Origin of the sequence: Micromonospora sp. NPDC005257 (assembly GCF_042872445.1) — a bacterium.
Classification (GTDB): domain Bacteria; phylum Actinomycetota; class Actinomycetes; order Mycobacteriales; family Micromonosporaceae; genus Micromonospora.
Genome location: NZ_JBIAKL010000010.1, coordinates 1 through 111,196 on the forward strand (window position 1 = coordinate 1; position 111,196 = coordinate 111,196).

At 73.1% G+C, this 111,196-nt stretch carries 108 protein-coding genes, 4 tRNA genes and 2 pseudogenes (1 of these 114 cut by a window edge); 58 read left to right on the forward strand and 56 right to left on the reverse strand.

What is annotated here, in order from left to right; translation table 11 throughout:
• The 3 genes and pseudogenes from ACFYO8_RS21080 to ACFYO8_RS21090 all read right to left on the reverse strand — a co-directional run.
• Positions 1-101 (reverse strand): annotated as a pseudogene (locus tag ACFYO8_RS21080) (electron transfer flavoprotein subunit beta); the annotation flags it as partial.
• Between the two features lie 176 nt (positions 102-277).
• Positions 278-682 (reverse strand): hypothetical protein, encoded by a 405-nt coding sequence (locus tag ACFYO8_RS21085; protein WP_355015231.1) that lies wholly within the window; start codon positions 680-682, stop codon positions 278-280.
• Positions 683-684: 2 nt separating this feature from the next.
• Positions 685-1,482 carry a GNAT family N-acetyltransferase gene (locus ACFYO8_RS21090; protein WP_354874105.1) on the reverse strand — a complete coding sequence of 266 codons (798 nt, stop codon included), beginning with the start codon at positions 1,480-1,482 and terminating at the stop codon, positions 685-687.
• A 41-nt stretch (positions 1,483-1,523) separates the two neighbouring features.
• Between ACFYO8_RS21090 and ACFYO8_RS21095 the strand changes: the two genes are divergently transcribed.
• The 3 genes from ACFYO8_RS21095 to ACFYO8_RS21105 are packed head-to-tail and all read left to right on the forward strand — an operon-like array spanning position 1,524 to position 2,631.
• Positions 1,524-1,910 (forward strand): DUF202 domain-containing protein, encoded by a 387-nt coding sequence (locus ACFYO8_RS21095; protein WP_354874106.1) that lies wholly within the window; start codon positions 1,524-1,526, stop codon positions 1,908-1,910.
• Positions 1,907-2,206: a DUF202 domain-containing protein gene (locus ACFYO8_RS21100; RefSeq protein ID WP_354874108.1), complete on the forward strand. Its 300-nt coding sequence runs from the start codon at positions 1,907-1,909 to the stop codon at positions 2,204-2,206. The genes ACFYO8_RS21095 and ACFYO8_RS21100 overlap by 4 nt, the downstream gene beginning before the upstream one ends.
• A gap of 26 nt (positions 2,207-2,232) precedes the next feature.
• Entirely contained in the window at positions 2,233-2,631 is a 399-nt protein-coding gene (locus ACFYO8_RS21105; RefSeq protein ID WP_354874110.1) for a PLD nuclease N-terminal domain-containing protein, read from the forward strand.
• A gap of 55 nt (positions 2,632-2,686) precedes the next feature.
• On the opposite strand, the gene ACFYO8_RS21110 is transcribed toward ACFYO8_RS21105, so the two are convergent.
• Together ACFYO8_RS21110 and ACFYO8_RS21115 are read right to left on the reverse strand one after the other, a co-directional pair.
• Entirely contained in the window at positions 2,687-4,309 is a 1,623-nt protein-coding gene (locus ACFYO8_RS21110) for an acetolactate synthase (RefSeq protein ID WP_354874112.1), read from the reverse strand.
• Positions 4,310-4,379: 70 nt separating this feature from the next.
• Complete coding sequence (locus ACFYO8_RS21115; RefSeq protein ID WP_355096409.1) at positions 4,380-5,153, reverse strand: enoyl-CoA hydratase-related protein; 774 nt, start codon at positions 5,151-5,153, stop codon at positions 4,380-4,382.
• A 133-nt stretch (positions 5,154-5,286) separates the two neighbouring features.
• Between ACFYO8_RS21115 and ACFYO8_RS21120 the strand changes: the two genes are divergently transcribed.
• Positions 5,287-5,835: a DUF6232 family protein gene (locus ACFYO8_RS21120; RefSeq protein WP_357706736.1), complete on the forward strand. Its 549-nt coding sequence runs from the start codon at positions 5,287-5,289 to the stop codon at positions 5,833-5,835.
• On the opposite strand, the gene ACFYO8_RS21125 is transcribed toward ACFYO8_RS21120, so the two are convergent.
• Positions 5,781-6,206: a nuclear transport factor 2 family protein gene (locus ACFYO8_RS21125; protein ID WP_354874117.1), complete on the reverse strand. Its 426-nt coding sequence runs from the start codon at positions 6,204-6,206 to the stop codon at positions 5,781-5,783. The genes ACFYO8_RS21120 and ACFYO8_RS21125 overlap by 55 nt on opposite strands.
• 58 nt (positions 6,207-6,264) lie before the next feature.
• On the opposite strand from ACFYO8_RS21125, the gene ACFYO8_RS21130 reads away from it, so the two are divergent.
• A complete protein-coding gene (locus ACFYO8_RS21130) occupies positions 6,265-6,747 on the forward strand; it encodes a DUF6232 family protein (protein WP_354874119.1) in 483 nt (160 codons plus the stop codon).
• Positions 6,748-6,762: 15 nt separating this feature from the next.
• Here the strand turns inward: ACFYO8_RS21130 and ACFYO8_RS21135 are convergent, their stop codons facing one another.
• Positions 6,763-8,238: an alpha/beta fold hydrolase gene (locus ACFYO8_RS21135; RefSeq protein WP_387189037.1), complete on the reverse strand. Its 1,476-nt coding sequence runs from the start codon at positions 8,236-8,238 to the stop codon at positions 6,763-6,765.
• Positions 8,239-8,332: 94 nt separating this feature from the next.
• Here ACFYO8_RS21135 and ACFYO8_RS21140 point away from each other — a divergent pair, with 94 nt between their 5' ends.
• A complete protein-coding gene (locus ACFYO8_RS21140) occupies positions 8,333-9,103 on the forward strand; it encodes a hypothetical protein (protein ID WP_354874123.1) in 771 nt (256 codons plus the stop codon).
• A 3-nt stretch (positions 9,104-9,106) separates the two neighbouring features.
• Here ACFYO8_RS21140 and ACFYO8_RS21145 read toward each other — a convergent pair whose 3' ends face one another.
• The 3 genes from ACFYO8_RS21145 to ACFYO8_RS21155 all read right to left on the reverse strand — a co-directional run bounded on the left by ACFYO8_RS21145 (position 9,107) and on the right by ACFYO8_RS21155 (position 12,277).
• Positions 9,107-10,003, reverse strand: coding sequence for a ribokinase (locus ACFYO8_RS21145; protein ID WP_387189036.1), 897 nt, complete (start codon positions 10,001-10,003; stop codon positions 9,107-9,109).
• A 16-nt stretch (positions 10,004-10,019) separates the two neighbouring features.
• A complete protein-coding gene (locus ACFYO8_RS21150; protein ID WP_387189034.1) occupies positions 10,020-10,859 on the reverse strand; it encodes an ABC transporter ATP-binding protein in 840 nt (279 codons plus the stop codon).
• A gap of 212 nt (positions 10,860-11,071) precedes the next feature.
• The gene (locus tag ACFYO8_RS21155) at positions 11,072-12,277 is read right to left on the reverse strand and encodes an ROK family protein (RefSeq protein ID WP_387189033.1); all 1,206 of its coding nucleotides are present in this window, start codon (positions 12,275-12,277) and stop codon (positions 11,072-11,074) included.
• 124 nt (positions 12,278-12,401) lie between these two features.
• Here ACFYO8_RS21155 and ACFYO8_RS21160 point away from each other — a divergent pair, with 124 nt between their 5' ends.
• From ACFYO8_RS21160 to ACFYO8_RS21175, 4 genes are all read left to right on the forward strand, one after another.
• Positions 12,402-13,856 (forward strand): glycoside hydrolase family 3 protein, encoded by a 1,455-nt coding sequence (locus tag ACFYO8_RS21160; protein ID WP_387257427.1) that lies wholly within the window; start codon positions 12,402-12,404, stop codon positions 13,854-13,856.
• Between the two features lie 113 nt (positions 13,857-13,969).
• Positions 13,970-14,407, forward strand: coding sequence for a hypothetical protein (locus ACFYO8_RS21165; protein WP_354874133.1), 438 nt, complete (start codon positions 13,970-13,972; stop codon positions 14,405-14,407).
• Positions 14,404-14,880 (forward strand): thiol-disulfide oxidoreductase DCC family protein, encoded by a 477-nt coding sequence (locus ACFYO8_RS21170; RefSeq protein WP_387257429.1) that lies wholly within the window; start codon positions 14,404-14,406, stop codon positions 14,878-14,880. The genes ACFYO8_RS21165 and ACFYO8_RS21170 overlap by 4 nt, the downstream gene beginning before the upstream one ends.
• On the forward strand, positions 14,825-15,520 hold the full coding sequence (locus tag ACFYO8_RS21175) for a TetR family transcriptional regulator (RefSeq protein ID WP_355015226.1): 696 nt from the start codon (positions 14,825-14,827) through the stop codon (positions 15,518-15,520). Before ACFYO8_RS21170 ends, ACFYO8_RS21175 begins: the two co-directional genes overlap by 56 nt.
• A 190-nt stretch (positions 15,521-15,710) precedes the next feature.
• Here the strand turns inward: ACFYO8_RS21175 and ACFYO8_RS21180 are convergent, their stop codons facing one another.
• Entirely contained in the window at positions 15,711-16,376 is a 666-nt protein-coding gene (locus ACFYO8_RS21180; protein ID WP_354874139.1) for a GNAT family N-acetyltransferase, read from the reverse strand.
• A 229-nt stretch (positions 16,377-16,605) separates the two neighbouring features.
• Here ACFYO8_RS21180 and ACFYO8_RS21185 point away from each other — a divergent pair, with 229 nt between their 5' ends.
• From ACFYO8_RS21185 to ACFYO8_RS21200, 4 genes are all read left to right on the forward strand, one after another.
• The gene (locus ACFYO8_RS21185) at positions 16,606-16,785 is read left to right on the forward strand and encodes a DNA repair protein (RefSeq protein ID WP_354874141.1); all 180 of its coding nucleotides are present in this window, start codon (positions 16,606-16,608) and stop codon (positions 16,783-16,785) included.
• A 63-nt stretch (positions 16,786-16,848) separates the two neighbouring features.
• Positions 16,849-17,106: a type II toxin-antitoxin system VapB family antitoxin gene (locus ACFYO8_RS21190; RefSeq protein WP_354874143.1), complete on the forward strand. Its 258-nt coding sequence runs from the start codon at positions 16,849-16,851 to the stop codon at positions 17,104-17,106.
• Positions 17,106-17,525, forward strand: a complete 420-nt coding sequence (locus ACFYO8_RS21195) for a PIN domain nuclease (RefSeq protein ID WP_354874145.1) — start codon at positions 17,106-17,108, stop codon at positions 17,523-17,525. The genes ACFYO8_RS21190 and ACFYO8_RS21195 overlap by 1 nt, the downstream gene beginning before the upstream one ends.
• A 103-nt stretch (positions 17,526-17,628) precedes the next feature.
• A complete protein-coding gene (locus tag ACFYO8_RS21200) occupies positions 17,629-18,147 on the forward strand; it encodes a hypothetical protein (protein WP_354874147.1) in 519 nt (172 codons plus the stop codon).
• 48 nt (positions 18,148-18,195) lie between these two features.
• Here ACFYO8_RS21200 and ACFYO8_RS21205 read toward each other — a convergent pair whose 3' ends face one another.
• A complete protein-coding gene (locus ACFYO8_RS21205) occupies positions 18,196-18,933 on the reverse strand; it encodes a Clp protease N-terminal domain-containing protein (RefSeq protein WP_355095850.1) in 738 nt (245 codons plus the stop codon).
• A 62-nt stretch (positions 18,934-18,995) separates the two neighbouring features.
• Positions 18,996-21,386, reverse strand: coding sequence for an RICIN domain-containing protein (locus tag ACFYO8_RS21210; protein WP_387257430.1), 2,391 nt, complete (start codon positions 21,384-21,386; stop codon positions 18,996-18,998).
• A gap of 149 nt (positions 21,387-21,535) precedes the next feature.
• Between ACFYO8_RS21210 and ACFYO8_RS21215 the strand changes: the two genes are divergently transcribed.
• Positions 21,536-23,215: a Na+/H+ antiporter gene (locus ACFYO8_RS21215; protein ID WP_355015225.1), complete on the forward strand. Its 1,680-nt coding sequence runs from the start codon at positions 21,536-21,538 to the stop codon at positions 23,213-23,215.
• Between the two features lie 27 nt (positions 23,216-23,242).
• On the opposite strand, the gene ACFYO8_RS21220 is transcribed toward ACFYO8_RS21215, so the two are convergent.
• Positions 23,243-25,894, reverse strand: a complete 2,652-nt coding sequence (locus ACFYO8_RS21220) for a DUF4132 domain-containing protein (RefSeq protein ID WP_387257432.1) — start codon at positions 25,892-25,894, stop codon at positions 23,243-23,245.
• Positions 25,895-26,203: a hypothetical protein gene (locus ACFYO8_RS21225; protein WP_354874157.1), complete on the reverse strand. Its 309-nt coding sequence runs from the start codon at positions 26,201-26,203 to the stop codon at positions 25,895-25,897. It abuts the gene before it with no gap.
• Between the two features lie 113 nt (positions 26,204-26,316).
• Between ACFYO8_RS21225 and ACFYO8_RS21230 the strand changes: the two genes are divergently transcribed.
• Together ACFYO8_RS21230 and ACFYO8_RS21235 are read left to right on the forward strand one after the other, a co-directional pair.
• A complete protein-coding gene (locus ACFYO8_RS21230) occupies positions 26,317-27,807 on the forward strand; it encodes a sigma-70 family RNA polymerase sigma factor (RefSeq protein WP_354874159.1) in 1,491 nt (496 codons plus the stop codon).
• 21 nt (positions 27,808-27,828) lie between these two features.
• Positions 27,829-28,809: a DUF2804 domain-containing protein gene (locus ACFYO8_RS21235; protein WP_357706723.1), complete on the forward strand. Its 981-nt coding sequence runs from the start codon at positions 27,829-27,831 to the stop codon at positions 28,807-28,809.
• Here ACFYO8_RS21235 and ACFYO8_RS21240 read toward each other — a convergent pair.
• The 7 genes and pseudogenes from ACFYO8_RS21240 to amcA (ACFYO8_RS21270) all read right to left on the reverse strand — a co-directional run bounded on the left by ACFYO8_RS21240 (position 28,794) and on the right by amcA (ACFYO8_RS21270) (position 34,471).
• A complete protein-coding gene (locus tag ACFYO8_RS21240) occupies positions 28,794-30,551 on the reverse strand; it encodes a sugar-binding domain-containing protein (RefSeq protein WP_357706721.1) in 1,758 nt (585 codons plus the stop codon). The genes ACFYO8_RS21235 and ACFYO8_RS21240 overlap by 16 nt on opposite strands.
• Entirely contained in the window at positions 30,548-31,876 is a 1,329-nt protein-coding gene (locus ACFYO8_RS21245) for an MFS transporter (protein ID WP_357706719.1), read from the reverse strand. The genes ACFYO8_RS21240 and ACFYO8_RS21245 overlap by 4 nt, the downstream gene beginning before the upstream one ends.
• Positions 31,877-32,013: 137 nt before the next feature.
• Positions 32,014-32,676 (reverse strand): pentapeptide repeat-containing protein, encoded by a 663-nt coding sequence (locus ACFYO8_RS21250; RefSeq protein ID WP_354874167.1) that lies wholly within the window; start codon positions 32,674-32,676, stop codon positions 32,014-32,016.
• A gap of 59 nt (positions 32,677-32,735) precedes the next feature.
• Positions 32,736-32,918: a multiple cyclophane-containing RiPP AmcA gene (amcA, locus tag ACFYO8_RS21255; protein WP_174535323.1), complete on the reverse strand. Its 183-nt coding sequence runs from the start codon at positions 32,916-32,918 to the stop codon at positions 32,736-32,738.
• On the reverse strand, positions 32,915-34,051 hold the full coding sequence (gene amcB, locus ACFYO8_RS21260; RefSeq protein ID WP_387257434.1) for a cyclophane-forming radical SAM peptide maturase AmcB: 1,137 nt from the start codon (positions 34,049-34,051) through the stop codon (positions 32,915-32,917). The genes amcA (ACFYO8_RS21255) and amcB overlap by 4 nt, the downstream gene beginning before the upstream one ends.
• Positions 34,048-34,310: pseudogene (locus tag ACFYO8_RS21265) on the reverse strand (hypothetical protein). Before ACFYO8_RS21265 ends, amcB begins: the two are co-directional and overlap by 4 nt.
• Positions 34,307-34,471, reverse strand: a complete 165-nt coding sequence (gene amcA, locus ACFYO8_RS21270) for a multiple cyclophane-containing RiPP AmcA (RefSeq protein ID WP_357706714.1) — start codon at positions 34,469-34,471, stop codon at positions 34,307-34,309. The pseudogene ACFYO8_RS21265 and the gene amcA (ACFYO8_RS21270) overlap by 4 nt, the downstream one beginning before the upstream one ends.
• Positions 34,472-34,841: 370 nt before the next feature.
• Here amcA (ACFYO8_RS21270) and ACFYO8_RS21275 point away from each other — a divergent pair, with 370 nt between their 5' ends.
• Positions 34,842-36,068: a helix-turn-helix transcriptional regulator gene (locus tag ACFYO8_RS21275; RefSeq protein ID WP_357706712.1), complete on the forward strand. Its 1,227-nt coding sequence runs from the start codon at positions 34,842-34,844 to the stop codon at positions 36,066-36,068.
• Between the two features lie 6 nt (positions 36,069-36,074).
• On the opposite strand, the gene ACFYO8_RS21280 is transcribed toward ACFYO8_RS21275, so the two are convergent.
• The 5 genes from ACFYO8_RS21280 to ACFYO8_RS21300 all read right to left on the reverse strand — a co-directional run bounded on the left by ACFYO8_RS21280 (position 36,075) and on the right by ACFYO8_RS21300 (position 42,869).
• Positions 36,075-36,749 carry a YdcF family protein gene (locus tag ACFYO8_RS21280; protein WP_387257436.1) on the reverse strand — a complete coding sequence of 225 codons (675 nt, stop codon included), beginning with the start codon at positions 36,747-36,749 and terminating at the stop codon, positions 36,075-36,077.
• 367 nt (positions 36,750-37,116) lie between these two features.
• Entirely contained in the window at positions 37,117-38,133 is a 1,017-nt protein-coding gene (locus ACFYO8_RS21285; RefSeq protein WP_387257437.1) for a hypothetical protein, read from the reverse strand.
• 251 nt (positions 38,134-38,384) lie between these two features.
• Positions 38,385-39,221 carry a MarR family transcriptional regulator gene (locus ACFYO8_RS21290; protein ID WP_387257439.1) on the reverse strand — a complete coding sequence of 279 codons (837 nt, stop codon included), beginning with the start codon at positions 39,219-39,221 and terminating at the stop codon, positions 38,385-38,387.
• A gap of 446 nt (positions 39,222-39,667) precedes the next feature.
• A tRNA-Lys gene (locus ACFYO8_RS21295) sits at positions 39,668-39,743 on the reverse strand.
• A gap of 63 nt (positions 39,744-39,806) precedes the next feature.
• Complete coding sequence (locus tag ACFYO8_RS21300; RefSeq protein ID WP_387257440.1) at positions 39,807-42,869, reverse strand: VWD domain-containing protein; 3,063 nt, start codon at positions 42,867-42,869, stop codon at positions 39,807-39,809.
• Between the two features lie 77 nt (positions 42,870-42,946).
• Between ACFYO8_RS21300 and ACFYO8_RS21305 the strand changes: the two genes are divergently transcribed.
• From ACFYO8_RS21305 to ACFYO8_RS21320, 4 genes are all read left to right on the forward strand, one after another.
• Positions 42,947-43,681 (forward strand): methyltransferase domain-containing protein, encoded by a 735-nt coding sequence (locus ACFYO8_RS21305; RefSeq protein WP_354873539.1) that lies wholly within the window; start codon positions 42,947-42,949, stop codon positions 43,679-43,681.
• A gap of 10 nt (positions 43,682-43,691) precedes the next feature.
• Positions 43,692-44,174, forward strand: coding sequence for a polyketide cyclase (locus tag ACFYO8_RS21310; protein ID WP_354873537.1), 483 nt, complete (start codon positions 43,692-43,694; stop codon positions 44,172-44,174).
• 138 nt (positions 44,175-44,312) lie between these two features.
• A complete protein-coding gene (locus ACFYO8_RS21315; RefSeq protein WP_354873535.1) occupies positions 44,313-44,729 on the forward strand; it encodes a DUF6010 family protein in 417 nt (138 codons plus the stop codon).
• A gap of 8 nt (positions 44,730-44,737) precedes the next feature.
• Positions 44,738-45,679 (forward strand): helix-turn-helix domain-containing protein, encoded by a 942-nt coding sequence (locus tag ACFYO8_RS21320; RefSeq protein ID WP_354873533.1) that lies wholly within the window; start codon positions 44,738-44,740, stop codon positions 45,677-45,679.
• A gap of 282 nt (positions 45,680-45,961) precedes the next feature.
• On the opposite strand, the gene ACFYO8_RS21325 is transcribed toward ACFYO8_RS21320, so the two are convergent.
• Positions 45,962-46,037 (reverse strand) — tRNA-Lys (locus ACFYO8_RS21325).
• Between the two features lie 187 nt (positions 46,038-46,224).
• On the opposite strand from ACFYO8_RS21325, the gene ACFYO8_RS21330 reads away from it, so the two are divergent.
• Complete coding sequence (locus ACFYO8_RS21330; RefSeq protein WP_387257442.1) at positions 46,225-47,502, forward strand: Ig-like domain-containing protein; 1,278 nt, start codon at positions 46,225-46,227, stop codon at positions 47,500-47,502.
• Positions 47,503-47,664: 162 nt separating this feature from the next.
• Positions 47,665-48,975 (forward strand): Ig-like domain-containing protein, encoded by a 1,311-nt coding sequence (locus tag ACFYO8_RS21335; protein ID WP_387257443.1) that lies wholly within the window; start codon positions 47,665-47,667, stop codon positions 48,973-48,975.
• Between the two features lie 46 nt (positions 48,976-49,021).
• On the opposite strand, the gene ACFYO8_RS21340 is transcribed toward ACFYO8_RS21335, so the two are convergent.
• Both ACFYO8_RS21340 and orn read right to left on the reverse strand, forming a co-directional pair.
• Positions 49,022-49,097: transfer RNA gene (locus ACFYO8_RS21340), tRNA-His, on the reverse strand.
• Positions 49,098-49,188: 91 nt separating this feature from the next.
• Positions 49,189-49,779 carry an oligoribonuclease gene (gene orn / locus ACFYO8_RS21345; RefSeq protein ID WP_354873527.1) on the reverse strand — a complete coding sequence of 197 codons (591 nt, stop codon included), beginning with the start codon at positions 49,777-49,779 and terminating at the stop codon, positions 49,189-49,191.
• Positions 49,780-49,853: 74 nt separating this feature from the next.
• Between orn and ACFYO8_RS21350 the strand changes: the two genes are divergently transcribed.
• Positions 49,854-51,149 (forward strand): glycosyltransferase 87 family protein, encoded by a 1,296-nt coding sequence (locus ACFYO8_RS21350; RefSeq protein WP_354873525.1) that lies wholly within the window; start codon positions 49,854-49,856, stop codon positions 51,147-51,149.
• A 102-nt stretch (positions 51,150-51,251) separates the two neighbouring features.
• Here the strand turns inward: ACFYO8_RS21350 and ACFYO8_RS21355 are convergent, their stop codons facing one another.
• The 3 genes from ACFYO8_RS21355 to ACFYO8_RS21365 form a co-directional block, all read right to left on the reverse strand.
• Positions 51,252-52,103 carry a hypothetical protein gene (locus ACFYO8_RS21355; protein WP_354873523.1) on the reverse strand — a complete coding sequence of 284 codons (852 nt, stop codon included), beginning with the start codon at positions 52,101-52,103 and terminating at the stop codon, positions 51,252-51,254.
• A gap of 141 nt (positions 52,104-52,244) precedes the next feature.
• Positions 52,245-52,973 carry a YcnI family protein gene (locus ACFYO8_RS21360; protein WP_354873521.1) on the reverse strand — a complete coding sequence of 243 codons (729 nt, stop codon included), beginning with the start codon at positions 52,971-52,973 and terminating at the stop codon, positions 52,245-52,247.
• 16 nt (positions 52,974-52,989) lie between these two features.
• Complete coding sequence (locus tag ACFYO8_RS21365) at positions 52,990-54,657, reverse strand: copper resistance protein CopC (RefSeq protein WP_354873519.1); 1,668 nt, start codon at positions 54,655-54,657, stop codon at positions 52,990-52,992.
• 221 nt (positions 54,658-54,878) lie between these two features.
• Here ACFYO8_RS21365 and ACFYO8_RS21370 point away from each other — a divergent pair, with 221 nt between their 5' ends.
• From ACFYO8_RS21370 to ACFYO8_RS21385, 4 genes are read left to right on the forward strand one after another with little or no spacing between them, the layout of a single operon-like run.
• Positions 54,879-55,454, forward strand: a complete 576-nt coding sequence (locus ACFYO8_RS21370) for a sigma-70 family RNA polymerase sigma factor (RefSeq protein WP_354873517.1) — start codon at positions 54,879-54,881, stop codon at positions 55,452-55,454.
• Between the two features lie 30 nt (positions 55,455-55,484).
• On the forward strand, positions 55,485-56,018 hold the full coding sequence (locus tag ACFYO8_RS21375) for a MauE/DoxX family redox-associated membrane protein (protein WP_354873515.1): 534 nt from the start codon (positions 55,485-55,487) through the stop codon (positions 56,016-56,018).
• The gene (locus ACFYO8_RS21380) at positions 56,005-56,721 is read left to right on the forward strand and encodes a thioredoxin domain-containing protein (RefSeq protein ID WP_355015207.1); all 717 of its coding nucleotides are present in this window, start codon (positions 56,005-56,007) and stop codon (positions 56,719-56,721) included. The genes ACFYO8_RS21375 and ACFYO8_RS21380 overlap by 14 nt, the downstream gene beginning before the upstream one ends.
• Positions 56,718-57,812, forward strand: coding sequence for a hypothetical protein (locus tag ACFYO8_RS21385; protein WP_354873511.1), 1,095 nt, complete (start codon positions 56,718-56,720; stop codon positions 57,810-57,812). The genes ACFYO8_RS21380 and ACFYO8_RS21385 overlap by 4 nt, the downstream gene beginning before the upstream one ends.
• Positions 57,813-57,870: 58 nt before the next feature.
• On the opposite strand, the gene ACFYO8_RS21390 is transcribed toward ACFYO8_RS21385, so the two are convergent.
• Genes ACFYO8_RS21390 through ACFYO8_RS21405 form a run of 4 tightly spaced genes read right to left on the reverse strand, consistent with a single transcriptional unit; the run spans position 57,871 to position 60,555 of the window.
• Positions 57,871-58,632, reverse strand: coding sequence for an ABC transporter ATP-binding protein (locus ACFYO8_RS21390; RefSeq protein ID WP_355094878.1), 762 nt, complete (start codon positions 58,630-58,632; stop codon positions 57,871-57,873).
• Complete coding sequence (gene cbiQ / locus ACFYO8_RS21395) at positions 58,629-59,399, reverse strand: cobalt ECF transporter T component CbiQ (protein ID WP_354873507.1); 771 nt, start codon at positions 59,397-59,399, stop codon at positions 58,629-58,631. Before cbiQ ends, ACFYO8_RS21390 begins: the two co-directional genes overlap by 4 nt.
• A gap of 2 nt (positions 59,400-59,401) precedes the next feature.
• Positions 59,402-59,839: a PDGLE domain-containing protein gene (locus tag ACFYO8_RS21400; RefSeq protein WP_355094880.1), complete on the reverse strand. Its 438-nt coding sequence runs from the start codon at positions 59,837-59,839 to the stop codon at positions 59,402-59,404.
• Positions 59,836-60,555 carry an energy-coupling factor ABC transporter permease gene (locus tag ACFYO8_RS21405; protein ID WP_091419138.1) on the reverse strand — a complete coding sequence of 240 codons (720 nt, stop codon included), beginning with the start codon at positions 60,553-60,555 and terminating at the stop codon, positions 59,836-59,838. Before ACFYO8_RS21405 ends, ACFYO8_RS21400 begins: the two co-directional genes overlap by 4 nt.
• Before the next feature lie 123 nt (positions 60,556-60,678).
• On the opposite strand from ACFYO8_RS21405, the gene bcp reads away from it, so the two are divergent.
• The 3 genes from bcp to ACFYO8_RS21420 all read left to right on the forward strand — a co-directional run bounded on the left by bcp (position 60,679) and on the right by ACFYO8_RS21420 (position 62,008).
• Positions 60,679-61,149, forward strand: coding sequence for a thioredoxin-dependent thiol peroxidase (bcp, locus tag ACFYO8_RS21410; protein WP_354873501.1), 471 nt, complete (start codon positions 60,679-60,681; stop codon positions 61,147-61,149).
• A gap of 150 nt (positions 61,150-61,299) precedes the next feature.
• Positions 61,300-61,375 (forward strand) — tRNA-Leu (locus tag ACFYO8_RS21415).
• Between the two features lie 105 nt (positions 61,376-61,480).
• The gene (locus ACFYO8_RS21420) at positions 61,481-62,008 is read left to right on the forward strand and encodes a GNAT family N-acetyltransferase (protein WP_354873499.1); all 528 of its coding nucleotides are present in this window, start codon (positions 61,481-61,483) and stop codon (positions 62,006-62,008) included.
• 151 nt (positions 62,009-62,159) lie between these two features.
• On the opposite strand, the gene ACFYO8_RS21425 is transcribed toward ACFYO8_RS21420, so the two are convergent.
• A complete protein-coding gene (locus ACFYO8_RS21425; RefSeq protein WP_387188986.1) occupies positions 62,160-63,173 on the reverse strand; it encodes an expansin EXLX1 family cellulose-binding protein in 1,014 nt (337 codons plus the stop codon).
• A gap of 156 nt (positions 63,174-63,329) precedes the next feature.
• Between ACFYO8_RS21425 and ACFYO8_RS21430 the strand changes: the two genes are divergently transcribed.
• Positions 63,330-64,397, forward strand: coding sequence for an LCP family protein (locus tag ACFYO8_RS21430; RefSeq protein ID WP_354873495.1), 1,068 nt, complete (start codon positions 63,330-63,332; stop codon positions 64,395-64,397).
• A 109-nt stretch (positions 64,398-64,506) separates the two neighbouring features.
• A complete protein-coding gene (locus ACFYO8_RS21435; RefSeq protein WP_387257446.1) occupies positions 64,507-65,961 on the forward strand; it encodes a sugar transferase in 1,455 nt (484 codons plus the stop codon).
• On the opposite strand, the gene rfbD is transcribed toward ACFYO8_RS21435, so the two are convergent.
• Both rfbD and rfbB read right to left on the reverse strand, forming a co-directional pair.
• Positions 65,930-66,808 carry a dTDP-4-dehydrorhamnose reductase gene (rfbD, locus tag ACFYO8_RS21440; RefSeq protein WP_354873491.1) on the reverse strand — a complete coding sequence of 293 codons (879 nt, stop codon included), beginning with the start codon at positions 66,806-66,808 and terminating at the stop codon, positions 65,930-65,932. The genes ACFYO8_RS21435 and rfbD overlap by 32 nt on opposite strands.
• A complete protein-coding gene (rfbB, locus tag ACFYO8_RS21445) occupies positions 66,805-67,806 on the reverse strand; it encodes a dTDP-glucose 4,6-dehydratase (RefSeq protein ID WP_387257447.1) in 1,002 nt (333 codons plus the stop codon). The genes rfbD and rfbB overlap by 4 nt, the downstream gene beginning before the upstream one ends.
• Before the next feature lie 87 nt (positions 67,807-67,893).
• On the opposite strand from rfbB, the gene rfbA reads away from it, so the two are divergent.
• A complete protein-coding gene (gene rfbA, locus ACFYO8_RS21450; RefSeq protein ID WP_354873487.1) occupies positions 67,894-68,781 on the forward strand; it encodes a glucose-1-phosphate thymidylyltransferase RfbA in 888 nt (295 codons plus the stop codon).
• A complete protein-coding gene (locus ACFYO8_RS21455) occupies positions 68,778-69,386 on the forward strand; it encodes a dTDP-4-dehydrorhamnose 3,5-epimerase family protein (RefSeq protein ID WP_354873485.1) in 609 nt (202 codons plus the stop codon). The genes rfbA and ACFYO8_RS21455 overlap by 4 nt, the downstream gene beginning before the upstream one ends.
• On the opposite strand, the gene ACFYO8_RS21460 is transcribed toward ACFYO8_RS21455, so the two are convergent.
• Entirely contained in the window at positions 69,332-70,078 is a 747-nt protein-coding gene (locus tag ACFYO8_RS21460; RefSeq protein WP_354873483.1) for a lipopolysaccharide biosynthesis protein, read from the reverse strand. The genes ACFYO8_RS21455 and ACFYO8_RS21460 overlap by 55 nt on opposite strands.
• A 170-nt stretch (positions 70,079-70,248) precedes the next feature.
• Between ACFYO8_RS21460 and ACFYO8_RS21465 the strand changes: the two genes are divergently transcribed.
• Genes ACFYO8_RS21465 through ACFYO8_RS21495 form a run of 7 tightly spaced genes read left to right on the forward strand, consistent with a single transcriptional unit; the run spans position 70,249 to position 78,195 of the window.
• On the forward strand, positions 70,249-71,445 hold the full coding sequence (locus ACFYO8_RS21465) for a hypothetical protein (protein WP_354873481.1): 1,197 nt from the start codon (positions 70,249-70,251) through the stop codon (positions 71,443-71,445).
• A 2-nt stretch (positions 71,446-71,447) separates the two neighbouring features.
• Positions 71,448-72,299, forward strand: a complete 852-nt coding sequence (locus ACFYO8_RS21470) for a glycosyltransferase family 2 protein (RefSeq protein ID WP_354873479.1) — start codon at positions 71,448-71,450, stop codon at positions 72,297-72,299.
• A complete protein-coding gene (locus ACFYO8_RS21475) occupies positions 72,296-73,390 on the forward strand; it encodes a glycosyltransferase family 4 protein (protein WP_354873476.1) in 1,095 nt (364 codons plus the stop codon). The genes ACFYO8_RS21470 and ACFYO8_RS21475 overlap by 4 nt, the downstream gene beginning before the upstream one ends.
• Positions 73,377-74,711 (forward strand): hypothetical protein, encoded by a 1,335-nt coding sequence (locus ACFYO8_RS21480; protein WP_387257449.1) that lies wholly within the window; start codon positions 73,377-73,379, stop codon positions 74,709-74,711. Before ACFYO8_RS21475 ends, ACFYO8_RS21480 begins: the two co-directional genes overlap by 14 nt.
• Positions 74,708-75,625 (forward strand): glycosyltransferase, encoded by a 918-nt coding sequence (locus tag ACFYO8_RS21485; protein WP_354873472.1) that lies wholly within the window; start codon positions 74,708-74,710, stop codon positions 75,623-75,625. Before ACFYO8_RS21480 ends, ACFYO8_RS21485 begins: the two co-directional genes overlap by 4 nt.
• Entirely contained in the window at positions 75,625-76,455 is an 831-nt protein-coding gene (locus ACFYO8_RS21490; protein WP_354873470.1) for a glycosyltransferase family 2 protein, read from the forward strand. The genes ACFYO8_RS21485 and ACFYO8_RS21490 overlap by 1 nt, the downstream gene beginning before the upstream one ends.
• 54 nt (positions 76,456-76,509) lie before the next feature.
• On the forward strand, positions 76,510-78,195 hold the full coding sequence (locus ACFYO8_RS21495; RefSeq protein ID WP_387257451.1) for a glycosyltransferase family 39 protein: 1,686 nt from the start codon (positions 76,510-76,512) through the stop codon (positions 78,193-78,195).
• 5 nt (positions 78,196-78,200) lie between these two features.
• Here the strand turns inward: ACFYO8_RS21495 and ACFYO8_RS21500 are convergent, their stop codons facing one another.
• Positions 78,201-79,421 carry a hypothetical protein gene (locus ACFYO8_RS21500; RefSeq protein WP_355015205.1) on the reverse strand — a complete coding sequence of 407 codons (1,221 nt, stop codon included), beginning with the start codon at positions 79,419-79,421 and terminating at the stop codon, positions 78,201-78,203.
• A 114-nt stretch (positions 79,422-79,535) separates the two neighbouring features.
• On the opposite strand from ACFYO8_RS21500, the gene ACFYO8_RS21505 reads away from it, so the two are divergent.
• The 6 genes from ACFYO8_RS21505 to hutH are packed head-to-tail and all read left to right on the forward strand — an operon-like array spanning position 79,536 to position 87,307.
• Positions 79,536-80,381, forward strand: a complete 846-nt coding sequence (locus tag ACFYO8_RS21505) for a MurR/RpiR family transcriptional regulator (RefSeq protein WP_354873464.1) — start codon at positions 79,536-79,538, stop codon at positions 80,379-80,381.
• Positions 80,382-80,393: 12 nt separating this feature from the next.
• The gene (hutU, locus tag ACFYO8_RS21510; RefSeq protein ID WP_355015204.1) at positions 80,394-82,049 is read left to right on the forward strand and encodes a urocanate hydratase; all 1,656 of its coding nucleotides are present in this window, start codon (positions 80,394-80,396) and stop codon (positions 82,047-82,049) included.
• A 26-nt stretch (positions 82,050-82,075) separates the two neighbouring features.
• On the forward strand, positions 82,076-83,245 hold the full coding sequence (locus tag ACFYO8_RS21515; RefSeq protein WP_357706760.1) for an allantoate amidohydrolase: 1,170 nt from the start codon (positions 82,076-82,078) through the stop codon (positions 83,243-83,245).
• Positions 83,242-84,606: a formimidoylglutamate deiminase gene (locus tag ACFYO8_RS21520; protein WP_354873549.1), complete on the forward strand. Its 1,365-nt coding sequence runs from the start codon at positions 83,242-83,244 to the stop codon at positions 84,604-84,606. The genes ACFYO8_RS21515 and ACFYO8_RS21520 overlap by 4 nt, the downstream gene beginning before the upstream one ends.
• Positions 84,606-85,772, forward strand: coding sequence for an imidazolonepropionase (hutI, locus tag ACFYO8_RS21525; RefSeq protein ID WP_355015203.1), 1,167 nt, complete (start codon positions 84,606-84,608; stop codon positions 85,770-85,772). The genes ACFYO8_RS21520 and hutI overlap by 1 nt, the downstream gene beginning before the upstream one ends.
• Positions 85,769-87,307 carry a histidine ammonia-lyase gene (gene hutH / locus ACFYO8_RS21530; RefSeq protein ID WP_354873458.1) on the forward strand — a complete coding sequence of 513 codons (1,539 nt, stop codon included), beginning with the start codon at positions 85,769-85,771 and terminating at the stop codon, positions 87,305-87,307. Before hutI ends, hutH begins: the two co-directional genes overlap by 4 nt.
• Before the next feature lie 63 nt (positions 87,308-87,370).
• Here hutH and rdgB read toward each other — a convergent pair whose 3' ends face one another.
• The 9 genes from rdgB to ACFYO8_RS21575 all read right to left on the reverse strand — a co-directional run bounded on the left by rdgB (position 87,371) and on the right by ACFYO8_RS21575 (position 94,163).
• Complete coding sequence (gene rdgB / locus ACFYO8_RS21535) at positions 87,371-87,985, reverse strand: RdgB/HAM1 family non-canonical purine NTP pyrophosphatase (RefSeq protein ID WP_387257452.1); 615 nt, start codon at positions 87,983-87,985, stop codon at positions 87,371-87,373.
• Positions 87,982-88,710 carry a ribonuclease PH gene (gene rph, locus ACFYO8_RS21540; RefSeq protein WP_354873454.1) on the reverse strand — a complete coding sequence of 243 codons (729 nt, stop codon included), beginning with the start codon at positions 88,708-88,710 and terminating at the stop codon, positions 87,982-87,984. The genes rdgB and rph overlap by 4 nt, the downstream gene beginning before the upstream one ends.
• A 73-nt stretch (positions 88,711-88,783) precedes the next feature.
• Positions 88,784-89,530, reverse strand: coding sequence for an MBL fold metallo-hydrolase (locus tag ACFYO8_RS21545; RefSeq protein WP_354873452.1), 747 nt, complete (start codon positions 89,528-89,530; stop codon positions 88,784-88,786).
• Positions 89,531-89,757: 227 nt separating this feature from the next.
• Positions 89,758-90,723 (reverse strand): cysteine synthase, encoded by a 966-nt coding sequence (locus ACFYO8_RS21550; RefSeq protein ID WP_354873450.1) that lies wholly within the window; start codon positions 90,721-90,723, stop codon positions 89,758-89,760.
• A gap of 10 nt (positions 90,724-90,733) precedes the next feature.
• Entirely contained in the window at positions 90,734-91,072 is a 339-nt protein-coding gene (locus ACFYO8_RS21555; RefSeq protein ID WP_354873448.1) for a MoaD family protein, read from the reverse strand.
• A 67-nt stretch (positions 91,073-91,139) separates the two neighbouring features.
• Positions 91,140-91,628: a M67 family metallopeptidase gene (locus ACFYO8_RS21560; protein ID WP_354873446.1), complete on the reverse strand. Its 489-nt coding sequence runs from the start codon at positions 91,626-91,628 to the stop codon at positions 91,140-91,142.
• Between the two features lie 55 nt (positions 91,629-91,683).
• Positions 91,684-92,181 (reverse strand): DUF2017 domain-containing protein, encoded by a 498-nt coding sequence (locus ACFYO8_RS21565; RefSeq protein ID WP_354873547.1) that lies wholly within the window; start codon positions 92,179-92,181, stop codon positions 91,684-91,686.
• A gap of 61 nt (positions 92,182-92,242) precedes the next feature.
• Complete coding sequence (clpS, locus tag ACFYO8_RS21570; protein WP_181571954.1) at positions 92,243-92,533, reverse strand: ATP-dependent Clp protease adapter ClpS; 291 nt, start codon at positions 92,531-92,533, stop codon at positions 92,243-92,245.
• Positions 92,534-92,648: 115 nt separating this feature from the next.
• A complete protein-coding gene (locus tag ACFYO8_RS21575; protein WP_355015202.1) occupies positions 92,649-94,163 on the reverse strand; it encodes a hypothetical protein in 1,515 nt (504 codons plus the stop codon).
• Between the two features lie 191 nt (positions 94,164-94,354).
• Here ACFYO8_RS21575 and ACFYO8_RS21580 point away from each other — a divergent pair, with 191 nt between their 5' ends.
• Genes ACFYO8_RS21580 through ACFYO8_RS21595 form a run of 4 tightly spaced genes read left to right on the forward strand, consistent with a single transcriptional unit; the run spans position 94,355 to position 100,244 of the window.
• On the forward strand, positions 94,355-97,027 hold the full coding sequence (locus ACFYO8_RS21580) for a LuxR C-terminal-related transcriptional regulator (RefSeq protein WP_354873443.1): 2,673 nt from the start codon (positions 94,355-94,357) through the stop codon (positions 97,025-97,027).
• 16 nt (positions 97,028-97,043) lie between these two features.
• Positions 97,044-98,330 (forward strand): nicotinate phosphoribosyltransferase, encoded by a 1,287-nt coding sequence (locus ACFYO8_RS21585; protein WP_354873441.1) that lies wholly within the window; start codon positions 97,044-97,046, stop codon positions 98,328-98,330.
• A gap of 51 nt (positions 98,331-98,381) precedes the next feature.
• The gene (locus tag ACFYO8_RS21590; RefSeq protein WP_354873439.1) at positions 98,382-98,963 is read left to right on the forward strand and encodes an isochorismatase family protein; all 582 of its coding nucleotides are present in this window, start codon (positions 98,382-98,384) and stop codon (positions 98,961-98,963) included.
• A 39-nt stretch (positions 98,964-99,002) separates the two neighbouring features.
• Entirely contained in the window at positions 99,003-100,244 is a 1,242-nt protein-coding gene (locus tag ACFYO8_RS21595) for an MFS transporter (RefSeq protein ID WP_354873437.1), read from the forward strand.
• Positions 100,245-100,606: 362 nt separating this feature from the next.
• Here the strand turns inward: ACFYO8_RS21595 and ctaD are convergent, their stop codons facing one another.
• Entirely contained in the window at positions 100,607-102,364 is a 1,758-nt protein-coding gene (gene ctaD / locus ACFYO8_RS21600; RefSeq protein ID WP_354873435.1) for a cytochrome c oxidase subunit I, read from the reverse strand.
• Between the two features lie 126 nt (positions 102,365-102,490).
• On the reverse strand, positions 102,491-103,597 hold the full coding sequence (locus tag ACFYO8_RS21605) for an FAD-dependent monooxygenase (protein WP_354873433.1): 1,107 nt from the start codon (positions 103,595-103,597) through the stop codon (positions 102,491-102,493).
• Positions 103,598-103,925: 328 nt separating this feature from the next.
• On the opposite strand from ACFYO8_RS21605, the gene ACFYO8_RS21610 reads away from it, so the two are divergent.
• Positions 103,926-105,062, forward strand: coding sequence for a cellulose binding domain-containing protein (locus ACFYO8_RS21610; protein WP_354873431.1), 1,137 nt, complete (start codon positions 103,926-103,928; stop codon positions 105,060-105,062).
• A 60-nt stretch (positions 105,063-105,122) separates the two neighbouring features.
• Here ACFYO8_RS21610 and ACFYO8_RS21615 read toward each other — a convergent pair whose 3' ends face one another.
• Positions 105,123-105,905 (reverse strand): aldo/keto reductase, encoded by a 783-nt coding sequence (locus ACFYO8_RS21615; RefSeq protein ID WP_354873429.1) that lies wholly within the window; start codon positions 105,903-105,905, stop codon positions 105,123-105,125.
• Positions 105,906-105,982: 77 nt separating this feature from the next.
• Between ACFYO8_RS21615 and ACFYO8_RS21620 the strand changes: the two genes are divergently transcribed.
• Together ACFYO8_RS21620 and ACFYO8_RS21625 are read left to right on the forward strand one after the other, a co-directional pair.
• Complete coding sequence (locus tag ACFYO8_RS21620; protein WP_354873427.1) at positions 105,983-107,017, forward strand: DNA polymerase ligase N-terminal domain-containing protein; 1,035 nt, start codon at positions 105,983-105,985, stop codon at positions 107,015-107,017.
• A gap of 8 nt (positions 107,018-107,025) precedes the next feature.
• On the forward strand, positions 107,026-108,207 hold the full coding sequence (locus ACFYO8_RS21625) for a threonine synthase (RefSeq protein ID WP_354873425.1): 1,182 nt from the start codon (positions 107,026-107,028) through the stop codon (positions 108,205-108,207).
• A 28-nt stretch (positions 108,208-108,235) separates the two neighbouring features.
• Here ACFYO8_RS21625 and ACFYO8_RS21630 read toward each other — a convergent pair whose 3' ends face one another.
• Complete coding sequence (locus ACFYO8_RS21630; RefSeq protein ID WP_354873423.1) at positions 108,236-108,628, reverse strand: cupin domain-containing protein; 393 nt, start codon at positions 108,626-108,628, stop codon at positions 108,236-108,238.
• A 255-nt stretch (positions 108,629-108,883) separates the two neighbouring features.
• On the reverse strand, positions 108,884-109,333 hold the full coding sequence (locus ACFYO8_RS21635) for a septum formation initiator (RefSeq protein WP_354873421.1): 450 nt from the start codon (positions 109,331-109,333) through the stop codon (positions 108,884-108,886).
• A 104-nt stretch (positions 109,334-109,437) separates the two neighbouring features.
• Here ACFYO8_RS21635 and ACFYO8_RS21640 point away from each other — a divergent pair, with 104 nt between their 5' ends.
• Both ACFYO8_RS21640 and ACFYO8_RS21645 read left to right on the forward strand, forming a co-directional pair.
• The gene (locus tag ACFYO8_RS21640; RefSeq protein WP_354873419.1) at positions 109,438-110,130 is read left to right on the forward strand and encodes a response regulator transcription factor; all 693 of its coding nucleotides are present in this window, start codon (positions 109,438-109,440) and stop codon (positions 110,128-110,130) included.
• Positions 110,127-111,196, forward strand: the 5' portion of a protein-coding gene (locus ACFYO8_RS21645) for a HAMP domain-containing sensor histidine kinase (protein ID WP_354873417.1). The gene runs 226 nt beyond the window's last position; only the first 1,070 of its 1,296 coding nucleotides appear in the window; it begins with the start codon at positions 110,127-110,129; its stop codon lies off the right edge, out of view. Before ACFYO8_RS21640 ends, ACFYO8_RS21645 begins: the two co-directional genes overlap by 4 nt.

Consider the following 111,196-nt stretch of genomic DNA (forward strand, 5'->3'; position numbering starts at 1 on the left):
ACGTTGTTCGCCGAACCGCGGTCGACGGTGTTGTCGTCAGAACGCAGGTTGCGGTCCGCGCCCGAATCAGGCACCTGCTTGACGAGTACGACGATGTTCATCGCGCTTCGACGACCCTCCTGTTTGGTGTAGCGATCACTCGCCCGGTCCCGGGCGCAGCCTCCCGCGTGACGCAACGTGGGTCAACCGCGGGTTGCTGTGCACTTCCCCACGCGGCAATGTTACCCGCAAGTAGCATGGCCACCTCGGCGACCCGGAGTGACGCAACTCACCACCGTCACGCCGCCTCGGCCAGCGCCTGCCGGATCTTCTCGATCGCCGCCGCCTCGGCCGGCTCGATCCCCCGGTGCGCCAGCGCCACCCGCTCCGCCGCGGCCAGCACCACCGACCGGTACGTCTCGACGTCCTCCGGCGACTTGGCGCTCAGGATCTCCACCGAGCGGCCCAACGCGGGCAGCACCACGGACTCGACCTCCAGCGCCGAGTCCCGGGGGAGCTGCGGCAGCGGCCCGGTGGTCAGCGCCTCCTTGACCACGCCGCCTACCTCGGCGAGCGCGCCGGAGGCGGCGAAGCTCTCCCGCACCATGGCCAGCATGCCGGGTACGGCGTTGGAGACCAGGAACACGGCACCGAACGCTCCGGTCTTCAGGGTGAGCCGCTCGTCCGCCGTCAACCGCTCCATGATCACGGAGTGTAGACGTACGGCGTGGAGGTGGTGACCGCAACGAGCCCGAGCCGCTCCAGGATGGGCCGGCTGTCCGGGGAGCAATCCACCTGGAGCATCGTCTTGCCGCGCTGCTGCGCCAGCCGCGCCCGGTACGCCACCAGCGCCCGGTAGATGCCCTTCCGGCGCCACTGCGGCAGCGTCGAGCCACCCCAGAGGCTGGCGAAGCCGGTGCCGCGCTGGTAGCGGACCCAGCCCGCGCTGACCACCGTCTCCCCCGCCTCCGCCACCACGATCGTGATCGACTGCGGGTCGGCCTCGATCTCCCGCGCCAGCCCGGTCACCAGGCGGCTACGGTCGTCGTGCCAGACCTCCTCCTCCATGGCGGCGATCCGCTCCAGGTCGGCCCGGCTGGTGACCTCGCGCAGGCGTACCTCCTCGGGGAGCACCGGGACGGCGGCGGCGAGCGGCACGACCGGGCCGACCACGACGGTCTCCTGGTCCTCCGGCACGAAGCCGGCGGCGCGCAGCCGGTCGGCCAGGTCGGCCGGCTCGTCGTGCCCGGCGAGCTTCCACTCGACCGACTCGCCCCGGGCCCGGAAGAACTCGACCTGCCGGGCGATGAGCGCGTCCAGTTCGGCGCCGGTCAGGCCGTCGAGCGTCCGGTAGGTGAGGAAGCCGCGGTGGTCCAGGCCGAGCACGCGGAACAGCGGGCCGTCCCGCTCCACCGTCACGCCGACGGGCAACGGGTCCGGCAGCTCCGGGCGGAGCTGGGTGTCGTAGGCGTCGCGTAGCTCGCACGCGTCAAGATCGGTCATCCACCCAGGCTAGGCGCGGGGCAAAGCGGATAATCAGCGGCGTGTGGGAGTCGATCAAGAGCTGGTTCGGCAGGGGTGAACTGCGTTCGGTCGGCACCGCGCCGGACTACCGCTTCTCGCTGGCGAACGAACGGACGTTCCTGGCCTGGCTGCGTACCGGCCTGGCGCTGGTGGCGGGCGGGCTGGCCGCGGCGCAGTTCCTCCCGCCGCTGCGCCTGGCCCACCTGCGCGAGGCGATAGCGGTCGCGCTGCTGCTGCTCGGCGCGGCCGTCTCGATCCGGGCGGTCGACCACTGGGCGCGCACCGAACGGGCCATGCGGCTGAACGAGGAGTTGCCCGCGTCCCGCTTCCCGGCCGTCCTGGCGCTCGTCGTCGCGATCGGCGCGCTGCTGCTGGTGGCCGCCGTGCTACTGGGCGGGGCGCGGTGACCCGGGACCCCGGCCTGCAACCCGAGCGCACCCGGCTGGCCTGGCGACGGACGCTGCTCACGCTGACCGCTGTGCTGCTGCTCCAGCTCCGGCCGGCGTTGCGCGGCCAGGCCGTGGACGCGGCGCTGACCGGGCTGGCGATCCTGGTCTGGCTCACCGTGCTGGTGGTGACGTGGCGGCGGGCCACCGGCGCCGGACCGCGCCGGTTCGACCGCTGGTCGGTGCCGCTGACCGCGCTCGGTGCGGCCGGACTGGCGGTGCTCGGTGTGGCGCACGTGCTCGGCGGGGTGCACTGACGTGCGGCGGTGAGCCATCATGAGGCATGGCCCGCCTCTACGTGCTGTTCTTCCTGGTCCAGATCGTCCTTGCCGTCGTCGCGCTGATCAGTTGCCTCTCCGCCGACGAGGAGAAGGTCAAGGCGCTGCCCCGGATGATCTGGGTGCTGATCATTCTCTTCTTCCCGCTGGTCGGCTCGATCGCCTGGTTCCTGGTGGGCCGCGAGCGCCCGGCCGGGACCGCCGGCGTCACCGGCACGGCCGGTCCCGCCGCCCCGGCCCGCCGCCCGCTCGCCCCGGACGACGACCCGGAGTTCCTCGCCTCGCTCGCCGAGCGGTCCCGCCGCGAGGACCAGGAACGGCTGCGGCTGTGGGAGGAGGACCTGCGCCGGCGCGAGGAGGAGTTGCGCGGCCGCCCGGACGACAGGGACCGCCCCGAGGTCTGACACGCGCCGCGGGCCGCCCGCCGGTCACCCGGCGGACGGCCCGCACGCGCCGTGTTCAGGCCAGGTTCGACGAGCGGGGGTACGCGTCCGCGGGGTCGGTCAGCACGTTCACCAGGTACGGCACGCCCGAGTCGAACGCGCGCCCCAGCGCGGGCCCGAGGTCGGCGGCCTTCTCCACCGTCTCGCCCCCGCCGCCGAGCGCCTCGACCACCTTGTCGTAGCGCAGCCCCGGCTGGAGGTCGGCGGCCACGTCGTAGCCGTACATCGCCCGCATCGGGTGCTTCTCCAGACCCCAGATGCCGTTGTTGCCGACCACGATCACCACCGGCAGCTTCTGCCGGACCAGCGACTCCACGTCCATCAGCGAGAAACCGGCCGCGCCGTCGCCCATCAGCACGCAGATCTGCCGGTCCGGGTGGCTGACCCGGGCGCCCATGGCGTAGCCCATGCCGGTGCCGAGGCACCCGTACGGGCCGGGGTCGAGCCAGGTGCCGGGCTGGGCCGGCTCCAGGTACTTCCCGGCGTACGACACGAAGTCGCCGCCGTCGCCGATGGTGATGGCGTCCGGGGCGAGCGCCTTGCGCAGCTCGCCGTAGATCCGGGCCGGGCGGATCGGGTCGGTCTCGGCGGCCATCTCCGCGGCGTCGCGGGCCTTCGCCGCGTCCTCGGCGGTCCGCAGCTCGGCGATCCAGTCGGCGTGGTCGGCCCGATCACCGGCGTGGTCGGCGAACGCGCCCAGGATCAGCCGCAGGTCACCGGCCGGCGCGGCGGCCGGCTGCACGTGCCCGGCCCGCTGGCTGGGCGCGTCCACGACGTGCACCACCCGGGCGTCGCCGAAGTCGCCGAAGGAGAGCCGGAAGTCCAGCGGGGTGCCGATCACCACGACCACGTCGGCGCCCTTGAGCGCGACCCGGCGGGCCTTGGCGAAGGCCAGCGGGTGCTCCGGCGGCAGCGCGCCCCGGCCCATGCCGTTTGTGAACACCGGCACCCGCAACGACTCGGCGGCGGCGCGCAGCGCCTCGACGGCGTCGCCCGCGTACACGTCGGAGCCGGCGATGATCACCGGCCGGGACGCGCCCGCGATCAGGCCGGCCGCCTTCGCCACCTCGTCCGGGTCCGGCTCGATCGGCGCGGGCGGCGTGACCGCCGGCAGGTCGGCGTCGCCGACCGAGAAGACCGCCTCCAGTGGGAAGTCCAGGAACACCGGGCCGCGGTGCGGGGTGAGCGCGGTGGTCAGCGCCGCCGACACCGCGCGCGGGATGTCGTCGGCGCTGAACACCGTCTCGGCGTGCTTGGTGACCGGCGCGACCAGCGGCAGGTGGTCCATCTCCTGGAGGCTGCCCGAGCCCCAGCGGAACTGCGGGGCACGCCCGCCGAGCACCAGCACCGGCGAGGCGTTGAAGAACGCGCTGGTCAGACCGGAGACGCCATTCGTGACGCCGGGGCCGGCGGTGAGCACGGCCAGGCCAGGGCGGCGCTGGAGCTTGGCCACCGCCTCGGCGGCGAACACCGCCGACTGCTCGTGCCGCACGTCGTAGAGGGGGAAGCCCGCCTTGTGGGCGGCGTCGTAGAGCGGGAAGACGTGCCCGCCGGAGAGCGTGAACATCTCCCGTACGCCGTGCGCGCGTAGTGCCGCGAGCGCCAGATCGCCGCCGTGGCCCTCGATCCGCTCCGTCATGCCATTCCCCTTCGTCGACCGACCGCTGTCACGTTACTGGCCGGTATCGCGGATGTGAACAGCTCTCGCGTCAGCGGCCGGTGAAGCCCGGCTTGCGCTTCTCCACGAACGCGGCCATGCCCTCGCGCCGGTCGTCGGTGGCGAACAGCGCCGCGAAGAGCTGGCTCTCCCAGGCCAGGCCGGAGGTGAGGTCCATGTCCAGACCCGCGTCCACGGCCGCCTTCGCCGCCCGCAGCGCCTGCGCCGGCCCGGTCAGGAACGGCTTCACGTACGCCACCGCGGCGTCGTAGACCTCCGCGGCGGGCACCACCTGGTCGGCCAGGCCGATCCGCAGCGCCTCGGCGGCGTCGACCATCCGACCCGTCATGATCAGGTCCTTGGCGCGGGCCGGACCGACCAGCCGGGCCAGCCGCTGGGTGCCGCCGGCGCCCGGGATGATGCCGAGCTTGATCTCCGGCTGGCCGAGCTTGGCGTCCTCGGCCACGATCCGCCAGTCACAGGCCAGCGCCAGCTCGCAGCCGCCGCCGAGCGCGTAGCCGGTGATCGCGGCGACGACCGGCTTGGGGATGCGGGCGATCGCGCCGAGCGCGCTGGACAGATTGGCCGCGCGCTCCGACATGTCCACGTAGGACATGTCGGCCATCTCCTTGATGTCCGCCCCGGCCGCGAAGACCTTCTCCCCGCCGTACACGATCACGGCGCGGACCTCGGCGTCGGCGGTGGCCGCCGCCGCGGCGGCGCGCAACCCCTCCTGCACCTGGGTGTTGAGCGCGTTCATCGGCGGCCGCTCCAGCCGGATGGTGCCGATGCCGTCCTTCACTTCCAGCTTGACGAACTCGCCCACGCTGCCCTCACTTCCTCGTCGAAGTCGCGTGCCAACCTTACGACTCGCCTCGTTGGGGTAGACAGTGTGGTGTCGGCGACGTCCAGGTCGCCGCGCCGGAGTCGCCGCCGCCCCGCCCACCGGGAGTGAGGCCATGATCACCTACTACGACGACCGTTCGGTCCAGGTCACCTCCACCGTGGTACGGGTGGACGGGCGCAGCTACCCGCTCGCCGAGCTGACCACCGTGTGGCACCGGCGGGGCGAACGCTCGTGGCGGGTGCTCGCCGGGCGCGGCGCGATCGGGGCCGCGCTCGCCGGGCCGCTGGTGACCGCCGTGCTGGGCATCGGGCTGGCGGTGTGGCTGCAACGCTCGGCGGTGGTCACCATCGCCATCGTCGGGGTTTCGGTGCTGATCGGCCTGGCCGTCGGGCCGCTGGCCGACTTCCTCTTCGAGTACCTGGACCGCTCCTACGCCCGGGGCAGCCGGGAGATGGAGATGTGGGCCGACTGGCGGGGGCGTCCGGTGCGGCTGCTGCACACCCGGGACGCGATGAAATTCGGGCAGATCTACCGGGCGGTGCAGCGGGCCATGGAGAGCCTGCCCGCCGCTCCCCGCCGGACCGCGCCGGGACCCGCCGCGCCCGGTCAGAACGTGATCGGCTCGTCCGGCAGCAGGCCGAGCCCGCGCAGCAGGCCGTAGGTGTCCTGTTCGCCCCAGAACTGCACGATCCGGCCACCGGCCAGGCGGTACATCTTGCAGGCGCTCTGCACAGTGGTCGCCCCGGTGGCGTCGCGCCGGTACGTCTGCGCCACCGACACCACCACCCGGTCCCCGGCCGCGAAGATCTCCAGGATCTCCTGGTCGAGCACGGTCAGGCCGGGCGAGGAGACGGCGGCCTCGGGGTAGCGCCGACCGCGTACCGCCACGCCGGAGCCGTAGATCTGCACGTCCTCGTCGACCACCTCGGCCAGCTCGGCCAGGTCCTTCGTGACGAAGGTGCGCAGGTAGCGCTTGACCACCTCGATGTTGCGCGCCTGCTCGTCGCCGCCGACACCGGCCCCGCCCGTCATACCGTCACCCTACCGACGCTCGACCGTCCGGTGTCGACACACGCGGTTAGGCTGATTCATGGCCCTCTATTACCGGGACGACGCGGTACAGGTCACCTCGGACGCGATCCACGCGGGTGGTCGGGTCGTCGCGCTCGCCGACGTCACGTACGTCTGGCACGAGCGCGGCACCACCACACTCGCGGTCCGGGGGCGGGTGCTGGGACGCGGGGTGCTGGTCCTGCTGCTGTCGCTGCCACCGCTGGTCGCGGTGGTGTGCGCGCTCTCCCTCGCCTGGTCGGCGCAGGACCGGGGCGAGTGGAAGCTGGCCCTGATCATCGTGGCCGCGTTCGTGGTGATCGGGCTGGCGCTCACCCCGTTCCTGGAACTGCCGCTCGGCTGGCTGGACCGTTCCTACGAGCGCGGCAGCCGGGTGCACGAACTGTGGGTGCAGCACCACGGCCGGGAGACGATGCTGGTCCGCACGCCCGACGCGCTGCGGTTCGGCCAGATCTACCGGGCCGTGCAGCGCGCGGTGGAACAGCAGACCGACAGCCGATGAGCCGCCCGGCGCCGGTCAGGCCAGCGGCAGCGTGGTCGCCATCGGCCAGGCCAGCAGCACCGCCCCGAGCAGCGGCGCCAGCCACCACGGCGCGGCCCGGCGGCGCAACACCTCGGCCCAGGCCGCCTGCCAGGCCACCAGCGCCGCGAACAGCGGCACCACCAGCAGCACGAACCCGGGCGCCAGGCCGATCACCGCCGCGCCGGCCAGCACCAGCACGGCGATGCCGCCGGCGGCCGCGTAGCCGAGGCCGTGGCCGTCGGTGAGCCGCTCGGCGCCGAGCAGGAAGACCAGGCAGCAGAGCGTCACCAGGGGCAGCAGCCACCACCGGGCCCCGACCGGCACGGTCGAGGTGAGCCCGAGATGAAGCGGCAGCGCGACAGCGAGCACGGCGTACCCGAGGAGCACGACCGCGACCACCGCGGACCGGACGCCACCCCCGGTCGCTGACGGCCGCCCGGGACGCGCGAAGCGTGCTGCGGCGGCCAGCAGCACGCCGGTGAGCAGCAGGAACACCGCGACATATCCGCCCACGGCGAGCGGCAGCCGAGCGGTGGGCAGCAACGCGGCGAGCGCGGCGCCCAGCCCGGCCGCCGGCACCGTCGCGGCGAGCCACCGGGTGGTACGCGGACCGCCGGTGCCCGGCCGCGCCCGGCGCGGCAGCAGCGCCGCAAGCGGCACGAAGCCCAGCGCGAGCCCTGCCAGCAGCAGGGCGGCCCCGCCCGGCCGGGTCAGCGGGGACGGCTCCGGCCCGCCGGTACGGTCCGGCAGCGCGTCGAGCACCGCGGCGTGGGTACGCGGCGCGAACAGCACCGACACGTGCTCGACGCCGGGCGCCACCACCCGCGTCCGGGTGCCCGGCGGCGCGTCCCGGGTCACCTCGTCGACGGCCTGGCGGAAACCGGCGAACTCCAGGCCGCCCACCACCAACGTCAGCTTCCCCGGCCAGCCGGCCGGCACGTCACCGCCGTCGGGCAGCGAGATCGCCACGGTCCGGTCGATCTCCGGATGCGCCACCGCGTACCTGGTGACCGCGCCGGCGCCCATCGAGTGCCCGACCAGGACGATCCGGTCCGGGTCGACACCGGGGCGCCCGCGCAGCCACGCCACTGCCACGTCCAGATCGTGCCGCAGCCGCGCCCGGGCGCCTTCCCCGTCCCGCCCGGCGCCGGGCAGCCGGGACCCGCTGGCGCCGTGCCCGGCGAAGTCGAGCAGCACCGCGACGCCGCCCTGGCGGGCCACCGAGTCGGCCAGCGGCCGCATCAGCCGAGCCGACCCGGCGAAGCCGTGCGCGATCACCACACCGGGCCGCCGGCCACCGTCCGCGCCGTCCGCCCGGACCTCGGTCAGCGGCACCCCGGCCACCGTCGCCCGCCGGGTGCTCAGCCCGGCGTCGGCGCGGACCAGGAGCAGGGCGCCCAGGACCATGGCGAGCAGCGCGACCAGGCCGCAGGCGAGCGTTCGCCGCGACACCGAGCCGGGGGTGGGCATGCGGGCACCCTACGCCCCGCCGGGAGCCCGGCGTCACGATCACCGCCGGGTGGCCGCCGGGCGGCAGTGGCCCCGACGCCGCACACTGGATGTCATGGCAATCCCTCTCCCCCGGCCCGGCGCCCTGCTCGGCCTCACCCGCAACGCAGTGGACCAGGCGCTCGGCTCGGCGGTCACGATGGCCTCGGTACCCGCTCGCGCCTTCGCCGTCCTCGACCAGGTGGAGGCGCTGGTCCGGCGGATCGACGGGGTGGTCGACCGGATCGAGGGCACGCTCGACCGCACCGACCGGGTGCTCACCGACGCCGAGACGGCGGTCCGCGAGGTGGCGGTGATCAGCGCCGCCGCGACCGCGGCGATCGACACCGCGACCGAGGTGGCCGCCGCCGCGACGGTTGTCGTCGGCGAGGCGCAGCGGGTCTCCGCGGCGGCGGCCGCTGTGGTCGGCGAGGCCGACCGGGTGGCCCGCAGCGCGGCCGGTCTGGTCACCGAGGCGGAGACGGTGACCGCGCGGGCCGCGGGCACGCTGGCGACGGCGGACAGGGCCGCGGGCACGGCGAGCGAGCTGCTGGCCGCGTACGAGGCGACGCTGCGCCGGGCCGCGCCGATGGCCGCCCGCTTCGTGGAGCAACTCAGCCCGGAGGAGGTGACCGCCGCGATCCGGCTCGTGGACGAGTTGCCGAAGCTCAAGCAGCATCTGACCTCTGACGTGCTGCCGATCCTGGCCACGCTGGACCGGGTCGGCCCGGACCTGCACGACCTGCTGGACGTCACCCGGGATCTCAAGCTCGCGGTCGCCGGCATCCCCGGGCTCGGCATGCTGCGCCGCCGCGGCGAACGCCTCACCGACGAACCGGCCGGCTGAGGCTCAGCCGCCCAGGAACAGCTCGTCGATCTCCGCGCGGTGCGGCAGCGCCACCGAGGCGCCGAGCTTGCGCACGCACGCCGCACCGGCAGCCGCCGCCCAGCGCACCGCCTCGGCCAGGTCCCGCCCCTCGCCCCAGGCCACCGCGAGAGCGGCGGTGAACGCGTCCCCGGCGGCGGTCGAGTCGACCACGTCGACCGGCACCGCCGGCACGTGCGTCGCCGGCCGGTCCCGGTCGACGTACCAGGCGCCGTCGCCGCCGAGCGTGAGCACCGCCCGGGGCACCAGATCCAGCAGCGCCGCCGGCTCGTCCCGGCCACGGCCGGTCAGCGCCTGCGCCTCCGGCTCGTTCACCACCAGCAGGTCGGTGGCCGCCAGCAGCTCGGCCGGCACCGACCGGGCCGGCGCGGCGTTGAGCACCACCCGGGTGCCCGCCGACCGGGCCGCCAGCGCCGCCTCGGTCACCGTCTCGACAGGCACCTCCAACTGCGCGACCAGCACGTCCGCATCGCGTACGGCGGAGAGCTCGTCGGCGGTCGGCGACGTGAACGCGGCGTTCGCTCCCGGGGTGACCAGGATGGCGTTCTCCCCCGCGCCGCCGACCATGACCAGCGCGACGCCGGACGGGCCGTAGACCACCCGCAGGTGGCCGGTGTCCACGCCGGCGGCTGTCATCCGGGCCCGCAGCGTCACCCCGAACGAGTCCGATCCGATCGCGCCGAGGAAGACGCAGGACGCGCCGGCGCGTACCGCGGCCACCGCCTGGTTGGCCCCCTTGCCGCCGGGCAGCATGACGAAGTCGTCACCCAGCACCGTCTCGCCGGGCCGGGGCAGCGCGGCGCCGATGCCGACGAGGTCCATGTTGGCGCTGCCGACGACGGCGATCCGGGTCTGCGGCACGGTGTCGTCCCGTCGCTCAGGCGGCGCGGGCGGCCCAGCGGTCGCCGGACCGCGTGACCACCAGCGGCAGGCCGAACGTCTTCGACAGGTTGTCGGCGGTGAGCACGTCGGCGAGCAGCCCCTGCGCCACCACGCCGCCCTCGCGCAGCAGCAGCGCGTGGGTGAAGCCCGGCGGGATCTCCTCGACGTGGTGGGTGACCAGCACCATGGCCGGCGCGTCCGGGTCGTACGCCAGCTCGGCCAGCCGGGCCACCAGGTCCTCGCGCCCACCCAGGTCGAGCCCGGCGGCGGGCTCGTCGAGCAGCAGCAGCTCCGGGTCGGTCATCAGCGCGCGGGCGATCTGCGTCCGCTTGCGCTCGCCCTCGGACAGCGTGCCGTACACGCGGTCGGTGAGGTGGCCGACGCCGAGCTGGCGCAGCAACGCGGCGGCGCGGGCCTCGTCGGTGCGGTCGTAGCTCTCCCGCCAGCGGCCCACCACCGACCAGGCGGCCGTCATCACCACATCGACGACCCGCTCCTCGGCGGGGATCCGCTCGGCGAGCGTCGCCGTGGACAGGCCGATGCGGGTACGCAGCTCGTTGACGTCGGTACGGCCGATGCGCTCGCCGAGCACGTGCGCGACGCCGCTGGTCGGGTACAGCCGCCCGGCGGCCAGGTTGAGCAGCGTGGTCTTGCCCGCGCCGTTCGGCCCGAGCACCACCCACCGTTCGTCCAGCTCGACCTGCCAGTCGACGTCGTGCACCAGCGCCGTGCCGGAACGCTTGACGCCGACCCCGTCGAGGCTGACCACCAGATCCGCGTCCACGGTCGAGGGGGCGAGGGCGCCCGGGGCGCCGGGGATCAGGTCACCAGTCACCGCTCCATCCAATCACGCACCCGGTCCGGCGCCCTCCACGGGCGGCGCCGCCGCCGTAGGGTGGGGCACCGTGTCGTTGGTCACCGCTTGCGGCTGGCGGTCGCGCCGGCCCTGCTGAAGAACCCGCAACGGCGCACGCCCCGGCAACTCCTTGCCAACCCTGACGCCATGATGAAGGATTCCTTCACATGGCGTCCGGGTGTACGACGCGGTCAGCCGACCGTCGAGCCGAACACCTCGTCGCGGACCGCGTCCAGCGCGGTACGCAGCGCGCCGCGCAGGATCGGCTCCTCGGTCAGCCCGGTGGTCACCACCCGGGGCCGGACCAGCGTGATCGCGGCGACCTCGTGCTGCACCCGCTCGGCCAGCGCCGCGCCGCCGGCCTGTCCGACCGCGCCGGCGAGCACCACGAGCGGCGGGTCGAGCACCACGCAGGTGCTCGCCACACCGAGCGCCAGCCGCCGGGCCAGCTCGTCGAGCATCGGCCCACCGGCGGTGCCGGCGGCGATGGCCGCGCGTACCACCTCGGCCGCCCGGGCCGCCGCGACGCCCTGCTCCGCCGCGTCCGGGCTGGCGAAACCGTGGTCGGCGGCCACCGCACGTATCGCGTCGGCGCCAACGAGCTGCTGGAACGCCGGCTTCGCCCGCTTGGACACGTCGCGCGGGATGGGTGCGCCCGGCACCGGCAGGTAGCCGATCTCGCCTGCCGCGCCGCTGCTGCCGTGGTGCAGCCGCCCGCCCAGCATGATCGCCAGGCCGACGCCCGCATCCACCCAGACCAGCACAAAGTCGGCTGTGCCCTGGGCCGCGCCGGACTGCGCCTCGGCCACCGCCGCCAGGTTCACGTCGTTCTCGAAGACGACCGGGGTGTCCAGGTCCTCGCGGAGCGCGGCGAGCAGGCCGCTGTGCCAGCGCGGCAGGTTGAACGCGAACGTGATGTCGCCGGTCTGCGGGTCGACCAGGCCGGGGGTGCCGAGCACGACGCGCCGGACGGCGGACAGCTCCGCCCCGGCGCTGCTGGCCGCCTGGACCACCGCGTTGTGCACCACGCCGACCGGGTCGTCGGTGTCCTTGGTGGACTGCTCGACCCGGCCGGCCACGGCGCCGGTGATGTCGGCGCAGGCCGCCACCACCCGCTCCGCGCCCACGTCCACGCCCACCACGTACGCGCTGCCCGGCCGGACGGCGTAGAGCTGGGCGTTCGGGCCCCGCCCGCCGGCCTGCTCACCGACCCGGGCGACCAGGCCCCGTTCCTCCAGCCGCTCGACGAGTTGGGACGCGGTGACCTTGGACAGCCCGGTCAGCTCACCGATCCGGGCCCGGGTCAGCGGGCCGCGCTCGAGCAGCAGCTCCAGCGCCGCACGATCGTTGAGCGCCCGCAGGAGTCGGGGGGTGCCGGGCAGCCGGGTCGCACTCATACCAACGTCCTCAATTTTCAGTAAAGTTCTCTAACCACAAAACGCCTGCCGAGGGGTGCCCGCTAGCGTATCGGCCACCCCCATCCGCAGCGGCCGGACGACCCGGCAGGGAAAGGGGATACTCGTGGGTCTGGATCCAGGACTGCGCCGGCTCGCGCTGGGCACGCTGCTGGCCGCGTACCCGGGGCCGATCCCGCCGGACTGGGCGGTCGACCTGCTCGCCGACGGGCTCGCCGGGCACACCCTGTTCGGCACCAACATCCACGACCCGGCCCAGGTGGCGGCGTCCACGGCGGCGCTGCGCGCCGGCCGCCCCGACGTGATCGTCGCGATCGACGAGGAGGGCGGCGACGTCACCAGGCTGGCGCACGCCACCGGCAGCCCGTACCCGGGAAACGCCGCACTGGGCGCGGTGGACGACCCCGGCCTCACCCGCCAGGTGTACGCGGCGATCGGCGCGGAGCTGGCCGCGCTGGGCATCACCGTCGACCTCGCGCCCACCGTCGACGTGAACACCGCCGACGAGAACCCGGTGATCGGCACCCGCTCGTTCGGGGCGGACCCGAAGCGCGTCGCGGTCCACTCGGCCGCCGCCGTCGCCGGCCTCCAGTCGACCGGCGTGGCCGCCTGCGCCAAGCACTTCCCCGGGCACGGCGCCACAGTCGCCGACTCCCACCACGAACTGCCCACAGTCGACGTGCCGCCGGCCGTGCTGCGGGAACGCGACCTGCCGCCGTTCGCCGCCGTCGTCGACGCGGGCGTCCGCGCGGTGATGACCGCGCACATCCGGGTGCCGGCGCTGACCGGCGACGGCCCTGCCACGTTCAGCCGCGCGGTCCTGCACGACCTGCTGCGCGTCGAGTACGGCTTCACCGGCGCCGTCGTCACCGACGCGCTGGAGATGAAGGGCGCGGTGCTCGCCGCCGGCGGGGTCGGTCCGGGCGCGGTCCGGGCCCTGGCCGCCGGCGCGGACCTGCTCTGCATCGGGGCCCGGGTGGACGCCGAACTGGTCGAATCGGTCGCCGCCGAGATCGTCGCGGCGATCGACGACGGCCGGCTTGCGCGCGAGCGGGTCGAGGAGGCCGCCGGCCGGACGGCGGCGCTCGCCGCCGCCACCGGCCCCGCCGACACCCCGCCGCCCGCCGTCGAGGGCCTCGGCTACGCCGCCGCGCTGCGGGCGGTACGCGTCGAGGGCGACCTCACCCGCTCCACCGCGCCGCTCGTGGTGCAGGTGCACGCCCTCTCCACCATCGCCGAGGGCCGGGTGCCGTGGGGGCTCGGCCCGCACCTTGCCGCCGGGGTCGAGCAGGCCCGGGCGGTGGCGGGCGAGACCGACCCGGAGCAGGTGCGGCGGCTCGCCGGTGACCGGCCGGTCGTGCTGGTCGGGCGGCACCTGCACCGGCTGCCCGGCGCGCGCGAGCTGGTCGAGGCGCTGGCCGCCACGCATCAGGTGACAGTGGTCGAGATGGGCTGGCCGGGCGCCTGGCGGCCGGTGGGCGCGCGCGCCTTCGTCGCCACCCACGGCGCCAGCCACGCCAACGGCCGGGCCGCCACCGAGGTGCTCGGCCTGACCGCCTGACCCACGCCCACGCCCTTGCCGCCGTCGCCGGACGACGGTTATTGAACGCGTTCAAAATTTGTCGTAAGCTCACGTCGCCCTTGATTTGAACACGTTCAAGAAAGGCGACGGGGATGGACGCGAAGGTCTGGATGTACCTGGCCTACCTGACGGTGAGCATCGGTCTGACCATCTGGGTGGCACGGGCACTGTCCCGCAACGGGCAGGTGTTCCTGGAGGACGTGTTCGCCGACAGCCGGCTGGCCGGGGCGGTGAACAGCCTGCTGGTGGTCGGCTTCTACCTGCTCAACCTCGGCTACGTCACGGTGGCGATGAAGGAGTCCGATCCGGTCGGCGACACCAGCCAGGCGCTGGAGCAGCTCTCCATGAAGGTGGGATTCGTTCTGCTGGTGCTCGGCGCGCTGCACTTCTTCAACGTCTTCGCGCTCGGCCGATACCGGCGCGGCCGCCTGCGCCAGCAGGCCACCCACCCGCCGCTGCCGCCGGTCAGGATGCTCCCGCCGCAAGGTGGGCCCGTGCCGGCGGCGGGCCCGAACCCGCCGGCCCGGTGACGTCCGCCGCGGGCGGGCACCAGCAGGATCCCACCGGGCACGGGGCCGGTGGGATCCGCGGGTTCACCGTCCTGTTCGACGCGGAATGCCCGATGTGCCGGGCCGCCCGGCGGTGGCTGGCCTCGCACGCCCAGCTCGTACCGCTGGAGTTCGTGCCGGCCGGGTCCACCGAGGCCCGGCGGCGCTTTCCCGGGCTGGACCACGACGCCACGTTGCGCGACCTGACGGTGGTGGCCGACACCGGCGCGGTCTACCGCGGCGACGGCGCCTGGTTCGCCTGCCTCTGGGCGCTCGCCGAGCATCGCGGCACGGCCGAACGGCTGGCCCGCCCACACCTGCTGCCGCTGGCCCGGCGGGTGGTGGCGGCGGCCTCCGCGGTCCGCGAGCGGATCCGGGAACCGGGATACGGTGACGACGATGACCGAGCAGAGTGCGCCGACGACCGCTGCGGGTGGGTCGACGGCCCGGGGTGAGCAGACCCGCCAGCTGATCCTGGACACCGCGATGCGGCTGTTCCGCGAGCGCGGGTACGCGCGCACCACCATGCGCGCCGTCGCCCAGGAGGCGGGCGTGGCGGTGGGCAACGCCTACTACTACTTCGACTCCAAGGAGCACCTGGTCCAGGAGTTCTACGCGGGCACCCAGCGCGAGCACCGGGAGACGGCCGCGCCGGTGCTCGCCCGGGAGCGGGACTTCGCGCCGCGACTGGCCGGGGTGCTGCACGCGGGCATCGACGTGCTGAGCCCGTACCACGCGTTCGCGGGCGCCTTCTTCAAGACGGCCGCCGAGCCGACCTCGCCGCTCAGCCCGTTCTCCGCCGAGTCGTCGGCACCCCGGGACATGTCGATCGCGCTGTTCCGCGAGGCGCTGACCGGCTCCACCGCCAAGCTCGACGCCGAGCTGCGCGAGGCCCTGCCCGAGCTGCTCTGGCTCGGCTACATGGGGGTGGTGCTCTACTGGGTGCACGACCGCTCGGACGGGCAGGTCAAGACCCGGCAGCTCATCGACGGCGTGGTGCCGCTCGTGGACCGGCTGGTGGGGCTGTCCCGGCTGCGCGTGCTGCGGCCGGTCACCCGCCAGGCGCTCGCGCTGATCCACACGCTGCGCCACTGACCTCAGCGGGCGCTCCGGGCAGCGATTCCGCAGGTGAGAGTCCGTAACCGGACAATGACGCACCCCTTGTTCACCACCGGCACTAAACATAGCGTTACCGATGCCGGGCCTGGGGAAGAGCCGCGGACCGTGGATCCGGCCCGGGATCCACGGTCCGCGCCGGGCCGCTCGCCCGGCCGGCCCACCCCGGTCAGCGCGGGAAGACGCCGAACGCGGTGAAGCCCTGCTCCGGGAACCCGGCCGCCTCGGCCACCCGGGCGGATGCGGCGTTGCCGGGGTCGTGCAGATAGGTGGGGATCGCCCCCTCGTCCAGCACCCGGCGCGCGGCCTGCGCGACCAGCCGCCGGGCCAGACCGCGCCCGCGCGCTGCCGGCACCGTGCCCACCGCCAGCTCGTGCCCGTACGCGTCGTGCCGCTTGATCCCCACGCCGGCCCGGTACTCGCCGTCGGCGCCCCGGACCACGAGCACCTCCCGGTCGAACAGCCGCAGCCACGGCGGCAACCCGGGCAGCGTGGGGGGCACCCACTCCCCCACCTCGGGCAGCGGCGCCGGGTCGGCGCACCAGCGCAGGACCGAGGTGTGCGCGATGAACTCGGGCGTGCCGACCGCGCCCGGCAGGGCGGGCAGCCACTCCCCGAGCGGCCGATCGCGCACCAGCGCCCGTACCGCCTCCACACGGTCCGCGGCGACCGAGAGGACGGTGCTGCCGTCCGCCGTCACCGCGAGGGCCGGGCGCAGCCGTCCGTCCCAGGCCGGGCGGGCGCGGCGGTAGGACCGGACCACGTGCAGCCCGGGGCCCGCCGGCCACTGTCCCAACCAGGTCGCCAGATGAAGGAAGACCCGCCGGTCGAGCACGTGATCATGGTACGCCGTGCCGCCGCGCCCATGTCTGCGGAATCGGCCGATCGCGCCGGCGGTTGAGACGCGCGGCCGACGGGTAGAGGGTCGGCACGCCAGCGACGGGTGCCGATTCCTGCTTCCGCCACCGGTCGCAGGATTCCGGCGCTTCGCGGAACCGACGGCATCGACCCTGCGTCACATCCATTTCCATACATGTACAAGTTTCTCTGGGACGGTAGTGGTCATGCCTCACGAACCGAATGACCGATTCCAGCAGGGCGCGGAGCGCCGCTGGCGGGCCGCCGCAGACGCCGGACGGTTTCCGGCGCAGCCGGCATACCGCGAGGCCCGCGACCGGGCTACTTCCTGGGCCGAGGTGAACGCCCAGCCGGCCGCCGCCTGGCACGGCTCCGCGACCGGCTGACGCACCAGGATCGCGTTTAAGTTGGTGCTCCCCGGCAACGAGCCGTGGTGTACGTTCGAGGGCATGACTCGCATCACCGTCGACGTGAACGATGAATGGCTGGAGTCGGCACGCGAGGTGCTGGGCACCGACACCAAGGTCGCCACCATCAACGCCGCGCTGCACGCGTTCGCCGTCAGGCGGCAGGCCAAGGAGATCGTCGCCGCCTTCGACCAGGTGGAGATGGACTTCACCGATTCGGAGGAGGGCTGGCGTTACGGCGGCGGACGCGACCTGAGCCGGCTCGCCGAGCGGGCGCGCGAGGGCGAGGCCGCAGCCTGATGGCCGGGCGCGTCTACCTCGCCGACACCTCGGTGTACGTGCTTCAGGGCCGCCACCAGATCGTCCGGAAGCGCTTCGAGACACTCCTGGCCGAGGGCCGTCTGGCCGCGTGCCAGATGACCTCGCTGGAGTATCTGAACAACGCCCCGACACCCAAGGGCTACGAGATCCTGTGGCAGGCATTGCGGGGTCACCGCTGGCTGGACGTCACCGCCGAGGCGATGGACCGTGCCCTGACGGTGCACCGCCTGCTGGCCGCGGAGAGCCAGCACCGCAACTTCCGGCTGCCCGACCTGATCATCGCGGCGACAGCGGAGCTGCACGGTGCCACCGTCCTGCACTACGACGCCGACTACGACCGGATCGCCGCGCTCACCGGCCAGCCCGCCGAGTGGGTCGCCCCGAAGGGCAGCCTCTAGAAGGCGGACGACACACCGGCTGGGCGGCGTACCAGCCTTCGCACACCTGTGCGGTAGCGTCTTGTGGTCCGATTTCCGGCCTACGACAGGAGAAGCTCCGCGCATGGGCAAGAAGACGATCCACGTCTCCGACTTCACCGGTCGGGTGCTGAGCCCCGACGACGAGGTGGTCAAGGTCGTCGTCCTGGAGCACCCGGACTTGGTCGCCGGCCCCGTGCAGCTCGACGCCACCCCGGTCGAGGTGGAGAGCATCGACGACGCGGCGCTGGACGTCGCGGTGGTGGAGATCCACGACCGGCACGGCCACGGCGAGCCGCGCCGCGTGGTGCTGACCGCCGGCGAGTTCGACGCGATGGCGACCGACGTGCCGATGGCACAACTGCTGCGTACCGCCGAGCGGGTCAAGCCGCCCAAGGCCCGGCGCGCCACCGAGAAGACCGACTACGGCACCATCGAGCACGCCGGACGGCCGCATCGCGGCCGGGTCACCGAGGAGGAGGCCCGGCTGGTCCGGGAACACCTCGACGAGGTGAACAAGCGCCTCGCCGACGCCGGCATCCGCCAGGTCGACCCCGCCGACCCGGAGCACGCCGCCCGGTACGGCTTCCCCACCGCCGCCTGACACCCGCGTCCCGGGCACGCGCCCCCGTGACGCGTGCCCGGTGCGACGTCAGGCCCCTTCCCGGTTGATCTCGGCCAGCGCCGTCTCGAACGCCGATTCCAGCGCGGTTTTCTCCAGGCCGGCCCTGCGCAGCACGCCGTCGTCGCCCTCCTCCTCCAGCAGGGCGAGCAGGATGTGCTCGGTACCGACGTGGTGGTGGCCCATCCGCAGCGCCTCCCGGAACGTCAGCTCCAGGACCTTCTTGGCGCGCGCGTCGTAGGGGATCAGGTCCGGAACCGGGTCGGCCTTCGCGGGCAGCGTCGCGGTGACGACCTCCCGCAGCCGCTCCAGGCGTACGCCCCGAGCCACGATCGCGGCGGCGGCCCGCCCTTCCGGCTCGGCGAGCAGCCCGAGCGCGACGTGCCCCGGGGTGATCTCGGCGTTGCCGGCGGCCCGCGCCTCCTCCTGCGAGGCCAGCACGACGTTGCGGGCGCGCGGAGTGAACCGGCCGAACCCGGCGTTCGGGTCGAGCGCGGCGGCTGTCTCCGCCTTGGCGGCGGAACGCTTCTGGGCGGCCTGTTTGCTCACCCCCATGCTGCGGCCGATCTCCGTCCACGAGGCGCCGGAGCGGCGCGCCTGGTCGACGAAGTGCCCGATGAGGTGGTCGGCGACGTTGCCCAGGTGGTCGGCCACGAGGACCGCGTCGGCCAACTGGTCGAGCGCGCCGGTGCGCGACTTCTTGATGCCGTCGATGAGGTCGTCGAGGCGTACCGGATGGGTCATCTTGTGCGGTGCGGTCTCCTCCATGCGTCAACCATAGGTTGACGATTGCGTGGCGGTCAACCCCCGGTTGACGATGTGATCGAGGCTCAGCCGCGTACCCACCGCTGGTTGCTGCCGCCGTTGCAGGTCCAGATCTGCACCGCGGTGCCGTTGGTGGTGCCCTGCCCGTTGACGTCCAGGCAGAGACCCGAGCCGACCCCGACGATGGTGCCGTCGGCGTTGATCCGCCACTGCTGGTTGCTGCCGCCGGTGCAGGTCATGATCCGCGCGCGGCTGCCGGACGCGGCGCCTGGGACGTCGAGGCACTTGTTGCCGTACACGGTGAGCTGGTTGTTCGTGCCGGCCGTCCACTGCTGGTTGGGCCCGCCGTTGCAGTCCCAGATCTGCACGACCGCGCCGTCGGCCTGGCTGGCGCCGTTGACGTCGAGGCAGCGGTTGGCGCTCGCGCTGCGCACCTCTCCGGTCGGGCCGCTGGAACCGTCGCCCGGCGTGATCGCGAGGTTGTCGAACTGGGCGGTGACGCCCTGGCCGGTGCCGTACCCGATCTGGCCGGCCACCCAGGCGGAGTCCGACACGGTGCCGACGGTGGTCCCGTCGATCGCCGCGGTGAGGGTGCTGCCGTTGAGCGTCAACGAGAGGTTGTGCCAGCGTCCGGTGCCCAGCGCCGCGGTGTTGCCGCTGGCCAGGGTGCGCCAGTTGCCGCTGGTGTTGTTGCTCCGGATCGACCAGGCGCCGCCGTCGGTCACCCGAAAGTAGTAGCCGTTGAGGTTCTGCGGGCCCTGGTGGTTGTAGGTGTTGCCGCGGCCGATGAGCTGGGCGTAGCCGGGCTTCTCCAGCAGCACGTCCGAGGAGACCGTGTAGTTGCGCCAGGTCAGATCGCCCAGCAGGGCATACGGTTCGGCCTGGCCGGACGTCCAGTAGATCGGCGCCTGCTCGGACATCTGGCGGACACACTGTCCGGTCCGGCCGCCACCGCAGCCGACGATCTCGAACGAGCCCTGCTGGTCCATCAGGTACCGGGCCTCGCGCCCGGTGGCGTAGCTGTCGAAGTCGTCGCGGTACGGCAGACCCAGGGTGCCCTGGACCGGGCTGACAGCCGTGCCCTTCCCCTGCCCACTCGTGGTGGTGACGCTGTAGACGTAGCCGGGCTGGACGGTGAGCGAGAAGCGCCCGCCGTTCGGTGTGATGTCGGCGCCCCGGACGAAGTGCTCGGCGCTGTTGTTGGACCTGAGGTTCGTCGCCCACACGCGCACCGTGCCGGCGGAGAGCCCGCCGGTGACGGTGACGTCGAGCTGCTGGGCCGAGCCGGCGTCCTGCGTCTCGATGATGGTGCTCCAGTCGCTGTTGTTCGTGGACTTCAGCGAGACATAGCTGCCGTTGCCGCGGTTGCCCCCCAGGTAGCCGCTGGACGAGTCGAGATAGCGCCAGCCCGGCGCCGTGAACTGGGTGGTGTGCGCCATCACCCAGGTGCTCCTGCCGATCGAGTAGGCGCCGGACCACGGCTGCTGCGCCACCGCCACGCCGGTGGTCGCCCAGGGAATGTTGGGGGTGACGGCGGCGATCACCGGCCAGTTGATGTACCCGGTCATCTTGCCGTCGAGGTAGCCGCGGTTGATGCCCCGGGCGAGGGCCGACGCGCCGGCGTTGTAGTCGTCGGAGCCGTTCTCACTGGCCCACAGCTGCTTGCCGGTGGAGATCGCATTGGCGGAGCTGGGGCAACTGGTCTGGGCGCTGCGGTAGCCGCAGACGTAGTGGCTGCCGAAGACCTGCACCGCGTTGGCGAACGCCGGGTCCCGCAGCGAGTCGTCGGCGGCACCCCACCCGAAGTCGTCCGAGGCGACGATCTTCACGTTGCCGTAGCCGCGGGAGTCGAGTGTGGAGCGCAGGTTCTTGTACCAGGTGGTGTTGTAGCCCTTCTCGTTCCACCCGCCGAGGTAGTTGATGGTCAGTCCGTGCGTCGCCGCGCAGTCCAGCCACCCGACGAGGTAGTTGATCGAGTCGGTGGACCAGAAGTTGCCGTTGCCGATCCAGCCGGGCGCTCCCCAAGCCAGACCGACCAGGGCGATGGCGGGGTTCCGCGCCCGCGCCTGCTCCATCAGCCACCACTCGTAGCCCCGGTTGCAGTTCACGCTGCCCCGGGTGTGCTCGTGGCTGGGCTCGGCGCCGGAGGTGGAGTTGGTGTCGCCGCCGATCTCCACCTTCATCAGTTGCATCGCGGCGCCGTAACCCGGCTTGAACAGGTAGTCGAGGATGTCGCTGCGCTGCGGCTCCGGGTAGTCGATCAGGAGTCTGCTGTTTCCGCCGCCGCCGCTGACCGCGCCGACTCCGTCGAGCGCGCGGCCGCCGGAGGCGCCGTTGACGGTGAGGGCGGTCGCCGCCCGGGCTGGCGCGGCGGGGACGGTCAGCGCGAACGCCGTCACCATCGCGGCCACCGCCGCCGACGCCATCCGTCGCCACGCCACATGTTCTCCGCTCATCCTGCTGGACACCGACCCACCTCCAGATAGACACACGTCTATCAAACGTTAGGCATGTTAGCGTTCACACCACGAGTTGGTCAACGCCTCGCCGGCCCGGGCCCCACCCCACCGAACGACGCTCGCGAAAACGGGTAAGGTCGGTCGGGGTGAGCACCCATTCGACACTGCTGTTCGTGCTCGCCGCCGTCGCGGTCGTCATCGCCGTGCGGTGGGTGGCGGCGCGCAGCGGTCTACCGGCGGCGGCGCTTCTGCCCCTCATCGGCATCGCGTACGCGCTGCTCCCCGGCCCCAACGTCGACCTCGATCCCGACCTCGTGCTCATGGTCGTGCTGCCACCGTTGCTCTACAGTGCCGCGCTCGACTCGTCGCTGCTGGACATCCGCCGCAACCTGCGGATCGTGGTCAGCCTCTCCGTGGTGCTGGTGCTCCTCACCGGACTGCTCGTCGGCGTCGGGTTCCACCTGTTCGTCGCCGGCGCGACCCTGGCCGCAGGCATCGCGGTCGGCGCCGCCGTCGCCCCGCCCGACCCGGTCGCCGCCCTGGCCGTGGGCCGCCGGGTCAACCTGCCGCCGAAGATGGTCACGATCATCCAGGGCGAAGGGCTGCTGAACGACGCCACCGCGCTGACCATGCTCAGCGTCGCGGTGGCAGCCGCCGTGGGCGGCGAGTTCTCGTTCCACGCCGCGGTCGGGCAGTTCGTGCTCGCCGCGGCCGGCGGGATCGCTGTGGGTGTGGTCGTCGCCCGGGCCAAACGGCTGGTCCGGCCGCTCACCGCGGACCCGCTGCTGTCCAACGCGATCTCGCTCGCGACACCGTTCGTGGCCTACCTCCTCGGCGAGGCGCTGCACGTCTCCGGCGTACTCGCAGTGGTCGTCGCCGGCCTGATCGTCGGCCACCAGACGCCCCAGTTCGGGTCCGGGGCAGCCCGTCTCCAGACCAACGCCGTGTGGCGACTCGTCGACTTCCTCCTCGAAGGCTTCGTCTTCCTGCTCATCGGCCAGCAGCTCCCCGCCGTCATGCGGGGTCTGCGCCAGTACGACACGTCGACCATCGTCATCGCCGTCGCCGTATCCGTCGGCGTGGTCCTGCTCCTGCGCCCGGCCTGGCTGATCCTGACCCAGTGGCTCCCCCGGTCGCTGCACACCCGGCTGGGCGGCGTCGCCGAACAGGACGACACCGACACGCCCGGCGGGGCGCTTCGAGCCGGGCGTGCCGAGCGCAACGCCCGCGGGCTGACCGCACGCGAGGTGGTGGCGCTGAGCTGGTCCGGCACCCGGGGCGTGATCAGTCTGGCCGCCATCTTCACGCTGCCCCTCACCACAAACAGCGGAGACCCGTTCCCCGACCGCGACCTGCTGCTGTTCTGCACCTTCGTGGTCGTGCTGGTGACGCTCGTCGGGCAGGGCCTGACGTTCGCGCCGCTCGTGCGGATGCTCGGCCTGCGCGCCGACGAGGCCGACCAGGCGCGGGTACGCAACGAGGCCCGCTCCGCCGCCGTCGAGGCCGCCCTGGCCCGCCTCGACACCGTCGCCGCCGAGGAGCCGGACACGCGGGTGGCAGTCAACACCACCCGCGCCCAGTTGCTGACCCGGCTGGCCCGCTACCGGGGGCGGCTCGACCTCCTCCAGCAGAGCGGATCGTCGGAGCTGCCCACCTCACCCGAGTACGAGACGGCGCTGCGGGTCCACCGGACCGCGCTGGAGGCACAGCGCGAGGAGTTGCTGCGGTGGCGCGACTCCGGCCGGCTCCCGGACGAGGAGCTGCGCGTGCTGGAACGCGAACTCGACCACGAGGAGCTGCTGCTGCCGAAGCGGGCGCCGAGCTGACCCTGGGCCCGGCGCCCGCCGGCCGCCTCACAGCTGGCGCAGGATCACCGGATCCTTGATCTTCTTGTCGGCGGCAAGCAGCAACGCCTTGCTGATGATCTCGGTGAGCCGGTTGTCGCCCTCGAAGGGCAGGAACATCTCCGGCTCCTTCGCCTTCGCCGAGTCCGGGATGACGCACAGGTACCGCTCTTCCGGTGCGATCAGGATGTTGCCCGAGCCGCAGTGGATGCGATACGTGTGCAGGTCACCGCGTACCTCCAGGAACCTGTCGGTGAGCGTGCAGCGGCCGGCGATCGCCAGCCGGGGGATCAGGTCCGCCAGCACGTCCCGGCGCGTCCGGCCGGTCGGGGTCAGCTCGCCGAAGCTGCTCTGCGACCAGTAGTCGCGGTACCGGCCGGCGGGGCCGCCGTCGTACCAGTTCGGGTCGGCGCCCACCCCGGCCGCGGCCACGAACAGATCGACGTCGCGCATCGCCTCACTCAGCACCACCGGCGGAACCTCCGCCAGCGCAACCGGCAGGCGCTCCCCCCGGACGAACCACATCTGGTCGGTGCCCATCGTGTCGAACACGCCGTCGTCCCGATCCTCGATCCCGGCGACGCCCAGCTCGACGCGCAGCCCCCAGTCCGGCAGGGCCAGCCAGGGCAGGCGGTAGGAGGCCCCGTCGTTGCGGTGCTGGACGTACGACCAGCCGCGGCGGGACAGCAACGCGTTGAGGCGGTGCTGGAGGACGATGTGCGCGGCGAACCGGTTGGAGTACGTGCCGGTGGCCCGCTCCGCGTCGGTGAGCAGGTACTGCTCCCGGTGCGCCTGCTTGAACGGCTGGGTGATCGCGTGCCGGGTCAGGAAGTCCCGCCACAGCCCGACCGCGGCCGGGTCGCGCACCGGGTGCCACAGCCGGACCGTCGCGTCCGCCGCGGGCTCGAAGACCCTGTCGTCCACTGTCCGCAGCGCCTCACCGGCCCAGCAGCAGGCGACGCCGTCGACGGTCCAGACGAGCCGCCGGGCCAGGGTGCGGGCCAGCGGGTGATCGAGGAACCTTTCACGCCACTGCTCGACCGTCCACGAACGGTCCCGCCGCAGCAGCCCTTCCAGGCGGTCGCGGGTGGCGACGAGCGTGGCGGCGACGTCGGTGACTGTCGCCTTCAGCTCCTTCACCTCGTCGCCGTGGTCCCTGCGCACCTGCGCCGGTGGCGTCTTGACCACCTTGCCGTCGGCGTTGCGCCACACCACTACGGCGTCGACGCCCCGCACCTCCAGCTCGTACGAGCAGTCGCCCAGCTTGTCCGCCAGCGGCAGCCCGAAGCCGGGCAGGGCCATCTCCTCGACGTCCTCCCGGCTGACGCCGAGCGCCTCGGCGTGCCGGGTCAGCCCCTTCTCCACCAGGCGCAGCGTGCTCTTGTAGGTCAGCCGCGAGGACAGTCGCGCCAGCTGGGCGAGCGCGGCGGGGTGATCGGTGTCGACGAGCGCCGCCACAGCGACGTTCGCCAGTTTCGGGCTCGCCGGGCCGTGGCCGGAGATCTTGCGGGCGGCCCGTTCCGCGATCTGGCCGAGGCTGCGCAGAGCCTCTTCGGACGGCGGGCACATCGTCCGCATCCAGATCAGCCCCCACAGCAGTCTGACGTTGTAGCGGTCGATCAATCGCGGTGGAAAGTCCTTGATGTGGCCGGGGCAGCACGTGGTCATGCGCAGCGGCAGGCTGCGGGACTGCCCGACGAGCGGGAGCCAGTCGTCGAGCCGGGCGGTGAACTCGTCGACGCCCACCGCGTCCAGCAGCGACCGGGCCTGCTTGCGCCAGGCGGCCGTCGGCTTCGCCTTGTCCGCCTCGACCGGGCAGTGCGCCAGCAGCGCCTCCCAGGCGGACCTACGGTCCGCCGGCATCGCGTCGATGTCCGCGACGGCGCGGTCGGCCCACTGCTCTCCGACGTTGGGGATCGGCCACATCCGGTCGGCCTCGTCGCTGATGTCGCTCAGCGAGCGCTCGATCCCGGTCCGGCGCCAGGTCGCCAGCGCCGCCGGGTTCACCCGCCCGGCCGCCGCCTCCGCCTGAATGGCATCCCAGGTGAACCGGTTGAGGTGCCAACTCCAGTAATTGAATCCCAGCCAGGCCTGAGTGCCCAGCCGGCCGAGCCAGGCCGAGCCGTCGAGGCCGCCGCCGGAGCGCGCGGCACGGATCAGCTTGCCCCGGCCGTCGCTCTTCTCCTCCGGCACCGTGAGCGCGTCGAACACCACCTGCCGCACCGAAGCCGGTTGTGCGGCCAGGAGTTCTGTCGTCCGACGCCACGCTTCGCCCCGGGCCCGGTCCAACGGCTTCTCGTGCTGGTACGGCAGGCCCGGCAGACTGTCGATCAGGGTGGAGGCGGCGGCGACCCGCCTGTCGTGATCCGCGTCGTCGCCGGTCAGGTCGGCCACGGCGGCGGCGACCGACTCGATCTTTTGGATGGCGTCCGGCAGCAGCTCGACCAACGGCGCAGCGAGATCGTAGGGCCCATGCGGATCTTTGAGCGCAGCGAGCAGCGACGGAGCCGTCCCCGCCGGTGCCCATCCGCACACCGTCACCACCCGGTCGACGAATTCCTGCTTCCCGGTCTCGTTGAGGTTTTCGGCGCTCGGGCCCCACCACTTCTTGGCGGTGGCGGCCACATCGCGCAGGGCCGACTCGGGGTCGTACGCGCTCATTCAGCCACCCACCAGCGGAACGAGCTTGAGGAAGGTGACGCGGGATCCCGCGTGCAGGCGGACCTTCTCGTCCAGGTCGGTGACCTGGTGGTCGTCTACGAGCACCACGAAGGCGTTGCGGCCGAACGCGTCGAGCGTCAGACGGGTGCGCTCCTCCGGGTCGACGTCCACGCCGGACTCGGCGATCTCCAGCGAAACCCGCCGTCGGATCAGATCGTCGAGCCGTAGCTCTTCCTCGAAGACCTCGATGGTCCACGCGGGCCCGCTCGGAGCACCGACGACCTCGTCGGTGACTGTGATCAATGGCATGGCGGAGAAGGTAACGCGCCCCACCGACACCGCACGCATTTTGTGTGACCTGACCGCGTACCGGACAGTCTCCACCGTGTACGAGATCGTTCCGTGAAGGCGAGGTTGTGAGCGTGTCCTCTCACGCGTACCCGGGCAGGGCCGACATGTCGACGGTGGTGGACACGGCACGCCGCGGCGACCGGGCGGCGATGGACGAGCTGGTCTCGCACTGTCTGCCGCTGGTCTACAACATCGTGGGCCGGGCGCTGAACCGGTCGTCCGACGTCGACGACGTGGTGCAGAACGCGATGGTGGGCGTCGTACGCGGGCTGCCGGGCCTCCGTGACCCGCGGTCGTTCCGGTCTTGGCTGGTCGCCGTCACCATGAACGAGATCCGCACCCACACGCAGCGCCGGCACACCACCCCGGCGCCGCCGGAGGACATCGACAACGTGATCGACCCGCGCGCGGACTTCGAGGACCTGACCCTGACCCAGCTCCGCCTCTCCGACCAGCGCCGGGAGGTCGTCCTGGCCACGCCCTGGCTGGACGACGACCACCGCCACCTGCTGTCGCTGTGGTGGCTGGTCGAGGCCGGCCACCTCAGCCGCGCCGACCTGGTCGACGCCCTGAACCTGGCCCCGCACCACGTGACAGTCCGGGTCTCCCGGATGAAGGCGCAGCTGGACACCGCCCGGCAGGTGGTACGAGCACTCACCGCCCGGCCCGGGTGCGCCGGCCTGGCCGACACGGCCGGCGGCTGGGACCGCCGGCCGGCGCCGGTGTGGCGCAAGCGGTTCGCCCGCCACATCCGGGACTGCCCGCAGTGCCCGGACGCGACGAACGACCTGGTTCCCGCCGAGCGGCTGCTGGCCGACCTGGCGCTCACGCCCGTACCGGCCGATCTCGCCTCGGACGTCACGCACAACCTGCGCACCGTCGCCTCGCCGTCGCACGTCGCCCCGCCCGGCGCGCAGGCCGTGACCGCCGGCGCGCGGTCGGCGCTGTCCCTGTCCAAGACCCTGATCGGCGTCGTCGCCGCCGTCGCCGTGCTCGGCGGGGGCGGTCTGATCCTCGCCAACTACCCGAGCGGGTCGACGCAGCAGCCGACGAGCGCGGCAGCCGCGCAGTCCTCGGCGGAGACCGCCGCACCGGCGCTCACGCCCTCCCCAAGCCCGCTGGTGCCCTCCCCTACCGCAGCCCGCCGCCCGAGTCCCACCCCCACCAAGTCGGTGAAGCCGTCACCGAAGCGGACCCCGTCGCCCTCCAGGTCCGCCGGCACGTCGACGGGTGTCTCCGCCGCGGAACGGCGACTGCTGGTGCTGCTCAACGAGCGACGTCGCGCGCTCGGGCTGACCGAGGTCAAGCTCGGCCCGGCGCAGCACCGCGAGGCGGAGTCCTGCGTACGGAAGAACCTGAACGCGGGCAGCGGGCTGACGCACTGCGGGCACGAGGTGCTGTTCGCGTCGTCCGGCAACTCCTCGCCGGAGCAGATGATCGAGGCCTGGTTCAACAGCCCCGGCCACAAGACGGCGCTGACGTACGCCAGTTCCCGCTTCGCCGGCCCGGCCATCGTCTTCAACGGCAGCCGCCAGGTCGCCGCCATCAACATCGACTACTGAGGCGGTCGCTACGCTCCCCCGATGACGCACGAGAAGGAGATCGTCGAGCCGGTCGACCTGTGCATGCCGGACGGGCGGCTCAACCCCGCCGCAGTCGGCTGGACCCGCCGGCCGCTGCACCGGGCGAACCTGCGCGGCTGGGGTAGGACCAAGCGTTGGGAGTACTGGGGGATCGTGACGCCCACCCACATCGTCGGTCTCGTCGCGTCGTCGCTGGACTACGCCGGGGTGCACGGCCTCTACGTGCTCGACCGCGCCACGAAGGTCGAGACCGGCAAGGACGTCGTGGTCCCCTTCGCCCGCGGCGCTGTCATGCCGCCGGTCAGCGGCGCGGGCACCGTGAGCGCGCGCGGGAGCGGCCTGTCGATCGACATCGACCAGACCACCGAGGGCAGCACGATCCGGGCCACCGCACCCGGCATCGAGATCGACCTCGTGGTGCCGCTCCCGCCCGGCCACGAGTCGCTCGGCGTCGTGGTCCCGTGGGGCCCGCGCCGGTTCCAGTACACGGTCAAGGACGTCGGACGCCCGGTGCGCGGCTCGCTTCGGGTGAACGGCAGGACGTACGCCGTGGCCGAGCGGGACTCGTTCGCCGTGCTCGACCACGGCCGGGGCAAATGGCCGTACGCGATCAGGTGGAACTGGGCGGCGGGCAGCGGGCCGGACGCGTCGATCCAGCTCGGGGGCAAGTGGACCGACGGCACCGGCTCGACCGAGAACGCGCTGATCGTCGGCGGCCGGCTGCACAAGCTCGGCGCCGAACTGCGCTGGAGCTACGACCGTCACGACTGGCTGCGGCCGTGGCGGATCAGCGGTGATCGGGTCGAGGTGCAGTTCCACCCGTTCCACGAGAAGGTCTCGCGCACCAACCTCGGCGTCGTGGCCAGCGAGACCCACCAGTGCTTCGGGCACTTCTCCGGCTGGGCGCAGGCGGACGACGGCGGACGCGTGGCCCTGGACGGCCTGGTCGGGTGGGCGGAGGAGGCTCAGAACCGCTGGTGACGCAGCAGCGCGTTCACCCGCCGGACCGCTTCCTCGGGGAGCTTGGCCACGCGGCGATCGTAGGTGAGCAGACCGTTCAACTCGTCCTCCACATCTGACAGCTGGGTGTAGACGGTCGCGCTCAGGCCGGCCCGGATGGCGGGCACGATCTGCTCGGTGTGCAGCCGCGTGAACGCCTCCGCCAGTTCCTCGGCGCTCCGGCACCGCCGGTAGCCGAACTCCTTGCGGCTGAAGGCGTGCCCGTCGACGCGCAGGCTGTAGCCGCCGTACTCGGACAGCACCAGCACCCGCCGGTCGCCGCGTCGCCGCGGCACCCGGAATCGGCGGAAGTAGACGTGCAGGCTGCGCAGGTCACCCCCGCGCTGGTCGTGCCATCCGCTGGCGTGGTCGACCGTACGGGTGGGGTCGAGCTCGGCGACCTCGCGGGCGATGCGGGCCGCGTCGAACTGGCCCCAGCCCTCGTTGAAGGGCACCCACACGGCGAGGCTCACCACGTTGCGCAGATGCTCGACGGTGTCGCGCAGCTCGGTCCGGAACCGGTCCCGTCCGCCGGCGTCGGCGCGGCCGAACCAACGCCGCCACCGGCCCCGGTCGGGCAGCCGCAGCGGCGTCACCGCCGGCGCGGTGACGACCAGCGGGTGGTAACTGCTGCCGCCGTTGACCATGTCCTGCCAGACCAGCATCCCCAGCCGGTCGCAGTGGTGATACCAGCGCAGCGGCTCGACCTTGATGTGCTTGCGCACCATGGTGAACCCGAGCCGCTTCATGGTGGCGATGTCGGCGACCATCGCCTCGTCGGAGGGCGCCGTGTACATGCCGTCCGACCAGTAGCCCTGGTCGAGGATCCCGGCGTGGAAGTACGGCCGGCCGTTGAGCAGCAGCCGGGGCACGCCGTCGCCGTCCGGTCCGACGCCGAACGAGCGCATCCCGAAGTAGCTGCGGACCCGGTCCGCGCCCAGCTCGGCGGTCACGTCGTAGAGGAACGGATCCTCGGGGCTCCAGGGCCGTACCTCAGGGATCGGGATGCGCACGGCGACGCCGACGGGCACGGTGGCCTCGGCCACCGGGACGCCGGCGGCCAGGATCCGGATGCCGGCGTCGCCGGCATCCGCCGTCGCGTGCGCGGTGACCTCGACGCACCGCTCGTCGAGGAGCGGCGTCAGGGTGAGGTGCCGCAGGTGGACGGCGGGCACGCTCTCGGCCCACACCGTCTGCCAGATGCCGGACTGGGCGGTGTACCAGATGCCGCCGCGGCGCAGTCGCTGCTTGCCCCGGGAGTGGTGGCCGGTGTCGCTGTCGTCCTGGACCGCCACCACCAGGACGTTGGCGTCCTCGCCGAGCGCGTCGGTGAGGTCGCAGGTGAACGCCAGGTACCCGCCGGTGTGGCCGCCGACCGGAACCCCGTTCAGGTAGACCTGGCAGGTCTGGTCGACGGCGCCGAAGTGCAGCAACAGCCGCGAGCCGGCCGCGTGGAAGCCCGCCGGGAGGGTCAGCGTACGGCGGTACCAGAGCGTCTCGCCCGGCTGGAGCTGCCGCCCGACGCCGGAGAGCGTGGACTCCGGGGAGAACGGCACGAGGATCTGGCCGTCGTAGCGTTCGGGCTCGGTGGCCGAACCGGTGATCGCGTACTCCCACCGGCCGTTGAGGTTGAGATAGCTGTCCCGGGCGAACTGCGGACGGGGGTACTCGGGCAGGACACGCTCCGCGTCGAGAGTGGCACCCCAAGGGGTCAGCAGCGTCATGCCCGGGCCTCCTGCTCCCGCCGCCGCAGCGCCACGGCCGGCACCGCGATGAGGACCAGCACGGCCAGTGCCATGAGGAAGATGCCCGGCGTCGGGACCTGCTTCACCACGCCGAGATCCTCGTAGACCTCGCCGGCGTTAGTGATCACGGCGGCGCCGAGGTAGGGGCCGACGAGCATCGGCACGAGGATGGCGAAGACCATCCGCAGCCCCTGCACGTGGCCGGCCCGGTCCGGTGGCGAGCAGTCGCGCACGAGGGCGCCGATCGGGGCGAGGACGAGCATGAAGCCCGACATCATCACGATCCCGGCGGCGATCACGGGGACCATGCCGCGGGCGAAGAACATCAGCGCCAGACCGGCGCCGTACACCAGGACCGCCGGCAGCAGGAAGCGCACCTTGCCGACGCGGTCGATGAGCCGCCCGCCGACCACGCTCACCGCCGACGCCGTGACGAGGACGACGGCCAGGACGACCGCGTACCCCTCGATCCGCAGGTACCGCTGCAGGTAGATGATCAGATACGGCAGGAACACCTGCGTGGAGATCCCCCAGATCGACCAGGCGGCCAGGGCGAGGTAGAGCCCCGGGTTGGCCCGCATGGCAGCCGGGCGCAGACCGTGGACGACGGCGCGCAGGTAGCCGCCCTCGTGCCGGACGAGTGACGGGCTGTCCTCGACCAGGAACCAGGCCAGCAGACCGGCGACGGCCATGATCGCGCCGATGACCACGAAGAACAGTTGCCAGTTCCCGGTGCGCGCCAGCCCGTCGAACCCGCCAAAGATCACCAGCATGGAGACCAGCGGCATGATGGCGAGCACCGACTCCACCCGGCCGCGGTTCGCCGGCTCGGTCACGTCGGTGACCCACGCCTGGAACGCCGCGTCGTTGGCGCCGGAGCCGAGGAAGGACATCAGGCAGTCGAGTGTGATGACCGCGATCGCCGTGACGAGCACGACGTTCGCCACGGGCGCGATGTCCTGGACGAAACCCACTGTCAGGAAGCCAAAGGCCGCGGTGGAGACGCCCCACAGCAGATACCCGCCGGCGATGAACGACCTGCGCCGGCCGGTCCGGTCGGAGAGCGCGCCCAGCAGCAGCGTGGCGACAGTGGCGGTCACGGCGCTGGCGGCGACCATCGTGGCGATCACGGTGGGGTCGTCGGTGATCGTGTCGTACACGAACAGGTTCAGGTAGATGTTCTCGATGGTCCAGGCCATCTGCCCGACGAGCCCGAGCACGATCAGCGCGGTCCAGGTGCGGGCGCGCAGGCCGGCTGGACCGGCCGACGTGGCCGGGGTGAGCACGCTCCGGGTGGCGGACACGACGGCCTCCTTCGACGGGTCAGAATATGATCCGTCCCGTCCGGCCGTCGATGGGCCCGGGGTCTGCCAGGCTGCCTCGTCGGAGCAGGCATGACGAAAGGCCCTCGGTCGGAGTAGCCGGACCAAGGCCCTCGTCATCAGTCTTTGCGGACGGCAAGGTTGAGGTCGGCGACGGTCAGCTGGGTGAGGTCAGGAAGTTGGTCCTCGCCGAGCGTGACACCGCGCAGGTTTTCCAGCGGCGTCTTGAGACCGTGGAGGCGGTTGCCTCGCAGATCGGCGCCGTCGAGGTGGCAGGAGTCCAGTTCCAGTCCGGCGAGGTCACACGACCGCAGCGCGACGCGCGGTAGTCGGCAGGAAGACCACGCGCCGTGCGTGAGGGTGCAATCGGTGAAGGCGACCGAGCCGGCAGCGGCGACACGCTGGAGGGTGGCGTAGTCGAAGCGGCAGCCGTCGAACAGGACGTCCTTGAGGCGTACGTCGGTGAGTCTGGTGCCGGTGAACCGGGAGCCGGTGATCGCGCAGCGTTCGATGGTGATGCCGGTCAGGGTCGCTCCGGAGAAGTCGGTGCGGGTGATCTCGCAGCCGTAGAGGCTGCCGGCTTCCCAGGTGCTCTCACTCAGGTCCACGCCGGTGATCAGGCTGCTACGGACGCTGACGTCCTCGAGGTGCGAGCCGCGCCACGCCGCACCGTTAACGAATGCCTCGATGAGCCGGTCGGCCAGGTCCGTCGTGGTGTCGAGGTCGTCCGGTTCGAGGTCCGGCAGCAGGACCTTCACGTCGCCGATCGTGGTGGTGCGCATGTGTCCTCAACCTGTGTGGCGCGGGGTGGGCACGTCACCCCGCGCGTCCCGTGGTGGGGCTACTTCTTCTTGTTCCAGTTGTCCCAGCCGGGTCGACTGTCGAACTTACCCTTGTTGGCCCAGGTGGGGCGGTTGTCGAACTTCGCCGCGTCGATCGACGCTACCGACCGCTGCGGGTCGACGCCGAGGCGGGCGAGTTGCTCGGGTGCGGCGTTGACGAGGGTCGCGAGAGCGTTGGTCATGAGGTTCCTCCTTGAGGGGTGAGGTGATCCGCGGCGGCGCGGACGAGGGCCTGTCGGGTGGTCCGGCAGTAGTTCGTCTCGCGGGCGGTGAACGTCGCGTGCTCGAAGTAGCGGTTGCCGGCCTGGGCGCCCCGGCAGAAGTCGTAGAAGACGCAGTGGTCGGCGCAGTCGTTGAGGGCCGTGACGAACTCGGCGACGTAGTCCAGGTCGCCGGCGCGGGCGAGCATGGCGGTGATGGGTTGCTGAAGGACGTTGCCGGCGATGAAGTCGCCGTATCGCGGCTCGGTGATGCCGAGCAGCTCCGGTGACAGCAGCACCACCTGCCCATCCCAGGAGACGGTCGGGATCGGCTCGTACGGGGCGTGGTCGACGTGTCCGGCTCGGGTGGCGGCGAGATAGTCGGCCAGCCGGTCCAGGTCGCGGATCCGCAGCGGGCTGCCGCCGACGCGACGGGCGATGAGGTGCTGCCAGAACCGGTACGCAGCGTCCTCCGCCACCGGTGCCCGGTCGGCGCCCTCCTGCTCTTCGATGTTGAAGCCCACCGACTCGCAGCCGGGCAGGCCGGTGAAGAAGTCGAGGAGGGCGTCCGCGTGGTCGATGGTTTCCGGGGTGACCACACAGATCACCGAGTACCTCAGCCTCGCGTCGGTCAGGGTCTGCATGCCGCGCAAGGTTCGGGCGTCCGTCGGGTTGCCGGCCCGGTCGAGGCGGTTCCGGTTCAACGCGCCCGGTCCGTCGATGCTGACCCCGACCTCGAACCCGTAAGCGGTGAACAGCTCGCACCACTGTCGGTTGATCAGCGTGGCGTTCGTCTGGATCTCGTGACGCACCATTCCCGCGTGCCGCAGCTCCTCGAACGGGGCCAGCAGGCCCCGGAAGTGCCCGATGGGTGTGGCGGTGGGTTCGCCCCCGTGCCACACGACGCTCACCGGATGGCCGCTGTTCTGCTGGGCGATCGACTCGGCGCAAGCCTGCGCGACCGCGCCGCTCATCAGGCGGCGGGATCTTCGGTCGGGCAGGTAGCAGTAGGTGCAGTCGAGGTTGCAGAAGCTCGTCGGCTGCACGACCAGGGTGTGGAAGCTGCCGGCGATCGCCGGTTGGCCGGTGGCGTTGATGAGGCCGATGCCGTTCACGAGGTGGCCTCCTCAATGCTGGCGGCCCCGGTGGTGCTGACGCGGTAGGCGTGGGTGTGGCGTGCCGGCCAGCCGAGGAACCGGTCGAACATGTGCTCACCGGCGCTTCTCGGTACTCGGCCAGGAGCGCGAGCTTCGCTGCGCCGCAGGGCCACGGCTGCCCGCACCGGCGGCACAGCCACAGCGGGCGCATCGGCAGATGTTCCACCTCGGCCGGCGCGAGCCGGTTCGCCGCGAGACGGCGCTGCTGCCCAGTCACCGGCGACCGCCCTCGCGGGCCTGCTGCTCGAACAACCGACGCCACACGAAGGTGAGCAGCGGCGGGTCAGCGGGCCACACTCGTCCCGGCGAGGCCGTCCACCTCGGCTCGGGGCGCCGGGACTGGCCGGCCATGGCGTTACGCGAGACGTACACCGTCATGCCGCCACCCCCACCAGGGACGATGAGCGGCGGGCTCGCCGGGGGAAGGGCGAGCCCGCCGCCGCACCGCGGCGGCTGGGAGCAGACCGCCGATCACCCACCCGCGCAGCCCTCATGGCGGTACGCAGGCGGGGAAAGCGCCGAGACAGTTCGCTCCCGGAAGGGCCGAGCCAGCGGCCCAAGCCGTGGTGTGGTGCGCCGCTCATCGATCCCTCCATCTGCAGCTCCCTGTCAGTCATCCCTGACACCGGCATCGACACGCGCCGGTGATCTGGGGTGAACTGAACGTAGGGGCGGTCCGTTCGGAGGACCGGGAAAATCCGTACCGGGTCCGGCGGCCTTCAGCGGGCAGGGTGATGGTGTGCGAGGGATGACGGACGACATGACGATCGGCCAGCGCGTCGCCTTCTACCGGCGTCGACGAGGGCTCTCCCAGGAGGTGCTGGCCGGCCTGGTCGGCAAGACGCAGGAGTGGTTACGCAAGGTCGAGACGAACCGCGCCGACCTGGACCGACTGTCGGTCATCCGCGCGATCGCCAAGGCCCTCGACGTGTCCCTCGGCGACCTGATCGGTGCACCGAGCCTGTTCGAATGGTCGGACGACTCAGGGCGCGAGACCATCCCCGCCTTGCGGGCCGCGCTTCACGACTATCGTCACCTCGCGCCGACGCTTGCCAGCTCCGGGGACGTCGAGGCACCTGCCCTGCGCGAGATCGAGAACGACGTCGCCGAGATCTGGACCGCCTACCAGCACTCCCGGTACGGCACCCTCGCCCGCCGGCTGCCCTACCTCATCCACGACTGCCTCACCGCCACCGAGGCGTACGACGGAGACGACGGCCAGCGCGCGCACGCGATGACCGCATACGCCCACCAGCTCGCCGCGTTGTTCCTTACCAAGCTGGGCGAAGGTGACCTCGCGTGGACCGCCGCCAGCCGAGGCTTGGTCGCCGCCAACGCCAGCCACGACCACGTCGTCATCGGCTCACTCAGCCGCTCCGCCGCGCACTCGCTCGCCTCCATCGGCGAGTACGCCCAAGCCCTGGGCCTCGCCGCCACGGCGGCGCGGTTTCTGGAACCCCGGCTCGTCAGGCCGACTCCGCAGCTGCTGTCGGTCTACGGCAGCCTGCACCTCGTCTGCGCGCTCGCCGCCGCCCGAGACGACGACCGCGGCTCCGCCGACACCCACATCACCGAAGCCGATACCGCCGCACAGCGGCTCGGCGCCGACGGCAACCACGTGTGGACCGCGTTCGGGCCGACCAACGTGTCGATCCACAAGACGACCGTGGCGATGGAACTGGGCGATGTGCAACGCGCCATCGCCATCGGCGCCCCACTCGACACCAGCACCGTGCCCGTCGAGCGGCAGGTTCGCCACGCCATCGAAACGGCCCGTGCCCTCGCCCGGTGGAACCGCATCGACGACGCGCTCGCCGCGCTGCTGGACGCCGAGACCCTCGGGCCCGACCAGGTGCGCTACCACCAGCTCTCCCGCGACCTCGTCCGGGACATCCTCACCCGCCCCCGGCCACCACGACTGGCCGTCGAACTCAGCGACCGAATGGGCGTCCGGACGGGAGGCCCCCGCTGGTAGCTGGGCTCAGATCAACCGGCTCGTGTAGCCGGCCGCCACCAGGCGCTCGAAGGCCGCCCGCACCTCGTCCGGCATCTCCTGCGGGATCGCGAACCCGCGCTCGGCGTACACCTCGATCCGCTGCGTGTCGCCCACCAGCATGTCCACCACCCGCCGCGGGTCGCCGATGCTGCGCACATAGTCGTCCAGATCGAGCGGGTTCGACGCGCACACCACCTCGACCTCCGGCCACATCAACCTGCAGGTGGCGTAGGCCCGACGCTGCTGGTAGGGCCGCGACATGATCAGCACCGACCGCACCGCGATTTGTCGTTCAGCCAGGAGCGCGCGGGAGTACTCGAGGTTCTCGGCGGTGTTCGTGGCACGCGGCTCCACGAGAACCGCTTCCGGGGGCACACCCTGCTCGACGGCGTACTCGCGGTAGTGCACCGCCTCTCCACGCGGGAACCTTTCGACAGTGGTCGGGGCGTTCGCACCGGTGAAAACGATCCATGGGAACAGGCCTGCTTGAAACAGCCGCGTTGCGACCACGGCAACGCCGAGGTCATGGCTGCCCAACCCAATGCCGACGTCGCATGGGCGCAGCTCGTGGTGCATGTCGTGGTATCGCCACAGCGTCTCCACATCAGCCCGGATCTCGTCTGGAACCACGTGAGTCGGCACCGCGGCCTGCCGATCCATCAGCGCCCGCCAGGTAGGGCAAGCGCTGGAGTTTGATTCACGCCCTGTTCCCTCATGGCGTCAGCGTAGGGCAGGCCGAACGGTCCAGATCAGCACAGCTCCTCTGTCCGCCGGGGGACGGTCAGGCAGCGCGCGGACACCATCAGCGCCATCGGCACCCGCTCCCTCCGTCGGCGTCAGCCCTCGTACCTGAACCCACAACGCCATCTCGCCGGCGTCGCGGACGCCGCACCGAGCCGCGCGATCGGCGGCAGATCTGGATGACCTGATCAAACCTGGTCTGCCTCCGGCTGTGCGTTCATGGCACGGGTTGTCACCTTCAGCTTCCGGTCCCTCCGCAAGCTGGCCGCCGTTGAGGTCGTCGCTGTCACGAGGTCACCAACTCCCCGCCGTCAGGCTCGCGACCACCTGTCCTGGGGAATCGTCCATAAACGCCGAGGAATTCGATCATCATCTGCACAGCGGCGCCGGCTTCTGAGCGGCCTGGCGCCGCACCACGATGAGCGGCGTCGTTGCGAAGGCTGTTCAGCCAGCGCAGCCGATCGACCGGAACAGCGAGCGGAAGGCCGGAGTCCTCGGCGATCGAGACGTAGCCGCCGAGAGCCGTCCGCTCACTGATGCGTCCGCGCTGCCTTTCGGGCAGTTGGTCGGCGTGGCCGCAGACGTGCCGGCCAAGGGCAATCTCGAGGGCGGTAGCTGCGTCGATGATTGCGCGCCGGTAAGCGTCACGTCTGAATGCGGCCCGTGCGTCACGGCTGAGCACCTCTTCGAGCGGCGGTTCCTTGCCGTCACGGACGAGCCCGAGGATGTCAGCCCATTCCTGAGCGCGAAGCGGAAGGACGCGAGGTGTAGTCATCGTGAAACCCAAGGCACCGTCGTGGGGCGGTTCGATAAATGTGAGCCCTGCGCCGACCGACTCTGCGTCGGAGACACGGTGATTAGGGTCGAGGTCCTGGCCGGTCAGGACCTCAGTCCAGGTGCGCACGTCGTTGAACCACCTGTTGATGTATGCAGCGAGCTGATGCTCGGGGGTAAACCACGACTTGTGGTCGTAACTTGGGCCCTCGACGTCGGTCACGACCACGCGATGGAGCGCGGTGGCTGGCCGAAGCGAATCGGGAATGAAGGCGCCGTATTCCTTCACCCATACGACCTGCTCGCCGACCTCGGGCCGTGACTCGATGCCGGGCACAGGAGGGGCCCCGCCGACGGGTGGCCGGTCATCGGGCATCACGACGTTGAACCGGAGGTTGTCGTAGCCAGTCGGGTACGTCGCGTCGAGCGCGTCGCGCATCACCCAGATGTGCACCGGCAGCTCGAAGATCGCTCTCACCTCCATGTCGATCCCCCACACACCTTCCGTTGAGATCCGCTGGTACGCCATGCCTCAGCGTAGGTACTCGTCCCAGGCGTTGCCGAAATTTTCTGAGTGGTCGCGACTCGGTCTGGCCGCCTCCCTTCGACGCGGTGGACAGTGCTCTCGGATGCAGCAACTCTTGGGGCAGGCCGCCTGCTCCGCAATCGCTGCCGTGACGGCGCAGAGTGTCTGGATATCGGAAGCCAGAAGCGGGTAATCCATACGGTCGATGCTTGCTCCTCAAGGTGCCCGACTCGTGGCGGCTCACACGCATTCGCTTACTGCGGTTCGGCTACCTTCAAATCGGCGGGGACAGCTCCGACTGAAGGAGAAAGGTCGAGCAGCCGGTGACGTGCGGTGCCCTCCCCCGGGATCCTCCACACCTGCTCGTGTGGCCAGTGCTGGCGGAGCATCTCGACGGTGGTGACCGCGATCGGCGCCCTCAGCGGCCGGTTCACCAGGTCAGTGAGCAGGTTGGCCTCCCGGGTCGCATCTTGGGCGATGACCAGCACCGTGCCGACCGGCACGGTCGGATCAGTGCGCCGGTACCCGGCCAGAACCGCAGCGAGCCCGGCGGTAGACCGCTCGCGTTCTGCGATCACCTCACCGACCGGGCCCGGATCCACATGGACCAGGAACCGCACGCACCGGCCGTCCTCCAGCCACACCCCGTATCCGTCAGCGCGGAGATGCGCCAGCCTCCGCTCGCGCAGCCACGCCGACGTGTCCAACGTCGTCAACCACTGGAACAACCCACACCGGTCCGCATACCGCCGCGAAACCTCCAGCAGCGGCAGGAACAGCAGGTAGTGCGCCGCACCCCAGTGCCGCTGACCGAGCTGCAAGGGCACCGGCCGCCCCGACGAGACGAGGTCACGGCCGAGCAGGCCGACGCCCTCCCCCGTGATCCGATACCACCAGGCATGCGCACGGTCCTCCGCCGACCGCTCCCGGCCCACCAAACCCGCGGCGTGCAGCCAGGTGAGGTCCCGGTGCGCCGTCAACCGCGGCACCCCCGCCACCACCGCGACGTCACCCGTGGTCGCCATGCCGTGCAACGCCAGGAACGACAGGATCCGCCACCGCCGAGGCGTCACCTCGCGACCACCGGCCATCCATCGATGATCCCCTAATCATTGACGCCCGGCCATCCCGACGACCGGGCGGCTGCCGGTGGCACCCGGAGGGAACTCCTGCACCCTCAAAACGGGGTTTGTGAGACGTTTTCCATGATCACTGTTCACCGAATCAGCCAAAGAGCCGACGACGAAAAACTCAGAACCGGCATACCGCACCCCGCCAAGATCGGCCCGCCGCGGGGAACAAGCCATCCGGGGACCACCAAGAGCCGACTCGGAGCCACGGACAGCCCCAACCCCGGCCACCCAACCACCCCGCGCGCCGGCAGCCACCGACCGGCGTCCACGAGCACCCCGCAGCGTCCCGCCAAAGCCACCCCGGTCCATCGGCTCCCGAGCACCCACCGAGCCACCGCCACCCACCGGCAGACGCGAAAAAGGCCCCGTCCCGGTGTGAACCACCAGGCCAGGGCCTTGATCGTTGGTGCGCCGCCAGGGACTCGAACCCCGAACCCGCGGATTAAGAGTCCGCTGCTCTGCCAGTTGAGCTAGCGGCGCTCGCTGACAACGGGACGAGACGTTAGCACGCCCGCCGGCCACTCCGGAGAAGCAGGGTCGGCCTCACCGCAACGCCAGCGTGACCTGCCCGGTCGCGGCCCCCGACGGGTCCACCACCAGGGTGTACGCGCCGGACGCCGGCAACACGGCCGGCCCGAGTTCACCGGCCCCGTTGATCACACAGCCGCTGCTGACGGTGCTGCCGTCGGGCCCGCGCAGCGCCAGCACGCCGCACTGGTCCGGCAGGTCCGAGGCGGTAGCGGTCACCGTCACCGACGTGCCCGCCGTGACGGTGAACCGGTAGCCGGTGACCGCGCCGGGCCGGTCCACGACGGCGACGACCGGCGGCCCGCCGAGCGTGATCGCCGCCTCCCGGTCCCGGCTGGTGACCACCCGCAGTGTGGTCGTGCCGGTGTCGCGTTCGGTCGGGTCGACCACCACTGTGTACGTCCCGTCGGCGGGCAGCACCGTGCCGTCGATCTCGCCGACGCCGTTGACCACGCAGCCGCTGCGCAGCAGCCGCCCGTCGGCGTCCCGCAGTTCCAGCGGCGAGCACTGGTCGGTGAGGCTGCTCGCGGGTACCTCCACGTAGACGCGCTCACCGGCGCGCCCGGTGAACCGGTAGCGGGCCCGCGCGCCGGGTTGCTCCACTGTCGCGGTGACGGCCGGGCCGTTCGGTTGCAGCGTGCCGTCGCTGTCCCGGGCCAGGTAGACCCGCACGGCGGCGCGGCCGGCGTCGCCGGGTGCGGCGGTGACCCGCAGCGCGTACGTGCCGGTGGCGGTGAGGTCGACGCGGTCGACGTACCCGGCGCCCTTGATGTTGCAGCCGCTGGCGATCTCCCGGCCGCCGGGCTCGGTGAGCACGTCGGGCGAGCAGCGGTCGCCGATGCCCGGCGCGGTGACGTCGACGAAGACGGCGTCCCCGGCGCGCGCCGCGAACGTCAGCGGTTCCCCGCCGGGCGTCAGCGCTGCTGTCGCGACGGGTACGGCGGTGATCGGGGTGGCCGCCGCCGGCGGGGCGACCCGTTCGGTGCTCGCGCCGGCCACGGCGAACTCGGGACGGCCGCTCACCGCGACGTCGAAGACGCACTCGGCGAGCTGTGCGGGTGCGGTGACGCCGGCCCAGCGGCACATCTGCTCGGCGGCCGCCCGCCGGGCCGGGTCGAGGTCGCCGACGGTGACCTCCCGTTCCGGGAACGCGCGATCGGTGAACGTGCCGGTGTCCTGCCCGTCGTCGTAGTGCAGCAGCGAGCGGTCCGGAGTGATCCGCCAGCTGTCCGCGTAGGCGGGGTAGAGCTTCCCGAACGGCACCGGCTGGGCCAGCGCCGCCCCGGAGGCGGGCGCGATGTCGTCGGCCGGGTCGCCGTCGAAGTCGCCGAGCAGTCCGCGTACCTTTCCGGCCCGGCTGTCGGCCAGCCGCACCAGGATCCGGTAGCCGTAGCGGCCGATCTGGTCGACCGCCGCCGCGGACCCGTCCGGCCACGTGACGTCGTACCCGTCGGTGGGGCCGGTGTCGGACGGGCGGCGGGTGAGGGTGCCGCCGGCCAGGTCGGTGCGGTCCGGCGGCGCGGCGAGCGACGCGCCGTCGACCTGCACCCGGGTGCTGCCGTCGGTGAGGGTGAGCGCGACGCGGTGCGCGCCGACCCGGAACGCGACAGCCGAGTTGACCGAGGCGGTCCGCGTGCCGGCCATCGGCGACTGCCGGACCTGCACCTCCAGCGGGTCGCCACCGGTGGAGGCGACCAGGACGAACTCACCCACGGCCTGGAAGTCGTAGGCGACCCGGTCGAAGGTGACCAGGTGCGGGTCGCCGTTGCTGCCGCCGCAGTCCGCACCCTCCTCGCAGAGCTTGACCGGCCCCTTCGGCGGCGGCGTCTTCTTGGCCGGCTTCTTGCACTCGTCGAGGCTCTTCGGCAGCGTCTTCCCGTCGTACTCGGTGCGCGGCGGCAACCCCTTCGCCGCCCGGTAGCGGTTCTCCGCGAGCGTCGCCTTGACCTCTGCGGTACGGATGCCGGTGCCACCGCACTCCCCCTGCGGGACCGCGTCGCGGGAGATGTCGTCGGCGTGGTTCAGCTCGTGGTAGAGAGCGGCGCAGGGGTCCCGGGTCACCCCGTCGCCGTACGGGTCGGTGGAGGTCGGGTTCCAGGTGACGGTCGAGGAGCCCTTGCCGTCGGCGCTCTGCGGCGTCTCGAACGCACCGGAGCCACCGGTGGTCGGGATGATCCGCACCCGGGGACTCTTCTTGTCGCGCAGCCTCGGCAGCAGGCCGGACGGGTCGCCGCCTGGTAGCGCGAACCCGGCCAGGCAGCCGTCGACAGCCGCCTGGAAGTCCACGCCGCTGACCGGCACCCCCGCGGTCGAGTCGACGCCGTAGTCGGCGCGCGCCGGCCGGGCGCCACCGCCGACGAGCGCGCCGACTGCCACCAGCAGCAGGGCCACTGCGGCGGCGGTCGGTCTGCGGCGGCGTACCAGCAGCAGCACGACCAGCGCGACGACGAGCAGCACGAGCGCTGCCCCGCCGACGAGCCAGAGCCGGCGCGGGCCGGTCCCGCCGTCGTCGGACACCGTGAATGTGATGGTCCGCAGCGTTGTCGCGCCAGCGCACGGGTTCGTCGCTCCGGTCACCGGCAGCGTCACGTAGCCGGCGGTCACCTCGTACCGGCCGGGCGCGCCGACCGGCCAGAGTGTGTCCAGCCCGCCGCCGTCCGGAGTGGCGGCCACCGAGCGGAGCACGACCTCGCCGTCGTGCAGCCGTACCCCGGTAAACGCCACGGTGGCACTCGCGCCCGGCTCCACTGTGGTGAGTCCGGCGGTGGCGATGGCGCCGATCCCGTCGTCGTGGAAGCTGCGGGCCAGCATCGGCTCGACGTCGCGCCCGTCCCGGCGTACCCCGGTGACCTGCACGGTGCCGACGGCCCGGGTGGCGAACGCGCACGCCGCCCCGGTGGTGTTGGTGACCGTGAGGTCGAGGCGGACCTGGTCCCCGGCGCGGTAGTCGGCAGTGCCGGGTCGCAGGGCCAGGCCGAGGCCGCCGTCGGCGGGCGCCGCTGCGCCGCTCGCCGCGCCGGTCGCCAGGGCGGTCGCGAGTACGCCGAGCGCTGCCGCCAGCCGCAGGGTCCACCTCATGGTGCGGACTGTAGGGGCGGGGCGGCCTGTTCTGTCGCGGTCTGTCGGGGACCGGTCGGAGCCGTATCCTGCTGGTGATGCAACTCTTCGGTACGGTGGCTGACCTGTACGAGCGCGCGCGGCCCGGATATCCGCCGGAGATCGCCGAGTCGATCCTCGCCTACCACGGCGGCGCACCGGCGTCGGTGGCCGAGATCGGGGCGGGCACCGGGAAGGGCACCGAGGTGCTGGCCCGTCTCGGCGCGCCACTGACCTGTGTGGAGCCCGACGCGCTGATGGCGGCCCGGCTGGCCGAGCGGTTCCCGGACGCTCGCATCGAGGCGACGACGTTCGAGCGATGGTCGCCGCCCGCCGGTGGGGTGGACGTGCTCGCCAGTGCGATGGTCTGGCACTGGCTGGACGCCGCCACCCGCAACGCACAGGCCCGGCGTGCCCTGGCGCCCGGCGGCACGCTTGCCGTGTTCGGGCACCGCTACGACTACGCCGACGCCGCCCAGCGGGACGCCGTCCGGGCCGTGCTGCGATCCGTCGACCCCACCGTCCGGGAGCGGCCCTTCGACTGGTTCCACCGGGACATCCTCGACAGCGGGCAGTTCGACGACGTACGCCGCGAGGTGATCCGGCGGGAGCTGCCGCTGGACAAGGAGCGGTATCTGGCGCTGATGCGCACGTTCGGGCCGTACCTGTCCCGCACGCCGGAGCAGCAGCGACGCGGGATCGCGGCCCTCGACCGGCTGGTCGACGACCTCGGCGGCACCGTCGTGCTCGATCTGCGGACCACACTGGTGCTCGGCCGGGCCGATGCTCGGTGACCGGTGGGGCGTGTCCGACGACGAGACGCGGCGCCGGTACCCGTGTGACGACTTCGTGCCCGCGCCCACGCTGCGAGCGTGGCGCGGGGTGAGCGTGGACGCGCCGCCGGCAACCGTGTGGCAGTGGGTCGCCCAGATCCGGCTCGCGCCCTACTCGTACGACTGGATCGACAACCTCGGCCGACGCTCACCGCAACTGCTGGTGGGCCTTCCCGAGCCGGTGGTGGGCGAGTCGTTCACCACCGCAGGCGGGCGGCGGCGCGGCCGGATCCTCGCGGTCCAGCCGGGACACCACCTCACCGCCGGGATCATGGGCGCGGTCCTGTCGTACGTCCTGGTGCCGGACGACAGGACCACCACCCGCCTGCTGCTCAAGGTCGTGATGCGGACGAACCCGGTGATCGCCCTCGGTGGATGCCTCGGAGACCTGGTGATGGCCCGCCGGCAGTTGCTGAACCTCAAGCGGCTCGCCGAGCAGGACGCGGACCGCTGACCGTCGGCACCGGCGTGGCGAGAATCCGGCGGATCCTGGCATTTTCGCCTCTCGTCGCCGGCAACCGGCCTTCCTAGGCTCCGTCCCGACACGCTTTTCCGCAAACGGAAACGGGGCTGGGTCGTGCTTCGCTATGTCATGCCGGTCGTGATCGGGCTGGTCTACGCCGGGCTCAACTCCTTCGTGCCCGAGCCCCATCGGCGGCGGCTGAACGCGCTCGTCGTCACCGGCGCCGGGGCCGCCTACATCAGCGGTGGCGGGTTCGGGCTGTGGGAACTGGCGTTCTGCGCCCTACTGCTGGTGGTGGGCTACGCCGGGCTCACCTCGTACACCTTCATCGGGGTGGGCTGGCTTCTGCACACGGCCTGGGACGTCCTGCACCACCGTCGCGGCACCCCGATCATCCCGTCGCTGCACGACTCGTCGTTCGGCTGCGCGCTCTGCGATCCGGTCATCGCGCTCTGGTGCCTCACCGGCGGCCTGTCGGTCAAGGACATGTACCACCGGCTCAGGCGGCCGGCGGCCGACACGCGCGGCCCGGTCCCGACTGGTTGAATCCCGCCATGCACACAGTGGCCGTGCTCGCCCTGGACAGCGTCGTGCCGTTCGACCTGGCCACCCCGATGGAGGTCTTCGGCCGCACCCGCCTGCCCGACGGCCGCCCCGGGTACCGCGTCGTCGTCTGCGCCGCGACGCCGACGGTCACCACCGGCGCGTTCAGCATCGCGGTGCCGTACGGCCTGGACGTCCTCGCCGACGCGGACACCGTCGTCGTACCCGGTGTCTCCGACCCGGCCGCCGCGGCGCCCGCAGCGGTCCTCGACGCGCTGCGCACCGCGGCGGCGAACGGCGCGCGGATCGCTTCGATCTGCGGCGGCGCGTTCACCCTCGCGGCCGCCGGGCTGCTCGACGGGCACCGCGCCACGACGCACTGGGTCGCCACCGGCCGGCTCGCCGCCCGGCATCCGCGGGTCCGGGTCGACCCCGACGTCCTGTACGTGGACAACGGCCAGTTCCTGACCTCCGCCGGCGCCGCCGCCGGGCTCGACCTGTGCCTGCACCTGGTCCGGCGCGACCACGGCGCCGCCGTCGCCGCCGACGCGGCGCGGCTGTCAGTCATGCCGCTGGAACGCGCGGGCGGGCAGGCGCAGTTCATCACGCACGAGCCGCCCACCCCCGACGGTGCGACGCTGGAGCCGCTGCTGGCCTGGATGCGCGACAACACCGGACGTGCGCTGACCCTCGCCGACATCGCCCGGCACGCCGGGCTGAGCACCCGCACGCTGAACCGCCGGTTCCGGGACCAGACCGGCACCACCCCGCTGCGGTGGCTGCACCGCGTACGCGTGCACCAGGCTCAGCACCTGCTGGAGACCACCACCCATCCCGTCGACCGGGTGGCCAGCCAGGTGGGTTTCGGCTCCACCACCGCCTTCCGGGACCGGTTCAAGCAGATCACCGGCACCAGTCCGCAGGCGTACCGCCGCAGCTTCCGCGGCGTCTGACCCGCGAGCGGCCCGATGGGCAGGGACGGCTCCGTGGTCGTGTTCCCCACCCTGCCCGTATAGCTGCCCGTATAGGGGATCGGATCAACCGGCTCCCGGGACCGGTCGCCGTCGGGGCTAACCACGCCTCGGTGGAACGTCATGGGTACCTCACGGCCCGTTTGGCACCCATGACGTTCCACCCACGGGCGGTCGCATCAGTGCGTGCCGGGGCGCCTGCTGGCGACGTACGCGAAAAAGGCCCCGACCGGCGTGGAACGCCCGGTCAGGGCCTTGATCGTTTGGTGCGCCGCCAGGGACTCGAACCCCGAACCCGCGGATTAAGAGTCCGCTGCTCTGCCAGTTGAGCTAGCGGCGCTCACCGACAACGGGAAGAAGATTAGCACGCCCGCCGAGGCGGGTTCCAATCCGATACCGGGGTCCACCCTTCGGACGAGCTTAACCGGCGAAACCGGCCGAAACGGTCACCTGATCCGGCGCGGGGGCGGGCACGGGAGCGTCGATGCGGCACGATGTCCGCCAGGCACGCGAGGACAGGGGTGGGCATGGGCAGGTTCGCGCGGGCCGGGGCGACGGTGGGCGCCCTGGTCCTGACGGCGTCGCTGGCACTGACCGGGTGCGGCGGCGACGACGAGGGGAAGGCGCCGGCGTTCGTGCCCGGCCAGCAGCAGGTCGGCGGCGTCTCGTCCGCCGCGCCCGCGGAGCCGAGCGCCTCGCCGAGCGACAGTGCCGCCGCGCCGCCGCTGACGGTGAGCCCGGCCGACGGCGCGAACGCACGGCCGGTCAGCACCGAGATCAGCGCCCGCATCCCCGGTGGCGGCACCGTGTCGAAGGTGGTGCTCGCCACCGCCGAAGGGACCAGCGTCGCCGGGCGGATGCGGCGCGACGGTTCGAGCTGGGTGCCGTCGGCCGCGCTCAAGTACGGCACCAAGTACACCGCCACGGTCACCGGCGCCGGCAAGGACGGCCAGACCTACCAGGGCACCAGCACGTTCACCACGATGGCCAAGCCCAAGTCGATGATCGGCTCGGGTCTCTACATGTTCAGCGGCAAGACGTACGGGGTCGCCATGCCGGTGGTCGCCGAGTTCTCCCCGGGCATCCCGAAGAAGGACCGGGCCGCGGTGCAGAAGCGCATGTTCGTGCAGACCGACCCGCCGCAGCGGGGCGCCTGGCACTGGGTCGACAACGGCACCCAGGCGTACTACCGCGCCCCGGAGTACTGGAAGACCGGCACCACGATCACCGTCCGGCTCGCACTCGCCGGCATCCCGCTGAGCAACGGCCGCTACGGCAACATCGACCGCAGCGCCACCGCCAAGATCGGGCGCGCGTTCGAGATGACAGTCGACAACTCGGCCAAGCAGATGACGGTCTCCGAGAACGGCACGGTGATCCGTACGCTGCCGGTGAGCCTGGGCAAGAAGAGCACCCCCTCCTCCAGCGGCACGATGGTGGTGATGGAGAAGAAGGAGTCCACCGTCTTCGACACCCGCAGCGAGCCGGACCCGGCCAACCGCTACGTCACCGAGATCGACTTCGCCCAGCGGATCACCTGGGGCGGCGAGTACATCCACGCGGCGCCCTGGTCCGAGGGCGTGCAGGGACGCCGCAACGTCTCGCACGGCTGCGTCAACGTGTCGATGGCCAACGGCCGCTGGCTGTTCGGCAAGACGATGGTGGGCGACCCGATCACGGTGAAGGGCACCGAACGGCGCCTGGCACCGGGCAACGGCTGGACCGCGTGGAGCATGAGCTGGTCGCAGTTCGTCGCGGGCAGCGCGCTGCCCGTTCCACAGGGCGGGCAGCCGGCGCCGTTCTGACCGGCGTAACGTGGTCGGACACGCCACCTCCGACGAAGCGCCGGACGACAGTGGAATCGTTACACCCGCGCGGGGTGTTCCGTTTCACGTCCGGCAACGCGTACCCGCTCCGGCGCGTCTGACCTGAGACGACGGGGAACGGCATCACCTTGTGAGGGAGTCATGCGAGCTGGCCAGGACGAACCGATCCGGGGCGTGAGCGCCCGACGCGTCGGGCGCCGCCGTGCGCTGGCGGCCGGGCTGCTCGCCGCCGCGATGGCCCTGACCGCCTGCACCAGCGGCGGCGACAAGCCGTCGAGCTGGCAGGGCGGTGGCGACGGCGACGGCGGTGAGAAGGCCCCGAAGGCGGCGGCCACCATCAGCGAGCCCGCCGCCGACGCCAAGGACGTGCCCGCATCCACCGGCATCACCTTCACCACGACCGAGGCGCAGGAGACCGACGTCGAGCTGAAGGACGCGGCCGGCAAGGTCGTCGACGGCACGCTCGCGGCGGACGGCAAGAGCTGGCTGCCGTCCTCGGCCCTGGAGTACGGGCAGACGTACACGGCGACCGTGACGGCGACCGGCGACGACGGCAAGCCCGCCACCGCCACCAGCACGTTCACCACGATGGCGAAGCCGGCCAAGCAGATCCGGGTCACCAGCTTCCTCGGCGACAACCAGGTCGTGGGTGTGGCCATGCCGCTGATCGTGAAGTTCGGCCGGGCCATCCCGGAGGACTACCGCGACGACATCCAGCGCCGGATGACAGTCACCGCGAAGCCGGCCCAGGAGGGCATCTGGCACTGGGTGAGCCCGACCGAGGTGCGCTACCGGCCCAAGACGTTCTGGAAGGCCAACAGCACCGTCAGCTACAAGGTGCAGGCGGGCGGGCTGCCGCTGGGCGGCGGCTGGTACGGCCGGTCCGACCTCAGCGTCGACGTCAAGATCGGCCCGTCGTTCGTGATGACCGTCGACAACCGCACCAAGCGGATGACAGTCACCCGCGACGGCAAGGTGGTCAAGACCATCCCGGTGAGCCTGGGCAAGAAGAGCACCCCGTCCTCCAGCGGCACCATGGTGGTGATCGAGAAGCTCCGGCACACGGTCTTCGACACCATGGAGGAGCTGGGCCCGGAGGACGGCTACCGCACCGAGATCGACTACGCCCAGCGGCTCACCTGGGGTGGCGAGTTCATCCACGCCGCGCCGTGGTCCGAGGGCGTGCAGGGCCGCACGAACGTCTCGCACGGCTGTGTGAACGTCTCGATGAAGGAAGGCAACTGGCTGTTCGCCAACACCCGCATCGGTGACCCGATCACCGTCAAGGGCACCGAGCGCAAGCTCCAGAACGGCAACGGCTGGACCGACTGGAACATGAGCTGGGACGAGTACGTCAAGGGCAGCGCCCTGCCGTACGAGCCGCCAGCCGCCGACACCACCGCCGACACCACCCCGGACGCCGGTACGCCGAGCGTCGAGCCGACCCCCTGACCCCCGCACACGACGAAGCCCCCTCCCGGAGGAGGGGGCTTCGTGTTGGGGTGACTGATGGGAATTGAACCCACGACAACCGGGACCACAACCCGGTGCTCTGCCAACTGAGCTACAGCCACCATGCTCGCCGCTCCGGTCGCCCGGGGCGGTGCGCGGACCAATCATAGCCACACTCCGGCCGAACCCGTCCACCGGGTTCGGGCACGGACGTCAGAGCTGGGCGGCGATCGCCTTCGCGGCCTCGACGTCCGGCCCGGGCAGCGGCACGAACAGGGTCCGCCGGTAGTACTCCAGCTCGCGGATGCTCTCCCGGATGTCGGCGAGCGCCCGGTGGGTCAGGCCCTTCTGCGGCTGCCCGAAGTACACCCGCGGGTACCAGCGCCGGCACAGCTCCTTGATCGAGGACACGTCGATCATCCGGTAGTGCAGGTGCGCGTCGAGCCGGGTCATGTCGCGGGCCAGGAAGCCCCGGTCGGTGGCGATCGAGTTGCCGCACAGCGGCGCGGTGCGGGGGTCCTTCACGAAGCTGGTCACGTAGTCGAGCACCATGTCCTCGGCCTCGGCCAGCGTCACCGTGGAGCGGCGGACCTCCTCGGTGAGCCCGGACTTGGCGTGCATGGTGCGCACGATCTCCGGCATGCCGTCGAGCGCCTCGTCGTCGGCGTGGATCACCACGTCGACGCCGTCACCGAGCACGTTGAGGTCGGGATCGGTGACCAGCGCGGCGACCTCGATCAGGGCGTCCCGCCGCAGGTCCAGCCCGGTCATCTCACAGTCGATCCAGACGAGAAGATCAGCCACCGGGACAGACTACGCGCCGCCGACCCGCTCGCGCCTCGGCCCGGCGGCCGAGGTGGACCGCTAGGGTTTCCTGCGTGCCAGCCGAACCCGTCGCCCCACCCGCCGTCGCCCGTGACGGCGCGGGTGCGCGTGCGGCCCGCCGGGTGCTGGCGGTGCTGGCGCTCGTCGCGATCCTGCCGGCGCTCTACCTGCCCAACCTGCGGCACAACTTCTACGACCAGAAGATCTATATGTCGGCGGTGGACTGGTGGACGTCCGGGCATCCGCTCTACGACTACGTCCAGCCGGACCGGGTGCAGGGCGCGCTCTACTTCACCTACCCGCCGTTCGCGGCGCTGCTGCTGGCCCCGTTCGGATACCTGCGGCTCGGTGTGGCGGTCGCCGCCTTCGCGGTGCTGACAGTGGCCGCCGTGGTGGTGACCACCCGCTGGCTGGTGCTGCCGGTGCTGCGGCGCCACGACCTGCCGCGCGGGTTCGGCCTGACGGTCGCCGTGCTGTTGGTGCTGGCGGTGGAGAGCACCCGGGAGACGCTCACGCTCGGGCAGATCAACATGCTGCTCGTGGTGCTGATCCTCGGCGACCTGCTGTTCGCCGTACCGCAGGGCCGGCGCTGGGCCGGTGTGGGCGTGGGGCTGGCCGCGGCGCTCAAGCTCTTCCCGGGCATCTTCGTGCTCTACCTGCTCGCCGCCCGCAAGTGGCGGGCGGCGGTGGTGGCCACGGTGGCCGCCGCGGTGGCCACGCTGCTGGCCGCGGCGCTCGCGCCGGGTGACTCGTGGCGGTTCTGGACCCACGAACTGTGGGCCACCGACCGGGTGGGCCGCACCGACTACACCGGCAACCAGTCGCTGTTCGGGCTGCTCAGCCGCCTGTCCACGTCGGCCGAGCCGGACCGGCTGCTGTGGCTGCTGCTCGCGCTGGCGGTGGCCGTGTTCGGCCTGTGGCGGGCGGCGCGGGCGGCGCGGGCGGGGGACGCGCTGGTGGGTCTCACCCTGACCGGGCTGGTGGGCGGGCTGGTCAGCCCGATCACCTGGATCCACCACCTGTACTGGTTCATCCCCGCGTTGGTGGTGCTCGTGGACGCGGCGTTGGACGCCGACCCGGCGACGCCCGCCGGGGCCCGCCGTCGCGGCGGCCTGTTCGCGCTGACCGCCGTCGTCGGCCTGCCGATCGTGTACGGCCTGGTGACGTTCCAGGACTGGGGCACCGCCGTCGTGCACACCGACGACCCGGTCGACTTCGTCGTCCGCAACCTGTACGTGCTGCTCAGCCTGCTGTTGCTGGCGGTACTCCCGATCCGTCACCACCGGGACGCGCCGTCAATGACCCGGACTGAACGGACACACCTCGCAACCAATGGCGATAGGCGCTAATCTGGTCGCAACTACCTCAGTTTTCTCCCAGGTAGCACCGATTCCCCGGTGAAGGACGGCCCTCCGCGTCGGCAGCGCGGAGGGCCGTTCGGGTTCTCCGCGTCAGTCCTCGTGGTCCTCGCATCGGCCGCTCGGCGCAGCGATCGCCGCGCGGCCCCGCCCGCCGCACCCGGAGCCCACTGCCACCAGGTGCCGCTCGGGGCGCGAAGCCGGGCCCGGTTGCCGGCCGAGCCCGCTCAGCGAGGTGACGCCGAGGCGCCCGGCCAGCACGGGCACCTGGTCCGGTTCGACCACGAAGACCACCTCACGGGGCCGCAGCGGGCGCAGCAGCAGCACCACGGCGAGGACGACCAGCAGCGTCCCGCCGGCGGGCAGCGCCCACGCCAGCGCGGGGAACCATCCGGCCCGCAGCTCGGCACGCATCCGCAGGTCGAGGCCGGCCGCGCCGTCCGCGCGCAGCACGACCAGGCTCAACGACCGGCCGGCCAGCTCCGCCGGGCTCCACTCCAGGGAGCCGACGCCCTGGCGTACCCAGAAGGGCTCTGTCATCGGCGCGGCGGCGCCGGCGCCGGCGGTGGCCGGGTCGAGATCGACAGGTAGCCGGCCCCGGGTGACGGCGACGCGGCGCACGGTGCTGTGCGGGACGTCGGCCAGCCACCGTCGCACCTGGTCGGCCGGGGCGAGGCCGAGGAAGACCGGGCCGCCGTCGTCCCGCGCGGTCAGGCGCAGCCGGAGCTCACCGGTGCGCGCCACCGGCAGGTCGGCGCGCAGCAACGCGTCCACGTCGGTCACCAGGACCGCGCGGGCGGGTGTGCGGACCGGCTCGAACCGGGCGTCGAACCCGCCGTCCGGGCCGGCGTGCCGGGCGGCGAACCAGAGGCCGCCGCCCGCCAGCAGCGCCGGAACCCCCAAGGCCAGCAGCACCATGCCGGCGATCGTGCGTACGAAACGCATTCGCGTCGTCCCTCTCGGTAGCCAACTGTCCGGCCGACCTTACCGACGCGCGTCGACCGATCGCCGGATATCGGCAGCACCGGCCCGGGACGGCAACCGGCCCGGCGGATCGGGTCCGCCGGGCCGGTGCGTGGCTCACGTTCAGGACTTCGCGGCGGGCTCCCGCCGGGTACGCGCGAAGGCCAGGCCGCCCAGGGCCAGGCCGCCCAGTCCGGCGACCAGGCCGGCCACCCCGAGGGCGGTGGCCACGCCGGAGCCGTCGTCGTCATCGTCGTCGTCAGCGGCGGCTGCAGCGGGTGCGCTCGCGCCCGACGCGGCGGGCGCCGCCGCGGCCAGCTTGAGCACCGGCGCCGGGTTCTCCGGCTCCTCCGCGCCCGGCGCCGGCTCCTCGATCCACCGGGAGACGTTGCCGTCGGAGTACGTCTGGAGCACCTTGAAGACCATCGTGTCGGCCTGTGGCAGCGGCCCCATCGACACCGGGAACTCCTGGAACTCGCCCGGCTTCACGCCGCCGCCCGGCTCGGCGGTGAAGGTCAGCTTGGAGACCGCCTCGGTGAGCTGGCTGCCGTGCACCTCGATCGGCGGGTCGACCTTGCGCTTCTCCACGGCCACCGTCCAGCCCGGCACCGGCATGGTGGAGACCGAGCCGACCGGGGCGTTCTCCGGCAGGTTCACCTCGACCTTGACTGTCGACGCCGTGTCGCTCTCGTTCGGCACCCGGAACGCGAACCGGCCGTAGCCGCCCTGTGTGCCCTCGGCCGGGTTGATCGTGACGTGCGCCGAGGCCGCCCCGGCCAGGCCGAGCACGGCCGTGGCGACGGCGGTGAGGGTCAGCGCGGCGACTGTCGCGGGACGCCGGAGACGGATCATGGGTGGGGACCTTCCGTTACTTGATCGGCACGGTGGCGGTCACCGTGGCCTGGTCGATGTCGGTGGTACGGACGGTGATGCGCAACTGCCAGTCGCCGCGGGCCGGCAGGTTGATCTCGCCGGTGGCGTGGTTGTCGCTCAACGGCAGCAGCGGGACGGCGATCGGCTCGATCCCGGCCGACGGCAGCGCGGCGGTCACCTTCCACTCCTGCACCGGCTGCGGGCGGTTGTCCTTGGTGTAGGCGTACAGGTGCAGCGAATTGTTTCCGGTCTCGGCCGGGTCGAACTGGACCTCCAGCGAGTAGATCGGGCTGCTCAGCGTGGTGGAGAAGTAGCCCTGCTCGGCACCCGCGACAGTCGCGGTGGCGGTGCGCGCCGGGGTGGTCTGCACGAGCGTCGCCGACACGCCGAGCACCACCGCCGTGATCACCAGCTCGGCCACCACGGCCCGCCGCATCGCGCCCGGCCGGCCGGCGGCGACCCGCCGCCGCACCAGCGCCCGGGAGTACGCGGCCACGCCGATCACCAGCACGAACAGCGCGATCTTGGCGAGCAGCAGCCGGCCGTACGTGGTGTCGAACAGCGCCTGCAGGCTGGCCACCTCGATGAGCCCCTGCACGGTGCCGGCCAGCAGCAGCGCGGCCACCGCGAGCGCGGCCCAGCGGGACCAGATCGGCAGGATCGCGTCCAGCTCGCGCTCGTCGGCCTCGCGCAGCAGGAACACCGCGAGCATGACCAGGCCGCCCAGCCAGACCGCCATGCCGCCCAGGTGCACCGCGTCCACCAGCACGGAGACCGCCGGCGCGGGCGAGGCCGCGGCGTGCCCGGCCAGCGGCCAGGTGAACAGCGCCGCGCCGCCGAGGACGGCCAGGATGATCCCGTCGGTACGGCCGATCGGACCGGCGAACAGCGGCCGGAGCAGGAACGCGGCCGCGGCGAGCAGGCCCAGCCGGACCAGGTGCGTGGTGCCGTAGGCGCTGCCCAGCACGTCGCCCAGGCCGGAGCCGGTCACGTCGAACAGGCCGCCGCCGTTGACGTACGGCACCTGGAGCCACACCTCGGCCACCGTCGCCACCGCCAGCAGGCCCAGCCCGGTCCAGGCCAGCCGTGCCGGTCCCCGGCGGGACAGCCGGCGGGGCCAGAGCGCGGCCAGCACCAGCGCCGGGCCGACGAGCAGCAGCAACCCGGCGTAGCCGGCGTACTTCGCCACCTTCACCGCGTTCTCGGTCACCGGGTTCGCCCGGTTGTCCGAGCCGCTGTCGGTGGGCGGCTCGGACGGCGCCCCGACCGAGTAGGTGAACGCGCCGGAGACCGGGTGGCTGTCGGCCGAGATGACCCGGTAGCTCACCAGGTAGGTGCCGCGCCCGCCGGAGGGGTCCACCGGGATGGTGACCTCGGCGCCCTGGAAGGTCGGCTCGCCCCGGTCGGCGCGCGAGCCGTCGGGGGCGATCACCCGGACCTTCCCGGGCACCTTGCGGACGCCCTCACTGAACGTGATCACCACTTGCGCGGGCGCCTCGGGGACCACGGCGGAGGCGGCCGGGCTGCTGCTCACCAGGACCGCGTGGGCGGCGGCCGGGGTGGCCGGGACGAGCAGCAGGGCGACCAGCAGGAGCAGCAGCCCGGCGACGGCCCCGGAGCGGGCGGCGACGACCCGGGACGGGCGGGGTACGGCAGCAGTCATGCCGCCATGGTTCCCGAACCGGGCCGGGTCCGGCGAGCCGGTCTCCGGTAGGCGGGACCGAGCGCCCCGCCGGCCCGACGGCACGCGCCACGCCGGGCCTGCTCGGATGTCATGGGTGGGTAGTCGCACGGCGGCGGGAAAAAGTTCCCGGCGTGTGCGGGACCACGGAATGGGTCGAAGGACCCTGTCCCGTCCGGGTACGCCGCGTAACGTCGGGTGACGTGATCCCCGGCCCACGCGACACCCCCGCCGACCGCCCCGACGCCGCTCGGGACGCGGCCACCGGCTGGGCGCTGGCCGCCCGCGACGGGCACCGCGACGCGCAGGCCGCCTTCGTCCGGGCCACCCAGGCCGAGGTGTGGCGCTTCGCCGCCGCGCTCGTCGGCCCGGACAGCGCAGACGACCTGACCCAGGAGACGTACCTGCGGGCGTTCCGGGCGCTGTCCGGCTTCGAGGGGCGCTCCAGCGTACGTACCTGGCTGCTCGGGATCGCCCGGCGGGCCTGCGCCGACCACCTGCGCACCGTGGTGCGCCGCCGCCGGCTCGACGCGCGGCTCGCCGCCCAGGCCGCCACCGACCGCCCTCACCCGGACCCGGCCGGCCACCTCGGCGCCACCGACCTGGTCCGCCGGCTGCCCGCCGAGCGGCGCTCCGCGTTCGTGCTCACCCAGTTGCTCGGCCTGTCGTACGCCGAGGCCGCCGACGTGGAGGGGGTGCCGGTGGGCACCATCCGCTCCCGGGTGGCCCGGGCCCGCGACGAGCTGGTCAACGCCGTCGGCGACACGCTGGCCGGATAGCGGGAACCTCTCGTGGCGCTCGGACGACGAATGACTGTGACCCCCTCCTCCTCCCCTCGGGCCGGCCGCTGGCACGCCCTGCGACCCTGGCTCGGCGTCGCGGCCCGCCTCGGACTGGCCGCCGTCTGGCTGATCGCCGGCGGCACCAAGGTCGGCGACCTGGCCGCCTCCGGCCGGGCCGTGAACGCCTACCAGGTGATGCCGTACGACGTGGCCACCGTGATCGGCGCGGCGCTGCCGTTCGTCGAGCTGGCCCTGGGCGTGCTGCTGCTGGTCGGGCTGGCCACCCGGGTCAGCGCGGGCGTCTCCTCGGCGCTGCTGATGGTCTTCGTCGCCGGCATCGCCTCGGCCTGGGCCCGCGGCCTGGCCATCGACTGCGGGTGCTTCGGCACCGGCGGCCAGCTCGCCGCCGGCCAGACGCCCAGCTACCTCCCGGAGATCCTCCGGGACCTCGGGTTCCTGGCGCTCGCCGGGTTCCTGCTGATCTGGCCCCGCACCCCGTTCTCCGTGGACGGGTGGCTGGCGGGCGACGACACGGTGGAGGACGACGATGAGCAGTCGTAAGGGGCGCAGGGACGCGGCCCGGGTGGTACGCGAGCAGATCGCCCGGGAGAAGCGGCGCAAGCGCACGCTCTGGACCTCGATCGCCGCCGTGCTGGTGCTGGTCATCGCCGGTGGTATCGGCTGGGCCGTCTATTCCAGCCAGAAGTCCGGCGAGTTCACCGCCCCGCCCGGGGCCAACGACGCCGGCACCGGCATCGTGCAGGGCACCGGACCGGTCACCATCGACCTGTACGAGGACTACCTCTGCCCGGCCTGCAGGCAGTTCCAGCAGATCAACGGCGAGACGCTCAACCAGCTCGTCACCGAGGGCAAGGCGAAGTTGGTGTTCCACCCGGTCGCGTTCCTCAACCGCTTCTCCACCACCGAGTACTCCACCCGCTCCTCGGCCGCCTCCGGCTGCGCCGCCAAGGGCGGCAAGTTCCGCGAGTTCACCGAGCAGCTCTTCGCCAAGCAGCCGCCGGAGGGTGGCGCCGGGCTCAGCAACGACGAACTCGTCGACATCGGCGCGGGCGTCGGGCTGAACCGGGACGAGTTCGCCTCCTGCGTCTCCGACGGCACGTACCGGTCGTGGACCGAGCACGTCACGGAGGAGGCGAGCAAGGCCGGCGTGACCGGCACCCCGACCATCAAGATCAACGGCAGCGAGCTGCGGGACCGCAGCCCCGAGGGGATCAAGGCGGCGGTGGAGGCGGCCGGCAAGTGATCACACCCCTGCGCCGGGCCGCGCTGGTGCTCGCCGTCGCGGCCACCGCACTGCTCACGCTCGCCGGCCCGGCCGCCGCACACGGCGCGGACGCGCCCGACGGCACCGACTACCGCGCCACGATCAGTGGCGTCGACCCGGACCGCCCCGGCCTCACCGCACGCATGGTGGAGGCCGGCGCGCGGCTGGAGCTGACGAACGACACCGGCGCCGAGGTGACGGTGCTCGGCTACTCCGGTGAGCCGTACCTGCGCATCGGCCCGGGTGGCGTGTACGAGAACACCCGCTCCCCCGCCACGTACCTCAACCGGACGCTGGCCGGCGAGACCCGGCTGCCGGCCGAGGCGAACCCGTCCGCCGCGCCGGACTGGCGGCGGATCGGCGACGGACCGACCGCCCGCTGGCACGACCAGCGCACGCTGTGGCGCGACAACGCCCCGCCGGCCGCCGTCGCCGCCGACCCGGACCGGGAACACCGGGTACGCGACTGGACGGTGCCGCTGCGGGCCGGTGACGCCACCGGAGCCGTACGCGGCACGCTGGACTGGGTGCCGCCGCCCGACCCGTACCCCTGGTGGGTGGCCGCCACGCTGGGCTTCCTGCTGATCGGCGCGGCGGGGCTGGCGCCGGGCGGCACCGCCGCCGGAGTGCGGGCACTGCGCGCGGTGGGTGGCCTGCTCGCCCTGGGCGGCGCGGCCACCGTCGCGCTGACCGTCGCCCGGGCGTTCGACACCGGCGCCCCCGGTGTGGGCGGGATGCTCGCCGAGCTGGTCACCGGGCAGGTGTGGACGCTGCTCACCGGGCTCGGCGCGCTCGCCGCGGGCGGGTACGCGCTGGCCCGCCGCCCGGCCGCCGACTTCGTGCTCGCGCTCGCCGGCACCTGCCTCACGGTGTTCGCCGGGGCGACGAACCTGGCCGCGCTGTCCCGCGCGGTCCCCCCGGCGGCCGGCCCCGCGGTGCTGGTGCGGGTGCTCGTGGTGGTCAGCCTGGCGACGGGCGCCGGGGCGGTGGCCGCCGGACTGCTGCGCCTGCGCACCGCCGCGAGAGCAGCCCGCGCAACCCCACACCGCCACCCGACCCCGGCCCCCTGACCCCGCCCTCACCCCTCGTTCCGCGGCCCGGCCGGGTCGGGGGCGGGACGGGCGGGGGTCAGGACGGGCTGGGGGCGAAGCCGTAGGGGAGTTCCAGGCGGTGGGCGGCCAGCAGTGCCTCGTCGGCCAGCAGGTCGCGCGTGGGAGCGTCGGCGACGATCCGGCCGCCGTCCAGGATCACCGAGCGGGGGCACAGCTCGGCGGCGTACGGCAGGTCGTGCGTGACCATGAGCAGCGTCACCGGCAGGGCGCGCAGGATCTCCGCCAGTTCCCGGCGCGCGGCCGGGTCGAGGTTCGACGACGGCTCGTCCAGCACCAGGATCTCCGGGCGCATGGCCAGCACCGTCGCCACCGCCACCCGGCGCCGCTGCCCGAACGACAGGTGGTGCGGTGCGCGGTCCCGATGCTCGCTCATCCCCACCGCCGCGAGCGCCTCGTCGACGCGGGCGGCCAGCTCGGTGCCGCGCAGGCCGAGGTTGGCCGGCCCGAACGCGACGTCCTCGGCGACAGTGGGCAGAAAGAGCTGGTCGTCAGGGTCCTGGAAGACGATGCCGACGCGGCGGCGTACCTCGGCCAGCGTCTCCCGGTCGCGGGTGACGGTCAGGCCACCGACGCTCACCGTGCCCTCGGCGGGGGTGAGGATGCCGTTGAGGTGCAGCACGAGCGTGGTCTTGCCGGCGCCGTTGGGCCCGAGCAGCGCCACCCGCTCGCCGCGCGGCACGGTCAGGTCCACGCCGTGCAGGGCGACGTGACCATCCGGGTACGCGTACCGGACGCCGTTGACGTCCAGGGAGGGTGGCTGCTGCACGTACCCGATCATTGCAGGACGAGCGCGACGGCGGCGATGGTGGCCGCGATCGCCGGCACCGTCGCGGCGGCCGCCCACTGGCCGGCGGTGGCCGCGCCGGCCCCCTGCCACACCGCCGGCATCCGGCCGGTGTAGCCGCGGGAGAGCATCGCCAGATAGACCCGCTCGCCGCGCTCGAACGCGCGCAGGAACAGCGTGCCGACCCCGGCCGCGAAGCCACGCAACTGCCACAGGAAGCGTGGGTCGTCCCCGCGCGACACCCGGGCCACCCGCATGCGCCGGGCCTCCCCGACGAGCACCTCCAGGTAGCGCAGCATGAACGTGGCGATCTGGGTGAGGATCTGCGGGCACCGCAGCCGGTCCAGGCCGATCAGCAGGTCACGCGTCGTCGTGGTCGCCGCCAGCAGGAGCGACGCGAGTACGCCGAGCGTTCCCTTGGCGAGGATGTTGAACGCGCCGTGCAGCCCGTCAACGGACAGGGCGAGCCCGGCCACCTCGACCCGCTCCCCGGCGCCGAGGAACGGCAGCGCGAACGCGAACAGCACGAACGGCAGCTCGATCAGCGCCCGGCTGAGCAGCCAGCGCGGGCCGATCCGGGCCAGCGCGGACACCACGGCGACCAGGAGCGCGTACCCCCCGAAGGCCCAGTACGCCTCCCGGGGCGTGGCCACCACCGCGACTGTGAACAGCACCATCGCGGCGATCTTCACCTCCGGCGGGAGGCGGTGCACCGGCGAGCCGGACTCGCGGTAGAGCACGTGCGCGTGCCCGGCGCCCATGGTCAGCGGGTGCCGCTGGACGGGGTCGTGGCCTCGTCCGCCGGGCCGGCGCTCGCGGTGGCCGGGGTCGTCGTGGCCGGCGCGGTCGGCGCGGCGGGCGCGGCGGGTCCGCGACGGCGGGCCAGCCAGAACAGGCCGCCGCCGAGCGCGAAGGTGAGCAGCACGCCGAGTACGCCGGACAGGCCGGTGGAGACGAAGTCGTTGCCGATCCCGCGTACTCCGTAGTCGGCCAGCGGGCTGTCCGCCAGCTCGTGGTCCGTCGCCTGCTGGGCCGGGCAGCTGCCACCGGTGATCTCGTCGTCGGCGTTCACCGTGCAGCCCTTGAGCAGCGACGAGTCGAGCCCGTCCGGGTGCGACGAGGCGTAGTTGCTCACCACGCCGGCCAGCAGCAGGGCAACCAGCAGGCCGCCGAGCAGGAACGGCCAGTGACGCTTGCTCATCGGGCACCTCCGGCGACCGGGACGGCGGGAGCCGGGGTGGCCGGCTTGAGGGCGCGCAGCGCGTACACCAGATCGGGCCGGACCTTGGCGACGGTGACCACGGTGGTCGCGGTGATCAGTCCCTCGCCGATGCCGATCAGCAGGTGGGCGACGGCCATGGTGCCGGCCAGGCCGGTGAGGTTGCCGCCGAGATCGGTGGTGCCGCCCAGCCAGTACTGCAGGACGAAGCCCTGGGACGCGACCACCACGCTCACCAGCGCGGACACGAACGCCGTGACCGCCAGCCCGGCCGGGGTACGCGGCAGCACGCGCAGCAGCAGGGCGATCAGCAGGTACGCGGCGGCGGTGCCGAGCAGCGCCATGTTGGTGATGTTGAGGCCGAGCATCGCCACCCCGCCGTCACCGAAGACCAGCGCCTGCACGATCAGCACCACGGCGACGCAGAGCGCGCCGACCCAGGGGCCGACCAGCAGCGCGGCCAGCGCGCCGCCGAGCAGGTGACCGCTGACCCCGGCGGTGAAGATCGGGAAGTTGAGCATCTGCACCGCGAAGATGAACGCCGCCACCAGGCCGGCCATCGGGGCCAGCCGGTCGTCGAGGTCGGCTCGGCCCCGCAGCACGCAGAAGGCGAGCGCGGCGAGGGCGAGAGCCGCGAAGATCGCGGCGACCGGACCGTTGATGATCCCGTTGGAGATGTGCATCGCCAGGGTGTCCACGCGCTCAGCGTATTTCCAGGACGGCACTGTTGCCAATATCTTGCAACAACCTCATGATGGCCGTCACCGCGCCCGCGCGTCGCCGCCGGTCGACCGTACCGGCCCGGCGGTATCGTCACCGCCATGACCGACCGCCTCAGCCCTGGCGACCCCGCCCCCGACTTCACCCTCCCCACCGACGACGGCGGGACGCTCTCCCTGGCCGGCCTGCGCGGCCGCAAGGTCATCCTGTACGCGTACCCGGCCGCCATGACGCCCGGCTGCACCAAGCAGGCGTGTGACTTCCGGGACTCGCTCGCCTCGCTCCAGGCCGCCGGGTACGAGGTGGTGGGCATCTCGCCGGACAAGCCGGCCAAGCTCGCCAAGTTCCGCGACCGGGACGCCATCACGTTCCCGCTGGTCTCCGACGAGGACAAGGCGGTGCTGACCGCGTACGGCGCGTTCGGCGAGAAGCAGATGTACGGCCGCACGGTCACCGGCGTGATCCGCTCGACGTTCGTGGTGGACGAGGACGGCAAGATCGAGCGGGCGCTGTACAACGTGCGAGCGACCGGCCACGTCGCCAAGCTGCGCCGGGATCTCGGTCTCGACTGAGCCGTACGCGCCAGCAGTGGGCCGGACGGCCTCGGTGGCTCCGGATGTGGTCTACGATCCGGAGGCTGTGACACCGACCGGCTTCCCGATCGGCGGCCGCCCGCCGCGTCGGCCGCGACGGCCGTGCAGGGCTACGGTGTTCACCATGGAGGGGCCGTAGCCCAACGGCAGAGGCATGCGGTTTAGGTCCGCACCAGTGCGGGTTCGAATCCCGCCGGCCCTACCATTCGTCCGCCCACGCCGGTCGGCGCCGGCGACTGTCGGCCCCGGCGACTGTCGCAAAGGTCACGAACGTGGGTGCCGGCCGCACTGCCGCGCGCAGGATTACGGCGTGGACCTGCGCTTCGTACTCGATCCCGATTTGACCCCTGAGCTGCGCGAACGGATCGTCGCGCTCTGGGTGGACGTGACGAACGCCGGCGGCGCTGTCGGCTTCGTCGCCCCGGTCACGGCCGACGACGTACGCCCGCTCGCCACCTCGACGATGGACGAGATCGCGGACGGGCCGGACCGGCTGCTCACCGGCTACGAGGGCGACCGGCTGGTCGCGGTCCTCGTCATCGCCGACAACCGGTTCCACCTCAAGACGCACTGGCGGGTGCTCAAGCGCGTCATGGTGCACCCCGACACGCAGGGGCGCGGCCACGGCGCGGCGCTGATGCGCGAGGCCGAGCGGGTCGCCCGAGGGCTCGGCCTGGAGGCGCTGCACGTGACGATCCGCGACGGCCTCGGGCTGGACGGCTTCTACAAGCGCCTCGGCTACCGCGAGGTCGGCCGCCTCCCCGCCGCGCTGCGCCTGTCACCCACCGACGCCCGCGACGAGATCCTCATGTGGCTTCCCCTCCTCCCTCCCCACTGACCCACCCCGCCCGCCCCGGCGCCTGCCCCTCCCCGCCCCGGCGCCTGCCCTCCCCGTCCCGGCCGATCTTGCAGTTTCGGCCCGCAGGACGACCGGAATGCACCCTTCGCCGGGGCCGCAAAAGCAAGATCAGCGTGGGTGGGTGGGTGGGTCAGGAGCAGGGGGTGGATGGGGTGGCGGCTGCCCGCACGAGGGGGTCCGTGAGGGCCGGGGTGAGGGCGGACGGGCTCGGGGTGGAAGGGCTGAGGGGGGAACGGGTGGGGGTGGCGGGTGTGGGGGTGGCGGGTGTGGGGCTCGGCTTCCTCGGGGCGGTTGTGCGGGCTGCGGGCTTGGCGCCGTACATCCGGGTCTTGCTGCGCTGCACCTGGCCGGGGAGCATCCGGATGCCGGTGGCTGTCGCGCGGTTGCCGTACACGTCGGTGACCCGGATCTCGTACGGACCGGGACCGGCCCCTGATTCGATCAGCCAGTAGTTGTAGTCTTGGCGCTGCGCCGTGCGCCACGAGCCGTTCTGCCGTACCTCGACCGAGCGCAGTGGATTGCCGTGGTCGCCCACCAGGACGGCGAACCACCACTGCGAGGAGCCCTCCTTCATCCGGAAGGTGAGCGGACCGGGCAACGACGGGTTCACCACCGCGCGGTAGGTGATCTTCACCACCCCCTGCACCGGATCGGCGATCCGGGCGAACGCCTCGGCGGAGAGGTCGAGGTGACCCGGCGCGCACTCGGGGCACTGGTCCATCACCAGCACCCGGACGGTGCCCCGCGGGCCGGCGACGTCGAGGAACCCGCCGCAGGAGGCACCGGAGGCGTACTCGCTCGGGCCGAGCGCGACGTACAGCCGGTCGGCGGGCGCCCCGGGCCGGGAGCAGTTGCCGCCGGCGCCCTCGGAGTCGTAGAAGGTGGCCTTGCCGCTGTGCGTCGCGCCGCCGGCGGGCGGAGCGGCAGCCACCGGCAGGGCGGCGGCGCGCGGGAGCGGGGCGGCGCAGGCGGGGGCGGCGGCGCCGCGTACCGCGAGAGTCACCGCGACCGCGGCGGCGACGGCGACGAGACCGGCGGCGGCGAGCCGGCGGCGACCGGTGGCAGCGCGGCGCCGGCCGTTCGGGGCCACCGGTCCGGGCGCGTCACCCGTGGTCGGCGGGTGGGGTGCGGTGCCATCGGTCACGCCGGTCGATGCTGCCGGACCAGCGTGCCGGCGGACAAGCGAGCTAAGCGAAAGCTAATCCGCAGGTGGTGGAGACCACGCCGGCCGGGACGGCGCCGGGACGACACTCTCCGGCAAGGGCCCACACGGTACGACGCGACTCAGTAGCATCGCGGCATGTCCGATCGCCACCAGCTCACCGACCCCGACGCCCATCCGCAGGGCTCCGACGTGGAGCCGGGCGGACCGCCGGAGGAGAAGGCGCCCCGGCGCCGCCGGGGCCGGCGGATCGCCCTGATCGTGCTGCTCGTCGTGGTGCTGCTCGCCGGCGGCACCGCCCTGGCCGGCGGCCTCTACTACCGCTCGGTCGACAAGTCCATCGAGCGGGTCGACGCCTTCGAGGGCGTACCGGAGGAGTCGCGGCCGCAGGTCGAGGCCAAGGGCGCGATGAACATCATGATCCTGGGCAGCGACTCCCGCGACCCGCAGAGCACCGGCGGCTCGCGCAGCGACACGATCATCCTGGCCCACCTGCCGAAGGACCGGTCGAGCGCCCAGCTCATCTCGATCCCCCGGGACACCTGGACGGCCATCCCGAAGTCGGAGGAGGGCCGCGGCGGTCGCGACGCGAAGATCAATGCCGCGTACGCCTGGGGCGGCGTGCCGCTGATGGTGCAGACGGTGGAGAAGTTCAGCGGCGTACGTGTGGACAGCGTGGCGATGGTCGACTTCGCCGGCTTCAAGGAGATCATCGACGCGCTCGGCGGTGTCGAGATCGACGTGGAGGAGGGCTTCACGACGAAGTACTCACTGATCGGCACGCGGACGTTCAAGCAGGGTCGGCAGACCATGGACGGCGCTGCCGCGCTGGACTACGCGCGGGAGCGGCACGCCTTCCCCGACGGCGACTTCGCGCGCATCCGCCACCAGCAGCAGGTGATCAAGGCAATCCTGGACAAGGCCGCGTCGGGTGGCGTGCTGACCAACCCGGCCAAGCTCAACTCCTTCGTCCGCGCCACATCCGACTCGGTGGCCGTCGACAAGTCGCTGTCGCTGGTGGACCTGGCGATGGAGATGCGTGGCCTGCGCGGCGGCAACCTCACGTTCTTCACCTGCCCGGTGAAGGGGACGGGCCGGGTCGGCAGCGAGAGTGTCGTGTTCCCGGATCCGGCGCGCTCGAAGACGCTGTTCGACGCCGTCCGCCGCGACTCGGTCACCGAGATCCTCGCCGTCAGCGGTAAGTAGGACGTCGAGCTGCCATGCCGGTGCTGGCGGCGGGGCGAGGCCGCTCGTATCCTGCGATCGCCGCCGGTCTCTGCATCCGGGCCGGGGGCGTCACGGGGAAGGATCGACAATGCCACGCCTGCCGGCGTACGAGCATCCGTCCGCACCGTCCTCCGGCGCGGCCATGAACACGCCGATGGACAGCGGCATGGACACCACGACCGTGCTGCCGTACGCGGGCTCGCGGGCGTCGACGCGTACCCGATGGTTGCGGGCCTGGATGGTGACCGCGCCCATCGACGTCGCGGCACTGCTCACGCCGCTGCTGCTGACCCAGGACTACTGGCGTGGCACGTTGTTCAACGCCGCGCTCACAGTGGGCCTGTTCGCCGCGGGCGGGCTCTACCGGCCGCGCCGGCACATCAGCATCCTGGACGAACTGCCGAGCCTCGGCGGCCGGTTGCTGGCCTCCGGCGCGGTGGGGGCGATCATCGCGGCGCTGCGGCACGACTCGGTGCCACACGTCAGCGGGTTCATGCGCGGCGTCGCGTTCTCCGCCGGCCTGGTGATCGTCGGCCGGGCGCTGAACAGCCGGCTCATCCTGCTGGCCCGCAAGCGCCGGTGGGTGGAGCACAACGCGATAGTGATCGGCGGCGGGCCGATCGGGGGCGAGCTGGCCCGGCTGTTGCGCCGCTACCCGCAGTACGGGCTGCGGTTCGTCGGCGCTGTCGACGCCCGGTCGCGGGCGGGGATCGGCTCGTTGCCGCCCATCGGCACCATCGACGACCTGGAGAAGCTCGTCGACATGCTGGAGTGCGAGGTCCTGGTGATCGCGGACCCGGACTGCTCCGAGGCCGACCTGATGGAGGCGCTGCTGCGCCCGGCCAGTTCCCGCTGTGACCTGTGGGCGGTGCCGCGCCTGTGGGGGTCGCGGTCGCAGGGCGGCTACCCGGACCACATCGGCGCCATCCCGATCATCAAGATCGGCGACACCACGCTCACCGGTCCCCGCTGGCGGCTCAAGCGCGCCTCCGACGTGGTGTTCGCGGTGACCGCCCTGGTGGCGCTGAGCCCGCTGCTGCTGCTCTGCGCCGTCGCCACGTTCCTCGACGGCGGGCGGGGCGTGTTCTTCCGCCAGGAGCGCATCGGGCGGTACGGCAAGCCGTTCCACGTGGTCAAGTTCCGGTCCATGCGCCCGGCCGACGAGCACGAGTCGCAGACCACCTGGTCCATCGCGCACGACGAGCGGGTCGGGCCGATCGGGCGGTTCATGCGGCGTACCTCGCTGGACGAGCTGCCGCAGCTGTGGAACATCCTGCGCGGCGAGATGAGCGTGGTGGGGCCCCGGCCGGAGCGGCCGTACTTCGTGGAGAAGTTCACAGTGGAGTACCCGAGGTATGCGATGCGGCATCGCGTCCCGGTGGGGCTCACCGGGCTGGCGCAGGTCAGCGGCCTGCGCGGGGACACGCCGATCTCGGACCGGGCGCGGTTCGACAACTACTACGTCGAGAACTGGTCGCTCTGGCTCGACATCAAGATCGTGCTGCGTACCGTCAGCGAGGTGTTCCGGGCCGGGGGGCGCTGAGCGCCTCGGTCAGGTCCGCGCGCCAGTGCCCCGGCGGCGGCAGTTTCGTGGCGGCCCACCGGCCGTGCGCCAGCACGCTGTAGTGGGGGCGCGGCGCCGGGCGCGGGAAGCGGTCGCTCGTGGTCGGCCGGATCCGCTCCGGGTCGAGGCCGCGCAGGGCGAAGACGGCGCGGGCCAGGCCGTACCAGGTGGTCTCACCGGCGGCGGTGCCGTGGTACGTCCCCGGCGCCGCGTCACCGGCGAGCGCCGCGTCGGCGAGCGCCACGAGACGCTCCGCGAGCCGGTACGACCAGGTGGGCTGGCCGCGCTGGTCGTCCACCACGTCGAGCCGGTCGCGTTCGGCTGCCAGCCGCAGCATCGTGGTGACGAAGTTGCGCCCGTGGGGGGCGTAGAGCCAGGCGGCACGCACGACGTACCCGGTCTCGGGCAGCAGCCGGGCCACCGCCTGTTCCCCGGCGAGCTTGCTGCGCCCGTACGCGTTGACCGGGCCGGTCGGCGCGTCCTCCGGGTACGCCTCGGTGGCGTCCCCGGCGAACACGTAGTCGGTGGAGACGTGCACCAGGCGCGCGCCGGATCCGGCACAGGCGCGGGCCAGGTGGGCGACCGCGTCGCCGTTCACGGCTGTGGCGTCCCGCTCGCGTGTCTCGGCGCCGTCCACATCGGTCCACGCGGCGGCGTTGAGCACCACGTCGTGCCCGCTCACCGCGTCCCGGACGGCGTGGGCGTCGGTGACGTCGAGGTCGGCGCGGGTGGCGGCGGTGACCGAGAGGTCCGGACGGGTCCGCAGCACGGCGAGCAGGTCCCGCCCGAGCATCCCGCCCGCGCCGGTGACCAGCACCCGGGTCATCGGTGGCCGGCCGTCTTCAGCGGCTCCCACCAGGCCCGGTTGTCCCGGTACCAGCGGACCGTCTCGGCCAGGCCCCGGTCGAGGTCGATGCTCGGGGCGTACCCCATCTCGCTGCTGGTCTTGCTGATGTCCAGCGAGTAGCGACGGTCGTGGCCCTTCCGGTCGGTGACCGGCACGACGCGGTCCCAGCCGGCCCCGCACACGGCCAGGAGCCGCTCGGTGAGCTGCCGGTTGGTCAGCTCGGTGCCGCCGCCGATGTGGTAGACCTCCCCGGCCCGTCCCTTCTCCTGCACCATGGCGATGCCCCGGCAGTGGTCGTGCACGTGCAGCCAGTCCCGGACGTTGCCGCCGTCGCCGTAGAGCGGCACGGTGCCGCCGTCGAGCAGGTTGATCACGAACAGCGGGACGGCCTTCTCCGGGAACTGGTACGGGCCGTAGTTGTTGGAGCAGCGCGTCACCACCACGTCCAGGCCGTGGGTGCGGTGGTAGGACAGCGCCAGCAGGTCCGACCCGGCCTTGGAGGCGGAGTACGGCGAGTTCGGCGCCAGCGGCCAGTCCTCCGTCCAGGAGCCGGATTCGATCGAGCCGTACACCTCGTCGGTGGAGACGTGCACGAACCGACCGACGCCCTGCCGCAGCGCGGCGTCCAGCAGCGTCTGGGTGCCGAGGACGTTGGTGGTCACGAACGGGGCGGCGCCGGTGATCGACCGGTCCACGTGCGACTCGGCGGCGAAGTGGACGATCACGTCGTGCCCGGCCACCACCTCGTCGACCAGCGCCGGATCGCAGATGTCACCGCGGACGAGGCGCAGCCGGGGATCGTCGCGGACCGGCGCCAGGTTCGCCAGGTTGCCGGAGTAGGTGAGCTTGTCCAGCACCGTCAGCGCGGCCGGGCCCTCGGCCGGGACCCCGCTCGCGTCGCCACCGGGAACGCCCAGCAGCATCCGCACGTACTCCGACCCGATGAAGCCGGCGCCGCCGGTGACGAGGATCCTCACGGGACGTGGAGTCTACGCCGTACCGACGGCACGGCGTGGCACGCCGACGGGCCACGGGGGCGACTGCGGCGCGGGTAGTCTCCGCGGGTGCGTGGAATCCTTCTCGCCGGCGGCACCGGTTCCCGGCTCTGGCCGATCACCCGGGCCGTCTCCAAGCAACTCATGCCGGTGTTCGACAAGCCGATGGTCTACTACCCGCTCTCCACTCTGGTGATGGCCGGGGTGCGGGAGATCCTCGTGGTGACCACGCCGGAGGACCGCCCCCAGTTCGAGCGGCTGCTGGGCGACGGCGGCCAGTGGGGGCTGAGCCTGGCGTACACCGAGCAGCCCCGGCCCGAGGGCATCGCGCAGGCGTTCCTGCTCGGTGCGGACTTCATCGGCGACGAGTCGGTGGCGCTGATCCTCGGCGACAACATCTTCCACGGCGCGGGGCTCGGCCGGCAGCTCGCCGAGCACGGCGAACCGGCCGGCGGCCGGGTCTTCGCGTATCCGGTCGCCAACCCGCAGGACTACGGCGTGGTCGAGTTCGACGACGCCGGCCGGGTGCTGTCGATCGAGGAGAAGCCGGCCCATCCCCGCTCCCGGTACGCGGTGCCGGGCCTCTACTTCTACGACAACCGCGTGGTCGACATCGCCCGCAAGCTGACCCCGAGCGCCCGGGGCGAGCTGGAGATCACCGCGATCAACGAGACGTACCGGGCGTGGGGCGAGCTGACGGTGACGGTGCTCGACCGGGGCACCGCGTGGCTGGACACCGGCACCTTCACGTCGATGATGCAGGCCGCCGAGTTCGTCCGGGTGATCGAGGAACGCCAGGGCATGAAGATCGGGTGTGTCGAGGAGGTCGCCTGGCGGTCCGGGCTGATCGACGACGACCGGTTGCGGATGCTGGCCCATCCGTTGACCCGCAGCGGTTACGGTGACTATCTGCTGGGCCTGCTGGCCGAGCGGTCCGGTTCGGGGAGCGCGTCGTGAAGATCCGTCCGTTGAGCATCGAGGGCGCCTGGGAGGTGACCCCGCACCAGCACACCGACCCGCGCGGCCTGTTCCTGGAGTGGTACCGCTTCGACGGGCTCGCCGAGGCGGTCGGCCACCCGCTGCGGCTGGGGCAGGGCAACCTCTCCGTCTCCGCCCGGGACGTGGTGCGCGGCATCCACTTCGCCGACGTACCACCCGGCCAGGCCAAGTACATCACCTGCGTACGCGGGGCGGTGCTGGACGTGGTGGTGGACGTGCGGGTCGGCTCGCCGACGTACGGCCGGTGGGAGGCGGTACGCCTCGACGACATCGACCGGCGGGCCGTCTACCTGGCCGAAGGGCTGGGGCACGGGTTCTGCGCGCTGACCGACGACGCGACGCTCAGCTACCTCTGTTCCGCCACGTACAACCCGGCGGCCGAGCACACCGTGCACCCGCTGGACCCGGCCATCGACATCGACTGGCCGGCGACGACGCCCCTGCTGTCCGAGCGGGACGCGGCGGCGCCGCGTCTGGCCGAGGCGCGTGCGGCGGGCCGGCTGCCCGGCTACGACGCCTGCCGCTCCTTCACGGCAGCGCTGGACGCCCGTTCGTCCGCCTGATCCGGGGCCGCCGCGCCGGCCGGACGGCGGCGCACGGCTGTGGCCCAGAGCGTTCGCACGTCCGCGCCCACCGGGGTGCCGGCCCGGCGGTAACCGAGCACGAGGGCGACACCGACCCCGGCAGCCAGGCCGCCGAGCGCGCCACCGGCGGCGTACCACTGCCATCGCACCGGCTCGGGACGCCCCGGCGGGGTGGCGGCCCGGACCACGGCGACGTGGGCCTTGAGCCCGAGCCCGGCGGGCGGCAGGTCGCGCTCGGCGATCCGTTGCAGCTCGACGGCGAGCGCCGCGGCGATCGCCGCGGCGGTGTCGGCGGACCGGTCGGTGACCGCCACGTCGATCGCCAGCGAGTCCACGGTGGAGAACGCGACGACGCGGCCGGCCAGGTCGTCGGTGGTATACGGCAGCCCGAGCGAGTCGATCACCGGGCGGGTCAGCCGGGGCGTGTTCATCATGGTGGCGTACGTCTTCACCCGCCGCTGCATCAGCCGGCCCGCCTCGTCGGCCGGCGGTCGGGGCGGCGGCGCGGCGGGCTTCTCGGCGGCGAACGTGACGATCATCTGGGTCGCGGCCCGGTAGACCGGCGGCCGGCGTTCGGCGAGGACCCCGGTGAGCGCGCCGCACAGCAGCGTCAGCGCCAGCACGATCGGCCACCGCCTGCCGATCGTGTCGCGGAAGTGGGCGAGGTCCACGACGCGTCACCCTACCGGCGACCTGCCGCCGGGGCGCACCCGTCCGCCGGTCATTGCGCTGTGCCGCATCGGTCGGGTAGAACAGGCCCGCACACATCCGCGCATCTTGGGGGAAGACGAGTGGATACCGCATGGCCGGCTCGCGGCCGACATCGGCGCCTGGGCGCCGGGTGTTAGGCCGGGTCCGGCGGATCGTCTCCCCCGAGCGTCTCTATCTGGTCGCCCTGGGCCTGACCGGCCTCGCCGCGCTGGTGTCGGTGACGCTGCCGGCGGCGGAACGCGGCGAACTCGCGGCGAACATGGTCAGCGCCACTGTGGGCGCCGCACTCGGCGGCCTGTCCGTCGACACGTTCCTGCTGTCCCGGCCGGCCGGCTGGATCATGTCGCGGGGCCGGGTGTGGATCGCCGGCATCCTCGCCGTCTCACTCGGCCTCACCGCGCTGGCCGCGGCGCTGCTGACCACACTGGCCGGGCTGGGCAGCCTTCCGGTGGGCATCGGGGCGGGCTGCGCGCTCACCGTGTTCAACACGGCGGCCTCGCTCGGCCTGCGCCTCAAGCGGTTCTGGTTCGTCTACACCATGCGGGCGCTCGGCGGCGCGGTGCTGGTGGCCGGGTACGGGCTTCTCTGGCTGGGTCACCGGCTCGACGGTGGCCAGTGGAGCGTGCTGTGGCTGGGCGTGCAGGTCGCCACCGCGACCGTGCTCGGGATGGCGGTGCTGGGCTGGGCACGGCGGTTCGGGCCGGTGCCGGCGGCGACGGCGGGGCGCATCGAGTACCGCGCCGACCTGCTCGCGGTGGGCCGGCTGCACGTCGGGGTGTGCGCGCAGATGCTGACGTACCGGCTGAGCCAGGTCCTGGTCGCCCGCTTCGCCGGCGCCGGCGCGCTCGGTGTGTTCGCGCTGGCGGTGGCGGCGCTGGAGTTCGCGCAGTCCGGCGCGGTGGTACGGGCGCAACGGATCCTGGCCGAGCGGGACCCGGACGCGATCGGCGACCACGGCCGGGACGTCGTCAAGTCGGCGCTGCCGATCGCCGCGCTCGCCGTGATCGGCCTGGCGGTGCTCGGCGTGCTGGCGCCCGACTACCGCGACGCCTGGATCTTCGGGCTGCTCCTGCTGCCCGGGACGCTGGCGCTGTCCGCCGGCAAGACGTGGAGCGCGACGCTGCTCAAGCGCGCCGGTGAGCAGGCCACCACAGCAGTGGCCCTGGTCACCATGTCGGTGTCGGTGGTGCTGTACGTTCTGCTCATCCCGTGGGCCGGCGCGCTCGGCGCGGCGGTCGCGTCGTCTGTCGCCTACGGCGTCTACGCGTTGCGCACCCGGCAGCGACTCCAGCGGTCCACGCACCTCCTCGTCAATCGGATGGCCTAGCGGTGGACGTCTCAATCGTCGTGTTGACCTGGGAAGACTTCGAGCGCACCGACGGCTGCGTCCGCTCGCTCCCCCAGGGTGTCGAAGCCGTCGTGGTGGACAACGGCAGCGCCGCCGAGATCAGCGACAGGCTGCGGGCCATGTGCGCCGAGACCGGTGCCCGGTACGTGCGTTCGGAGACGAACCTCGGCTACGCCAAGGGCATGAACCTCGGCGTCCGGCACAGCACCCGGTCCCGCGTGGTGCTGTCGAACAACGACATCCTCGTCCGGCCGGGCGCGATCGAACGGCTGGCGGCCGAGCTGGACGACCCCACTGTGGGTGCCGCCTTCCCGAAGGTGCTCGACGCGACCGGCCGGGACCAGACCGCCGCCGGCCGCTTCCTCACAGTGGGCACCGGCGTCGCGCACGCCACCGGGCTCAGCCTGGTGTTCCCGAGGCTGCGGATCGTGGCCCCGCCGGAGCGGGGCGACTGGCTCTCCGGGCCGTTCGTGGCGATCCGGCGGGAGACGCTGGACCGGATCGGCGGGGTGGACGAGTCGTCGTTCTTCTACTCGGAGGACCTGCGGCTGTGCTGGGCGGTGCGCCGGCTCGGGCTGCGCCTGGCGTACCTGCCGGACGCGGTGGTCACGCACGAGGACGACGCGAGCGCGAAGCGCCGGTGGGCGGCCGAGGAGATCTCCCGCCGGCAGACCCGGGAGTTCATCCGGGCCAGCCGTGAGCTGGCCGGATGGCGGGGCTCAGTGGCCTGTTCCGCGTACACCCTGGGGGTGCTCGCCCGCGCGGCGGTGGGCGGCGGCGCGGCGCGGCGGGCGATCGCCCGCGGCGCCCTGGAAGGCATGGGTGTCCGATGAGGGTGCTGTTCGTCTGCACCACCGGGGGGTCGGGGCGGCGGCAGCTCGGCGGGGCCGAGCGTTTCCTGATCGAGATGCTGCCGGCGCTGGCCGCCCGCGGGGTCGACGTGGTCGCCGCCACCCCGGATGACGAGGTCGCGGCGGCCTTGCGGGACGCGGGCGTGCCGTGGCGTCCGCTCGGCGCGGCCAAGCGGGTCGACCTCGGGTACGCGCGCGGCATCCGCACGCTCGTCGAGGAGCTGCGCCCGGACGTGGTGAGCGCGCACCTGCTCTCCGCCGCGATGCACGCCCGCGCCGGACTGGGCGTGCGGGGCCGCCGCACGCCGCTCGTGGTGACGCTGCACAACAGCCTCTGGCAGTACCGCGACACGGCCGAGACGTTGCGCGCCAAGGCCGCGGTGCAGGCCAACATCAGCACCGACCTGATGTTCCGGCGGCTCCGGCCGCACGCGACGGTCGCGGTCTCCGACTTCGAGGCCCACGAGCTTCGGGTACGCGGGCGGATCCGCGACGTGCGGGTGATCCCGAATCCGCTGCCCGCCATCTGGCCGCAGGTGTCCGACACCGGCGGTCTCGCGCCGGACGGCCCGGTGCGGGTCGGCTTCCTCGGCCGGCTGGAACGGGAGAAGGGCGCGGACCTGCTCGCCGGCGTCGCGGCGGAGCTGCCGGACGTGGAGTTCCTGGTCGCCGGGGCGGGCACCGTCGACGTCGAGGAGCGGCCGAACCTGCACCTGGTCGGCCGGGTCGACGCCGCGCCGTTCCTGCAACGGCTGCACTGCCTGCTGGTGCCGTCCCGGGTGGAGGCGTTCGGGCGCAGCGCGCTGGAGGCGATGTCGCTCGGTGTGCCGGTGGTGCACTCCGGCGCGGGCGGCCTGACCGAGGTGACAGCCGCCGGTGACGGCGTGCTCGCGTACCGGGCGGAGCTGACGCCGCGGGCGCTGGCCGCCGCCGTGCGGACGGCCACCGACCCGGCCGCGTGGGACGAGCGGCGGCGCGAGCTGGCCCGGCGGTACGCGGACCGGCACTCGTTCGACGGATGCGTGGACACCTGGCACGACCTGTACCGGACGGTCGCCCGTGACACCCGCTGAGCGGCGGCTCTGGTCGGTCGGGATCCCGTTCGCGCTGGGCGCGACGCTGCTCCTGGCGACTGCCGACACCGGGATCGCCGTCACGCTGGCGCTGGCCGTCGGCACGCTGCTCACCGCGCGCCTGCGGATGTGGGCGCTCGCCGCCTGCGCCGCAGTCTGGACCGCCGCGCTGCTCGCCGTGCGGGTGCTGCCCGGCCCGTACGACTCCTGGGCCGGTCGCGGGGTGCTGCCGGTGCTCGCCGGATACGTGACGGTCTTCCTGCTGGCCTGGGCGGTCGGGTGGCGGCTGATCGACAGGCGGGACGAGGACGCCGCCCGGTCCCGCCCGGCACTGTCCTGGCCGTCCGAGCGTCGCCTGCTGACGTACCTGTTCGTGCTGCTCGGTATCGCCGTGGCGACCGCGGCGATCCGCTTCCGGGGCACCGTGCCGCCGCTGCTCGCCGACAACCCGGACGCCGCCCGGCAGGTGCTGCGCCAGCAGGCGAACCTGGTCATCGGGCTGCTGTCCGAGGCGTGGACGCTCGGCATGGCGGTGTCGCTGCTGCGCGCGCTGTCCGCGCGCGGCCGGGCGCTGCCGGTCTACTACGCGCTGGCCGCTGTCTTCACCGTCGGGGCGGCGCTGGGCGCGAGCAAGAACTCGGTGCTGGTGGGCATCGCGCCGGCACTGATCGCGGCGCTGTCGGTACGGCGTACCCGGGGGCGGGCCGTGTCGTTCCTGGCCGCGCGCACGCCGGTGGTGCTGCTGATCGGCGCGGTGGCGCTCGGCGCGGCGGTGTTCCTCGGCGGGCAGCGCACCATGGCCGGCACCGGCGCGTTCGAGACCGAGTTCCGGGCCCGCTACGGCAGCAACGCGCTGGCCAGCAGCGCCGGATCGCTGGACCTGTCGCTGAGTTCGTCCACCGAGACGTTCGGGCGGGTCTGGTCGCAGCGGGAGCACCTGGAACCCCGGTACGGCACGTATTCGCTGACGTTCCTCGGCTCCCGGGTCGAGCCGATCGTCGGGAAGGCCGATCTGTACGGGCTGACGTCCCAGCTCAGCCAGCCGTACCTGATGAACACGGCCACGTTCGTGGCCATCCCGCTGCTCGACTACGGCCCGCTGGGCGCGGTGTTCTTCCTGGCCGCGCTGGGGCTGGCGGTGGGCGCTACCGAGCGGTGGTTCGAGTTCTCCCGCGCGCCGGCCGGGCAGTTGGCGCGGGCGTTCGTCGTCTACTTCGCGCTGTTCGGCGTCTACGAGCTGTATCCGCTGATCTATCCGACCTGGCTGAGCCTGGTGCCCGGCCTCTGGGTGCTGCACCGGCTGGGCAGGAGCACGGCATGACGTTCGACGGGCTCACCGTGGTCACCGTCCTCTACCGGTCCGCCGGCATGCTCGCCGAGACGCTGCCGACCTGGGTCCGCAGCGCCGGGGGCCTGCCGGTCCGGTTCGTCTTCGCGGACAACTGGCCCGCTGACGCCTGTGCCGAGGTGATCGCCGGGCACCTGCCCGCCGACCGGTACGCGTACCTGCCCGACGCCACCAACCCGGGCTTCGCGGCCGGCTGCAACCGCGCGGTGGCGACGGTGACGACGAGCCACCTGTTGCTGCTGAACCCGGACGTGTGGCTGCCGGACGACGCGCTGGCCCGGATCTGCGCCGCCGTCGCCGCCGAGCCGGACGCCCCGCTCGCGGTCGGCCTGGCCATGCACGGCGGCGAGTACGTGGGCATCGACCTGAACCCGGTGTCGCTGTTCATCGACAGGCGGGCCACCACGGGTCGCGCCCCGCTGGGCCCGTCCGGCGGCGCGGCGGTCTTCCCGGCCGCCCTGTACCGGCGCTTCGGAGGCTTCGACGAGCACCTGTTCGCCTGGGGTGAGGACGCCGACCTGGCGTTCCGGCTCTACGCCTCGGGGCTGCGCACCCGCGGGCTGGACGTGGTGCTGCCGCACGCGGGCGGGCACAGCGTGGACGGCGACGACCGTCTACAGGGGTTCCGGGCCTTCCTGCTGGCCCGCAACCGGCTGCTGGTCGCCGCCCGCACGTTCACCTGGCCGCTGCTGCTCGTGGCGGTGCCGGTGCTGGCGCTGGCGCACCTCGCGCTCGCCGCCCGGCGGGCCCGGCAGGGCCTGCTGCGCCCGTTCCTGCGCGGCATCGGGCGCGGGCTGGCCGAAGGGCCGGCGGCCCGCCGCCGCTGGACCGGTCGGCGGTTCGGGTTCGGGTCCCTGTTCGGCTACCTTTCCGCTCGGAGGGCGTGATGACGGCACAGCCGTGGACCGTGGTGACAGTCACCTACCACTCGGCGGAGACGCTGCGCCGCTGCTGGCGCGGCCCGAAGCCGTACGAGTGGCTGGTGGTCGACAACGCCTCCACCGACGACTCGGCGGCGGTCGCCGAGGAGCTGGGCGCGCGGGTGATCCGGCTGCCGGAGAACGTGGGCTTCTCCCGCGCCAACAACGTCGCGCTGCACCAGGCGACCGGCCGGTACGTGCTGTTCGCCAACCCGGACCTGGAGGTGCGCCCGGACGGGCTGGACGCGCTGGCCCGGCACCTGGACACACACGGCGGGCTGGTCGCGCCGCAGCTGCTGGCCGGCGACGGCACTCCGCAGGCGAACGGGCGCGGCTTCCCGTACGCGACGGCGAAGCTGGGCAACCGGAAGGTGTGGCCGCTGTCCCGGCTGCACGCCGCGTACCGGCTGGTGGCCGCGCCCGGCGAGACGCGCCACGTCGCCTGGGTGATGGGCGCGGCGGTGGCGGGCCGGACCACCGACCTCACCGCGCTGGGCGGATGGAACGAGCGGTTCTTCCTCTACTACGAGGACCACGAGCTGGGGCTGCGCGCCTGGCGGCACGGGCTGCCGGTGGCGGTGCTCGGTGACGTGCGGTGGACCCACCACTGGGCCCGCGCGACGAACTCGATGCGCTGGTCCCGGGCGCACACGCTGGAGCTGCGCAGCGCCCGGACGTTCTTCGGCATGTTCCCGGAGTTCCTGGTCGGCCTGCCACGGCCGGCCCGCCGGCACCGTCTGGCCGCCGGATCGGTGGGTACGGCGGTTTCCTCCATCCCGGACGACGCCGGCAAGTGATCGAGGCCGGTCGCGCGGCCGCTGACGTGAATGACGCTTTGATACCGTCTCGCCGTGTCCGTGACACGCCCGGCCTTCTCCCCCTCGATGGCGCCCGCGTCGACGACGCCGTCGCCGTCGCGGCCGGGAACGCCCGCCGAGGTCGTCGCCGTCGCGTGGCAGCGGCTGAGCCGGTCCCCGTACTGGGCCGTCGCGGGCCTGCTCGTCGCGCTCGGCGCGGTGCTGCGAATCCGGCAGTGGGCGTACGCGCGCAGCTTCTGGAGCGACGAGCTGTACATCGCGCACAACATCCGGGAGCGCGGCTACCTGGAACTGTTGCGGCCACTGTCGTTCAGCCAGTCGGCGCCGCCCGGCTGGTTGTGGCTGGAACGGTTCGCGTTCGCGCAGTTCGGCGACGGTGAGCGGGCGCTCCGGCTGGTGCCGCTGCTGTTCGGACTGGCGCTGCTGCCGCTCGTGGCGTGGCTCGGCCGGCGACTCCTGCCACCGCTCGCCGCGCTGGCGGCGCTGCTGCTGGTCGCCGTCGCGCCGTTCCTGATCGGCTACTCCAACGAGCTGAAGCAGTACAGCGCCGAGGCGTTCGCCGTCACGCTCGTGGTCGGGCTGGCGCTGCTGCTCGTCCGGAACGGACCGACCTGGGCCGGGTCGGCGGTGTTCTGGTCGGTCGCGGCGGTCGCGGCGTTCGTCAGCACGTTGTCCATTCCGGTCACCGGCGCGCTCGGCGTGCTGCTCGGCGGGTACGCGCTGTCCCGCCGGGACCGGCAGTGGCCGAGCAGGTGGCATGACGTGGGCCGGTTCCTCGCCCCGGCACCGGCCTGGGCCGTGGTGGCGCTCGTGGTGTACGTGCTGTTCCTCGCGCCGGGGCTCGCCGATCAACAGCTCGCCGCGTACTGGCGGGGGAAGTCGATCTACCCGGCCCACTCGCTGACCGACCTGCCTGCGACTGTGGAATGGCTCGCGGCGACGTACCGGAGTCTCGCCACCGTGCCGTTCGTGGCCTGGTCGGCCTGGATCGTCGTACCGCTGCTGGTGCTGGGCACGGCGGCCGGGCTGCGCCGGCTCTCCACCGTCGCGGTGCTGGTCCTGCTCACGCCGCTGGCGGCCGGGCTGGCCGGCGCGGCAGTGTCGGTCTACCCGTTCAACGGCCGGCTGGCGCTCTACGCGGTGCCGGCCTGCCTGCTGCTGGCCGCGCTCGCCGTCGCGCCGCCGCCGCTGCGGGCCGGCCTGCCCGCCCGGATCAGGTGGGCGGTCGGTGTGGTGCTGCTGCTCGCGCTCGCCGTGCCGCAACTGGCCACCGCCGTCGTGGCGACTGTGCACCCGGCGCGGGCCTTCGCCCAGGGCGGCGGCGCCAACGCGGTCGACTACCGGGGCGCGCTGCGCCACCTGGACGACAAGCGCCGCCCGGGTGACCTGGTGCTCGCCACCACGGTCTCGTGGAACGCCCAGGCGTGGTACGGCCCACCGGCGGACGCGTACGTGGTCGCGGCCGGGCCGGGCGGCTGCCCGGGGCGGACCGTGTCGGCGCTGCTGCCCGGCCGGTCCCGGGTCTGGCTGTTCCAGGCCACCGACTGGGCCGACGCGGCGAACCGGGACGTCATCGTCCGCCTCGGCGGCAGTGGCGTGGCGGTGACCGAGCGGCAGTTCGGCGGTGCGCGCGTGGTCCGCTTCGACCTGGCCGCGGGCGTCACCAAGGGCAGCGACGTCTGCCTGGTGCCGCCGCCGAACGGAGCGGCCGTCCGTTAGCCGCCCTAGCTGTGCCGCTGCCAGAGGTCGCGCAGCGCGTCCCAGTTGCCGCCGAGCCCGGCCCCGCACGGCGTCTCCATGTAGGTCGCGCTCGTGTTGTCGTCGCGGCCCCACCAGATGCCGCACACCGGGCGGCCGTCCTGGCCGTTGCCGGCGTACTCGACGTAGCTGCCCTGCGCCCCGCTGACACCGCCGGTGGCCGGCCCGGCCTCCCGCATGCCGGGCGCGAGCGCACGGCCGATGATGCCCATCTGCTGGCGGAAGGCGCGCGCCGCCTCCTTCTTCTCGGCCGACTCGTACTCGGCGAAGTGCAGCGACACGCCCAGGTAGCGGCAGAAGACGTGCTGCTTCTCGCCCGCGGCGAGCCCGGGTCCGCTCTTCTCTGTGTTGATCGCGCAGCCGCCCACCCCGTCGAGCCACGGCTCGGCGATCGGCATGAGCGTGGCGTCGAACTTCGCCTTGTTCAGCGACTGCTGGGTGGCCTCGTAGAGGGCCGGGGAGGTGCTGGCCACCGGAGTGGACGGTTCGCCGCCGTCGGCGAGCGACCGCCCGGCCAGCAGACCGGCGCCACCGGCCAGCACCGCCGCCATCACCACGCCGCCGATCCACAGGCCGGTACGGCTCTTGGGCGGACGGGCGACCGGCGCGATCCGGGGACCCCCGGTGGCCACGAGCGTGCCCGCGGCGCCGGCCTGGGCAGGGATCGCCCGCACCGGCATGCCCGGCGACACCGGCATGCCGGGTGACACCGGAGCGCCTGCGGAGACGGGCGCGCCGGCGGACACGGGGGCGCCGGAGACCGGCTGCTGCGGCGCCATCGCCCACGGCTGCGGACTCCACGGCATCTGCGGAGGCGAGGAGACCTGCCGCGGCGGCGCGGACACCGGCGGGGGCGGCGGAAAGATCTCGGCGGTCGCGATGCGCTGGTAGTCCATGCCCAGGCTGCGGAACAGCCGCTCGGCCGCGCCGTCCTCTTCGGACGGGTACGCCACCCAGGGCTGGCCGGCGGCGAAGTCGGAGTTGACGTACCGGTGGCCGCCGGGCGTCTGGGCCAGCACGTTCGCCGCGTTCGTGAACGCCTCGCGCCAGCGCTGGTCTCCGGCTGCGGCACCGTCCAGGACCGCCACGGTCAGCGCGCGGTCCTGCCCGTCGAGCGCGGCCCAGGCCCTGCCGACCTGGCACTCGCCCAGCACCTCGGTGAACCTGTACGGACCTTCCGGCTGCATGCCCCACTCCTCTGCTCACCCGCCGTGCGGATAGTACAGAGAGCACGCTCGTCAGATCTCTTCGCGGTCGCGCCACCCTTGCCTAGTGAAAGTTTTCATGCATAGAGTCACGGGGTGAATGAAGGCGGCGCGGCCACCCCCGACCGCCTGCTCGACCTGTTCCACGGCGTACGGCTCACCCCGACCCAGCGCCGCATCGCCCACTGCCTGGTGCGGCACGCGGGCGCGGCGGCGTACCTGTCCGCCGCCGAGGTGGCCGAGCTGGCAGGCGTCAGCCAGCCGTCGGTGACCCGCTTCGCCATGGCGCTCGGGCACGACGGCTATCCCGCGCTGCGCCGCCGCCTGCGGGAGCTGACGCTCACCGGCTCGGCCGAACCGGCCGCCGGGAACGCGCTGCAACGGGCGGTGCACGCCGAGCGGGACAATCTCGACCGGCTCGCCGCGCAACTCGCCGACGCCGACCGGGTCGCCGAGGTGGGGAAGCTGCTCGCGGCGAGCCGTCCGCTGCCGGTGCTCGGGCTGCGCGCCGCCGCTCCGCTGGCCGCGTACTTCGCATATTTCGCCGCGAAGGTGCACCCCGACGTGCGGGTGCTCGACGACGGCGGCAGCATGCTGGTCGACCGCCTGGATCAGGCCGTCGCGGCCGGCGCGACGGCGCTGCTCGCGTTCGTGCTGCCCCGCTACCCTCGGGAGACGCTGGAGGCGCTGCGCGAGGCCCGGGACGCCGGGCTGACCGTCGTGGCGATCACCGACTCGCCGGTGAGCCCGGCCACCGAGCACGCCCAGGTGGTGCTGCCCGCCGCCGTCGGCGCCGACCTGGTCTTCGACCTGCACACCGCCCCGATGACGCTGGCCATGGTGGTGCTCCAGGCGATCTGCGACGCCGCACCGGCCGAGACGCAGAGCCGGCTCGAGACGTTCGAGTCGTCCGCCGCCCGCCGCCAGTTGTTCCTCGGCTGAGAGGAGTACGAGATGCACCAGCCCGTCCGCGCCGCCCGTGGCACCGCACGCACCGCGAAGGGGTGGCCGCAGGAGGCCGCCCTGCGGATGCTGATGAACAACCTCGACCCGGAGGTGGCCGAGCGTCCCGAGGACCTGGTGGTCTACGGGGGCACCGGCAGGGCGGCCCGGGACTGGCCGTCTTACCACGCGCTGGTGCGCACGCTGACCGAGCTGCGCGACGACGAGACGATGCTCGTGCAGTCCGGCCGCCCGGTCGGCGTGATGCGCACCCACGAGTGGGCGCCGCGCGTGCTGCTGGCCAACTCCAACCTGGTCGGCGACTGGGCCACCTGGCCGGAGTTCCGCCGCCTGGAGTCGCTGGGCCTGACCATGTACGGGCAGATGACCGCCGGATCCTGGATCTACATCGGCACCCAGGGCATCCTCCAGGGCACGTACGAGACGTTCGCCGCGGTGGCCGAGAAGCGCTTCGGCGGCACGCTCGCCGGCACGCTGACGCTCACCGCCGGCTGCGGCGGCATGGGCGGGGCGCAGCCGCTCGCGGTCACCATGAACGGCGGCGTCTGCCTGATCGTGGACGTGGACCGGTCCCGGCTGGAGCGGCGGGCGCACGACCGCTACCTCGACGAGATCGCCGACTCACTCGACGACGCGGTCGAGCGGGCGCTGGCGGCGAGGCGGGACCGGCGGGCCCTGAGCGTCGGCGTGGTCGGCAACGCCGCCACCGTCTTCCCCGAGCTGCTGCGCCGGGGCGTGGCCATCGACATCGTGACCGACCAGACCAGCGCGCACGACCCGCTGTCCTACCTGCCGGAGGGCGTGGACCCGGCCGACGCGCGGGACTACGCGGCGGCCAAGCCGGCCGAGTTCACCGACCGGGCGCGGGCGTCGATGGCGAAGCACGTGGCGGCGATGGTCGGCTTCCTGGACGCGGGCGCGGAGGTCTTCGACTACGGCAACTCGATCCGGGGCGAGGCCAGGCTCGGCGGATACGAGCGGGCGTTCGACTTCCCCGGGTTCGTGCCCGCGTACATCAGGCCGTTGTTCTGCGAGGGCAAGGGCCCGTTCCGCTGGGCCGCGCTCTCCGGCGACCCGCGCGACATCGCCGCCACCGACCGCGCGATCCTCGACCTGTTCCCGGAGAACGAGTCGCTGGCGCGCTGGATCCGGATGGCCGGTGAGCGGGTCGCGTTCCAGGGCCTGCCGGCGCGGATCTGCTGGCTCGGCTACGGCGAGCGGGACCGGGCCGGGGTGCGGTTCAACGAGATGGTCGCCTCCGGCGAGCTGAGCGCGCCCGTGGTGATCGGCCGGGACCACCTGGACTGCGGCAGCGTGGCCAGCCCCTACCGGGAGACCGAGGCAATGGCCGACGGCTCGGACGCGATCGCCGACTGGCCGCTGCTGAACGCGCTGGTGAACACCGCGAGCGGCGCGTCGTGGGTGTCCATCCACCACGGCGGCGGAGTCGGCATCGGCCGGTCCATCCACGCCGGTCAGGTGTGCGTGGCCGACGGCAGCGCGCTGGCCGGGCAGAAGATCGAGCGGGTGCTCACGAACGACCCGGCGATGGGCGTGATCCGGCACGTCGACGCCGGCTACGACGACGCCCGCGCGGTAGCCGAGCGCACCGGCGTCCGCGTCCCGATGACCGAGGGCGACCTGTGACCGACCTGGCGGACCGGTTCCGGGAGATGTGGGACGAGATCGCGCCGGTCGGGCGGGACGCCGGCAGCGGTGGCTACCTGCGCTACGCGCTCACCGAGCCGGAGCGCACGCTGCGCGCCTGGTTCCGGGAGCAGGCCGACCGGCGGGGCATGCCGGTGTCCGAGGACGGCAACGGCAACCTGTTCGCCTGGTGGGGCGACCCCGAGACCGGCGGCGCGGTGCTCACCGGCAGCCACTTCGACTCGGTGCCGCACGGCGGCGCGTACGACGGTCCGCTCGGCATCGTCAGCGCGTTCCTGGCCGTGGACGAGCTGCGGGCCGCGGGCGTCACCCCGGACCGGCCGGTGGTCGTGGCCGCGTTCTTGGAGGAGGAGGGCGCGCGGTTCGGCGTACCCTGCCTGGGGTCGAGGCTGCTCACCGGCGAGATCGACGTCGACCGCGCGGCCGGGCTGCGCGACCAGGCCGGGACGACCTTCGCCGAGGCGCTGGGCGAGCGGCCGGCGGGCGCCGACCCGGCGCTGCTCGGCCGCTTCGCGGCCTTCGTGGAGCTGCACGTCGAGCAGGGCCGCGCGCTCGTCGACCGGGACGCGCCGGTGGCGGTGGCGTCCGCGATCTGGCCGCACGGCCGGTGGCGGTTCGACTTCACCGGCGAGGGCAACCACGCGGGTACGACACTGATGGCCGACCGCCGCGACCCCATGCTCACCTACGCGTTCACCGTGCTGGCGGCGAACAAGGAGGCCCGGCTGCGCGACGCGCACGCCACAGTGGGCCGGGTGTCGGTCGAGCCGAACGCCACGAACGCGATACCGTCCCGGGTCACCGGCTGGCTGGACGCGCGGGCGGCCGAGGCGGAGACGCTGTACGGTCTGGTCGAGGCGGTACGCGCCAAGGCCGCCGACCGGGCCGGCCGCGACGGGACCGCGCTGACCTGCACGCAGGAGTCGGCGACCCCGCTCGTCGCGTTCGACAGCGGGCTGGCCGACCGGCTGGCCACGCTGCTCGACGCGCCGGTGCTGCCCACCGGCGCCGGGCACGACGCGGGCGTGCTGGCGGCGCACCTGCCCACCGCGATGCTGTTCGTGCGCAACCCGACCGGGGTGTCGCACTCCCCCGCCGAGGCGGCCACCGACGCCGACTGCGCCGCCGGGGTGGCCGCCCTGGCCCGGGTCCTGGAGGAGCTGGCATGCCGCTGACCCGCTGGCTGGCCGAGTACGCCTGGCTGCCCGACCACGCCGAGCCCACCCGGGACGTGCTGATCGAGGCCGTCGACGGGCGGTTCACAGCTGTCACCCCGCTGGGCCGCGACAGCCCGCCGACCGCCGGGGTGGAGGTGCTCGGCGACGCGGTCCCGCTGCCCGGTCTGACAGTGCCCGGCCTGGCGAACGCCCACTCGCACGCGTTCCACCGGGCGCTGCGCGGGCGCACCCACGACGGGCGCGGCGACTTCTGGTCCTGGCGCAGTCTGATGTACGCGATCGCGACCCGCCTCGACCCGGACACCTACCTGGCGCTGGCCCGCGCCGTGTACGCGGAGATGGCGCTGGCCGGGATCACCTGCGTGGGCGAGTTCCACTACCTGCACCACGGTCCCGGCGGCACGCCGTACGACGACCCGAACGCCATGTCCGCGGCGCTCGTGGAGGCCGCCGCCCACGCCGGGATCCGGGTCACGCTGCTGGACACCGCGTACCTGGCCGGGGGCGTGGACGGCACGCCACTGGCCGGGCCGCAACGCCGGTTCGGTGACGGCGACGCCCTGCGCTGGGCCGCGCGGGTGGACGCGTTCCGCCCGCCCGACGACCACGTCCGGCTCGGCGCGGCCATCCACTCGGTACGCGCGGTGCCGGCCGAGCAGCTCGCCACGGTGGCCGGCTGGGCCGACCGCAACGGGCTGCCGCTGCACGTGCACCTGTCCGAGCAGCCGGCCGAGAACGACGCCTGCCGGGCCGTGCACGGGTGCACCCCGACCCGGCTGCTGGCCGACCACGGCGTGCTCGGCCCGCACACCACAGCCGTGCACGCCACCCACCCGACCGCCGCCGACGTGGCGCTGCTCGGCGACAGCCGGACCCGCGTCTGCCTCTGCCCCACCACCGAACGCGACCTGGCCGACGGGATCGGCCCGGCCCGCCGGATGGCCGACGCGGGCAGCCCGCTCAGCCTCGGCAGCGACAGCCACGCCGTGGTGGACCTGTTCGAGGAGGCCCGCGCCGTGGAACTGGACGAGCGGCTGCGGACCCGCAGGCGGGGGCACTTCGGCCCGGCCGAGCTGGTCACCGCCGCCACCGTGGGCGGGCACGCCGCGCTGGGCTGGGGCGACGCCGGCCGGCTCGCCGTCGGGCAGCGCGCCGACCTGGTCACGGTACGGCTGGACAGCGCCCGCACCGCCGGGGTGCCGCCGGTCGGCGCGTTCTTCGCCGCCACCGCCGCCGACGTGACGAGCGTCGTGGTGGACGGCCGGCCCGTGGTGACCGGCGGCCGGCACCTGACCGTCGACGTACCCACCGAGCTGCGGGACTCGATCGCGGCGGTGACCGCGAAGGAGGACTCGTGATGCGCGGCAGCCTGCTCGTCGACCACATCGGCGAGCTGGTCACGAACGACGGCCGGCCCGGCGACCCGCTGGGCATCCGGCGCGACGCCGCCCTGCTGGTCGAGGACGGCCAGGTTGCCTGGACCGGTCCGGCCCGGCACGCGCCCGCCGCCGACCGGCGGATCGACGCCGGTGGCGCGGCGGTGCTGCCCGGCTTCGTGGACAGCCACGCCCACCTGGTCTTCGCCGGGGACCGGGCGGCCGAGTTCGCCGCCCGGATGGCAGGCGAGCGGTACACCGGCGGCGGCATCCGCACCACGGTCGGCGCCACCCGCGCCGCCTCCGACGACGCGCTGCGCGCCACAGTGGGCCGGCTGCGCGCGGAGATGCTGCGGCAGGGCACCACCACCGTCGAGATCAAGAGCGGGTACGGCCTCACCGTCGCCGACGAGGCCCGCTCGCTGCGGATCGCCGCCGAGTTCACCGAGGACACCACGTTCCTCGGCGCGCACGTGGTTCCCACCGAGTACGCCGACCGCCCGGACGACTACGTGGGCCTGGTGTGCGGGCCGATGCTCACCGCCGCCGCGCCGTACGCCCGCTGGATCGACGTGTTCTGCGAGCGGGGCGCGTTCGACGCCGACCACGCGCGGGCGATCCTCGCCTGCGGGCAGGCCGCCGGCCTGGGCGTACGCCTGCACGCCAACCAGCTCGGCCCCGGGCCGGGCGTGCGGCTCGGCGTGGAGCTGGGGGCGGCCAGCGTCGACCACTGCACCCACCTGACCGACGCCGACATCGACGCGCTGGCCGGGTCGGAGACGGTCGCCACGCTGCTGCCCGGGGCCGAGTTCTCCACCCGGACGCCGTACCCGGACGCCCGGCGGCTGCTCGACGCGGGCGTCACGGTCGCGCTGGCCACCGACTGCAACCCCGGCTCGTCGTACACGTCGTCGATGCCGTTCTGCGTCGCGCTCGCCGTACGCGAGATGCGGATGACCCCGGCGGAGGCGGTGTGGGCCGCGACCGCCGGTGGGGCGGCGGCGCTGCGTCGCACCGACGTGGGCCGGCTGACCCCCGGGGCGCGGGCCGACCTGATCGTCCTCGACGCCCCGTCCCACCTGCACCTGGCCTACCGGCCGGGTGTGCCACTGATCCGCCAGGTCCTGCACAACGGAGTACCGCGATGACCACCGTGACCGTCCTGTCCACCGGCGTCACCCCCGCCGACGTGCTCGCGGTGGCCCGCGGCACCGCAAAGGTCGTGCTCGACCCGGCCGCCACGAAGGCGATGGCGACCAGCCGGTCCATCGTGGACGGCATCGAGGCGGCCGGCCGGCCGGTGTACGGCGTCTCCACCGGCTTCGGCGCGCTCGCCAACACGTTCGTCGCCCCGGAGCGCCGGGCCGAGCTTCAGCACGCGCTCATCCGCTCGCACGCCGCCGGGGTGGGCGCGCCGATGCCGCGCGAGGTGGTACGCGCCATGATGCTGCTGCGGGTCCGCTCGCTGGCGCTCGGCCGCTCCGGGGTACGCCCGCTGGTCGCCGAGGCGCTCGTGGACCTGCTCAACCACGAGGTCACCCCGTGGGTGCCCGAGCACGGCTCGCTCGGCGCGTCCGGTGACCTCGCCCCGCTGGCGCACTGCGCGCTGGTGCTGCTCGGCGAGGGCTGGGTGCTCGGCCCGGCCGGGGACCGCATCCCGGCCGCCGACGCGCTGCGCCGGGTCGGGCTCAAGCCGGTGTCGCTCGCCGCCAAGGAAGGGCTGGCGCTGATCAACGGCACCGACGGCATGCTCGGCATGCTGCTGCTCGCCGTCTCCGACGCCCGGCACCTGTTCGCCATGGCGGACGTGACGGCGGCGCTGGCCATCGAGGCGATGCTCGGCTCGGAGCGGCCGTTCCTGCCCGAGCTGCACGCGATCCGCCCGCATCCGGGCCAGGCCGCGTCGGCGGCGAACATCCACCGGCTGTTGCAGGGCTCGGCGGTGATGGACTCGCACCGCGACGACCTGGCGCACGCGGTGCAGGACGCGTACTCGATGCGCTGCGCCCCGCAGGTGGCCGGCGCGGCCCGGGACACGCTCGACTTCGTCGAGGTGGTGGCCGGGCGGGAGCTGCTGTCGGTGGTGGACAACCCGGTGGTGCTGCCGGACGGGCGGGTCGAGTCGACAGGCAACTTCCACGGGGCGCCCCTCGGCTTCGCCGCCGACTACCTGGCCATCGCCGCCGCCGAGGTGGGCGCGATCGCCGAGCGCCGGGTGGACCGGCTGCTGGACGTCACCCGCTCCCGGGAGCTGCCCGCGTTCCTGTCCCCCGACGCCGGGGTGAACTCGGGCCTGATGATCGCCCAGTACACCGCCGCCGGGATCGTGGCGGAGAACCGCCGGCTCGCCGCGCCCGCCTCGATCGACTCGCTGCCCACCAGCGGCATGCAGGAGGACCACGTCTCGATGGGCTGGTCGGCCACCAAGAAGCTGCGCACCGTGCTGGACAACCTGACCAGCCTGCTCGCGGTGGAGCTGCTGGCGGCCGTACGCGGGCTCCAGCTCCGTGCGCCGCTGACGCCGTCGCCGGCCGGGCGGGCGGCGCTGGCCGCGCTCGGCGAGGTCATCGGCGAGCCGGGCCCGGACGTGTTCCTCGCGCCGCTGATGGAGGCCGCGCGCGAGGTGGTACGCGGCCCGGAGCTGCGTGCGGCGATCCAGCGGGAGATCGGCCCGCTCGGCTGAGCGGGCCGATCGGGCGCCGGGCCGGCGCTCCGGCCGGGTGCCCGGTCGGAGCGCGGGAGCGGGTCAGGCGGGCGGGAGCACCTTCGCGACCAGCTTGGCCAGCTCCCGCAGCGCCTTGCCCCGGTGGCTGACCGCGTCCTTCTGCTCGGGCGTCAGCTCCGCGTTCGTCCGCTCCTGCCCGTCACCCAGGAAGATCGGGTCGTAGCCGAAGCCGCCCTCGCCGCGCGGCGCGCGCAGCAGCCGGCCGGGCTGGCGGCCGTCGACCAGGTGCTCCTTGCCGCCGGGCAGCACCAGCGCGACGGTGCAGACGAACGCCGCTCCCCGGTGCTCGTCCGGCACGTCGCCGACCTGGCCCAGCACGAGCTGGAGGTTGGCCCGGTCGTCGCCGTGCCGGCCGGACCAGCGGGCGCTGAACACACCCGGCATGCCGTTGAGGGCGTCCACCGCCAGCCCGGAGTCGTCGGCGATCGTCGGCAGGCCGGTACGCCGGCACCCCTCCCGCGCCTTGATCAGCGCGTTCTCGCCGAACGTGAGGCCGGTCTCCGGCAGCTCCGGGTACTCCTCCACGTCGTCGAGGCCGAGCAGCGCGATCCGGTGCGCGCCGAGCGCGCCGTCCAGGATCCGCTGCAGCTCGACGAGCTTCTTCCGGTTGCGGGTGGCGAGCAGGACCTTGTTCATGACGAGAGCGCCTTCCGCTGCGCGTCGGCCAGTTCCAGACAGCCCGCCACGCCCAGATCGAGCAGCGCGTCGAGCTGGTCGCGGGCGAAGACACCCGCCTCGCCGGTGCCCTGCACCTCGACGAAGTCGCCGGTGCCGGTGCAGACCACGTTCATGTCGACCTCGGCGGTCACGTCCTCGGCGTAGCAGAGGTCGAGCATCGGCTCGCCGCCGATCACCCCGACGCTCACCGCCGCCACCGAGCGGTGCATGACCTTCTCCACCTTGCCGGCCAGCGTCTTGCGCTCCGCCAGCCAGGTCACCGCGTCGTGCAGCGCGACGTACGCGCCGGTGATGGCGGCGGTGCGGGTGCCGCCGTCGGCCTGGAGCACGTCGCAGTCGAGCACGATCGAGTTCTCGCCGAGCGCCTTCAGGTCGACGCAGGCGCGCAGGCTGCGGCCGATCAGGCGGGAGATCTCGTGGGTCCGCCCGCCGACCTTGCCGCGGACGCTCTCCCGGTCGGAGCGGGTGTTCGTGGCCCGGGGCAGCATCGCGTACTCGGCGGTCACCCAGCCCAGCCCGGAGCCCTTACGCCAGCGGGGCACGCCCTCGGTGACGCTCGCCGTGCAGAGGACCCGGGTCGCGCCGAACTCGACGAGCACCGAGCCCTCCGGGTGGGTGCTCCAGCCCCGGGTCAGGGTCACCGGTCGGAGTTGGTCGGGCTGCCGCCCGTCAGGTCGCGCCATGCCTGCACCCTATGCGGTGCGGTGAGCGCGGCGCCCGCGGGTGCCCACCGGCACGAGCCGGCCGCCGCCGGGCTCAGACGTCGTAGCAGGCGCCGGGCCGGACCACGTCCAGCGGCCCGGCGTACGCCCCGGCCGCCGCCTCCACCGTCTGCGACTCGCTGCCCCAGGCGGGTACGAGGTGGGTGAGCAGGAGCCGCCCCACGCCCGCCTTGGTGGCCGCCTCGCCGGCCTCCCGGCCGGTCAGGTGCAGATCCGGCGGGTTCTCCACGCCGTCCATGTAGCTCGCCTCGCAGAGGAACACGTCGGCGTCCTGGGCCAGGCGCAGCAGCGCCTCGCAGGGCGCGGTGTCGGCGGAGTAGCAGAACACCCGGCCGCCGTGCTCCAGCCGCACCCCGTACGTCTCGACCGGATGGTTCATCCGCTCGACGGTTACGGTGAACGGGCCGATCGGGAACGTGCCCGGCTCGAGACCGTAGAACTGGTAGACGTCCTCCACCGAGCCCTCCTCCTGCCCGTACGCGCTGGCCAGGCGGTCGGGCGCGCCGGAGGGGGCGTACATCGGCAGGGGCGGGTACGGGCCGTCCGGCGCGTACCGGCGTACCACCACGTAGGACACGGCGTCGAACATGTGGTCGCAGTGCAGGTGGGTGAGGAGGATGGCGTCGGGGGCGTGCAGCCCGACGTAGCGCTGGAGCGTGGAGAGCGAACCGACACCGAAGTCGATCAGGAGCCGGAAGCCCTCGGCTTCCATCAGATAGGCCGAGCAGGGGGACTCGGGCCCCGGGAAGCTGCCCGCACAACCGAGGACGGTCAGTCTCATCCGGTGGCCTCGATCTCACCATGCGTAGTCGACGCGCCAGCGGCGGCGCCGCCGATGATGATCTCTACCGACGCGCTCGCCACGCTGCGCAGCCTACGCGCCGCCCGGTCGCGCAAGAATCATCTGCCGGAAGTTGTCACCAACGTGACACCCATACGCATCCGTTACGGGCGGGACCGGCGGTCCGGCCGGCGGGCACGCCACCGACCGGACCGGCCATCGGCCCGTCAGGCCCAGAGCTGACCCTCCAGGGCCTCCTCCGCGTCGGCGAGGGTGCCGCCGTACGCGCCGGTCGACAGGTATTTCCAGCCTCCGTCGCAGACCACGAACGCCACGTCGGCGCGGCGGCCGTCGCGGACCGCCTCGTGCGCCACCGCGAGCGCGGCGTGCAGGATCGCGCCGGTGGAGAATCCGGCGAAGATGCCCTCCACCTCGACGAGCTGCCGGGTACGCAGCACCGCGTCCCGCGTGCCCACCGAGAAGCGGCGGGACAGCACCCCGGCGTCGTACAACTCGGGCACGTAGCCCTCGTCGATGTTGCGCAGGCCGTAGACCAGCTCGCCGTAGCGCGGCTCGGCCGCCACGATCTGGATGCCCTCGACCTTCTCCCGCAGGTAGCGCCCGGTGCCCATGAGCGTGCCGGTGGTGCCCAGCCCGGCGACGAAGTGGGTGATGCCCGGCAGGTCCTGCAGCAGCTCCGGCCCGGTCGTCTCGTAGTGCGCCCGGGCGTTCGCCTCGTTGCCGTACTGGTAGAGCATCACCCAGTCGGGGTGCTCGGCGGAGATCTGCTTGGCGGTCGCGACCGCCTGGTTCGAGCCGCCCGCCGCCGGCGAGAAGATGATCTCCGCGCCGTACATGCGGAGCAGTTGCACCCGCTCGGTGGAGACGTTCTCCGGCATCACACAGACCAGGCGATAGCCGCGCAGCTTCGCCACCATGGCCAGCGAGATGCCGGTGTTGCCGCTGGTCGGCTCCAGGATGGTGTCACCCGGACGCAGCCGGCCGGCCTCCTCGGCCGCGCGGACCATGAACAGCGCCGCGCGGTCCTTGATGCTGCCGGTCGGGTTCCGGTCCTCCAGCTTGGCCCAGAGCCGCACCGGCGGCGCCCCCTCGGGCACCGTCGGCGAGAGCCGGGGCAGGCCGACCAGCGGCGTGCCGCCGCAGGCGTCGAGCAGGCTGTCGTACCGCGTCATCGCGGCCCCCTCAGCGCGCGGCGCGCGAGGAGACCGCGTGCGAGGCGATCGCCGCGGCGGCCGCGAAGCCGAACGCGCCGCCGGCCACGGCCGGCAGGACGGTCACGCTGTCGCCGTCGTTGAGCTTGGCGTCGAGCGCGCCGAGGAAGCGGACGTCCTCGTCGTTGACGTAGACGTTCACGAACCGGTGCAGCGCGCCCGCGTCGGTGACCAGGCGAGCCCTCAGGCCGCCGTGCCGGGAGTCCAGGTCGGCGAGCAGGTCGGCGAGCGTGTCGCCGCTGCCCTCGACGACCTTCGCGCCGCCGGTGTAGCTGCGCAGGATGGTGGGGATGCGAACCTCGATGGCCATGGTGTCTCGTGCTCCTCGTTCGGGATCGTGCCAGGTGACGGGAAAAGGAAGGTGCCGGCGCTGAAGGTCAGCGGTCGGAACACTCGTAGTCGACCGTCGCCGGGCTCTGCCCGAACATGTAGGACTGGACGGCGTTCGGGTCCACGCCGGCATCCACGATCCTCACCGGCTCCTCGGTGATCACGCCGTCGACGATCCGGAAGGAGCGGATCTCCTCGGTGTCGGGCTCGCGGGTCGAGACGAGCAGGTAGTGCGCGCCCGGCTCGCCGGCGAAGGAGACGTCGGTACGCGACGGGTAGGCCTCCGTCGCGGTGTGCGAGTGGTAGATGACTACCGGTTCCTCGTCACGGTCGTCCATCTCCCGCCACACCCGCAACTGCTCCATCGAGTCGAACTCGTAGAACGTCATCGAGCGGGCGGCGTTGTCCATCGGGATGTGCCGGGTCGGGGTGTCACTGCCGACGGGGCCGGCGACCACGCCGCACGCCTCGTCCGGGTGGTCCCGACGCGCGTGGGCGACGATCGCGTCGATGATCGACCGGTCGATGCTCAGCACGCCTGCCAGCCTAGCCCCTGGTCACCCCGGGCGGCGAGGTGGCGACCGTCACCACTCAGTCGATGAGCGCGTTGAGCAGGGACTCCTGGAGATATCCGAGATAGGCGTAGACCGACAGTTGGAACACCCGGGACGAACCGGGATCCGCGGCCACCGCGTCGTCGAGCTCCTCGCCCAGGTCGGTGCCGTCCTTGATCTCCAGGCGTACGCCCATCGCCAGCCGCGCGTCGTTCAACGCCCGCAGCCACGCCTCGGCCGCCTCCGCGTCCAGCCGCACCTCGCCACCGGCGTCGCCGTCGGGCAGCGCGGCGAGGATCGCGCCCGCCTGGTCGATCTTGCCGGTCTTCAGGTCGCCCTCGGTGTAGCGGCGGAACTCGGCGGTGCCGGCGTCGTCGTCCGGGTAGACGTCGGGGAAGAGCCGCCCGACCACCGGGTCGCTGTGGTCGAAGCCGTCGGTCAGCAGGCCGACCACCTCGCCCGCGACCTTGCGCAGCACCCGGACCTCGTCGACCGCGAACGTGGCCACGTAGTGGTCGCCCCGGCGGCGGAACATACTCACGGCGTCACCTCTGCTCGCGACTGCGGGGCTCGCAGCACCGGCTCACTCCTCGCGCTCACGACCGCTCCACCGTCGCCCAGAGCCCGTACGCGTGCAGTTGCGCCGCGTCGTGCTCCATCCGCTCCCGTGCCCCGCTGGAGACCACGGCCTTGCCCTTGTGGTGCACGTCCAGCATGAGCCGCTCCGCCTTCTCCCGGCTGTACCCGAAGAGCTTCTGGAACACCCAGGTCACATACGTCATCAGGTTGACCGGATCGTCCCAGACGATGGTCACCCATGGCCGGTCGGAGACCGGCACCTCTTCGGTGTCCGGCGTCTCGACCGGCGCAACCTGTGGAGCCGCCATGTCCCCCATCGTGCCACCGGATCCCGGAAACCGATGAACCGGAACGGCGCGCCGGTCGTCGTAACCCGCCCGGGCCGCGTACGCGAGCCCGGGTCGCCGCCGGCCGGCGGCCCCGTCAGGCCAGCAGGATGCCGTGGTCGACAGCATCGGCGAGCACCGTGCCCAGCGAGAGCCGGATCACCTCGAAACGTTGGGACACCTCGCGGGACAGTTCCAGCTCGACCTCGCGCAGCGCGCGCTGGGCCCAGGAGCGAGCGGCGTTCGGATCGTCGTTGCCGGGCGCCCGCCAGTGCTGCCAGCAGCCGCCGTTGAGGGCGACGCCGACCGGCGGGAGCACCTCGTCCCGCGACGCGCCGGGCAGTCCGGCCAGCGCGTCCAGGGCGCCGGGTCCGGTGAGCCCGGCGACGCCCGCCGTGCTGGTGACCAGGAGCACCCGGTCCAGCTCGGCGGCGTCCGGGTGGTCGGCCACGCCCCGGCGCACCGCGTGGGTGATCCGCCGGCGTACGCCCTCGGCCGGCGGCTCGCCGAAGACCCGGGCGGCGGCCTCGTCGACCAGGTCCCGCGCGGCCTCGTCGCACTGGGCGGTGGCGAGCAGCGACAGCGCCTCCAGCTCCCGGTCGAGCAGCGGCGGCAGGCCGGCGCAACCGGCCCCGAAGACGATCTCCTGCACCACCCGCAGGTGGATGTTTGCCAGTTCCAGGGCGAGGTGCTGCCGGATCCGGTGGGCGCTGGCGCGGGCCTGACGGTCGATCCGGTCGGCCAGCTCGCCCGGCTCGACGCCGGCCGGCACCGGCACCCGGCCGAGCGTGCCGTCCGGCGCCGGCGGGCGCGCGCCGGTGCGACGCAGCACCTCGTCGGCCCAGCCCACCAGCGCACGGCGCAGGCGCGGCAGTTCGGCCCGCCGGGCCGGGAACCACCGGGCCCGGTCGAGCGCCGGGACCGCGGCGAGCAACGTCGCGCGGTGCGCCTCGGTGGAGACCGACACCGGGTCGAGCCGGCCGGTGGACCCGGACCGGCCGGGCGGCGGCACGGCCGTCACCCTGTCCGGCACCGCCCCGCCGGGCGTGACGGCGAAGAACACCTCGACCCGGGTACGCGCCACCTCGGCCAGCAGGTGCAGCTCGGCCGCGCTGAACGCCTGGTCGGCGGAGATCACGAAGAGCAGCGCGCCGGCCCGGCCGACGGCGTCGCGCAGGACCCGGCCGCCGGCCACCCCCAGCGTGCCGGTGTCCGGCGTGTCGACCACCGTGAAGTGCCGCAGCAGCGGATCGGGCAGGCCCAGCTCGACCCGCCGGGGTGGCCGGGCCGGGCGGGCGACCGGCGGGTCGGCGTCGTAGGGGTGCGGCCGGCGGTAGCCCGGGACGTACGCCACGCGGGTGACGGTGGCGGCGTGCCGGACCAGCAGGTTGCTTCCCGGCGGCACGGTGAGCGTCGCGGCCTCGGTCCGGAGCAGGGCGGCGATCAGCTCGCGCCGGTTCGCGCCGGCCGGACCGGCGACGACCACGACGCTCGGATCGTCCGGACCGGCCGTGGTCACCACGGGCCGGGCCGGCTGCGGGACACCTCCGGAGCGCTGGGCCCGGCGGCGTGGGTCGGGCACGTCGACCGAAGGGAGCGGACCTGGCGTCATCAGGTGGCCTCCCGGTGAGGCGACCAGGGGCGGTCGCGGGATTTTTCCCCGATAGCAGGGTTTGCCGGAAGAGTACGAGTGTCGACCATCCGGCAATCGACACCTCGGTACTCACGAGCAATGGACAGATTACTCAACTTCTCTGCGTGACGGCACGTACGCGCACCGAAAGCGATCGATATGCTGCGTCGATGAGCAGGTGGGAGTTCGTCGGCCGTACTGACGACCTTCACCGTCTGCGATCCGCGGTCGACGGCCCGGAGGGGCGCGGGCTGCTCCTGAACGGCGAGGCGGGAGTGGGAAAGAGCCGGCTGCTGCGGGAGGGGATGGCTGCGCTCTCCCCCGAGCGGTACGCGACCTGGTCCATCGCGGCCAGCGCCACCACCGCCGCGTTGCCGTTCGGTGGGCTGGTCCAGGTGCTGCCCAGCGCGCGGCCGCAGGGCCTGTCCCCCGCCGGGCTCCTGCGCTGGGCCGTGGACGTGCTCCAGGAACAGGCCGCGGGCCGGCGCATCGTGCTGGCCGTGGACGACGCGCATCTGCTCGACCCGCCCTCGGCGGCTCTGGTGCACCTGGTCGCCCGCTCGGAGAACGCGTACGTCGTCGGGACGCTGCGCGACGGCGAAGAGGCCCCGCTGCCGATCCGCGCACTCTGGACCGACGACCTGGCCGACCTGGTCGAGGTGGGCCCGCTGCGCCGCGACGAGACCACCGGCCTGCTCGCCGCCATCCTGGGCGGCCCGGTCGACGCGTGTTCCTCCGAACGGCTGTTCCAGCTCTCCGCCGGCAACCCGCTGCTGCTGCGGGAACTGGTGCTGGCCGCCCGCGACGAGCTGAACCGCAGGTACGGGATCTGGACCTGGACCGGCCGGCTGGAGCTGGCGCCGAGCCTGACCGAGCTGATCGGTGCCCGGATCGGCCGGCTCACCCCCGGCGTCCGGGCGGTCGTCGAGCTGGTCGCCTTCGGTGAGCCGCTGGGCCTGCGCCTGCTGCAACGGGTGGTCGACCCGGCGGACGTGGAGACGGCCGAGGAACGCGGGCTCGTCACCCTGGTCCGCGACGACCGGCGACTCGACGTCCGCCTGGCGCACCCGCTCTACGGCGAGGTGATGCGCCGCCGATGCCCGGTCAGCCGTACCCGTCGGCTCCAGGCCACCCTGGCCGGGCTGCTGGAGCAGGTCGGCAAGCGCCGCCGGGAGGACCTGCTGCGGGTCGCGGTGTGGCGGCTCGACTCGGGTACGGCGCAGGACGTGGCCCTGCTGCTCGACGCGGCCGTGCAGGCGTTCGGCCGCTACGACGTGCCGCTGGCCACCCGGCTGGCCCGGGCCGCGCTGGAGGCCGGCGGCGGCACCGACGCCGCGGAGCTGCTCGCCACCATCCTGATGTTCGGCGACCGGCCGGACGAGGCACTCGGCGTGCTCGACCAGGTCGCCGGCGAAATCCACGACGACCACCGGCGTAGCCGGTGGCTGACCGTCCGGGGCATGGTCAGTTACTGGGGGCTCGACCGGGAGTCCACGGTGGAGGAGATCGCCGCGCGCGGCGCGGAACTGACCGACCCGGCCGACCGGGCCCGGGTACGGGCGTTCGAGGCCAGCATGCGGCTGCACCGGCTGGACGTCGACGTCGCGGTACGGCTGGCCCAGGAGGTGCTGGACCGGCCGGCCGCCCCGATGGCCGCCCGGGAGCTGGCCCGCTGCACACTCGCGCATCTCCAGGCGGCGCAGGGGCAGTACCGGCGCAGCGCCACCGCGGTCGCCCGGGTGCAGGCCGAGGCGGCCTGCTGGCGGGCCGACATGCCGTACCTCCAAGTCGCCATGGAGCTGGCCCGGGGGACCCGGCTGACGCTCTCCGGCGACCTGGCCGGCCTCGACGCGATAGCCGCCGACGAGTTCACCGGCCTCGCCGGGGCCGGCGACTTCCGGCTCGGCACCGGCTACCTGGCGGTCCTCCAGGCGTACGCGGCGCGGCTGCGCGGGCGTGCCGACGACGCTCTGCGGATCAGCCTGGGGGCGTGCGCGGTGCTCGCCACCAGCCGGGCGTACGGGGGTCTCGCCCACGCCGAGCGCGCCCAGGCCGCCGCGCTGCGCGGGGACGTGACGCACGCGGCCGAGGCGATGGCCGAGGCGGACCGGACGCACGCGTCCGGCATGGCCGTCCTCTACCCGTGGCTGGAACAGGCCCGGGGAGCGGTCCAGGCGGCGACGGGCGACCTGCCGGCGGCCGCCAAGCACCTGTGCGCGCTCGCCGACCGGCTGCGCGAGGACGGCCTGGCCGGGCACGAGCTGCTCGTCCTGCTCGACCTGGTCCGGCTGGACCGGGCCGCCGCGCCGGTCGGCCCGACCTGCACCGACGGTGGCCGGCGCAGCGTGGCACAACGCCTGGCCGAGCTCTCCGAGCAGGTCGACGGCGCGCTGCCACCACTGGTCGCCCGGTTCGGGCGGGCGGCCGTCGACGGCTCCCCGTGCGCGCTGCTGGCCGTCGCCGACGACTTCGCCGCCCGCGAGCTGACCGTGTACGCGGCCGAGGCGGCCGCCCTGGCGCTGCTCCGGGCGCGGGACGTCCGGGGTGTCGCCGCCGGGCCGATCCGGGAACGCCTCGCCGAACTGCTGCGCCGCTGCGACGACATCTCCACCCCGGCGCTACGGCTGCTGCGTCCGACGCTCAGCGAGCGGGAGTGGGAGGTCGCCCTCCTTGCCGCCGACGGGCTGACCAGCCGCGCCATCGCCGAGCGGCTGTTCCTGTCGACGCGCACGGTGGAGAACCATCTCCAGCGCGTCTACAGCAAGCTCGGCGTCGCCGGGCGCGGCGGGTTGCGGGCCGCCCTGCGGTCGTGGCCGGGGCACGACGGCACGGATCCGAGCTGAACTCTAGGCTGGAGCGGTGAGCACCCTTCGTCCCGCGCTGCTGACCGACCACTACGAGCTGACCATGGTCAGCGCGGCCCTGCGTGACGGCACGGCCGACCGACGCTGCGTCTTCGAGGTGTTCAGCCGGCGGCTGCCGGCCGGGCGCCGGTACGGCGTGGTCGCCGGGACCGGCCGGCTGATCGACATGATCCGTGACTTCCGGTTCGACCCGGCGGAGATCGACTTCCTACGCCGCACCGGCGTGGTGGACGACCGGGCCGCGCAGTGGCTGGCCGACTACCGGTTCACCGGCGACATCGACGGGTACGCCGAGGGCGAGCTGTTCTTCCCCGGCTCCCCGATCCTCACCGTGTCCGGCACGTTCGCCGAGTGCGTGGTGCTGGAGACGCTCGTGCTGTCAGTGCTCAACCACGACTGCGCGGTCGCCGCCGCGGCGGCCCGGATGGTCACCGCGGCCCGGGGGCGGGCGCTGATCGAGATGGGCTCCCGCCGGGCACACGAGGAGGCCGCCGTGGCCGCGGCGCGGGCCGCGTACCTGGCCGGGTTCCGCTTCACCTCCAACCTGGCCGCCGGGCAGCGCTACGGCATCCCCACCGCGGGCACCGCCGCGCACGCCTTCACGCTGCTGCACGACGACGAGCGGGCCGCGTTCGCCTCCCAGGTCGCCACGCTCGGCAAGGACACCACGCTGCTCGTCGACACGTACGACATCGCCCAGGGCATCCGCAACGCGATCGCGGTGGCCGGGCCGGAACTGCGGGCGGTCCGGATCGACTCCGGCGACCTCGCGGTGATCGCCCAGCAGTCCCGGGAACTGCTCGACTCGCTCGGCGCCACCGAGACGAAGATCATCGTCTCCGGCGACCTGGACGAGTACGCCATCGCCGCGCTCGCCGCCGAGCCGGTGGACATGTACGGCGCCGGCACCGCCGTGGTGACCGGCTCCGGGGCGCCCACCGCCGGGCTGGTCTACAAGCTGGTCGAGGTGGAGGGCCGGCCGGTGGTCAAACGCTCCGAGCACAAGGCCACCATCGGCGGCCGGAAGGTGGCGGTCCGCCGGCACAAGCCGACCGGCACCGCCACCGAGGAGGTCATCGTGCCGCAGGGCGTACCGGACCGGCAGCCCAACGACCGGTTGCTCCAGCGCTCGTACGTGGTGTCGGGCGAGCCGGAGACGCTGCCCACGCTGGAGGAGTCCCGGGACCACCTGCGCCAGTGCCTGATCTCGATCCCGTGGGAGGGGCTCAAGCTCTCCTCCGGGGATCCGGCCGTACCGGTGACCGTCGTACCCGCGAGCTGAGTCGTACCCGCGAGCTGAGTCGTACCCGCGAGCTGAGGAGGAACCCGTCAGATGGCGAATGCCCTGATCATCGTGGACGTGCAGAACGACTTCTGTGAGGGCGGCTCCCTCGCGGTCGGCGGCGGGGCCGGAGTGGCCGCCGGCATCTCCCGGCTGCTCGCGGCCGAGCCGGACCGATGGGATCGCGTGGTCGCGACGAAGGACTACCACGTCGACCCGGGCGCGCACTTCGGCGACCCGCCGGACTACGTCGACTCCTGGCCACGGCACTGCGTGGTCGGCACCGCCGGTTCCGAGTTCCACCCCGAACTGGTGACCGACCGGGTGGAGGCGATCTTCCACAAGGGCGAGCACGCGGCCGCGTACTCCGGCTTCGAGGGGCACGCCCCCGACGGCGAGTGCCTGGCCGACTGGTTGCGCCGGCACGACGTGGACCGGGTCGACGTGGTCGGCATCGCCACCGACCACTGCGTGCGCGCCACCGCCCTGGACGCCGCCCGGGAGGGCTTCCGGACCACCGTGCTGCTCGACCTGACGGCCGCCGTCGCGCCGGAGACGCTCGACGTGGCGCTACGGGCCCTCGACGGCGCCGGGGTGACCATGGCGGGCGAGCCGGTGATCAGGACCGCTTGACCGGGTAATCGGTTGCAGGTGTCGTACCCCGGCCCCAGGATGGCGCCGGAGGTACGGTCCGTCGTGAATCTGAAGCCTTACCGGGAAGCGCTCGCGCTGCCCGGTCTCCGATCGTTGCTGCTGGTGTCGGTGCTGGCCCGTGTGCCGCTGACCGCCACCGGGGTGACGCTCACCTTCTACGTGGTGCTCGACCTGGGCCGCGGCTACGGCGCCGCCGGCCTGGTCGGCGCCGCGTCCACGATCGGCGCGGCACTCGGCGCCCCGCTGCTCGGGCGGCTCATCGACCGCCGCGGACTCCGGCCGGTGCTGGTGCTCACCACTGTCGCCGAGGCGCTGTTCTGGTCCGCCGCGCCCGCACTGCCGTACCCGGTGCTGCTGCCCGCCGCGTTCCTCGCCGGGCTGCTCGCGCTGCCCATCTTCTCGATGATCCGCCAGTCGATCGCCGCGCTCGTGCCGGTGGAGAAGCGCCGCCCCGCGTACGCGCTGGACTCGATCGCGATGGAGCTGTCGTTCATGGTCGGCCCGGCGCTCGCCGTCGCCCTGGCCACCGCCGTCACGCCGCGCCTGACGCTCTGGGCGGTCGGCGCCGGGATCGTCGGCTCCGGCATCTGCTTCTGGCTGCTCAACCCGCCGGTGCGAGCCGCCGACGAGCAGGCCGGGCCGCAGCGCCCGGTGCACCGCCGCGAATGGCTCACCCCGCGTCTGCTCGCCGTGCTGGCGGTCAGCCTCGCCGGCACGCTGGTGCTCGGCGGCACCGACGTCGCAGTGGTCGCCGTGCTCCGCGCCGGGGGCGAGATCGGCTGGACCGGCGCCGTGCTGGCCGCCTGGGCGGTCGCCTCACTGATGGGCGGCTTCGCCTACGGCGCGGTACGCCGCTCGTTCTCCCCGCTGGCGCTGATGGCGGCGCTGAGCCTCGCCACCATCCCGGTCGGGCTGGGCGGGTCGCACTGGTGGCTGCTCTGTCTCGCGCTGATCCCGGCTGGTGCGCTCTGCGCCCCCACCCTCGCGTCCACCTCCGACGCGGTCAGCCGGCTGGCCCCGCCGTCCGTACGCGGCCTGGCCATGGGACTGCACGGCTCCGCGGTGACGGTGGGCATCGCGCTCGGCGCACCGCTGGCCGGCGCGGTGATCGACGCGACGGCGCCGGCGTGGGGCTTCGTGGTCACGGGCGCGATCGGCGCGCTGGTGGCGCTGGCGGTGCTCCCGATCGAGCTGCGCCACCGCCGCACCCCGGTCCCCACCCCGACTCCGGAACCCGACCTGGCCCCCGCGCCCTTGTAGCCCTCTCGCGCTCCCGCCCTCCCGCAGTTGACCAAGGTGTTCGCGTCCTCGTCAGCGGCGTGAACCGTCCCAAACCCCTTGATCACGGGCGCAGCGCGCGGCGCTGGACTCACCCGGCCCGGCCCGTCTGCTCCGGCGCGGCCCAAACTGGCCCGCCCGGAACTGGCCCTCCCCGACCGACCGACCCGTTGATCATGAAGTTAGCGGGGACAAATCGGACGCCGATCGCCGCTAACTTCATGATCGACGCGGAGGGGGTGGGGGGTGGGGTGGGGGTGGGGGAGAGAGGGTGCGGAAAGGGGCGGGCGCCGCGCCCCTGGCTAGGGGTGCGGCGCCCGTCTCGACGTGGCGGTGCGGTGGTGTCAGCGCTGGTCGAGGTTGCCTGCGGTGTCCTCCTGGTAGCTGGCGCCACCGTTGACCTCGCTGGTCAGCGGCTTCGCGCCACCCTCGGGCGGGCCGGCCAGGCTCTGCCCGGCGGCCAGCTCGGGGAACTTCGCGTCGAACGCCGGCCGCTCGGAGCGGATACGCGGCATACGGTCGAAGTTGCGCAGCGGCGGCGGGGAGCTGGTGGCCCACTCGAGCGAGTTGCCGTGGCCCCACGGGTCGTCGACCTCGACCACCGGGCCGGTCTTGTACGACTTCCAGCAGTTCCAGATGAACGGCAGCGTCGAGATACCGGTGATGAACGCGCCGATCGTGGAGATGGTGTTCAGCGTGGTGAAGCCGTCGGCGGCCTGGTAGTCGGCGTACCGGCGCGGCATGCCCTCGTTGCCCAGCCAGTGCTGCACCAGGAACGTGGTGTGGAAGCCGATCATGGTCAGCCAGAAGTGGATCTTGCCGAGGCGCTCGTCGAGCATCCGGCCGAACATCTTCGGGAACCAGAAGTAGATACCGGCGAACACGGCGAACACGATCGTGCCGAACAGCACGTAGTGGAAGTGCGCCACCACGAAGTACGAGTCGTGCAGGTGGAAGTCGAGCGGCGGGCTGGCCAGCAGCACACCCGTGAGACCACCGAAGAGGAAGGTCACCAGGAAGCCGATGGAGAACAGCATCGGCGTCTCGAAGGTGATCTGGCCCCGCCACATGGTGCCGATCCAGTTGAAGAACTTCATACCGGTGGGCACCGCGATGAGGTAGCTCAGGAAGCTGAAGAACGGCAGCAGCACCTGGCCGGTGGCGAACATGTGGTGCGCCCAGACGCTCATCGACAGCGCGGCGATGGCGACGGTGGCCGCGACCAGGCCCTTGTAGCCGAAGATCGGCTTGCGGGAGAACACCGGGATGATCTCGCTGATGATGCCGAAGAACGGCAGCGCGATGATGTACACCTCGGGGTGACCGAAGAACCAGAACAGGTGCTGCCACAGCATCGGCCCGCCGGTGGCCGGGTCGTACACGTGGGCGCCCATCAGGCGGTCCGCGGCGAGCGCGAACAGCGCGGCGGCCAGCAGCGGGAAGACCAGGATGGCCAGCAGGCTGGTGACCAGCATGTTCCAGGTGAAGATCGGCATCCGGAACATGGTCATGCCGGGCGCGCGCAGGGTCAGGATCGTGGTGATCAGGTTGACCGCGCCGAGGATCGTGCCCAGACCGGAGATGGCCAGGCCGACCACCCACATGTTGGCGCCGACGCCCGGGGCGTGCTCGGTGGTGCTCAGCGGCGTGTAGGCGGTCCAGCCGAAGTCGGCCGCGCCACCGGGGGCGACGAAGCCCGCCGTGGCGAGCGTGCCGCCGAACAGGTACAGCCAGTACGCGAAGGCGTTGAGCCGGGGGAACGACACGTCCGGGGCGCCGATCTGCAGCGGCACCACGTAGTTCGCGAAGGCGAACACGATCGGCGTAGCGAAGAACAGCAGCATGATCGTGCCGTGCATGGTGAAGAGCTGGTTGTACTGCTCGGGCGACAGGAACTGCAGGCCCGGTCGCGCGAGTTCGGCCCGCATGATCAGGGCCATCAGGCCACCGATCATGAAGAACACGAACGCGGTGACCATGTACATGATCCCGATCTGCTTCGCGTCCGTGGTGCGCAGCAGCCGCGCGAGGGCCGACCCCTTGACCGGCTCGCGGACCGGCCAGGGCCGGGTCACGACCGGCTTGGGTGCGACGGTGGTCACGAGTGGCCTCCGGTTCTGGTTGTCCCGCTCGGCGCGCTGGTCATCGGCGCAGCCGTCATCCGCAAGGAGGATAGTCCCCGGTAGGTGGCCTCGCCGCGTGGGGTGGGCGGCTACGATCTCCCGCCTTCACAGCGGGCCGGTCAGGAGTCGGTAGTGCTCCCGGAAGATCCGTCCGCCGCGTCCGCGCAGCAACGGGTCGCGCAGCGCCGGCGGCACGTCGCGGGTGCGGTTGCGGTCCCGGGTCCGGTCCCGCACCCAGCGGGTACGCGGCCGGCGACGGCTCTCGTACGCGATCAGCGCGGCCTCGACGCTGCCGGCGGCCCGCAGTGACTCGGCGAGCACGACGGCGTCCTCCAGCGCCATGGCCGCACCCTGGGACAACGTCGGTGCGGTGGCGTGAGCGGCATCACCGACGAGCAGCACCCGGCCGTGGAACCAGCGGCCCAGCTCGACCTCCTCGGTGCGCTCGGCGTGCACGCTCTCCAGCGCGGCCAGCACCTCGGGCACCGGGCCGCCGTAGGAGCCGAACAGCTCGCGCAGGCGGGCGAGCGGGTCGGCAGGCAGGTCGGCGCCGGCCTCGTCGGCGTAGCAGTGGAGCGACCCGGCGCCGAGCGGCACCACCAGGAAGCCGGCCCGCTGGCCGAGCAGGGCGGTCCAGTCCGCGATCCGGGGGCCGTCGCGTACCAGGGCTCGGTAGACCACCTGCCCGGCGGGGCGTGGCGGCCCGCCGAGGGCGGCGAGCGTCCGTACCGCCGAGCGCGGCCCGTCGGCGCCGACGACCAGGTCGTACTCGCCACCGGTGCCGTCGGTGAAGCCGACGGCGACCCGACCGGGCAGCAGGTCGACGGTGCTCACCTCGGCGCCGTGGCGTACCGCGCCGCCGGCGCCGGTGAGCAGCACCCGGTGCAGTTCGGCCCGGGGCAGGGCCCGGCACTCCCCCACTCCGGCCCAGAGCGCGTCGAGGTCGACCTCGCACAGCGGCGCCCCGTCGGCGTCGAGGAAGCGCTGCCGGTGGATCACCTGGCCGAGCGGGCGCAGCGGCCCGTCGAGGTCGAGCCGGCGCATCGCCCGGGCGGCGTTGCCCGGCAGGTAGAGGCCGGTCTCGGTCGACTCGGTGGGTGGCAGCCGTTCGGTGACGTCGGGCCGGAACCCCGCCAGGCGTAGCGCCCGGGCCACGGCGAGGCCGGCGAGGCCCGCGCCGACGACGAGGATGCGCAGGGGGGAACCACCCATCACGGGGTACGCCTCCGGAGGGGGATCGGAACGCGTTGGAGGCAAGACATTACTCGCCGCAACCAGGCGGCGGAAGTGTCCGTGCGCCCTGGCCCGGACCGCCGGTCGGTGACGCACCCCGTCCCACCGGCAGGAATCCCGCCTCCATCTGGGGGAAGGGCGCGGCCGGGGCACTCCCCGCGTCGCCGGCCGGACGCGGAGCGTTAACGATCTCGGTGCATTTGCGCAATGATTTCAGACATGTAAATGTATCTCTTGCACCGTGGGAGCGCTCCCGCCCGTATCCCCCTACCGAACGGCGCCGTCCCGCGCCGAGCCAAGGAGCATCATGAAGCGTCCACTCAGGGCCCTCGCGGCAGCCGGGCTGCTGGCCGCCGGCACCCTCGTCGCCGTCGCGCTCGGCGGCACCGCCTCCGCCGACACCCAGATCTGCGACCAGTACGGCTCGACCACCATCGGCGGCAAGTACGTGGTGCAGAACAACCGCTGGGGCACCAGTGCCCAGCAGTGCATCAACGTCACCTCGACCGGCTTCTCCATCACCCGGGCGGACGGCTCCGCGCCGACGAACGGGGCACCGGTCTCCTACCCGTCGATCTTCGTGGGCTGCCACTACACCAACTGCTCGCCCGGCACGAACCTGCCGGTGCAGGTGAAGAACATCAGCAGCGCGCCGGCCAGCATCAGCTACAACTACGTCAGCGGCGCGATCTACGACGCCGCGTACGACATCTGGCTCGACCCGTCGCCGAAGCGTGACGGCGTGAACCAGATGGAGATCATGATCTGGCTCAACCGGCAGGGCTCGATCCAGCCCATCGGCTCCCCGGTCGGCAACGCCAGCATCGCCGGCCGGACCTGGGAGGTCTGGCGGGGCAGCAACGGCTCCAACAACGTCATCTCGTACGTGGCGCCGTCGGCCATCCCCAGCTTCAGCTTCGACGCGCTGGCGTTCATCAACGACACCCGCAACCGGGGCGCGATCACGAACGACTGGTACCTGACCAGCATCCAGGCCGGCTTCGAGCCGTGGCAGGGCGGCGTCGGGCTGGCGGTGAACTCGTTCTCGCAGAACGTCAACACCGGCGGCTCCAACCCTCCGCCGACCACGTCGGCGCCGACCACGCCCCCGCCGTCGGGCGGCGCGTCCTGCACCGTCACCTACAAGGCGGCGAACGTGTGGAGCAACGGCTTCACCGCCGACGTGACGGTCAAGAACACCGGCTCCGGCACGGTCAACGGCTGGACGCTCAACTACAACCTGCCCTCCGGGCAGACCGTCACCAACGCGTGGAACGCCATGGTGAGCCAGAGCGGCTCGGCGGTGACCGCCCGCAACGCCGGCTACAACGGCACGCTGGCGCCCGGCGCGTCGACCAGCTTCGGCTACCAGGCGACGCTGAACGGCAGCTACTCCGCGCCGAGCAGCTTCACGCTCAACGGCTCCACCTGCGCCCGGGGCTGACCACCACACACGGGAAGGGGCGCGGTCCGCTGCGGACCGCGCCCCTTCCGCGCGTACGCCTCAACCGGCGAGCGCGTCGATGTCGCGCATCTCCTCGGCGGTGAGCGAGAACCCGAACACGTCGATGTTCGCGCGGATCCGCTCCGGCGTGACCGACTTCGGGATGACCACGATCTCGTGGTCGATGTGCCAGCGCAGCACCACCTGCGCCGGTGACACGTCGTGCGCCTGGGCGATGCGGACCAGCACCGGGTCGGACAGGTCGCTGGCCTTGAACGGGCTGTACCCCTCCAGCGCCACGCCCCGGTCCCGGTGGGCGGCGTGCGTGTGCCTGTCGTACAGCGACGGGCTCCAGCGGATCTGGTTGACCGCGGGCGTCTCCTCGGTGGCCTGGATCAGCTCGTCGAGCTGACCGATCGAGTAGTTGCTCACCCCGACCGTGCGCGCCATGTTCTCGTCCCGCGCGGCGAGCATCTCCCGCCACACCGGGATGCTGTCGCCCGGGGCGGACGGCGGCCAGTGCACCAGCCACAGGTCGACGTAGTCGGTGTCCAGGGCGGCCAGGCTTGCCTCGATGGTCTCGCGCTCCCGGCCCACCCGGTCCGGCGGCAGCTTGGTGGTGATGAAGAGGTCCTCCCGGCGCAGCCCACTCTCCCTGACCGCCCGGCCCACCTCCTTCTCGTTGCCGTACATGGTGGCCGTGTCGATGTGCCGGTAGCCGGCGTCCAGCGCGGCGAGCACCGCCTGGCATCCGGCCTCGCCGGTGGCCTGCCACGTGCCGAAGCCGAGCAGCGGGATCCGGACGTCACCGGCGAGCGGGAGGGTGGGCTGATCGAGGTCCATTCCCCCGTTCTACCCCGGTTCACCGCACACACACCGGCATCCCGGCACGCACGGCGGGTCTGGGGGAGGATGCGGGAATGGCGGACCGGCTGGAGGAGTACCGGCGGAAACGGGACGCCGCGCGTACCCCGGAACCGGTGCCCGAGCGGGCGCCCGGACGGAAGCGGTCCGCGCGGCGCGCACCACGCTTCGTCATCCAGCAGCACCACGCCCGGAGCCTGCACTGGGACCTGCGGCTGGAGCACGACGGGGTGCTGGCCTCCTGGGCGGTCCCGCGCGGCCTGCCCCGCGACCCGGGCCGCAACCACCTGGCCGTGCACACCGAGGACCACCCGATGGAATACCTGACGTTCCACGGGGAGATCCCCGTCGGGGAGTACGGCGGCGGGCGGATGATCGTGCACGACACCGGCACCTACCGCGCGGAGAAGTGGCGCGACGACGAGGTGATCGTGGTGCTGGACGGCGAACGCACGAAGGGGCGGTACGTCCTGTTCGCCACCGGGGGCCGGGACCCGGACTGGATGATCAGGCGCACCGACCCGGCGCCCGAGGGCTGGACGCCGATGCCCGAACTGGTCCGCCCGATGCTCCCCGCGGAGGGCGGGCGGCTGCCGCGCGACGCCGCCGCCTGGGGGTACGAGCTGCGCTGGGCGGGCGTGCGCGCGATGGCGTACGTCTCGGGCGGCCGGCTGCGGCTGCTCGACGGCGACGACACGGAGATCACCGCGTCGTACCCCTGGGCGCGGGCGATGGCCGAGGCGCTGGCGCCGGCCGAGGCGGTGCTCGACGGCGTGCTGGTACGGATCGACCCGGCCGGGCGGGTCCGGGCGCCGACCCGGCGCGACGGGCAGTTCCTCGCCGTCGACCTGCTCTGGCTGGAGGGCGTGTCCAGCCTCGACGTGCCGTACGCGCAACGCCGTGACCTGCTCGACGGTCTGGCGCTCGCCGGTTCGCACTGGCAGACTCCGCCGTGGTTCCCGGGAGTCGGCGCGGACGCCCTACGGGCCGCCCGTGAGCAAGGGCTCCCGGGAGTGGTGGCGAAACGCCTCGACTCCCCGTACGAGCCGGGTCGGCGCAGCCGGCACTGGCGCAGCATCGACGCGAGCTGAGGACCACAGTGCATCTGACGCACCTGGAGTGCCCGCGCTGCGGCCGTGAACATCCGGCCGACGTGTTGCAGAACCTGTGCGGCTGCGGCTCGCCGCTGCTGGCCCGCTACGACCTCGCCGCGGTGGCCGCCACAGTCGCCCCGGAGCAGTTCGGGCTGCGCCCGGCCGACCTGTGGCGCTACCGGGAGCTGCTGCCGGTGGCCGATCCCCGGTGCGTCACCACGCTGGGCGAGGGCTGGACGCCGATGTGGCGCGCGCCCGCGTACGGACACGAGATCGGTGTGGCGGACCTGATCGTCAAGGACGAAGGGCTGACCCCGACCGGGTCGTTCAAGGCGCGCGGCGCGTCGGTGGGCGTGAGCCGGGCCCGGGAGCTGGGCGTGCGGCGGATCGCCATGCCCACGAACGGCAACGCCGGTGCGGCGTGGGCCACGTACGCGGCGCGGGCCGGGATGGGCGCGACCATCGCCATGCCGCTGGCCGCGCCGACGATCTGCCGCGAGGAGTGCCTCGCCGCCGGCGCCGACCTGCGGCTCGTCGACGGCCTGATCAACGACGCCGGCCGGGAGATCGCCGAACTGATCGCCGGGTCGGACGGCGGGATCTTCGACGCCGGCACGCTGCGCGAGCCGTACCGCCTGGAGGGCAAGAAGACCATGGGGTACGAGATCGTCGAGCAGCTCGGCTGGCAGGTGCCCGACGTGATCGTCTATCCCACCGGCGGGGGTGTCGGGCTGATCGGCATCCACAAGGCGCTGCACGAGCTGCGCGAGCTGGGCTGGGTGGAGGACCGGCTGCCCCGGCTGGTGGCGGTGCAGTCCACCGGGTGCGCGCCGATCGTACGGGCGTTCGCGGCCGGCGAGGACCGGGCCACCCCGTGGGCGGACGCGCACACCGTCGCGTTCGGCATCACGGTGCCCGCCCCGCTCGGTGACGAGCTGATCCTGTCCGCGCTGCGGGACAGCGCCGGCACCGCGATCGCCGTGGACGACGCGGAGATCCTCACCGACCTACGCGACTTCGCCGCCCGGGAGGGGCTGCTGCTCTGCCCGGAGGGCGCGGCCTGCCTGACCGCCGCGCGGCACCTGCGCGCGGGCGGCTGGATCCGGCCCGGGGAGCGCGTGGTCGTGCTCAACACCGGCGCCGGCATCAAGTATCCGGGCCTGGTGCACAGCGGGGCACCCGTGTGACGACCGCGGGGCCCCGCCCGGCAACGCTTCAGGAGGTGGGCGGCTCGTCCTCGCCCGCCTCCTCGGCGGCGTCCGCCTCCTCCTTCGTCTTGTGCACCGCGCCGTCGGCGTGCTCCGGCGGGCCGTAGACGGTGTAGAGCACCAGCGGGTTCGGGCCGGTGTTGACGAAGTTGTGCTTCGTGCCGGCCGGCACGACCACCAGGTCGCCGGAGACGACCTCCTTCTTCTTCCCGGCCACCCGCGCCTCGCCGGTGCCGCTGACGAAGGTGAGGATCTGGTCGGTGCCCTCGTGGACCTCCTCGCCGATCTCACCGCCCGGCGGGATGGTCATGATGACCAGCTGCGTGTGCTCCCCGGTCCAGAGCACACGGCGGAAGTCGGGACTCTTCTCAGCCACTGTCGCGATCGTGAAATGCTCCATGGCCCGCTCATACCCCGATCCCGCGCCCGCCACGCCGGGAGCCGCAGATGGTGGAATTCCCCACGCCGGCCGGGTTTGGACCCCGCCGGGAAGGGCATGTGTTGCCGATAAGACCGGTGCGGGCTGGGCCGGTCGAGCCAGGTCCCCGCTGACGTACCGCCAGCACGGCTGCGACGGTGGGAGACGGCCAGAGCGCGGCGACGTTACGACCACGGGTCGTGCGGCGCCGCGCGCTCGTCTGCGCGCCCGCAGACGTCAGTCGTCCGGGTCGCTCACCGGTACGGAGTCACGACAGCGCAGCCGGATCTCGTGCTCCTCGCCGTCGCCGGTGAAACGCACCTCGACGTGCTCGTCGGGGCCCCGGTCGGCCTCCTTCGTCCGGTAGCCCGGAGCCGGCGACCAGCTCAGGACGCGTACGCCCGCCGGGACGCACTCGGCGACCACGCTGCCACCGCCGGTGGTGAAGCCGCGCCGGCCCGCGCCGGCGCCCGTCGTGGCCGGGACCGGGCCGGGCGGCGTCGCGGCGGGCGCGCTCGTGGCCTCCGGTACGGCCAGAGCACGCGCGACCTCCTGCTCGGTACGCACCCCGCCCGCCGTGCCGGTGATGCCGGCGCCCACCATGTCGACGGCGACCAGCCCGACGATCGTGGCGGCGGCGGTCGTGGCCAGCCACCCGGTGACGACGATGAGCGGACGACGATCCATGCACCGAGTGTGCCCGCCGTCAGGTAGGGCGGACCGCTCGGCAACGCTAAGGTCCGGTTTAAGGACGACCGGGCCCGGCCCCGGTCAGGACTAACCTGCCAGGCGTGGCACGCCTGCTGCTCGTCGAGGACGACCTGACCATCCGCACCCCGCTGCTGCGCGCCCTGCGCGAGTACGGGCACGCGGTCGCGGCGGCGTCGACCGCGATGGACGGGCTGCGCGACGCCCTCGGCGACAGGCCCGACCTGATCGTGCTCGACCTCGGGCTGCCCGATCTGGACGGCGGCGAGATGTTGCGGATGCTGCGCGCGGTCAGCGTGGTGCCGGTCGTCGTCGCGACCGCCCGGGACGACGAGGTCGAGATCGTCCGCCTGCTCGACGCGGGCGCCGACGACTATCTGGTGAAGCCGTTCACCGCGGCCCAACTGGAGGCGCGGATCCGGGCGGTGCTGCGCCGCGCGGCCACCGGCGGCACGACGGGTACGGCTCTCGTGGTCGGCGGGTTGCGGATCGATCCACGGGCCCGCCAGGTCACCCTCGACGGCGTGCCGGTCGAGCTGACCCCGCGCGAGTTCGACCTGTTGCATCATCTCGCCGGCCGCCCCGGGCAGGTCGTCACCAAGCGGGAACTCCTGACCGAGGTCTGGCGCATCCCCTATGGCGGGGCGGACAAGACAGTGGACGTCCACCTGTCGTGGTTGCGCCGCAAGCTCGGCGAGAGCGCCCAGAAACCGCGCTACCTGCACACCGTGCGGGGCGTCGGGGTGCGACTCGATGCGCCGGGAGGCGACCGGTGAGGCGTCGGCTGACCCTCCTGGTCGCGGCGGTCGGCGTCCTCGTCATGGTCGCGTTCCTGGTGCCGCTGGCCGTGCTGGTGCGTACCGTGGCGGCCGACCGGGCCACGGCGCAGGCCACCGCCGACGCGCAGCGCCTGGTCACGGTGACCGGTACGGCCGACCCGCAGACCATCGGGTCGACTGTGGACCAGTTCGCCGCCGACACCGGCCGCGAGGTGACCGTGTTCCTGGCCGACGGCGCGGCGCTCGGCGCGCGTGCGCCGCGTACCCCGGCCGTCGCGCTGGCCGCCCGTGGGCAGAGCCTGACCGTCGAGTCGGCCACCGGGCGTGAGGTGGTGGTCGCGGTGCAGGGCCGCCCGGAGGGGACCGCTGTGATCCGCACCGTGGTGACCCGCGCCGAGCTGGGCGCCGGGGTCACCCACGCGTGGCTGGTGCTGTCGCTGCTCGGCGCGCTGCTCGTGCTGATCGGGCTCATCGTCGCCGACCGGCTGGCCGCCACCCTGGTACGTCCCGTGTCCGCGCTGTCCGCCGTCTCCCACCGGCTCGCGAACGCCGAACTCGACGCGCGTGTCGAACCGGCGGGCCCGCCCGAGTTGCGCGAGGTGGCGGGCGCGCTGAACCACCTCGCGGAGCGGATCCAGGTCCTGCTGCGGGAGGAACGCGAGCAGGTCGCCGATCTGTCGCACCGGTTGCGTACGCCGTTGACCGCGCTGCGGCTGGAGGCGGAGTCGCTGCGCGACCCGGACGACGCCGCCCGGCTGACCGCCGCCGTGGACGGGCTGGAGCGGGCGGTGACCGGGGTGATCCGCCGGGCCCGGTGGCGCAGCACGGCGGCGGCCGGCGGCAGTTGCGACGCGGCGGCGGTGGTGGCCGAGCGGGTGACGTTCTGGTCGGTGCTGGCGGAGGACACCGGCCGGACCGTGACCGTCGACCTGGCTTCCGGGCCGCTGCCGGTACGGCTCGGCGGCGACGAGCTGGCCGCCGCCGTCGACGCGCTGCTGGGCAACGTGTTCGCCCACACTCCGGACGGCACGCCGTTCACGGTGCGGCTGGTGGCGGAGTCGGA

Coding starts and splice junctions, on each gene's coding strand:
- ACFYO8_RS21085 (WP_355015231.1), bottom strand. CDS start 682: ATGGAGCGGTTGACGGCGGACGAGCGGCTCACCCTGAAGACCGGAGCG.
- ACFYO8_RS21090 (WP_354874105.1), bottom strand. CDS start 1,482: ATGACCGATCTTGACGCGTGCGAGCTACGCGACGCCTACGACACCCAG.
- ACFYO8_RS21105 (WP_354874110.1), top strand. CDS start 2,233: ATGGCCCGCCTCTACGTGCTGTTCTTCCTGGTCCAGATCGTCCTTGCC.
- ACFYO8_RS21110 (WP_354874112.1), bottom strand. CDS start 4,309: ATGACGGAGCGGATCGAGGGCCACGGCGGCGATCTGGCGCTCGCGGCA.
- ACFYO8_RS21120 (WP_357706736.1), top strand. CDS start 5,287: ATGATCACCTACTACGACGACCGTTCGGTCCAGGTCACCTCCACCGTG.
- ACFYO8_RS21125 (WP_354874117.1), bottom strand. CDS start 6,206: ATGACGGGCGGGGCCGGTGTCGGCGGCGACGAGCAGGCGCGCAACATC.
- ACFYO8_RS21130 (WP_354874119.1), top strand. CDS start 6,265: ATGGCCCTCTATTACCGGGACGACGCGGTACAGGTCACCTCGGACGCG.
- ACFYO8_RS21135 (WP_387189037.1), bottom strand. CDS start 8,238: ATGCCCACCCCCGGCTCGGTGTCGCGGCGAACGCTCGCCTGCGGCCTG.
- ACFYO8_RS21140 (WP_354874123.1), top strand. CDS start 8,333: ATGGCAATCCCTCTCCCCCGGCCCGGCGCCCTGCTCGGCCTCACCCGC.
- ACFYO8_RS21155 (WP_387189033.1), bottom strand. CDS start 12,277: ATGAGTGCGACCCGGCTGCCCGGCACCCCCCGACTCCTGCGGGCGCTC.
- ACFYO8_RS21165 (WP_354874133.1), top strand. CDS start 13,970: ATGGACGCGAAGGTCTGGATGTACCTGGCCTACCTGACGGTGAGCATC.
- ACFYO8_RS21175 (WP_355015226.1), top strand. CDS start 14,825: ATGACCGAGCAGAGTGCGCCGACGACCGCTGCGGGTGGGTCGACGGCC.
- ACFYO8_RS21185 (WP_354874141.1), top strand. CDS start 16,606: ATGCCTCACGAACCGAATGACCGATTCCAGCAGGGCGCGGAGCGCCGC.
- ACFYO8_RS21190 (WP_354874143.1), top strand. CDS start 16,849: ATGACTCGCATCACCGTCGACGTGAACGATGAATGGCTGGAGTCGGCA.
- ACFYO8_RS21195 (WP_354874145.1), top strand. CDS start 17,106: ATGGCCGGGCGCGTCTACCTCGCCGACACCTCGGTGTACGTGCTTCAG.
- ACFYO8_RS21200 (WP_354874147.1), top strand. CDS start 17,629: ATGGGCAAGAAGACGATCCACGTCTCCGACTTCACCGGTCGGGTGCTG.
- ACFYO8_RS21205 (WP_355095850.1), bottom strand. CDS start 18,933: ATGGAGGAGACCGCACCGCACAAGATGACCCATCCGGTACGCCTCGAC.
- ACFYO8_RS21210 (WP_387257430.1), bottom strand. CDS start 21,386: ATGAGCGGAGAACATGTGGCGTGGCGACGGATGGCGTCGGCGGCGGTG.
- ACFYO8_RS21220 (WP_387257432.1), bottom strand. CDS start 25,894: ATGAGCGCGTACGACCCCGAGTCGGCCCTGCGCGATGTGGCCGCCACC.
- ACFYO8_RS21225 (WP_354874157.1), bottom strand. CDS start 26,203: ATGCCATTGATCACAGTCACCGACGAGGTCGTCGGTGCTCCGAGCGGG.
- ACFYO8_RS21235 (WP_357706723.1), top strand. CDS start 27,829: ATGACGCACGAGAAGGAGATCGTCGAGCCGGTCGACCTGTGCATGCCG.
- ACFYO8_RS21240 (WP_357706721.1), bottom strand. CDS start 30,551: ATGACGCTGCTGACCCCTTGGGGTGCCACTCTCGACGCGGAGCGTGTC.
- ACFYO8_RS21250 (WP_354874167.1), bottom strand. CDS start 32,676: ATGCGCACCACCACGATCGGCGACGTGAAGGTCCTGCTGCCGGACCTC.
- amcA (WP_174535323.1), bottom strand. CDS start 32,918: ATGACCAACGCTCTCGCGACCCTCGTCAACGCCGCACCCGAGCAACTC.
- amcA (WP_357706714.1), bottom strand. CDS start 34,471: ATGACGGTGTACGTCTCGCGTAACGCCATGGCCGGCCAGTCCCGGCGC.
- ACFYO8_RS21275 (WP_357706712.1), top strand. CDS start 34,842: ATGACGGACGACATGACGATCGGCCAGCGCGTCGCCTTCTACCGGCGT.
- ACFYO8_RS21280 (WP_387257436.1), bottom strand. CDS start 36,749: ATGGATCGGCAGGCCGCGGTGCCGACTCACGTGGTTCCAGACGAGATC.
- ACFYO8_RS21285 (WP_387257437.1), bottom strand. CDS start 38,133: ATGGCGTACCAGCGGATCTCAACGGAAGGTGTGTGGGGGATCGACATG.
- ACFYO8_RS21290 (WP_387257439.1), bottom strand. CDS start 39,221: ATGGCCGGTGGTCGCGAGGTGACGCCTCGGCGGTGGCGGATCCTGTCG.
- ACFYO8_RS21300 (WP_387257440.1), bottom strand. CDS start 42,869: ATGAGGTGGACCCTGCGGCTGGCGGCAGCGCTCGGCGTACTCGCGACC.
- ACFYO8_RS21305 (WP_354873539.1), top strand. CDS start 42,947: ATGCAACTCTTCGGTACGGTGGCTGACCTGTACGAGCGCGCGCGGCCC.
- ACFYO8_RS21315 (WP_354873535.1), top strand. CDS start 44,313: ATGCCGGTCGTGATCGGGCTGGTCTACGCCGGGCTCAACTCCTTCGTG.
- ACFYO8_RS21320 (WP_354873533.1), top strand. CDS start 44,738: ATGCACACAGTGGCCGTGCTCGCCCTGGACAGCGTCGTGCCGTTCGAC.
- ACFYO8_RS21330 (WP_387257442.1), top strand. CDS start 46,225: ATGGGCAGGTTCGCGCGGGCCGGGGCGACGGTGGGCGCCCTGGTCCTG.
- ACFYO8_RS21335 (WP_387257443.1), top strand. CDS start 47,665: ATGCGAGCTGGCCAGGACGAACCGATCCGGGGCGTGAGCGCCCGACGC.
- ACFYO8_RS21355 (WP_354873523.1), bottom strand. CDS start 52,103: ATGCGTTTCGTACGCACGATCGCCGGCATGGTGCTGCTGGCCTTGGGG.
- ACFYO8_RS21360 (WP_354873521.1), bottom strand. CDS start 52,973: ATGATCCGTCTCCGGCGTCCCGCGACAGTCGCCGCGCTGACCCTCACC.
- ACFYO8_RS21365 (WP_354873519.1), bottom strand. CDS start 54,657: ATGACTGCTGCCGTACCCCGCCCGTCCCGGGTCGTCGCCGCCCGCTCC.
- ACFYO8_RS21375 (WP_354873515.1), top strand. CDS start 55,485: ATGACTGTGACCCCCTCCTCCTCCCCTCGGGCCGGCCGCTGGCACGCC.
- ACFYO8_RS21380 (WP_355015207.1), top strand. CDS start 56,005: ATGAGCAGTCGTAAGGGGCGCAGGGACGCGGCCCGGGTGGTACGCGAG.
- ACFYO8_RS21390 (WP_355094878.1), bottom strand. CDS start 58,632: ATGATCGGGTACGTGCAGCAGCCACCCTCCCTGGACGTCAACGGCGTC.
- cbiQ (WP_354873507.1), bottom strand. CDS start 59,399: ATGGGCGCCGGGCACGCGCACGTGCTCTACCGCGAGTCCGGCTCGCCG.
- ACFYO8_RS21400 (WP_355094880.1), bottom strand. CDS start 59,839: ATGAGCAAGCGTCACTGGCCGTTCCTGCTCGGCGGCCTGCTGGTTGCC.
- bcp (WP_354873501.1), top strand. CDS start 60,679: ATGACCGACCGCCTCAGCCCTGGCGACCCCGCCCCCGACTTCACCCTC.
- ACFYO8_RS21430 (WP_354873495.1), top strand. CDS start 63,330: ATGTCCGATCGCCACCAGCTCACCGACCCCGACGCCCATCCGCAGGGC.
- ACFYO8_RS21435 (WP_387257446.1), top strand. CDS start 64,507: ATGCCACGCCTGCCGGCGTACGAGCATCCGTCCGCACCGTCCTCCGGC.
- rfbD (WP_354873491.1), bottom strand. CDS start 66,808: ATGACCCGGGTGCTGGTCACCGGCGCGGGCGGGATGCTCGGGCGGGAC.
- ACFYO8_RS21475 (WP_354873476.1), top strand. CDS start 72,296: ATGAGGGTGCTGTTCGTCTGCACCACCGGGGGGTCGGGGCGGCGGCAG.
- ACFYO8_RS21485 (WP_354873472.1), top strand. CDS start 74,708: ATGACGTTCGACGGGCTCACCGTGGTCACCGTCCTCTACCGGTCCGCC.
- ACFYO8_RS21490 (WP_354873470.1), top strand. CDS start 75,625: ATGACGGCACAGCCGTGGACCGTGGTGACAGTCACCTACCACTCGGCG.
- ACFYO8_RS21500 (WP_355015205.1), bottom strand. CDS start 79,421: ATGCAGCCGGAAGGTCCGTACAGGTTCACCGAGGTGCTGGGCGAGTGC.
- hutU (WP_355015204.1), top strand. CDS start 80,394: ATGCACCAGCCCGTCCGCGCCGCCCGTGGCACCGCACGCACCGCGAAG.
- ACFYO8_RS21515 (WP_357706760.1), top strand. CDS start 82,076: ATGTGGGACGAGATCGCGCCGGTCGGGCGGGACGCCGGCAGCGGTGGC.
- hutI (WP_355015203.1), top strand. CDS start 84,606: ATGCGCGGCAGCCTGCTCGTCGACCACATCGGCGAGCTGGTCACGAAC.
- hutH (WP_354873458.1), top strand. CDS start 85,769: ATGACCACCGTGACCGTCCTGTCCACCGGCGTCACCCCCGCCGACGTG.
- rdgB (WP_387257452.1), bottom strand. CDS start 87,985: ATGAACAAGGTCCTGCTCGCCACCCGCAACCGGAAGAAGCTCGTCGAG.
- rph (WP_354873454.1), bottom strand. CDS start 88,710: ATGGCGCGACCTGACGGGCGGCAGCCCGACCAACTCCGACCGGTGACC.
- ACFYO8_RS21545 (WP_354873452.1), bottom strand. CDS start 89,530: ATGAGACTGACCGTCCTCGGTTGTGCGGGCAGCTTCCCGGGGCCCGAG.
- ACFYO8_RS21550 (WP_354873450.1), bottom strand. CDS start 90,723: ATGACGCGGTACGACAGCCTGCTCGACGCCTGCGGCGGCACGCCGCTG.
- ACFYO8_RS21555 (WP_354873448.1), bottom strand. CDS start 91,072: ATGGCCATCGAGGTTCGCATCCCCACCATCCTGCGCAGCTACACCGGC.
- ACFYO8_RS21565 (WP_354873547.1), bottom strand. CDS start 92,181: ATGTTCCGCCGCCGGGGCGACCACTACGTGGCCACGTTCGCGGTCGAC.
- clpS (WP_181571954.1), bottom strand. CDS start 92,533: ATGGCGGCTCCACAGGTTGCGCCGGTCGAGACGCCGGACACCGAAGAG.
- ACFYO8_RS21575 (WP_355015202.1), bottom strand. CDS start 94,163: ATGACGCCAGGTCCGCTCCCTTCGGTCGACGTGCCCGACCCACGCCGC.
- ACFYO8_RS21580 (WP_354873443.1), top strand. CDS start 94,355: ATGAGCAGGTGGGAGTTCGTCGGCCGTACTGACGACCTTCACCGTCTG.
- ACFYO8_RS21590 (WP_354873439.1), top strand. CDS start 98,382: ATGGCGAATGCCCTGATCATCGTGGACGTGCAGAACGACTTCTGTGAG.
- ACFYO8_RS21595 (WP_354873437.1), top strand. CDS start 99,003: ATGGCGCCGGAGGTACGGTCCGTCGTGAATCTGAAGCCTTACCGGGAA.
- ACFYO8_RS21605 (WP_354873433.1), bottom strand. CDS start 103,597: ATGGGTGGTTCCCCCCTGCGCATCCTCGTCGTCGGCGCGGGCCTCGCC.
- ACFYO8_RS21610 (WP_354873431.1), top strand. CDS start 103,926: ATGAAGCGTCCACTCAGGGCCCTCGCGGCAGCCGGGCTGCTGGCCGCC.
- ACFYO8_RS21615 (WP_354873429.1), bottom strand. CDS start 105,905: ATGGACCTCGATCAGCCCACCCTCCCGCTCGCCGGTGACGTCCGGATC.
- ACFYO8_RS21620 (WP_354873427.1), top strand. CDS start 105,983: ATGGCGGACCGGCTGGAGGAGTACCGGCGGAAACGGGACGCCGCGCGT.
- ACFYO8_RS21630 (WP_354873423.1), bottom strand. CDS start 108,628: ATGGAGCATTTCACGATCGCGACAGTGGCTGAGAAGAGTCCCGACTTC.
- ACFYO8_RS21635 (WP_354873421.1), bottom strand. CDS start 109,333: ATGGATCGTCGTCCGCTCATCGTCGTCACCGGGTGGCTGGCCACGACC.